General features: G+C 66.3%; 103 protein-coding genes and 2 tRNA genes. 54 read left to right on the top strand and 51 right to left on the bottom strand.

From position 1 onward, the window contains the following. Positions 1 to 137: 137 nt before the first annotated feature. Entirely contained in the window at positions 138 to 1,091 is a 954-nt protein-coding gene (locus tag JWQ90_RS27530) for an SPOR domain-containing protein (protein WP_299698290.1), read from the top strand. An 88-nt stretch (positions 1,092 to 1,179) separates the two neighbouring features. Here JWQ90_RS27530 and JWQ90_RS27525 read toward each other — a convergent pair whose 3' ends face one another. Next, on the bottom strand, positions 1,180 to 1,854 hold the full coding sequence (locus JWQ90_RS27525; RefSeq protein WP_299698289.1) for an HAD family phosphatase: 675 nt from the start codon (positions 1,852 to 1,854) through the stop codon (positions 1,180 to 1,182). 106 nt (positions 1,855 to 1,960) lie between these two features. Here JWQ90_RS27525 and JWQ90_RS27520 point away from each other — a divergent pair, with 106 nt between their 5' ends. From JWQ90_RS27520 to bfr, 3 genes are all read left to right on the top strand, one after another. Continuing rightward, on the top strand, positions 1,961 to 2,476 hold the full coding sequence (locus JWQ90_RS27520) for an RNA pyrophosphohydrolase (RefSeq protein ID WP_299698288.1): 516 nt from the start codon (positions 1,961 to 1,963) through the stop codon (positions 2,474 to 2,476). Between the two features lie 85 nt (positions 2,477 to 2,561). Then, positions 2,562 to 2,786 (top strand): (2Fe-2S)-binding protein, encoded by a 225-nt coding sequence (locus JWQ90_RS27515; protein ID WP_299698287.1) that lies wholly within the window; start codon positions 2,562 to 2,564, stop codon positions 2,784 to 2,786. Between the two features lie 117 nt (positions 2,787 to 2,903). Continuing rightward, a complete protein-coding gene (gene bfr / locus JWQ90_RS27510) occupies positions 2,904 to 3,386 on the top strand; it encodes a bacterioferritin (protein ID WP_299698286.1) in 483 nt (160 codons plus the stop codon). Between the two features lie 92 nt (positions 3,387 to 3,478). Here the strand turns inward: bfr and JWQ90_RS27505 are convergent, their stop codons facing one another. Next, positions 3,479 to 3,895: a CopD family protein gene (locus JWQ90_RS27505; protein WP_299698285.1), complete on the bottom strand. Its 417-nt coding sequence runs from the start codon at positions 3,893 to 3,895 to the stop codon at positions 3,479 to 3,481. A 99-nt stretch (positions 3,896 to 3,994) separates the two neighbouring features. Here JWQ90_RS27505 and argC point away from each other — a divergent pair, with 99 nt between their 5' ends. From argC to erpA, 4 genes are read left to right on the top strand one after another with little or no spacing between them, the layout of a single operon-like run. After that, the gene (gene argC, locus JWQ90_RS27500; protein WP_299698284.1) at positions 3,995 to 5,026 is read left to right on the top strand and encodes an N-acetyl-gamma-glutamyl-phosphate reductase; all 1,032 of its coding nucleotides are present in this window, start codon (positions 3,995 to 3,997) and stop codon (positions 5,024 to 5,026) included. Positions 5,027 to 5,036: 10 nt separating this feature from the next. Beyond that, on the top strand, positions 5,037 to 5,783 hold the full coding sequence (locus JWQ90_RS27495; RefSeq protein WP_299698283.1) for a DUF6776 family protein: 747 nt from the start codon (positions 5,037 to 5,039) through the stop codon (positions 5,781 to 5,783). A gap of 27 nt (positions 5,784 to 5,810) precedes the next feature. Beyond that, the gene (locus tag JWQ90_RS27490; protein ID WP_299698282.1) at positions 5,811 to 6,317 is read left to right on the top strand and encodes a polymer-forming cytoskeletal protein; all 507 of its coding nucleotides are present in this window, start codon (positions 5,811 to 5,813) and stop codon (positions 6,315 to 6,317) included. Between the two features lie 10 nt (positions 6,318 to 6,327). Continuing rightward, the gene (erpA, locus tag JWQ90_RS27485) at positions 6,328 to 6,711 is read left to right on the top strand and encodes an iron-sulfur cluster insertion protein ErpA (protein ID WP_299698281.1); all 384 of its coding nucleotides are present in this window, start codon (positions 6,328 to 6,330) and stop codon (positions 6,709 to 6,711) included. Positions 6,712 to 6,840: 129 nt separating this feature from the next. Here the strand turns inward: erpA and JWQ90_RS27480 are convergent, their stop codons facing one another. The 3 genes from JWQ90_RS27480 to JWQ90_RS27470 form a co-directional block, all read right to left on the bottom strand. Beyond that, positions 6,841 to 7,242, bottom strand: coding sequence for a CAP domain-containing protein (locus tag JWQ90_RS27480; RefSeq protein WP_299698280.1), 402 nt, complete (start codon positions 7,240 to 7,242; stop codon positions 6,841 to 6,843). 7 nt (positions 7,243 to 7,249) lie between these two features. Next, on the bottom strand, positions 7,250 to 9,397 hold the full coding sequence (locus tag JWQ90_RS27475; RefSeq protein ID WP_299698279.1) for a prolyl oligopeptidase family serine peptidase: 2,148 nt from the start codon (positions 9,395 to 9,397) through the stop codon (positions 7,250 to 7,252). 171 nt (positions 9,398 to 9,568) lie between these two features. Further along, entirely contained in the window at positions 9,569 to 11,359 is a 1,791-nt protein-coding gene (locus tag JWQ90_RS27470) for a patatin-like phospholipase family protein (RefSeq protein WP_299698278.1), read from the bottom strand. 51 nt (positions 11,360 to 11,410) lie between these two features. On the opposite strand from JWQ90_RS27470, the gene JWQ90_RS27465 reads away from it, so the two are divergent. Continuing rightward, positions 11,411 to 11,860, top strand: coding sequence for a YiiD C-terminal domain-containing protein (locus JWQ90_RS27465; RefSeq protein WP_299698277.1), 450 nt, complete (start codon positions 11,411 to 11,413; stop codon positions 11,858 to 11,860). A 13-nt stretch (positions 11,861 to 11,873) separates the two neighbouring features. Then, on the top strand, positions 11,874 to 12,392 hold the full coding sequence (locus JWQ90_RS27460) for an NUDIX domain-containing protein (RefSeq protein ID WP_299698276.1): 519 nt from the start codon (positions 11,874 to 11,876) through the stop codon (positions 12,390 to 12,392). A gap of 5 nt (positions 12,393 to 12,397) precedes the next feature. Here JWQ90_RS27460 and JWQ90_RS27455 read toward each other — a convergent pair whose 3' ends face one another. The 6 genes from JWQ90_RS27455 to JWQ90_RS27430 all read right to left on the bottom strand — a co-directional run bounded on the left by JWQ90_RS27455 (position 12,398) and on the right by JWQ90_RS27430 (position 21,380). After that, entirely contained in the window at positions 12,398 to 15,169 is a 2,772-nt protein-coding gene (locus JWQ90_RS27455) for an MMPL family transporter (RefSeq protein ID WP_299698275.1), read from the bottom strand. Between the two features lie 29 nt (positions 15,170 to 15,198). Continuing rightward, complete coding sequence (locus tag JWQ90_RS27450; RefSeq protein WP_299698274.1) at positions 15,199 to 16,053, bottom strand: outer membrane lipoprotein-sorting protein; 855 nt, start codon at positions 16,051 to 16,053, stop codon at positions 15,199 to 15,201. Between the two features lie 220 nt (positions 16,054 to 16,273). After that, complete coding sequence (locus tag JWQ90_RS27445; protein ID WP_299698273.1) at positions 16,274 to 18,073, bottom strand: DUF885 family protein; 1,800 nt, start codon at positions 18,071 to 18,073, stop codon at positions 16,274 to 16,276. Positions 18,074 to 18,107: 34 nt separating this feature from the next. After that, positions 18,108 to 19,511: a sigma-54 dependent transcriptional regulator gene (locus JWQ90_RS27440; RefSeq protein WP_299698272.1), complete on the bottom strand. Its 1,404-nt coding sequence runs from the start codon at positions 19,509 to 19,511 to the stop codon at positions 18,108 to 18,110. A gap of 10 nt (positions 19,512 to 19,521) precedes the next feature. Next, a complete protein-coding gene (locus JWQ90_RS27435; protein ID WP_299698271.1) occupies positions 19,522 to 21,162 on the bottom strand; it encodes a HAMP domain-containing sensor histidine kinase in 1,641 nt (546 codons plus the stop codon). After that, on the bottom strand, positions 21,150 to 21,380 hold the full coding sequence (locus JWQ90_RS27430) for a hypothetical protein (RefSeq protein WP_299698270.1): 231 nt from the start codon (positions 21,378 to 21,380) through the stop codon (positions 21,150 to 21,152). The genes JWQ90_RS27435 and JWQ90_RS27430 overlap by 13 nt, the downstream gene beginning before the upstream one ends. Positions 21,381 to 21,542: 162 nt before the next feature. Here JWQ90_RS27430 and sucC point away from each other — a divergent pair, with 162 nt between their 5' ends. Together sucC and sucD are read left to right on the top strand one after the other, a co-directional pair. Then, on the top strand, positions 21,543 to 22,709 hold the full coding sequence (sucC, locus tag JWQ90_RS27425) for an ADP-forming succinate--CoA ligase subunit beta (protein ID WP_299698269.1): 1,167 nt from the start codon (positions 21,543 to 21,545) through the stop codon (positions 22,707 to 22,709). A 4-nt stretch (positions 22,710 to 22,713) separates the two neighbouring features. Next, positions 22,714 to 23,589, top strand: coding sequence for a succinate--CoA ligase subunit alpha (gene sucD, locus JWQ90_RS27420; protein WP_299698268.1), 876 nt, complete (start codon positions 22,714 to 22,716; stop codon positions 23,587 to 23,589). A gap of 126 nt (positions 23,590 to 23,715) precedes the next feature. Here sucD and JWQ90_RS27415 read toward each other — a convergent pair whose 3' ends face one another. Beyond that, a complete protein-coding gene (locus tag JWQ90_RS27415) occupies positions 23,716 to 24,144 on the bottom strand; it encodes a TA system VapC family ribonuclease toxin (protein WP_299698267.1) in 429 nt (142 codons plus the stop codon). Between the two features lie 2 nt (positions 24,145 to 24,146). Continuing rightward, a complete protein-coding gene (locus JWQ90_RS27410) occupies positions 24,147 to 24,392 on the bottom strand; it encodes a hypothetical protein (RefSeq protein WP_299698266.1) in 246 nt (81 codons plus the stop codon). Positions 24,393 to 24,474: 82 nt separating this feature from the next. Between JWQ90_RS27410 and JWQ90_RS27405 the strand changes: the two genes are divergently transcribed. After that, positions 24,475 to 24,858: an ArsC/Spx/MgsR family protein gene (locus tag JWQ90_RS27405; RefSeq protein WP_299698265.1), complete on the top strand. Its 384-nt coding sequence runs from the start codon at positions 24,475 to 24,477 to the stop codon at positions 24,856 to 24,858. Here JWQ90_RS27405 and JWQ90_RS27400 read toward each other — a convergent pair. Further along, the gene (locus JWQ90_RS27400) at positions 24,833 to 25,645 is read right to left on the bottom strand and encodes an intradiol ring-cleavage dioxygenase (protein WP_299698264.1); all 813 of its coding nucleotides are present in this window, start codon (positions 25,643 to 25,645) and stop codon (positions 24,833 to 24,835) included. The two genes, JWQ90_RS27405 and JWQ90_RS27400, sit on opposite strands and share 26 nt — an antisense overlap. A 143-nt stretch (positions 25,646 to 25,788) precedes the next feature. Here JWQ90_RS27400 and JWQ90_RS27395 point away from each other — a divergent pair, with 143 nt between their 5' ends. Then, on the top strand, positions 25,789 to 27,414 hold the full coding sequence (locus tag JWQ90_RS27395) for an NAD+ synthase (protein WP_299698263.1): 1,626 nt from the start codon (positions 25,789 to 25,791) through the stop codon (positions 27,412 to 27,414). Between the two features lie 95 nt (positions 27,415 to 27,509). Here JWQ90_RS27395 and JWQ90_RS27390 read toward each other — a convergent pair whose 3' ends face one another. Continuing rightward, the gene (locus tag JWQ90_RS27390) at positions 27,510 to 28,451 is read right to left on the bottom strand and encodes an outer membrane protein assembly factor BamD (protein WP_299698262.1); all 942 of its coding nucleotides are present in this window, start codon (positions 28,449 to 28,451) and stop codon (positions 27,510 to 27,512) included. A gap of 180 nt (positions 28,452 to 28,631) precedes the next feature. Between JWQ90_RS27390 and rluD the strand changes: the two genes are divergently transcribed. Continuing rightward, complete coding sequence (gene rluD, locus JWQ90_RS27385) at positions 28,632 to 29,576, top strand: 23S rRNA pseudouridine(1911/1915/1917) synthase RluD (RefSeq protein WP_366919619.1); 945 nt, start codon at positions 28,632 to 28,634, stop codon at positions 29,574 to 29,576. 86 nt (positions 29,577 to 29,662) lie between these two features. Here the strand turns inward: rluD and yrfG are convergent, their stop codons facing one another. Then, positions 29,663 to 30,328 carry a GMP/IMP nucleotidase gene (gene yrfG, locus JWQ90_RS27380; RefSeq protein WP_299698260.1) on the bottom strand — a complete coding sequence of 222 codons (666 nt, stop codon included), beginning with the start codon at positions 30,326 to 30,328 and terminating at the stop codon, positions 29,663 to 29,665. 37 nt (positions 30,329 to 30,365) lie between these two features. Between yrfG and cysQ the strand changes: the two genes are divergently transcribed. Next, positions 30,366 to 31,172 carry a 3'(2'),5'-bisphosphate nucleotidase CysQ gene (gene cysQ / locus JWQ90_RS27375; protein WP_299698259.1) on the top strand — a complete coding sequence of 269 codons (807 nt, stop codon included), beginning with the start codon at positions 30,366 to 30,368 and terminating at the stop codon, positions 31,170 to 31,172. An 8-nt stretch (positions 31,173 to 31,180) separates the two neighbouring features. Continuing rightward, positions 31,181 to 31,693 carry a M15 family metallopeptidase gene (locus JWQ90_RS27370; RefSeq protein WP_299698258.1) on the top strand — a complete coding sequence of 171 codons (513 nt, stop codon included), beginning with the start codon at positions 31,181 to 31,183 and terminating at the stop codon, positions 31,691 to 31,693. Between the two features lie 85 nt (positions 31,694 to 31,778). Here JWQ90_RS27370 and mtnC read toward each other — a convergent pair whose 3' ends face one another. The 10 genes from mtnC to radC all read right to left on the bottom strand — a co-directional run bounded on the left by mtnC (position 31,779) and on the right by radC (position 38,332). After that, entirely contained in the window at positions 31,779 to 32,459 is a 681-nt protein-coding gene (gene mtnC / locus JWQ90_RS27365) for an acireductone synthase (protein WP_299698257.1), read from the bottom strand. A 1-nt stretch (position 32,460) separates the two neighbouring features. Continuing rightward, positions 32,461 to 33,024 carry a cupin gene (locus JWQ90_RS27360; protein WP_299698256.1) on the bottom strand — a complete coding sequence of 188 codons (564 nt, stop codon included), beginning with the start codon at positions 33,022 to 33,024 and terminating at the stop codon, positions 32,461 to 32,463. After that, positions 33,017 to 33,634: a methylthioribulose 1-phosphate dehydratase gene (locus JWQ90_RS27355; RefSeq protein WP_299698255.1), complete on the bottom strand. Its 618-nt coding sequence runs from the start codon at positions 33,632 to 33,634 to the stop codon at positions 33,017 to 33,019. The genes JWQ90_RS27360 and JWQ90_RS27355 overlap by 8 nt, the downstream gene beginning before the upstream one ends. A gap of 175 nt (positions 33,635 to 33,809) precedes the next feature. Then, a complete protein-coding gene (gene mgtE, locus JWQ90_RS27350) occupies positions 33,810 to 35,270 on the bottom strand; it encodes a magnesium transporter (protein WP_299698254.1) in 1,461 nt (486 codons plus the stop codon). Positions 35,271 to 35,434: 164 nt separating this feature from the next. Continuing rightward, a complete protein-coding gene (rpmG, locus tag JWQ90_RS27345) occupies positions 35,435 to 35,605 on the bottom strand; it encodes a 50S ribosomal protein L33 (protein ID WP_299698253.1) in 171 nt (56 codons plus the stop codon). A gap of 10 nt (positions 35,606 to 35,615) precedes the next feature. Then, the gene (rpmB, locus tag JWQ90_RS27340; protein ID WP_299698252.1) at positions 35,616 to 35,852 is read right to left on the bottom strand and encodes a 50S ribosomal protein L28; all 237 of its coding nucleotides are present in this window, start codon (positions 35,850 to 35,852) and stop codon (positions 35,616 to 35,618) included. Between the two features lie 113 nt (positions 35,853 to 35,965). Then, positions 35,966 to 36,652, bottom strand: coding sequence for a YafY family protein (locus JWQ90_RS27335; protein ID WP_299698251.1), 687 nt, complete (start codon positions 36,650 to 36,652; stop codon positions 35,966 to 35,968). Positions 36,653 to 36,690: 38 nt separating this feature from the next. Then, entirely contained in the window at positions 36,691 to 37,101 is a 411-nt protein-coding gene (locus tag JWQ90_RS27330; RefSeq protein ID WP_299698250.1) for an SRPBCC family protein, read from the bottom strand. Further along, entirely contained in the window at positions 37,101 to 37,466 is a 366-nt protein-coding gene (locus tag JWQ90_RS27325; protein WP_299698249.1) for a VOC family protein, read from the bottom strand. The genes JWQ90_RS27330 and JWQ90_RS27325 overlap by 1 nt, the downstream gene beginning before the upstream one ends. A 191-nt stretch (positions 37,467 to 37,657) precedes the next feature. Then, a complete protein-coding gene (radC, locus tag JWQ90_RS27320) occupies positions 37,658 to 38,332 on the bottom strand; it encodes a DNA repair protein RadC (protein ID WP_299698248.1) in 675 nt (224 codons plus the stop codon). 98 nt (positions 38,333 to 38,430) lie between these two features. Between radC and JWQ90_RS27315 the strand changes: the two genes are divergently transcribed. From JWQ90_RS27315 to argB, 4 genes are all read left to right on the top strand, one after another. Further along, positions 38,431 to 38,820, top strand: coding sequence for a VOC family protein (locus JWQ90_RS27315; protein ID WP_299698247.1), 390 nt, complete (start codon positions 38,431 to 38,433; stop codon positions 38,818 to 38,820). Between the two features lie 56 nt (positions 38,821 to 38,876). Next, complete coding sequence (gene coaBC, locus JWQ90_RS27310) at positions 38,877 to 40,094, top strand: bifunctional phosphopantothenoylcysteine decarboxylase/phosphopantothenate--cysteine ligase CoaBC (protein ID WP_299698246.1); 1,218 nt, start codon at positions 38,877 to 38,879, stop codon at positions 40,092 to 40,094. A gap of 24 nt (positions 40,095 to 40,118) precedes the next feature. Further along, complete coding sequence (gene dut / locus JWQ90_RS27305) at positions 40,119 to 40,577, top strand: dUTP diphosphatase (protein WP_299698245.1); 459 nt, start codon at positions 40,119 to 40,121, stop codon at positions 40,575 to 40,577. Positions 40,578 to 40,706: 129 nt separating this feature from the next. Then, a complete protein-coding gene (argB, locus tag JWQ90_RS27300) occupies positions 40,707 to 41,573 on the top strand; it encodes an acetylglutamate kinase (RefSeq protein ID WP_366919618.1) in 867 nt (288 codons plus the stop codon). An 89-nt stretch (positions 41,574 to 41,662) separates the two neighbouring features. Here argB and pyrE read toward each other — a convergent pair whose 3' ends face one another. Continuing rightward, positions 41,663 to 42,310: an orotate phosphoribosyltransferase gene (gene pyrE / locus JWQ90_RS27295; RefSeq protein ID WP_299698243.1), complete on the bottom strand. Its 648-nt coding sequence runs from the start codon at positions 42,308 to 42,310 to the stop codon at positions 41,663 to 41,665. A 160-nt stretch (positions 42,311 to 42,470) separates the two neighbouring features. Between pyrE and JWQ90_RS27290 the strand changes: the two genes are divergently transcribed. Genes JWQ90_RS27290 through JWQ90_RS27275 form a run of 4 tightly spaced genes read left to right on the top strand, consistent with a single transcriptional unit; the run spans position 42,471 to position 47,723 of the window. Next, complete coding sequence (locus JWQ90_RS27290; RefSeq protein ID WP_299698242.1) at positions 42,471 to 44,462, top strand: TonB-dependent receptor; 1,992 nt, start codon at positions 42,471 to 42,473, stop codon at positions 44,460 to 44,462. Positions 44,463 to 44,471: 9 nt separating this feature from the next. Beyond that, the gene (locus tag JWQ90_RS27285) at positions 44,472 to 45,020 is read left to right on the top strand and encodes a YfiR family protein (protein WP_299698241.1); all 549 of its coding nucleotides are present in this window, start codon (positions 44,472 to 44,474) and stop codon (positions 45,018 to 45,020) included. 2 nt (positions 45,021 to 45,022) lie between these two features. Beyond that, the gene (locus JWQ90_RS27280; protein WP_299698240.1) at positions 45,023 to 46,906 is read left to right on the top strand and encodes an EAL domain-containing protein; all 1,884 of its coding nucleotides are present in this window, start codon (positions 45,023 to 45,025) and stop codon (positions 46,904 to 46,906) included. Positions 46,907 to 46,943: 37 nt separating this feature from the next. Continuing rightward, the gene (locus JWQ90_RS27275; protein ID WP_299698239.1) at positions 46,944 to 47,723 is read left to right on the top strand and encodes an exodeoxyribonuclease III; all 780 of its coding nucleotides are present in this window, start codon (positions 46,944 to 46,946) and stop codon (positions 47,721 to 47,723) included. On the opposite strand, the gene JWQ90_RS27270 is transcribed toward JWQ90_RS27275, so the two are convergent. From JWQ90_RS27270 to JWQ90_RS27215, 12 genes are all read right to left on the bottom strand, one after another. Continuing rightward, positions 47,704 to 49,026: an MFS transporter gene (locus tag JWQ90_RS27270; protein ID WP_299698238.1), complete on the bottom strand. Its 1,323-nt coding sequence runs from the start codon at positions 49,024 to 49,026 to the stop codon at positions 47,704 to 47,706. The two genes, JWQ90_RS27275 and JWQ90_RS27270, sit on opposite strands and share 20 nt — an antisense overlap. 84 nt (positions 49,027 to 49,110) lie before the next feature. After that, positions 49,111 to 49,689, bottom strand: a complete 579-nt coding sequence (locus JWQ90_RS27265) for a peroxiredoxin (RefSeq protein ID WP_299698237.1) — start codon at positions 49,687 to 49,689, stop codon at positions 49,111 to 49,113. Positions 49,690 to 49,730: 41 nt separating this feature from the next. Next, a complete protein-coding gene (locus JWQ90_RS27260) occupies positions 49,731 to 50,378 on the bottom strand; it encodes a GNAT family N-acetyltransferase (protein ID WP_299698236.1) in 648 nt (215 codons plus the stop codon). Between the two features lie 50 nt (positions 50,379 to 50,428). Then, positions 50,429 to 50,722: a DUF6763 family protein gene (locus JWQ90_RS27255; RefSeq protein ID WP_299698235.1), complete on the bottom strand. Its 294-nt coding sequence runs from the start codon at positions 50,720 to 50,722 to the stop codon at positions 50,429 to 50,431. Between the two features lie 89 nt (positions 50,723 to 50,811). Continuing rightward, entirely contained in the window at positions 50,812 to 51,738 is a 927-nt protein-coding gene (locus JWQ90_RS27250; protein WP_299698234.1) for a phosphoribulokinase, read from the bottom strand. Positions 51,739 to 51,864: 126 nt separating this feature from the next. Then, a complete protein-coding gene (gene trmB, locus JWQ90_RS27245; RefSeq protein WP_299698233.1) occupies positions 51,865 to 52,587 on the bottom strand; it encodes a tRNA (guanosine(46)-N7)-methyltransferase TrmB in 723 nt (240 codons plus the stop codon). Next, entirely contained in the window at positions 52,580 to 53,188 is a 609-nt protein-coding gene (locus JWQ90_RS27240) for an FMN-binding negative transcriptional regulator (RefSeq protein ID WP_299698232.1), read from the bottom strand. The genes trmB and JWQ90_RS27240 overlap by 8 nt, the downstream gene beginning before the upstream one ends. A gap of 18 nt (positions 53,189 to 53,206) precedes the next feature. Beyond that, complete coding sequence (locus JWQ90_RS27235; protein WP_299698231.1) at positions 53,207 to 54,019, bottom strand: thiazole synthase; 813 nt, start codon at positions 54,017 to 54,019, stop codon at positions 53,207 to 53,209. 15 nt (positions 54,020 to 54,034) lie between these two features. Continuing rightward, a complete protein-coding gene (thiS, locus tag JWQ90_RS27230) occupies positions 54,035 to 54,238 on the bottom strand; it encodes a sulfur carrier protein ThiS (protein ID WP_299698230.1) in 204 nt (67 codons plus the stop codon). A 44-nt stretch (positions 54,239 to 54,282) separates the two neighbouring features. Then, positions 54,283 to 54,356, bottom strand: a tRNA-Gly gene (locus JWQ90_RS27225). Between the two features lie 291 nt (positions 54,357 to 54,647). Beyond that, entirely contained in the window at positions 54,648 to 54,872 is a 225-nt protein-coding gene (locus tag JWQ90_RS27220; RefSeq protein WP_299698229.1) for a hypothetical protein, read from the bottom strand. A 59-nt stretch (positions 54,873 to 54,931) separates the two neighbouring features. Next, positions 54,932 to 55,546, bottom strand: a complete 615-nt coding sequence (locus JWQ90_RS27215) for a glycine zipper 2TM domain-containing protein (RefSeq protein WP_299698228.1) — start codon at positions 55,544 to 55,546, stop codon at positions 54,932 to 54,934. Between the two features lie 371 nt (positions 55,547 to 55,917). Here JWQ90_RS27215 and JWQ90_RS27210 point away from each other — a divergent pair, with 371 nt between their 5' ends. The 4 genes from JWQ90_RS27210 to JWQ90_RS27195 all read left to right on the top strand — a co-directional run bounded on the left by JWQ90_RS27210 (position 55,918) and on the right by JWQ90_RS27195 (position 58,998). Then, entirely contained in the window at positions 55,918 to 56,478 is a 561-nt protein-coding gene (locus JWQ90_RS27210; protein WP_299698227.1) for a thioredoxin family protein, read from the top strand. Positions 56,479 to 56,642: 164 nt separating this feature from the next. Continuing rightward, positions 56,643 to 56,882: a FeoA domain-containing protein gene (locus tag JWQ90_RS27205; RefSeq protein WP_299698226.1), complete on the top strand. Its 240-nt coding sequence runs from the start codon at positions 56,643 to 56,645 to the stop codon at positions 56,880 to 56,882. Next, a complete protein-coding gene (locus JWQ90_RS27200) occupies positions 56,882 to 58,714 on the top strand; it encodes a ferrous iron transporter B (protein ID WP_299698225.1) in 1,833 nt (610 codons plus the stop codon). Before JWQ90_RS27205 ends, JWQ90_RS27200 begins: the two co-directional genes overlap by 1 nt. Beyond that, positions 58,711 to 58,998 (top strand): DUF6587 family protein, encoded by a 288-nt coding sequence (locus JWQ90_RS27195; RefSeq protein WP_299698224.1) that lies wholly within the window; start codon positions 58,711 to 58,713, stop codon positions 58,996 to 58,998. The genes JWQ90_RS27200 and JWQ90_RS27195 overlap by 4 nt, the downstream gene beginning before the upstream one ends. A gap of 134 nt (positions 58,999 to 59,132) precedes the next feature. Here JWQ90_RS27195 and JWQ90_RS27190 read toward each other — a convergent pair whose 3' ends face one another. Beyond that, on the bottom strand, positions 59,133 to 60,374 hold the full coding sequence (locus tag JWQ90_RS27190; RefSeq protein WP_299698223.1) for a cytochrome c peroxidase: 1,242 nt from the start codon (positions 60,372 to 60,374) through the stop codon (positions 59,133 to 59,135). Between the two features lie 182 nt (positions 60,375 to 60,556). On the opposite strand from JWQ90_RS27190, the gene acpA reads away from it, so the two are divergent. The 7 genes from acpA (at position 60,557) to JWQ90_RS27155 (ending at position 67,765) form a co-directional block, all read left to right on the top strand. Continuing rightward, a complete protein-coding gene (gene acpA, locus JWQ90_RS27185) occupies positions 60,557 to 62,227 on the top strand; it encodes an acid phosphatase (protein WP_299698222.1) in 1,671 nt (556 codons plus the stop codon). Between the two features lie 153 nt (positions 62,228 to 62,380). Continuing rightward, a complete protein-coding gene (locus JWQ90_RS27180) occupies positions 62,381 to 64,174 on the top strand; it encodes a PDZ domain-containing protein (protein ID WP_299698221.1) in 1,794 nt (597 codons plus the stop codon). Between the two features lie 95 nt (positions 64,175 to 64,269). After that, entirely contained in the window at positions 64,270 to 64,935 is a 666-nt protein-coding gene (plsY, locus tag JWQ90_RS27175) for a glycerol-3-phosphate 1-O-acyltransferase PlsY (protein ID WP_299698220.1), read from the top strand. After that, positions 64,932 to 65,879, top strand: coding sequence for a biotin--[acetyl-CoA-carboxylase] ligase (locus JWQ90_RS27170; RefSeq protein WP_299698219.1), 948 nt, complete (start codon positions 64,932 to 64,934; stop codon positions 65,877 to 65,879). Before plsY ends, JWQ90_RS27170 begins: the two co-directional genes overlap by 4 nt. Beyond that, positions 65,879 to 66,613, top strand: coding sequence for a type III pantothenate kinase (locus tag JWQ90_RS27165; RefSeq protein WP_299698218.1), 735 nt, complete (start codon positions 65,879 to 65,881; stop codon positions 66,611 to 66,613). The genes JWQ90_RS27170 and JWQ90_RS27165 overlap by 1 nt, the downstream gene beginning before the upstream one ends. Positions 66,614 to 66,765: 152 nt before the next feature. After that, positions 66,766 to 67,554 carry a hypothetical protein gene (locus JWQ90_RS27160; protein ID WP_299698217.1) on the top strand — a complete coding sequence of 263 codons (789 nt, stop codon included), beginning with the start codon at positions 66,766 to 66,768 and terminating at the stop codon, positions 67,552 to 67,554. Between the two features lie 136 nt (positions 67,555 to 67,690). Then, positions 67,691 to 67,765, top strand: a tRNA-Thr gene (locus JWQ90_RS27155). Between the two features lie 40 nt (positions 67,766 to 67,805). On the opposite strand, the gene JWQ90_RS27150 is transcribed toward JWQ90_RS27155, so the two are convergent. Continuing rightward, positions 67,806 to 68,057, bottom strand: coding sequence for a hypothetical protein (locus JWQ90_RS27150; protein WP_299698216.1), 252 nt, complete (start codon positions 68,055 to 68,057; stop codon positions 67,806 to 67,808). 116 nt (positions 68,058 to 68,173) lie between these two features. Here JWQ90_RS27150 and JWQ90_RS27145 point away from each other — a divergent pair, with 116 nt between their 5' ends. Continuing rightward, positions 68,174 to 68,842, top strand: a complete 669-nt coding sequence (locus JWQ90_RS27145; protein ID WP_299698215.1) for a hypothetical protein — start codon at positions 68,174 to 68,176, stop codon at positions 68,840 to 68,842. 97 nt (positions 68,843 to 68,939) lie between these two features. Here JWQ90_RS27145 and JWQ90_RS27140 read toward each other — a convergent pair whose 3' ends face one another. Then, positions 68,940 to 69,137 carry a hypothetical protein gene (locus JWQ90_RS27140; protein WP_299698214.1) on the bottom strand — a complete coding sequence of 66 codons (198 nt, stop codon included), beginning with the start codon at positions 69,135 to 69,137 and terminating at the stop codon, positions 68,940 to 68,942. Between the two features lie 86 nt (positions 69,138 to 69,223). Here JWQ90_RS27140 and JWQ90_RS27135 point away from each other — a divergent pair, with 86 nt between their 5' ends. Continuing rightward, the gene (locus JWQ90_RS27135; RefSeq protein WP_299698213.1) at positions 69,224 to 71,098 is read left to right on the top strand and encodes an ATP-binding cassette domain-containing protein; all 1,875 of its coding nucleotides are present in this window, start codon (positions 69,224 to 69,226) and stop codon (positions 71,096 to 71,098) included. Between the two features lie 77 nt (positions 71,099 to 71,175). Here the strand turns inward: JWQ90_RS27135 and zwf are convergent, their stop codons facing one another. The 5 genes from zwf to JWQ90_RS27110 form a co-directional block, all read right to left on the bottom strand. Then, on the bottom strand, positions 71,176 to 72,639 hold the full coding sequence (gene zwf, locus JWQ90_RS27130) for a glucose-6-phosphate dehydrogenase (protein WP_299698212.1): 1,464 nt from the start codon (positions 72,637 to 72,639) through the stop codon (positions 71,176 to 71,178). 181 nt (positions 72,640 to 72,820) lie between these two features. Next, positions 72,821 to 74,200, bottom strand: a complete 1,380-nt coding sequence (locus tag JWQ90_RS27125; RefSeq protein ID WP_299698211.1) for a GGDEF domain-containing protein — start codon at positions 74,198 to 74,200, stop codon at positions 72,821 to 72,823. A 164-nt stretch (positions 74,201 to 74,364) separates the two neighbouring features. After that, positions 74,365 to 74,853: a GAF domain-containing protein gene (locus JWQ90_RS27120; RefSeq protein WP_299698210.1), complete on the bottom strand. Its 489-nt coding sequence runs from the start codon at positions 74,851 to 74,853 to the stop codon at positions 74,365 to 74,367. A 43-nt stretch (positions 74,854 to 74,896) separates the two neighbouring features. Next, complete coding sequence (locus tag JWQ90_RS27115) at positions 74,897 to 75,922, bottom strand: phospholipase A (RefSeq protein ID WP_299698209.1); 1,026 nt, start codon at positions 75,920 to 75,922, stop codon at positions 74,897 to 74,899. Positions 75,923 to 75,932: 10 nt separating this feature from the next. After that, positions 75,933 to 76,556: a type IV toxin-antitoxin system AbiEi family antitoxin domain-containing protein gene (locus tag JWQ90_RS27110; RefSeq protein WP_299698208.1), complete on the bottom strand. Its 624-nt coding sequence runs from the start codon at positions 76,554 to 76,556 to the stop codon at positions 75,933 to 75,935. 203 nt (positions 76,557 to 76,759) lie between these two features. On the opposite strand from JWQ90_RS27110, the gene JWQ90_RS27105 reads away from it, so the two are divergent. The 3 genes from JWQ90_RS27105 (at position 76,760) to JWQ90_RS27095 (ending at position 82,283) form a co-directional block, all read left to right on the top strand. Beyond that, positions 76,760 to 78,556, top strand: coding sequence for a monovalent cation:proton antiporter-2 (CPA2) family protein (locus tag JWQ90_RS27105; RefSeq protein ID WP_299698207.1), 1,797 nt, complete (start codon positions 76,760 to 76,762; stop codon positions 78,554 to 78,556). A 121-nt stretch (positions 78,557 to 78,677) separates the two neighbouring features. After that, a complete protein-coding gene (locus JWQ90_RS27100) occupies positions 78,678 to 79,967 on the top strand; it encodes an adenylate/guanylate cyclase domain-containing protein (protein ID WP_299698206.1) in 1,290 nt (429 codons plus the stop codon). Between the two features lie 153 nt (positions 79,968 to 80,120). Then, positions 80,121 to 82,283 (top strand): bifunctional (p)ppGpp synthetase/guanosine-3',5'-bis(diphosphate) 3'-pyrophosphohydrolase, encoded by a 2,163-nt coding sequence (locus JWQ90_RS27095; protein WP_299698205.1) that lies wholly within the window; start codon positions 80,121 to 80,123, stop codon positions 82,281 to 82,283. Positions 82,284 to 82,392: 109 nt separating this feature from the next. Here the strand turns inward: JWQ90_RS27095 and JWQ90_RS27090 are convergent, their stop codons facing one another. Further along, entirely contained in the window at positions 82,393 to 83,943 is a 1,551-nt protein-coding gene (locus JWQ90_RS27090) for a S41 family peptidase (protein WP_299698204.1), read from the bottom strand. A gap of 129 nt (positions 83,944 to 84,072) precedes the next feature. Between JWQ90_RS27090 and JWQ90_RS27085 the strand changes: the two genes are divergently transcribed. From JWQ90_RS27085 to JWQ90_RS27060, 6 genes are all read left to right on the top strand, one after another. Further along, a complete protein-coding gene (locus tag JWQ90_RS27085) occupies positions 84,073 to 85,890 on the top strand; it encodes an ABC transporter ATP-binding protein/permease (protein WP_299698203.1) in 1,818 nt (605 codons plus the stop codon). Between the two features lie 159 nt (positions 85,891 to 86,049). After that, entirely contained in the window at positions 86,050 to 86,901 is an 852-nt protein-coding gene (locus tag JWQ90_RS27080; protein ID WP_299698202.1) for a lysophospholipid acyltransferase family protein, read from the top strand. A 15-nt stretch (positions 86,902 to 86,916) separates the two neighbouring features. Beyond that, positions 86,917 to 87,891 carry an SDR family oxidoreductase gene (locus JWQ90_RS27075; protein WP_299698201.1) on the top strand — a complete coding sequence of 325 codons (975 nt, stop codon included), beginning with the start codon at positions 86,917 to 86,919 and terminating at the stop codon, positions 87,889 to 87,891. A gap of 94 nt (positions 87,892 to 87,985) precedes the next feature. Next, positions 87,986 to 88,486, top strand: coding sequence for a Dps family protein (locus JWQ90_RS27070; protein ID WP_366919617.1), 501 nt, complete (start codon positions 87,986 to 87,988; stop codon positions 88,484 to 88,486). Positions 88,487 to 88,563: 77 nt separating this feature from the next. Further along, complete coding sequence (locus tag JWQ90_RS27065; RefSeq protein ID WP_299698199.1) at positions 88,564 to 88,869, top strand: hypothetical protein; 306 nt, start codon at positions 88,564 to 88,566, stop codon at positions 88,867 to 88,869. Positions 88,870 to 89,030: 161 nt separating this feature from the next. Continuing rightward, the gene (locus JWQ90_RS27060) at positions 89,031 to 90,038 is read left to right on the top strand and encodes an oligopeptide/dipeptide ABC transporter ATP-binding protein (RefSeq protein WP_299698198.1); all 1,008 of its coding nucleotides are present in this window, start codon (positions 89,031 to 89,033) and stop codon (positions 90,036 to 90,038) included. A 108-nt stretch (positions 90,039 to 90,146) separates the two neighbouring features. Here JWQ90_RS27060 and JWQ90_RS27055 read toward each other — a convergent pair whose 3' ends face one another. Both JWQ90_RS27055 and pdxH read right to left on the bottom strand, forming a co-directional pair. Then, the gene (locus tag JWQ90_RS27055) at positions 90,147 to 90,941 is read right to left on the bottom strand and encodes a M48 family metallopeptidase (RefSeq protein ID WP_299698197.1); all 795 of its coding nucleotides are present in this window, start codon (positions 90,939 to 90,941) and stop codon (positions 90,147 to 90,149) included. A 41-nt stretch (positions 90,942 to 90,982) separates the two neighbouring features. Next, positions 90,983 to 91,615 carry a pyridoxamine 5'-phosphate oxidase gene (gene pdxH / locus JWQ90_RS27050; RefSeq protein ID WP_299698196.1) on the bottom strand — a complete coding sequence of 211 codons (633 nt, stop codon included), beginning with the start codon at positions 91,613 to 91,615 and terminating at the stop codon, positions 90,983 to 90,985. A 139-nt stretch (positions 91,616 to 91,754) separates the two neighbouring features. On the opposite strand from pdxH, the gene JWQ90_RS27045 reads away from it, so the two are divergent. Continuing rightward, positions 91,755 to 92,768, top strand: a complete 1,014-nt coding sequence (locus JWQ90_RS27045; RefSeq protein WP_299698195.1) for a YhdH/YhfP family quinone oxidoreductase — start codon at positions 91,755 to 91,757, stop codon at positions 92,766 to 92,768. 175 nt (positions 92,769 to 92,943) lie between these two features. Here the strand turns inward: JWQ90_RS27045 and JWQ90_RS27040 are convergent, their stop codons facing one another. Further along, positions 92,944 to 94,914 carry an ATP-binding protein gene (locus JWQ90_RS27040; RefSeq protein ID WP_299698194.1) on the bottom strand — a complete coding sequence of 657 codons (1,971 nt, stop codon included), beginning with the start codon at positions 94,912 to 94,914 and terminating at the stop codon, positions 92,944 to 92,946. 170 nt (positions 94,915 to 95,084) lie between these two features. On the opposite strand from JWQ90_RS27040, the gene JWQ90_RS27035 reads away from it, so the two are divergent. From JWQ90_RS27035 to JWQ90_RS27010, 6 genes are all read left to right on the top strand, one after another. Then, complete coding sequence (locus tag JWQ90_RS27035) at positions 95,085 to 96,581, top strand: helicase HerA-like domain-containing protein (protein WP_299698193.1); 1,497 nt, start codon at positions 95,085 to 95,087, stop codon at positions 96,579 to 96,581. Positions 96,582 to 96,904: 323 nt separating this feature from the next. Next, positions 96,905 to 98,182 (top strand): efflux RND transporter periplasmic adaptor subunit, encoded by a 1,278-nt coding sequence (locus JWQ90_RS27030; RefSeq protein WP_299698192.1) that lies wholly within the window; start codon positions 96,905 to 96,907, stop codon positions 98,180 to 98,182. 127 nt (positions 98,183 to 98,309) lie between these two features. Continuing rightward, positions 98,310 to 99,044, top strand: coding sequence for an ABC transporter ATP-binding protein (locus tag JWQ90_RS27025; RefSeq protein WP_299698191.1), 735 nt, complete (start codon positions 98,310 to 98,312; stop codon positions 99,042 to 99,044). 9 nt (positions 99,045 to 99,053) lie between these two features. Then, a complete protein-coding gene (locus JWQ90_RS27020; RefSeq protein WP_299698190.1) occupies positions 99,054 to 100,376 on the top strand; it encodes an ABC transporter permease in 1,323 nt (440 codons plus the stop codon). Positions 100,377 to 100,388: 12 nt separating this feature from the next. Continuing rightward, a complete protein-coding gene (locus JWQ90_RS27015; RefSeq protein ID WP_299698189.1) occupies positions 100,389 to 101,618 on the top strand; it encodes an FtsX-like permease family protein in 1,230 nt (409 codons plus the stop codon). A gap of 209 nt (positions 101,619 to 101,827) precedes the next feature. Beyond that, the gene (locus tag JWQ90_RS27010; RefSeq protein ID WP_299698188.1) at positions 101,828 to 103,183 is read left to right on the top strand and encodes a sigma-54 dependent transcriptional regulator; all 1,356 of its coding nucleotides are present in this window, start codon (positions 101,828 to 101,830) and stop codon (positions 103,181 to 103,183) included. The last annotated feature ends 179 nt before the right edge of the window (positions 103,184 to 103,362 follow it).

The raw sequence follows: 103,362 nt of genomic DNA, 5'->3' as shown, positions 1-103,362 counted from the left end.
GAGCGGTCCTTGACCGCGATTGAGGCCCTCAGCCGCACAATCGCGGTCAAGGACCGCTCCTACAGTTCCAGAAATCGGCTGGTTTGTGTTTATATAACTGCTGGCATGTCTATAATCAATTTAATATCACGAACCCCATGATCACGATCAAAACTCGCCTGAGCTGGTTGCCGCTCGCCCTGATGACGCTCGTCGGTACCGCGTCCGCTGCAGCCGCCGGTGATCGCGTGATGAGCCTGGACGTGGTGCAGGCGGCGGCGCCGTTCTCTGTGATGCGTGGCAAGGATTCGGTGCCGCCCGCCCGTGTTGTGCCGCTGGCCAGTGGCGACCAGTTGCGGACCGGCATCAACGGGCGTGGTTCGCTGCGTTTCGGCGTCACGATGATGACGCTGGGGCCGGACGCCGCGCTGAAAGTCGGCAGCATCCAGCAGCCCGCAGGGGGGCTCAACGGGCGAGTCGATCTGGACCTCGGCGAGGGCGCGTTCCGGGTCGATGGGACCGAGGAGCACCGCCTGCCGCAGGACGTGCGGCTGACGATGCTCGATCTGCGGCTGCGCATTTTCGGCGCGGATGTCTGGGCTAGTGCCGGCGCGACGCGGCGCGAGGTCTGCCTGTTGTCCGGTGCGGTCGAGATCGTTGGCGTATCCGGCTCCGAGCGTCTCGACGTGCCCGGCGACTGCCTGAGTTCGGACGCGAGCGGCCTGCATCGGCAGAAAGCCGACGACGCCTCGATGAAGCAGCGGCTGGCGCTGACCGACTATGCGTCCCTGAAGGCGGCGGCCGCTGCGGCTGCGATTGCCGCGGCACCGCGCCAGGAGCCGGCCAAGATCGCGCCGGTCACAGCCGCCACCGCCAGCGGCTGGACTCTGGTGGCGGCTGCGCTGGCCGACAGCGAGTCGGCCGAGGCCGAGGCCCAGGGCATGGTCGAAATGGGCTTGCCCGGCGTCGTGCGCATCCACGATCTGCCCGACGGCCAGCGCGTCTACCGGGTGACGATCGGCAGCTTCGCGACCAAGGAGCAGGCCGTCCAGTTCGGCGCCGAGGTCAAGAAGCGCTTCGGCATGACCCAGATCTGGGCCGCACCGTACTGAGTCTGTAGGTTGGGGTGAGCGCAGCGAACCCCAACATTTCGTCCGCGCTGATGTTGGGGTTCGCTGCGCTCACCCCAACCTACGAGATCTACGAAATCCGCGGGACTTCGCCGCGCAGGCTGATCACGCTCCAGCCGCGGCGCTCGGCTTCGGCGCGCAGCACCTCGTCCGGGTCCACCGCGACCGCGGTGTCGGCGCGCTCCAGCAGCGGCAGGTCGTTGCGCGAGTCGCTGTAACAGGTCATGTGTTCGAACATCTGGGGCTGCGCCGCCAGCCAGCGTTCCAGTCGCAGCACTTTGCCGGCCTGGAAGTTCGGAAGACCGGCCAGCCTGCCGGTGTAGCGGCCATTGACGAATTCGGGATCGGTCGCGATCAGCGCATCGACGCCGAGCAGTTCGGCGATCGGCTCGGTGACGAAGCGGTTGGTCGCGGTGGTGATCAGCAGGGTGTCGCCCTGCAGGCGGTGACGCGCGATCAGCGCCGGAGCCAGCGGCGCAATCACCGGCTCGATCTTGTCGCGCACGAACTGCGCACGCCAGGCCAGCAGCGTCTCGAAGCTCTGCGCGGCCAGCGGCGCGAAACTGAAGTGGCAGAACGCCTCGATATCCAGCGTGCCGGCCTTGTATTCGTCGTAAAACCGCTGGTTTTCGCGCTCGTAGACCAGGCGGTCGACCTGGCCCTGTTCGATCAGGAACTGGCCCCAGAGGTAGTCGCTGTCGCCGGCGAGCAGGGTGTGATCGAGATCGAAAATCGCCAGGCGCATGAGGGATCGCAGGTTGGGGAGCAAGGAGAATAAGCACTCAGTTTGCCGCTGCTTGCCGGCATGTGGAAGAATCGATTCCGGCCACTTTCCCACGTGCTTGATCCAAGTGATTGATTCGGACGGATATCGTCCCAATGTCGGGATCATCCTGACGAATGCCGCCGGCCAGGTTCTGTGGGCCAGGCGGATCGGACAGGAGGCCTGGCAGTTCCCGCAGGGCGGGATCCAGCGCGGCGAAGCACCGCGCGACGCCCTGCTGCGCGAACTCCACGAGGAACTTGGCCTGCTCAGCGACGACGTCGAGATCGTCGCAGTGACCCAGGGCTGGCTGCGCTACAAGCTGCCGAAACGCTATGTGCGCCAGGGGCGCGGCCGCGTCTGCATCGGCCAGAAGCAGAAGTGGTTCCTGCTCAGGCTGATTGCACCGGAAGAACGCGTGCATTTCGATGCTTCGCCGACACCGGAATTCGACCGCTGGCGCTGGATCGACTGGTGGACCCCGGCCGACGAGGTAATCGAGTTCAAGCGCGAGGTCTATCGGCGTGCTCTGGAGGAGCTGGCCGCGGCAGCCGGAATCGCCGCTCGCCCGGCAATGCCAGCACCGATCGGTCCGCCCTCTTAGACGCGAACGATTACTATTTGATTCTGCTTGGCCGTTCGGGTAGCGTATCGCAATCGTTCTCATTCAGGCTGCCGCGTCCCAAGCCATGTACGTCTGTGTCTGCAAGGCTGTCTCCGACACCCGCATCAAGCGCCTGGTCAGCGAAGGTGCCTGCACGCTGCGTGACCTGTCGCGCGAAACCGCGCTCGGCACCTGCTGCGGCATCTGCGTGCCGGCCGCCCGCCAAGTACTGTCCGAGGCGTTGTCGGCGCAGCCGATCCGGCTCTCCGATCTGGGTGCGCGCGCGCCGATGACCGCCGCCGCCGCCTGAAGGGGTACTGCGAATCACACGCATAACCGCTTAAAAGTTCTTGCTGAACAGCTACTTACACTGGACTCAGGCTTGCCGACTGGCTACACTGGGTGCTGATTCCCAGGGAAGGCAGCCATGCGCGGCGATACCAAGGTTCTCGAGTACCTCAATCTCGCACTGAAGAACGAACTCACCGCGATCAACCAGTACTTCCTGCATTCGCGGATGCTCGGCAACTGGGGCCTCAAGAAACTCGAGAAGCTCGAGTACGAGGAATCGATCGACGAGATGAAGCATGCGGACAAGCTGATCAAGCGCATCCTGTTCCTCGACGGCCTGCCCAACCTGCAGGACCTGGGCAAGCTCTACATCGGCGAGAACGTCAAGGAAGTGCTGGAGTGCGACCTCAAACTCGAGTACGAGGCGCACCCGATGTACAAGGAGGCGATCGCCCACGCCGAAAGCGTGCGCGACTACGTCACGCGCGAGGTTCTGGTCAGCATCCAGGAGAGCGAGGAAGAGCACATCGACTTCCTCGAGGAGCAGCTCAAGCTGATCGAGCAGATGGGTCTGCAGAACTACCTGCAGACCGCGGCGGGCGAGCTCGAAGGCGCCTGAGCAGCCGTAGGTTGGGGTGAGCAAAGCGAACCCCAACGTCGGCGCGAACGACTGTTGGGGTTCGCTGCGCTCACCCCAACCTACGGTGTCCGCTAGAACGGCTTCACCACCACCAGAATCACGATCGCGATCAGAAACAGCGCCGGCACTTCGTTCATGAAGCGCCAGTAGCGCGCGCTCCTGGTGTTGGTCTTGTTGGCGAACTTGCGCAGGTTCATCTTCAGAAATCCCTGGTAGCCGGTCAGCAGGATCACCAGTGTCAGCTTGGCGTGCAGCCAGCCCAGGTGCAGATAGCCCGGCACCATCACGATCATCGCGATGCCGGCGACCCAGGTGCCGATCATCGCGATCGTCATGATCCCGTAGAGCTTGCGCTCCATCAGCACAAAGCGCTGATGGCCGGCGCCGTCCTTGGTATCGCTGTGGTAGACGAACAGCCGCGGCAGGTACAACAGGCCGGCGAACCAGGCGACGACAAACATGATGTGTACTGCTTTGACCCAAAGCATGCTGGCTCCAGTGGCTGGCGTGGCGCGCGCTTCAATGCGAAGCGGCAAAAGCCTATCATCCCGGTCCTTTTGCATCTTCGGTAGCTTCAAGAGAACGTCATGATCAAGGTCGGGATCGTCGGAGGCACGGGTTACACCGGGGCCGAACTGCTGCGGCTTTTTGCCGCCCATCCGCAGGTACGCGTCACCACGCTGACCTCGCGCAAGGAAGCCGGCCTGCGCGCCGACCAGCTGTTCCCGAGCCTGCGCGGCCATAGCGACGCGGTGTTCTCGGCACCGGACGAAGCCGCGCTCGCGGCCTGCGACGCGGTGTTCTTCGCCACCCCGCACGGCACCGCGATGCAGATGGCGCCAGCGCTGGTCGAGCAGGGCGTCAAGGTCATCGACCTGTCGGCCGACTTCCGGATCAAGGACGCCGCCGAGTTCAAGCGCTGGTACCAGCTCGACCACACCGCGCCGGCCCTGCTCAAAGAGGCGGTCTACGGCCTGCCGGAAGTGAATCGCCACGCGATCCGCAGCGCGCGCGTGATCGGCAACCCCGGCTGCTATCCGACCGCGGTGCAGCTCGGCTTTCTGCCGCTGCTGGAGGCCGGCGTGATCGACGCGACCAATCTGATCGCCGACTGCAAGTCCGGCGTCTCCGGCGCCGGCCGCGAAGCGCGCGTGACCTCGCTGTTTGGCGAAACCTCGGACAACTTTCGCGCGTATTCGGTGCCCGGCCACCGGCATCTGCCGGAGATCGAGCAGGGCCTGCGCCAGGCTTCGGAGACCCCGGTCTCGCTGACTTTCGTGCCGCACCTGACGCCGATGATCCGCGGCATCCACGCGACGCTGTACGCGCGGCTGACCCGGCCCGCCCTCGATCTGCAGGCGCTGTTCGAGTCGCGCTACCGCGGCGAGCCCTTCGTCGACGTGATGCCGGCCGGCGAGCACCCGGAGACGCGCAGCGTGCGCGGCGGCAACCAGTGCCGCATCGCCGTGCATCTGGCGCCGGACGGCAGGACCGTGGTCGTGCTGTCGGTGATCGACAACCTGGTCAAGGGCGCGGCCGGGCAGGCCGTGCAATGCTTCAACCTGATGTTCGATCAGCCGGAATCCACCGGCCTGGATGCGCCCGGCCTGACGCCGTAACGCGGCGCCCATGCAGCACCGCATCGTCGTCAAGCGCCACCGGCCCTGGTTCAGGGCCGGTTTGATCGCCGGTGCGGCGGCCGTGATCGCGATTGCCGGCTTCGGGCTTTACGCCTGGGTGCGCACGCACACGATCAGCGAATTCCGCCAGACCAGGACCGAGCTCGAACAGCTTCGCGACGAGCGCCGCGACCTGGCTCGCGAGCTGCGCACAGCGCGTAGCGAAAACACCGACCTGCGCCAGCAGATCGTCTACGCCCAGCGTTCCACCGAGATCGACGGCGCCGCCTGCACCGAGGTCAAGGCCTCGCTGTCCGACCTGCAGGCCGAGGCGGCCGACCTGCGCGAGCAGGTCGCGTTCTACCGCGGCATCGTGTCGCCGGACGAAACCCGCGCCGGTGTGCGCGTGCTGGATCTGAAAATGACCCAGCAGCCGGATCGCCAACACTGGCGCTACGACTTGGTGCTGATCCAGTCGGTACGCCACGACAAGCGCGTCGCCGGCAGCGCGCAGCTGCGGCTGATCGGCAGCCGTGACGGCGAGCAGGTCACCCAGGACCTGGCGCCGCTGCTCAGCGGCGACGCCAGGCTGCCGCAGTTCGCATTCAAGTATTTTCAGGAATTCACCGGCGAATTCCGCTTGCCGCCGAACTTCCGTCCGATCCGCGCGTCGGTCACGCTGGATATCGACGGTGAGCAGGCGGCGGTCGAGAACGAGTTCGACTGGAGTAAGATCAGGGTCGAGCTGCCTCCCTAGATGCGCAAGACCTGAGCTTTCCGGAACATGATGTTCAACAGCAAGAACACCAGCAGCAGCCCGCCGCCGCCGCGCAACACCGGCACCGTCGAAACCCTGGTCGGCCGTCAGACCGAGATCAAGGGCGACGTGTTTTTTACCGGGGGGCTGCATCTGGATGGCCGCATTCTGGGCAATGTCGCTTCAACCGCCGACAAGTCCGCCCATCTGTCGATCAGCGAGAACGGCGCCATTGAAGGCGAGATCCGCGTCCCCATGATCGTCTTGAACGGCGCCGTGGTCGGCGATGTCTACGCAAGCGAGAAGCTGACGCTGGGCGCCAAGGCTAGAGTCACCGGAAACGTGTTCTACAAGCTGATCGAGATGCAGCCGGGTGCGCAGGTCAACGGCCAACTCGTCCACGAATCGATGGCGGCGGCGCTCAAAGCTCGTCAGCCGGTAGCGGTACAGGACTACAGTAGTGATAGCCGGATCATCGACGTGCAGGATGCTGGAATCCAGCATCAGCAGCACGTCGATGCAATCCCGGATTGAGGAAGCAGACATGAGCACGACCGAACCCAGCGTTTATAAGCCGTCCGCGGCACCGCCGCCGCCGGCGACCGATGTGGTCTTCACCGAAGCCGCGGCGCGCAAGGTGCGCGAACTTCTGGACGAAGAGGAGAATCCCAGCCAGATGCTGCGCGTATTCGTCTCCGGCGGCGGCTGCTCGGGCTTCCAGTACGGTTTCAAGTTCGACGAGGCCGCCGAGGAAGACGACACCAGCGTCGAAACCCTGGGTGTCACCCTGGTCGTCGATCCGATGAGCCTGCAGTACCTGGTCGGAGCCGAGATCGACTACAAGGAAACCGTCGAAGGCGCGCAGTTCGTGATCCGCAACCCGAACGCGACGACGACCTGCGGCTGCGGGTCTTCGTTCTCGGTTTGATTCGCCAATAATTCCCTCCCCCGCGAGCGGGGGAGGGCTAGGGTGGGGGCGTTCGTCGCGGAGCAACTCTTTGCCGCACGCCCCCATCCCGACCTTCCCCCGCACGCGGGGGAAGGAGACCCGAACAAGCTAGCTCGGCGTCGCCAGCAGCATCGCGTAATACCAGCAGTCCACCTTCGGCGAGTAGTGCCGGCCCAGCCCGCAATCGGTGAAAGCCGCGGTCAGCAGATTGTCGCGGTGGCCCTGGCTGAGCCACCACTGTTCGTAGGCCAGTGCTGGCTCGGCCCGCGTTCGCGCCAGTATGTTTTCTCCGACTCGCTGCCACCGGTAGCCTGCCGCAGTCGCGCGATCGCCAGGCGTCGATTCGCCCGATCCGCCGTGCGACAGGAAGCCGCCCGCGGCCAGAAACTCGGCGTGCAGCTGAGCTGCGCGGCCCAGGCGCGAATCGTTGCGCAGCGGATTCATTCCGGCCGCCGCCCGCGAGGCATTGGTCAGCTGCAGGATCTCGATCAGCTGCGCGTCACCGTTCAAGATGCACTCAAGGCGAGGACGGCGATTCGGCCGCGCCGGCCGTGTAGTGCCACATGAACGCGAGCTTGTCGGATTCTTCCTCGATCACTTTCGACACCGGCTTGCCGCCGCCGTGGCCGGCGCGCGTGTCGATGCGGATCAGGACCGGCGCGACGCCGGCCTGCGCGGCCTGCAGCGTCGCCGCGTACTTGAACGAATGCGCCGGGTGCACGCGGTCGTCGTGGTCGCCGGTGGTGATCAGCGTCGGCGGATAGTGCGTGCCGGGCGTGACGGTATGCAGCGGCGAATACTTCGAAAGGTAGTCGAAGCCCTCGGCGTCGTCGGACGAACCGTAGTCGCCGACCCAGGCGTAGCCGACGGTGAATTTGTGGAAGCGCAGCATGTCCATCACGCCGACGGTGGCCACCGCCGCGCCCCACAGCTGCGGATGCTGATTGACGCTGGCGCCGATCAGCAGGCCGCCGTTGGAGCGGCCCCAGATCGCGATGCGCGGGTAGGCGGTGTAGTCGTGCTTCACCAGATACCCGGCGGCGGCGACGAAGTCGTCGAACACGTTCTGCTTGCGCTCGCGCGTGCCGGCCAGGTGCCAGTCTTCGCCGTACTCGCCGCCGCCGCGCAGGTTCGCCACCGCGTAGATGCCGCCGCGCTCCATCCAGGCGAGCGCGGAGACGTCGAAGGCCGGCGTCTTGGGGATATTGAACCCGCCATAACCATGCAGCCAGGCGCGCGCGCGTCCGTTGCGCTTCAGGCCTTTTTTGTAGCTGATGAACATCGGAATCCGGGTGCCGTCCCTGGACGGATAGAACACCTGCTCGGTGCGGTATTGCCGGGGATCGAAGGCGAGGCGCAGCCTGCGAAAGGCTTCGACGCGGTTGCTCTTCAGGTCCGCGCGATACGGCGTCTGCGGCTGATTGAAGCTGCTGTAGCCGAACAGCAGTTCGCTGTCGTCCGCGCTGGCCTGCAGTTTTTCCGGCACCGCGCCGAGGCCCGGCAGCTTCAGCTCGCCGGCGGGTTTGCCCTCGAGCGTATAGGTGCTCAGCCGGCTCGCGGCATCGTGCAGGCTGAGCACGACCAGCTTGCCGCCGGCGAGCTTCACCGCGGCGATGGTGTCGGCCGATTGTGCGATGACCGGCTTCCATTCCGGTGCCTGGGGCTTGGACAGATCGATCGAGACCACGCGCCGGCGCGGCGCTTCGCGGTCGGTCGTGAAGTAGGCGATGCTGCCCTTGCTGCCGATAAAGTCGTAGGCGTCGTCGAAGTTGTCGACCAGTTTGACGATGTCCGCGGGCTGCTGCTCGGAAGCCAGATCGCGCACATAAATACGGCTCTTGTCGCCCGAGCCTTCGCGCATCGTGATGATCAGATAGCGGCTGTCGTGGCTGACTTCGCCTTCGACGAACCACTTCGGATGAGCCGTTTCCTCGAACACCAGCCGGTCTTCGCTCTGCTGGGCGCCGACGCGGTGGTAGTACAGCTTCTGGTCGGCCAGGCCGTCGAACACCGCGCGATTGCTGGACTTGTCGCCGAGCGCCGCGGGCGGATCGGGATAGCGCGAGTAGTAGAAACCGGCACTGTCCGCGGTCCACGAGGCATCGGAGAACTTGATCCGCTGCAGGCTCTCGGGTGAATCCCTGCCGCTGGCGACGTCGCGCACGCGGAACTCGTTCCAGTCCGAGCCGGCGGCGGCGGTGGCGTACATCAGCCAGCGGCCGTCGGGCGAGGGCTCGAACTCAGCCAGCGCGATCGTGCCGTCCTTCGACAGGCGATTCGGATCGAGCAGTTCGCGCGGCGCGTCACTGCCTTTCTGTACATACAGCACCGCCTGGTTCTGCAGGCCGTCGTTGCGTGTGTAGAAATACTGGCCGCCGGCTTTGGCCGGCACGTCGAAGCGCTCGTAATTCCATAGCGACGTGAGCCGCTTCGACAGCGCTTCGCGCTCGGGCAGCGCGGCCAGGAACGGCAGGCTGAGCGCGTTCTGCGCCTGCACCCAGGCCGTGGTTTGCGCGGAGTCCAGATCTTCCAGCCAGCGGTAGGGGTCGGCGATCTTGGTGCCGTGGTACAGGTCGATGACGTCGCCTCGCGGCGTGGCCGGGTAGTCGAGAGCGGCGGCGGCCAGCGGCGCGGCCAGCGCAGCGGCGAGCAGAGCAAAACGCATGGAGGGTTCCTTGAGGACAGGTTGCTAGCTTGCCGGAAAACGGCCACGCGGGCGCCACACACGTAGGGCGGCAATCCTTTGCCGACGTGTACGCCCGATGCGCAGTCGGGATTTCACGTCGGCAAAGGATTGCCGCCCTACGGTTTGGTGCCGGGCACGATCGTGCCGGCCTCAGATCGGGCAGGCACGCAGCCTGGCCTCCAGCGCCGGCAGCTGCTGCATCGCGAACTCGTAGCCGCGCTGCGCGACCTCGTCGAGCTTCTTCCAGTCGAACAGCGCGACCCCCGAAACCGGCAGGCGCAGATAGGCATCGGCGCGCGCTGCGCGCGCCGCGACGCCGGATTCGCTGGTCAGCGTCGCGGTGCGGAACAGGATCGAGATCAGGCTCGGCCGGCGCCCCTCACCCGGCTGCAGCGGCGCCCAGCGCAGGATCGCATCGACGTCCGGGCCTTCGACGCCGGGCAGGGTCAGCGCGCCCTCGGTCGACACGTCGGAGGCGATGATCGGGCCGCGCTCGAGGCTCTGCATCACGTCGGTCGGCAGGCTGTTGACGACGCCGCCGTCGACCAGCAGATCGCCCTGCCAGACCACCGGCGGCGCGACGCCGGGGATCGCCATGCTGGTCGCGACCCACAGCGCCAGCGGGCCGCGGTCGTGGACCACCGGCTTGCCGCGCGTCAGATTGGTGCTGACGCAGAAATACGGCGTGCGCAGCTCCTCGATGCGCCGTTCGCCGAAGATCGTCTGCAGGCGGCGGTAGAACTTGCGGCCGCGGATCAGCGCGACTCTGGGCAGCAGGTAGTCATTCAGCAGATGCCGTTCGACGAAGGTTTCACGGGTGATTTGCAGCACCTGCTTCCAGTCGTAGCCGCAGGCCGCCAGCGCCGACACGAACGCGCCCATGCTGGTGCCGCCGAGCACGTCCAGCGGCAGTTTCAGCTCTTCGAGCGCGCGCAGCAGGCCGATATGCGCAAAGCCGCGCGCGCCGCCGCCGCCCAGCACCAGGCCGAGCGCACGGCCGCTGATGCTGCGCGCCAGCGCCTCGGAATCACGCGGATGCTCCGGCCGCAGCAGGTAATGGGTGCGCGCGCCGCTGAGTTCGCGCCAGGGCAGCACGCTGTCGGCGCTGCAATCGTCCGGGCATAGCAGGATCAGCTCGACCGGCACGCGCAGGCGCAGATCGCGCAGCTCCTCGAGCATCGGTGTCAGGGTCGGCGGCGTGCGCGCGTCGGCGACCACCATCACGCGGTCGCACTGGCGCAGGCAGCGGTCGGTCCAGCTGCTCGGCACCCGGTCGCAGAGGTAGATCAGATGCCGGTGCGCGCCCTCGGCCGCATGCAGATGCCGCACCAGGATGTCTTCGGCCGCCATGCCCGGCGTCATCTGCGAGATGCCCTTGCCGAGCGCCGCATCGACGCTGCGGCCGTCGACGATGCGCACTTCGCCGCATTCGGTGAGCGTGCCGTGCATGCGCTGGGCGATCGCGTTCAGATCGACGTGCGGCGAGGCCGGCACCAGCGCGATGCAGCGCGGCCGGCTGGACGCCGCGATGCTCGACGGCGTCGCTGCCATCTGCAGGCGCGCGATCACGACCCGGGTCAGGCGCAGCAGCACATCGGGATGGGCCTGCAGGAACTCCAGCAGATCGTCGCGGCCGATGCGCAGCAGATAGCTGTCGCGCACTGCGTAGACCTCGGCGCTGCGTGCATGGCCGGACAGAATCGCGACTTCGCCGACGCACTCGAGCAGGCCGACTTCGCCGCGCAGACTGCCGTCGGCATTCTCGACCCGCAGCCGGCCGGTGGCGACGATGTAGACGCAGTCCGCCGGCGCGCCGATCGCGAATACCGCCTGGCCGCTGCGGAAGTCGCAGACCGTGGTCCGCTCGGCGAGCTGGTCGAGCGCGACGGAGTCGATACCGGCAAACAGCCGGCTTTGGGCGAGCAGCGCGCGGTGGTCCATGGCGCGCGAGTTTAGCCCCAAGCACCGTCACCGGCGTTATGCTTTCGGCCGATGACCCCCGACGAATTGACTGCCTTCCTGCGTCACAGCATCCCGGTGCTGAACGCAATCGACATCCAGGTACGCGAATGCTCGCCGCAGCGCGTGGTGATCGCCGCGCCGCTGGCGGCCAACCACAACCACCACCAGACCGCGTTCGGCGGCAGCCTGGCGCTGATGAGCATCCTGTCCGGCTGGTCGCTGATGCACGTGGCCTTAAGCGCCGAACAGCTCGACGCGCGGCTGGTCGTGCAGCGCAGCGAATGCCAGTTCGACCGGCCGGTGAACGGCGATCTGGTGTCGGAGGCGCAGCGTCCCGACGCCGAAATCTGGAGTCGTTTCATCGACACGCTGCGCAGCCGCGGAAAGGCGCGCATCGACCTGCAGACGCGCGTGATCACGGCTGCCGGCGACGCGGTCCTGCACCGCGGTACATTCGCCGCGTCCCTGTCAAAAGCCTGAGCCTAGCCCGACCATGAGCTTCCGATTCTGCCCGCAGTGTGCCCGCCCGCTGATCGTCGCGCGCTTCGGCGACCGTGACCGCCTCGGCTGTGACGATCCGAGTTGTGGTTTCGTGCATTGGGACAATCCGGTGCCGGTGGTCGCCGCGATCGTCGAGCACGAAGGCAAGATCATCCTGGCCCGCAACGCCGCGTGGCCACCGCATTCCTACGCGCTGATCACCGGCTTCCTGGAGCGCAGCGAGACGCCGGAGATCGGCGTGCAGCGCGAAGTCGAAGAGGAGCTGGGGCTGGTGCCGCAGGGCGTCAACTTCGTCGGCCTCTACGAATTCCACCGCATGAACCAGCTGCTGATCGCCTACCACGTACCGGCCACCGGCACGGTCAGGCTCAACGAAGAGCTGGTCGACTGGAAGCACGTGCCGTTCGACCAGGCGCGCTACTGGCCCGCCGGCACCGGCTTCGCGCTGCGCGACTGGCTGCAGAATGTGCACGGCATCGAAGCGCAGCCGGCGGAGTGGGCGAAACCCTAGCCAGGCTATGTCGCCGGCATCGCCGTGCCGCGCGCGCGGCGCTCCGCCTGGATGCGGTTCATGTTGAGGAAGATGCGCGCGGCGAGTTTCGGGTAGCGCTTGCAGATGCGCTCCTGGTCGGCGTCGTCGAAGCGCAGCAGGCGCACCTTGCTCAGGGTTTCGACATTGGCCATGCGCCTTTGGCCGAAATAGCCGCCTTCGCCGACCACGCCGCCGCGCTTCAGCGAATTCAGCAGTACGCGTTCGCCGTTGACGTAGCTCCACACCGCGAGCTTGCCGTCGATGACGACGAAGACGTCGCCGCCCGGGTCGCCTTCGCGGATGATCAGCACGCCGGCCGGCACGATCTCGACGCGCGACATCAGCGCAAAAATGCGCGCCTGGCGCGTCGACAGGCCGGCGAACAGCGGAATCGTGCCCTGCACGTTCTGGCCCAGGTTCAGGCTCAGCGAATCCCACAAGGTCACCACGCGCACGCCGCTGATGAAGGCCGGTGTTACGAATACGTCGACCAGCCAGGCCGCGGCCAGCGTGAACGCGGCCAGCCAGCCGAACATCACCTGGTTCTGCAGCTCGCCGGTGACCAGCACCAGGAAGCCGGCGGCGAGGATCGCCTTGGTCAGCGTGATCGGCCGCAGCACCGCCTGCAGCGCGGATACCGCCGCGGTGGTCTCCGACGCGGTGCGCCGCGCGGCGACGTTGAAGCGCGCCAGGTAGTGGATGGTGTCGTCGACCGCCAGGCCCAGTACCAGGCATTCGACCAGGCTGGTGGTCGCGTTGAGCTTGACGCCGAACAGGCCCAGCGCGCCGAAGTACAGCGCGGTCTGCAGCAGCGTCGGCAGCGAGGCGAGCAGGCCGACCCATAGCGACGCGAACTGGATCGCCAGGCACAGGTAGATCACGCCCAGCGCCAGCGCAATGCTCTGCAGCTGGCCGGACGTCACCGCCTCGACCGACTGCGTCATCAGCACCGCCTGGCCGCTGGTCTGCGCGTGCATGCTCTTGGGCAGCTCCAGCAGCCGCGCGTCGACGCGCTTCAGCAGATCGGAGATGTCGGCGGTGTCGTCGACGGTCAGGCGCAGGTTGATCAGGGTCGACTGGCGTTCGCTGTCGACGAACTGCGACAGCGTGTCGGTATCGCCGAAGAACAGCAGCTGGCTGACCATCTCGCGCGAGTCCGGCAGATGCGCCTCGGCCGAGCCGGTGAGCACGCGGTTCAGCGAGCGCAGATGGTCGCTGATGCCGATCACCGAGCCGATCTCGGGCTGGTCGCGCAGCCATTGCTCGAGTTCGTCGAGCTGCTGCAGGCTGCTCGGCTCGAGGAAGAATTCCGGCACCGCGCCATCGACCAGGATCGACAGCGGCGTGACGCCGTCGAGCGCGGTGTTGACGCGCTCGTAGTCCTGGCGCACCGGCGAGTTTTTCGAGAACGCGCCGACGAAGCGATCGCCGACATCGACGCGCAGGCTCAGCAGGATCGCGCCGATGCCGACCGCGCTGGCGACCCACAGAATGCGCCGGCGCTGCACGATGTCGAAGCGCCCGATCATCGCGCTACCGTTCTTGAAGATGTGATCACCCGGCAACGGCCGCCTCGGCAGACGGCGCGTGGTGATGCCGAGGATCGCCGGCACGAAGCTCAGCACCAGCAGCACCGTGTAGACCACGCCCAGGCAGGCCAGCAGCGCGAATTCGCGGATCGCCGGCAGGTCGTTGGTGACCAGCGCCAGCAGGCCGACGCCGGTGGTGAAGCCGGTCAGCACAACCGGCCCGGCGATGTCGTGCAGCAGGTGTTCGATGCGCTTGATCCGATCACGGATGCGCGGCTCACGCAGCAGCGCTTCGAACTCGGTCAGCACATGTGCGCAGTAGGCCAGGCCCATCGTCGCCAGCAGCGGCGGCACCAGGCTGGTGATCAGATTGAGCGGCCGGCCGGTCGCGGACAAGGTCGCCATCGTCCACAGCAGCGACAGCGAGATCGTCAGCAGCGGCAGCCAGACGCCGCGCATCGAGCGGAACGCCAGCGCCAGCAGCACCGCCAGCAGCAGGATGATGGCCGGCACCGTCCACGCCATCTGCCTGAGCACGGTGCGGCTGGTCGCGTCGCGCACGATCGGCATGCCGGTGATCGAGATCTGGAAGCCGTTGCCGCTGGCCGCGTGCGCGGTTCGGGTGATCGCCTCGGCGACGCCGCTGTCCAGGGTTTCGCGATCCGAGGTCGTGGTCAGCGACACGCGGATCGCGGCGGAGTGGCCGTCCAGCGATACCAGCTGGCCGCGCAGCAGCGGGTCGGCGTCGATGCTGGCGTGCAGTTGGGCGATCAGCGCGGCGTTGCCGAACTCTTCGGGGCGCAGGTGGCGCAGGCTCAGCTGGCCTTCCGCGGTGCCGGCGCGCGGCAACGCGACGCTGGTCAGCGACTGCACCTCGGCCACATCCGGCGTCGCCGCCAGCGCCTGGGTCAGCGCATCCAGGCGGCGCAGCGATTCCGCGGAGTAGACGTCCGCGGTCTGCAGCAGCACCAGTACCGCGTCGTCGGGAGCGCCGAAGCGCGCGCGCACTGCGTCATCGACCGGCTGCGCCGGCAGATCGGGCGCGATCAGCGGGTCGAGCGAGGCATCGACGCTGAGCCGGATGCGGTGATTCTGGAAGTCGACGAGCTGCAGCAGCGCCGCGATCGAGATCGCGACGACGATCGCGACGATCAGGCCCGGGCGCTGCGCCAGCCATGCGGCCACGCTCACCCGGCGCACACCCTCGGCGGGGGCCGCCGTCGCCATTCGCGCAGGTCCCCCCCGAAACCGGTGTGCTACTCGTTCTTCAAGTAGAACGTGTCGGGCGCGAAGTTCTTCTCGGACATCTGCTCGAGCAGGTACACGTCGGACAGTTCGACCGCGGTCTGGCTGTTACGCACCAGGTCTTTCATCGTGTACGCGGTAACGAACCAGTACGGCTCGAGCTCGCTCAGGGTCGAGGCATCGGCCTCGAGCTGCTTGACGGTCTTGCCGGACTTGTCGAGGAAATCCGAGCGCAGCGGCACGCAGCTCTTCTGGTCGACGTAGGAGCGCATCTTCGAGTACTGCGGCGTGCCGTCGGCGAGCTGGGTTTCGAGCACGTAGCTCGGCAGGCCGGCAACGAGCTGGTCGGCGATGCGCGTGGTCGGGCCGGTCGCGGCCAGACCCTGCAGCTGCTTGAGGTCGGAGTAGGACAGATCGGTGCCCCACAGCGGGCGGTTCAGGTCTTCGCCGCTGACCTGCTGCACCTTGTTCGCGGCCGGCAGATAGAAATACAGCTGCTCGGCGCCTTCCTTCTGGATCAGCAGGTAGCTGGCGCCGGCCAGATCCTTGGGCTCGACCACGCGCACATTGAGACGGCCTTCGCCGGTGCCCTTGGCCGGTTTCCAGAACAGCTTCAGCTTCAGCGTGCGCTCCTTGCCGTCGCGACCCTTGGACATGAGCGTGACATCGCGCAGTGAGCCGCGGTCGGCCAGGTTGCCGCGGCTGCAGGTGTTGATTTCGTTGACCGTGGCGGTGGTCACGTTCAGCGCCGGAGGTGTCGCGGCGGTTTCCGGCTCCGGGGCAGCGGGCTTCTTGCCCGCGGCCCCGGCGGTGCCGGCGAGTAGCATGACGGCGAGACCGGAGGCGCAGGCGAAAGCGGACTTCATGTGCGGATTCCTGGCGCCAGTGCGCCATCGATGGTGGTTTCGGTCCCGAAGTCTAGCTCACCGGCGGCCGGGCGCCTGAGCGATTTCCCTGGAATGCTTTTCTCCTTCCCCCGCTTGCGGGGGAAGGCTGGGATGGGGGCGTAACGGTAAAGAGCAGCGCCGCGACTTCCGCCCCCACCCTGGCCCTCCCCCGCAGGCGGGGGAGGGAACGATCAGCTACTTACTTCGCGGCCTGCTCGTCGATCCAGGCATCCACGCGCTGCTCCAGGATCTGCAGCGGCACCGCGCCGCTGGCCAGCACCGTGTCGTGGAAGGCGCGGACGTCGAACTTGTCGCCGAGGCGGCTTTCTGCGCGCGCGCGCAGCTCCTTGATCTTCAGCTCGCCGATCTTGTACGCCAGCGCCTGGCCCGGCATCGCCATGTAGCGGTCGATCTCGTTGGCGATGTCGAGCGGAGTCTTGGCCGCGTTGTCGGCGAAATAGTCGATCGCCTGCTGGCGTGTCCAGCCCTTGGCATGGATGCCGGTGTCGACCACCAGGCGCACCGCGCGCCACATCTCGTAGGTCAGCTGACCGAACTTCGAATAGGGATCTTTGTACAGCCCGAGCTCGCCGCCGAGCGACTCCGAATACAGGCCCCAGCCCTCGACGTAGGCGGTGAAGCCCTCGCCGGATTTGCGGAACGCCGGCATCTCGCCGAGCTCCTGCTGCAGCGCCAGCTGCAGGTGATGGCCGGGCACGGACTCGTGCGCGCTCAGCGCCTCCATCTCCCATTTCGGCCGGGTTTCGGGTTTGTACAGGTTCACGTAGTAATAGCCGGCGCGGCTGCCGTCGGCGGCCGGCGGCTGGTAGTAGGCGGTGGTGGTATCCGGCGCGGAGATGTCCGGAATCGGCCGCACGCCATAGGGCGTGCGCGGTAGCTTGCCGAACAGCCGCACCAGTTCCGGGTCGATGCGCTTGACGATCAGCGTATAGCCGTCGAACAGCTGCTGCGGCGTCTTGTAGAAGAAGCGCGGATCGGTGCGCAGGAACGTGAAGAAGGCATGCAGGTCGCCCTTGAAACCGACTTCGGCTTTGATCTTCTCCATCCCGGCGCGGATGCGCGCGACTTCCTTCAGCCCGATGTCGTGGATCTGGTCCGGCGTGAGCGTGGTGGTGGTGTGATGGCGCGCCAGATAGGCGTAGTACTCGGCGCCGCGCGGCTGCGCCGACAGGCCTGGCGCCTCGGCGCAGGCCGGCAGATATTCCTGCTCGAAGAACGCCTGGAAGCGCCGGTATGCCGGCAACACCTGCTCGCGGATCGCGCTCTCGCCCACGCTGCGCAGCGCCTCGGCTCCGGCCATGTCGGCCGGGATTTTGCTGAAGGGTGCATAGAACGGACTGAGCTTCGGGTCCGCCACGATCTGCCGCGCGATCTGGCCGGTCACGCGCTGCATGATCACGCGCGGATAGGTGCGGCCCTGCGCCATGCCCAGGCGCATCAGCGCGATGGTCTGGTCGGTATAGGCGCCGAAGCTCTGCAGGCGCTTGATCCAGTTCTGATAGTCGGCCGGCTTGTCGAAGCGCAGCATCTCCAGCACTTCGCTGGCGGTCTGCAGGCCGCCGCGCTGGTTCACCGGCAGCAGCTGGCCACCGTAGGAATAGCTCTCCAGGCCGTCTTCGGTCTGCAGTTTGAACAGCTCGTAGTTCAGCTGCATGGCCGCCGGCAAGGCGGCCCGGTCGATGGTCTTCAGCCGATCCAGCAGCGCCTGCGCGGCCTGCTGACGGCGCGTGAACGCCTCGGGTGTCAGATCGTCCCAGCGGTCGTTGTAGCGCGGGTCGCCGAGATAGGTCGCGGTCAGCGGCGAATCCGCAAGCATCCGCTGCCATTCTTCGTCGAACAGTTTCTGCAGCGCTGCCGAGGGCTCGTCGGTTTTCGCCGCGACGGCGGCCCGGTCGGCCTGCGGTGCAGCAGCTGGTTTGCATCCGGCCAGCATCAGCAGCAGGGAGCCGGCCGCGAAGGCGAGGGCGAGCTTTTTCATGTCGGTCGTGCTGTCGGTCATGAGGGGGCGGGCGTCAGTCGATCTGGAATTTTTTCAGCTTGTAGCGCAGCTGGCGAAAGCTCATGCCGAGCAGCTCGGCCGCACGCGTCTTGTTGTAGCGCGATTTCTCCAGCGCCTCGCGGATCGCGCGTTTTTCGATCTCTTCGATGCGCGCGTCCAGCGGCGCAGCGGCATCGCCGGTATTCGCGAAGGCCGCAGCCGCAGTTGCTGGTGCGCCGGTTTCCCGCGCCGCCGCGCGCAGCTGCAGATCCGCAGCGCCGATGCGCAGGCCGTCGGACAAGGTGATCGCCCGCTCGAGCACGTTTTCGAGTTCGCGCACATTGCCGGGGAAATCGTAAGCCGCGAGCATCGACAGCGCGTCCGCGTCGAGTTGCGGACGCTGCCCGCTGTCGGCCGACAGGCGCTCGAGGATGCTGGCCGCCAGCAGCGGGATGTCGCCGCGCCGCTCGCGCAGCGGCGGCGTGCGCACGTCGATCACGTTGAGCCGGTAGTACAGATCCTGGCGGAACTGCCCGCTGGCAACCAGCGCCGCCAGATCACGATGCGTGGCCGAGATGATCCGCACATTGACCGGCATTTCACTCTCGCTGCCGACCTGCCGCACGCGCCGCTCCTGCAGCGCGCGCAGCAGCTTTACCTGCATGTGCAGCGGCAGATCGGCGACCTCGTCCAGGAACAGGGTGCCGCCTTCCGCGGCCTGGAACAGCCCCGACTTGTCGCGCAGCGCGCCGGTGAAGCTGCCTTTCAGATGGCCGAAGAACTCGCTCTCCATCAGCTCGCCGGGGATCGCGCCGCAGTTCACCGGCACGAAAGCCGCCGCGGCGCGCGGACCACGCTGATGGATCAGCCGCGCCACCAGCTCCTTGCCGGTGCCGGATTCGCCGCAGATATGCACCGGCGCCTGGCTGCGCGCGAGCCGCTCGATCAGGCCGCGCAGATGTTCGATCGAAGGATCGCGGCCGAGCAGACCGCCGGAGTCGTCCGCGGTGGTGGGCGCGCCGCCCAGGGCCGCGCTGGCGTCGCCGGCCTTGAGCCGCAGCCCGGCCTCGACCAGCTTGCGCAGGATCGCCAGGTCGACCGGCTTGGAGACGAAGTCGAAGGCGCCGGCTTTCAGGCTCTCGACCGCGGCCTGCGCGTTGCCGTGCGCGGTGATCACCGCGATCGGCATGCCCGGGCAGGTTTTCTGCACCTCGTGTACCAGCTCGATGCCGCTGCCGTCGGGCAGGCGCATGTCGGTGAAGCAGAAATCGAAGTGGTGCTCGGCGAGCAGCGCGCGCGCCTGCGCCAGGTCGGCGGCGGCCTCGGTCCTCACGCCCATGCGCAGCAGCGTGATCTCGATCAGCTCGCGGATGTCCGCTTCGTCGTCGACGATCAGCGCAGTGGAAATGGACGGCGGTTTGCCGGCGGCTCGGGTCATTCGGCTAGGGTCAGGCAGCAGGGGTATGGGCGAACGTCAGCCGGAAGCAGGCGCCGCGGCCGGGGCTCGGCCGGTAGGCGATGCGCGCCTGATTGTATTCACAAAGCTCGCGGGTCAAGAAAAGCCCGAGCCCGGTGCCTTGATGAGCGGTGGTGAAGAACGGCTCGAACATGTGCTCGCGCAGATCTTCGGCGATGCCGGGGCCGTTGTCGCTGACTTCCAGCCAGACGTGCTGCTGCTCATCGATGCCGGCGTCGAGCAGCACCAGCACCTCGCCGCCCCCGCCGTGCAGGAAGGCGTTGTCCCACAGGTTGAACAGGATCTGCTGCAGATGGTTCGGGTCGAAGCGTACGTGCAGGCCGGCCGGAATCTCCAGAATCTCGATCGGCCTCGGCCGAGCCGAAAATCCTTCCTGGTAAAGGCCGGCGGTCCGCACCAGCCAGTCTTTCAGCGCGATCGTGACCGGCTGCGGCGGCTCGCGCCGCGACATCGCCAGCACGTCCTGGACGATCTTGTCGATGCGCTGGCCGTGGCGCTGGATCATCGCCAGCAGCCGCCGGTTCTGTGCCTGGCCGGGGTCGGTGAACAAGTCGGCTTCGGCCAGCAGCTGGCTGGCCTGGTGGATCGCCGACAGCGGATTGCGGATCTCGTGGGCGATGTTGGCCGACAGCCGGCCCAGCGCGGCGAGCTTCATCTGCTGTGCCTGCTCGCGCAGCAGCGCCGCGTCCTCGAGCAGGACCAGGATCGGCGAGTACCTGTCGCTGCCGAGCCGCGAGAAGCGCGGTACCACTTCTGCGGCGCCGGGCCGCGATGCGATCGGTGCGCCCGATGCCAGGCCGTCGGTGCTCCATAGCCTCAGCCGCGCTGCCAGAGCCGGCGCTTCGGCCTCGACCAGCCGGTTGTCGGCATCGTCCGAGAGCTGCATCAGGCGCCGCGCTGCCGCGTTCATGCGGCGGATGCGCAGCTCGCTGTCGACGACCAGTACGCCGGTCTGCATGCCGGAGACGATGCTTTCGTTGAGTTCGGACAGATCGGCAAACTCGCTGCCGACCCATTCGGCCAGGGCCTCGCTGTTGCGGGCACGCTGCGCGACCGCATTGGCGGCGATGCTGGCGCCGAACAGCATCAGGCCGAGTACCCCCGCGGCGGTGAAATCACCGGCGTCGAAATGCTGGTCGTAGCGGCGCGCGATCTCGACGCCGAACATCGCGATCGTCGCCAGCGCGGCCTGCAGCATCGCCATGCGCGGCGACAGCACCAGGGCGCCGCCGACCACCGGCGTGATCACCAGCGCGCCCAGGCCGCTCGGTACGCCGCCGCAGGCATACAGCAGCAGGCTCAGGCTGATCAGGTCGCCGAGCAGATGCAGGTGGGCCTGGGTTTCGAGTACCGGACGGCGCCTTTGCACCAGCGCCATCAATAGCAGCGCGACCACGCCGTAGACCAGGCAGGCCAGGCGCAGGCGGTTATCGGCAACACTCTCGAAAATTTTTGGGGCGAAGCCGCTCTTGATCGCCGCGATCAGCAGCATCACCAGCATCAGCCGGTACAGCGACAGCAGGTGCAGCACCCGCCATTCTTCCGGCGCGGCGGCGTCGGGCAGGCTGGACCTGCCGTCGCCGCCCGGCCGGTCGCGCTTCAGTCCGAGCATCGGCCGCAGCGCCCGCTGCGTGACAGCGCGGTGCTCGGCAGGTAGGTGCCGCACTGGGCACAGCGCTGCATCAGCTCAAAGGGTTCGGCACCGGGTTTTTGCTGGGCCGAAGGCGGCGGCTGCGGCCCGCGCAGGTCGCCCCTGCGCTGCTGCCACTGTTGCCAGAACCGCCAGGCCACCCAGGCAAGCGCGACCAAAACCAGCAGACGGAGGTTCATCATCGAATCCAGGGTTAAAAGGGAGCAGTGCCGGCGGCCGCCGCGGCGTTAAGAATACGGCTTCCGCCTGGGGCGCGGCTGCCATTGACATCGCCAGCGCGGATGTTTTGCGAAGACTTACTATTTAGTGGAAAATCGCCGCGCTCACACTGCGAGAAATCAATGAATCTCCACGAATACCAGGCGAAGGCCCTCTTCGCCCGTTACGGCATTCCGGTTCCGGAAGGCCACCTGGCCGAAAGCCCGGAGGCTGCCCGTGCAGTCGCCAAGCAACTCGGCACCGAAAAAGTCGTCGTCAAGGCCCAGGTTCACGCCGGCGCGCGCGGCAAGGCCGGCGGCGTCAAGCTGGTCACCGGTCCGGATGCCGCCGAAGAGGCGGCCAAGGGCATGCTCGGCAAGCACCTGGTCACGATCCAGACCGATGCCAAGGGCCTGCCGGTGAACTCGGTCTACGTCGAGAAGCCCTCGAACATCGCCCGCGAGCTGTACCTGTCGGCGCTGATCGACCGCACCCAGGAAAAGATCGTGTTCATGGCCTCCGCCGACGGCGGCATGGACATCGAGGAAGTCGCACACAACACGCCGGAACGTATCAAGCACGTGTTCGTGTCGCCGGCCGCCGGCCTGCAGCCCTATCAGGCGCGCGAGCTGGCGTTCTTTATGGACCTGAACAAGGACCAGGCCGACCAGTTCACCAAGGTGCTGAACGGGCTGTACAAGATTTTCATGGAATGCGACTGCTCGCTGGTCGAAATCAATCCGCTGATCGTCACCAAGGAGGGCAACATCATGGCCCTCGACGGCAAGCTCAATTTCGACGACAACGCGCTGTTCCGGCAGAAAGAGATCGCCAGCCAGCGTGACCCGAGCCAGGAAGACGAAGTCGAGCGTGCCGCGGCCAAGTACGACCTCAACTACGTGACGCTGGAAGGCAACATCGGCTGCATGGTCAACGGCGCGGGCCTGGCGATGGCGACGATGGACATCGTCAAGCTGCACGGCGGCCAGCCCGCCAACTTCCTCGACGTCGGTGGCGGCACCACGGCCGAGAAGGTCACCGAGGCGTTCAAGCTGATCACCAGCAGCCCAACGGTGAAGGCGATCTTCATCAACATCTTCGGCGGCATCGTCCGCTGCGACCTGATCGCCGAAGGCATCATCGCCGCGGTCAAGCAGACCGGCCTGAAGATCCCGGTCGTCGCCCGTCTGCAGGGCACCAACATGGAGAAGGGCCAGGCCCTGCTGCGCGAATCCGGCCTGGCCGTAACGCCGGTCTCCGATCTCACCGAAGCGGCGCAGACGGTCGTTCGTCTGGCCCAGGGGAAGTAAGCGCATGTCCATCCTGATCGACAAGAACACCCGCGTTATCTGCCAGGGCTTCACCGGCAAGCAGGGTACTTTCCACTCCGAGCAAGCGATTGCCTACGGCACCAAGATGGTCGGTGGCGTATCGCCGGGCAAGGGCGGCGGTAGCCACCTGAGCCTGCCGGTGTTCAACACCGCGCATGACGCGGTGAAGCAGACCGGCGCCGAAGCGACGATGATCTACGTGCCGGCACCGGGCGCCGCCGACGCGATCCTCGAGGCCGCGGATGCCGGCATCAAGGTCATCATCTGCATCACCGAAGGCATCCCGGTGATCGACATGGTCAAGGTCAAGGCGGCGCTGCGTGCCAACTACCCAGGCAGCGTGCTGATCGGCCCGAACTGCCCCGGCGTGATCACGCCGGGCGAATGCAAGATCGGCATCATGCCGGGCCATATCCACAAGCCGGGCCGCATCGGCGTGGTCAGCCGCTCGGGCACGCTGACCTACGAAACCGTGCACCAGACCACGCAGAACGGCCTCGGCCAGAGCACCTGCGTCGGCATCGGCGGCGACCCGGTGCGCGGCCTCGGCTTCATCGACGTGATCTCGCTGTTCGAGAAGGACCCGGCGACCGAAGGCATCATCATGGTCGGCGAAATCGGCGGCTCCAGCGAAGAGGAAGCGGCCGAGTACATCAAGGCGCACGTCAAGAAGCCGGTGGTTGCGTATATCGCCGGCGTCACCGCCCCGGCAGGCAAGCGCATGGGCCACGCCGGCGCGATCATCGCGGGCGGCAAGGGCACCGCGGACGAGAAGTTCGCGGCGCTGGAAGCCGCGGGCGTCAAGACGGTGCGCTCTCCGGCCGATCTGGGCGCGGCGATGCTGTCGCTGCTGAAGTAAGCGTTCGTGTTGATGTGAGGAAGGCCCGCGAAAGCGGGCCTTCTGCTTTGTGTAGGTCGGCAATCCCTTGCCGACGTGAGGCAGCGATTGCGCATCGACGGTACACGTCGGCAAAGGATTGCCGACCTACAGCGACAGCAGATGCTCCGGCGTCGCGCCCGGGATCGCCGCCAGCGGCACGGCGCGATCGAATGTGACTAGCCGGCCGCCGCGGCGCACGGCCAGCGCGAGTAGATAGGCGTCGGTGAGCAAGTTGCCGCTCAGCAACCGGTCCCAGCGTGCCGTTCCGACATCCAGCAGGCTGATTTCGTCCGGCCAGAACTGGTGCGAAGCGTGCCGCGACGCTTCACCCAGCCGCGCTGCCGCTTCGGCCAGCGGCACGGCGTTGGGGTAACGCGGTTGCGACAGGATGCGCAGGCAGCCGTTCTGCGTCAGCGGGCACGAGGCCCAGCCGTGGGCGACATTGGCGGCCAGCCACTCGCCTGCAGCGCGATGATGCACATGCGCCGCGTCTAGCAGCGCAATCAGCACGTTGACGTCGAGCAGCGCGCGCACGTTCAGATGCCCTCGTCTTCGCGCAGCCGGTTGACGAGGTCGTTGGTCACCGGGGTGCCGCTGGCCGGCAGCGGCCTGAAACCGTAGACCGCGGCAGGCTCGGCGCTCGCCACCGGCTCGGCCGCGCGGCGTGTCAGCGCCGCCCGCGACAGACGGGAAATCACCGCGCCGGCCGTGCTCTGCTCGCGCCTTGCGATCTCTTTCGCGGCGCCGAGTACGTCGTCGTCGATATCCAGTGTCGTTCTCACGCTGCGCTCGCACTTGATGTAATTGCATCAGATGCTACGCTTCGCTCCGCGAGCGGGCAACCGGCGTACATCGGAGAATCGCGTGGTGATCGTTTATGGCATCAAGAATTGCGACACCGTACAGCGCGCGCTGAAGGCGCTGGACGCGGCCGGAATAGCGCACCGCTTTCAAGATTTCAAGACGGCGGGCCTGAGCGTCGTAACCGCTCAGGGCTGGATAGCCGCGCTCGGTGTGGACGTTGTAGTCAACCGCAAAGGCACGACCTGGCGCAGGCTCGACGAAACCACACGCGAAAGCCTGACCGCGAGCAACGCCGCGGCCTTGCTCGCGCGCGAACCCTCGCTGGTCAAACGGCCAGTGTTCGCTTATCCGGGCGGCCTGGCGGTGGGTTTCGCCAAGGCCGATGAGGCTGCCGTGCTCGGGCGCCTCGCTTCCTCAGTCAGGTCGCCGGCACGCCCATCGTGATGGTCGCGGTGTAGCCGCTGCTGGTATTGCCCGACAGCGTCAGCAGTTCGTCGTCGTAGCCGTCGCTGAACACGTTGTCGCTGGCGTTGCTGGTCTCGGTCGTCGCCTCGCTGTCCGAGTACTCGGTGGTCGCGTAAACGGTGTCGTTGACGGTTTCGTCGAATGCGAACTGGGACGTCTTGAGCAGGGTCGTCAACGAGCTGCTGCTGTAGACCTCGACGTGGATGTGCGTCGCACGGCCGGCGTAACGGCCCGGATAGATTGTCGTGAACGTGACCTGGCCGCTGCTGTCGCTGAGCTGCGCGCCGCGCAGGAAGGTCTGACCGCTATGGTTGCCGTTGCTGCCGCTCGAGTACACCGAGTATTCACCGTCGGCGTTGCAGTGCCAGATGTAGACCGCGGCGCCTTCGAGCGCCGCGCAGCTGTTGCCGACGTTGAGCACATTGATGGTCAGAGTCAGCGGAATGCCGGCCTGGGTGTCGGTGCCATCGAAATCGCTGACGATGTTGCTGCGGATCACCCGCGAGTCGGCCAGCACGTTGGTGACGCCCGACTGGCTGCCATCGGCCGGGAACGGGCCATTGGTCTCCTCGGGGATCTCGCTGCAGCTGGTACTGCCGCCGGTCGTGGTGCCGCTGTCCGTGGTGGTACCGCTGTCGGTGCTCGTGTCGCCGGTGCTGCCCCCGCCGCAGGCGGCCAGCACCAGTGCGCTGGCGGTGCCGCCGAGTACCCGCAAGGCATGGCGGCGGCTCAGCATGCTGAAATCGGGAATGGGCTGCTGGGGCATGGCGAAGGCTCTGCTTGATGAAGGTCCGGCGAGTCTAGGAACGCGCCCCGCAAGGCCTGCGCGTTTTTACAAAGCGCTGACAATTGGCCGGGCCAATCCTCGCGGCGCGAGGCCATGCGCCCGATTTCTGGAATAATTGACCGATGCCGCAGACACTCACCTTCGCGCTGGCGCAGCTCAATCTCTGGGTCGGTGATATCGACGGCAACGTCGACAAGATCATCCAGGCCGCGGTCCGCGCCCGTGACGACTTGAGCGCCGATCTGGTGGCCTGTCCCGAGTTGTCGCTGATCGGCTATCCACCCGACGACCTGCTGCTGCGCACGGCGCTGCCGGCGGCGATCGGCGCCGGCGTCGAGCGCCTGCTGCGCGAAGTCCGCGGCATCACGCTGATCGTCGGCCTGCCGGAATATGCCGACGGCCTGCTGTACAACGCGGCCTTCGTGATCCGCGACGGCGCGATCGTCGCGCGCTGCCGCAAGCAGCTGCTGCCGAACTACGGCGTGTTCGACGAGAAGCGCCATTTCACCGCGGGCCGCGAGACGCCGGTGTTCGAGCTCAAGGGCTACCGGATTGGCCTGTGTGTGTGCGAAGACGTCTGGGGGCCTGGCCCGGCCGCACAGGCGAAAGCCGCCGACGCCGACGTGCTGATCAACATCAATGCCTCGCCGTTCGAGCAGAACAAGGCGCGCGAGCGGCTCGAAGTCCTGCGTGCACGCACCGCGGAGACCGGCCTGCCGATCCTGTACGTGAACATGGTCGGCGGTCAGGACGACCTGGTTTTCGACGGCGGATCGATCGCCGTCAATGGCGACGGCAGCGTGGGCTTCAGCGCGCCGGATTTCGTTGAAGACCTGTATCCGGTCCGGTTTGAAAACGGCTTGCTGAAAGGCGAGTGCGCGCCGCCGGCGAGCGACGAGGCGCGCGTCTACGCGGCGTTGGTGCGGGCCACGCGCGACTACGTCGATCGCAACGGTTTCCCTGGTGCGCTGCTGGGGCTCTCGGGCGGCATCGATTCCGCGCTGGTTGCAGCCATCGCCGCCGACGCGCTCGGGCCGGAGCGGGTCTGGGCCGTGTCGATGCCCTCGCGCTACACCGCCGACATGTCCAATGACGATGCACGGATCGAGGCCGAGGCGCTGGGTATCCGCTATTCGACGATTGCGATCGAGGCCGCCTACGAGGCTTTTGAAGGCCTGCTGGCGCCCAGCTTCAAAGGCCGCAAGCCGGATCTGACCGAGGAGAATCTGCAGTCGCGCAGCCGCGGCATGCTGCTGATGGCGCTGTCGAACAAGTTCGGCAACGTGGTGCTGACCACTGGCAACAAGAGCGAAATGGCCGTGGGCTACGCGACGCTGTACGGCGATATGTGCGGCGGCTTCGCGCCGATCAAGGATGTCTACAAGACCCTGGTCTACCAGCTCGCGATCTACCGCAACAGCCTGGCGCCGCCGGACCGGCCGGTGATTCCGCATCGCGTGATCACGCGCGAGCCCTCGGCCGAGTTGCGGTACGAGCAGAAGGATTCGGATTCACTGCCACCCTACGAAGTGCTGGACCCGATTCTGCAGGCCTATGTCGAGGACAGCCGCTCGATTCCGGAGATCGTCGCGATGGGCTTCAATGAGGCCGCGGTACGCAAGGTCGCCGGTCTGGTCCGCCGCTCCGAATACAAGCGCCGCCAGGCGCCGCCGGGGCCCAAGGTCACGCATCGCGCGTTCGGCCGCGAGCGCCGTTACCCGCTGACCGCGCAGTACGGCGACCTGTAGCGGCTTACGCGTAGGTCGGCAATCCTTTGCCGACATGAGGCCGCGATTGCGCAACAGTCGATACAGGTCGGCAAGGGATTGCCGACCTGTGAGTGTCAGGGCGTCGGAGCCGGCGCGGGTTCGGCAGCAGCAGCCGGAGCGGCGGTGTCGCTTGCGGCCGGTGGCGGAGCGGGCGCATCGGCGGTGCCGGCGTCACGCTTCAGCAGGCGATCCATCCAGGACGGACCTGCCGGCGGCACCGATTCCCGCTCCAGCGCGGCCTCGCTCGGCTGCGCTGCGAGAATCCGCGCAGCGTCGTCGGCCTGCTGGGCCAGGCCGGCGCGGCGATAGCTCTTCTCCATCAGGTCCAGCGCGCGATAGCTCGCCGGTGCGCCCGGGTATTGCGCGACGATCTGCTCGGCGCGCTTGGCCGCGGCCAGGTAGGCGCCGCGGCTGCCGTAGTAGAACTCGACCACGCCCAGTTCGTGCTCGGCGATGAGGTTGCGCAGGTAGATCATGCGCTGGCGCGCGTCGCCGACATAGCGGCTGGTCGGGTACTTCTGGATCAGCAGCGCGAAGTCGTCGAAAGAGCGGCGGTAGTTGGTGATATCGCCCTTGGCGCCGCTGACGCCGAGCATGCTGCTGAACGAAGCTTCGCGATTGAAGTTGGTCAGACCCTTCAGGTACTGAACGTAGTCGATCGACGGGTTGCGCGGATGTTCGCGCATGAACTTGTCGGCTGCGGCGAGCGCCTTGTCGGCGTCATAGCCGCGATACAGCGCGTAGGTTTTCTCGATCTCGCCCTGGGTCGCGTAGTCGGTGAACGGGTAGCGCTTGGACAGCAGCTCGTAGCGTTCGGCGGCGTCCGAGAAATCGCTCTGGTCGAGGCTCTTGCGTGCCAGCCGGTACAATGCGGCCGCTTCGGCACGAAGCTCTCGCTCGCTTTTCTCGGGGCCGGTGAAGGCGTCGTCCTTTTTCTTTCCGTTGGAGCAGGCGGCGCCCGTGAGAACGAGCGCGGCGGCAAGTGCCGCGGCCAGAAGACGCTGGAAATTCATCATGCTCGGAAGGAAGAGGAAAATGCGAGAAAGGAAGCCGCCATGCGGTCGGAGCTATCGGAGCTATTTTGGGCAATCAAGCTTGCGGATCGCAGCGGTAGCGGAGTATAGCCGATGAACGCCGAAGCGCCGGACGAGTCAGAAGACCTCGAATCGGGCGGCACAGTTCCGTCCACCGTCGAGATGGTCGAGGTGGTGCCCGCCGAGCTGGCCGGCCAGCGCCTGGACGCGGTCGCGGCCAAGCTGTTCCCGGACCACTCGCGCTCGCGGCTCAAGACCTGGATCGACGAGGGCAGCCTGTGGGTCAACGGCGCGCCGGCCGTGCGCGGCCGCGACCCGGTCAAACAGGGCGACCGTCTGGACCTGCGCGCCGAGGTGCCCGAGGTCAACTACGACATCCTGCCGCAGAACCTGCCGCTGGAGGTGGTCTACGCCGACGAGTCCCTGGCGATCATCCGCAAGCCGGCCGGCCTGACCGTGCACCCGGGCGCCGGCCAGCGCGACAACACGCTGCAGAACGCGCTGCTGTACCACTTCCCGCAGACCGCCCTGGTGCCGCGCGCCGGCATCGTCCACCGGCTCGACAAGGACACCTCCGGCCTGCTCGTCGTGGCGCTGACCGTGACCGCGCATACCTATCTGGCCGACCTGATCGCCAGGCGCGACGTCAGCCGCGAGTACGACGCGCTGATCACCGGCACCATCGTCGCCGGCAGCACCATCGACCTGCCGATCGGCCGCCACCCGCGCGACCGTCTGCGCATGGCGGTCAGCACCGGCGGTCGCAAGGCGGTCACGCACTACCGCGTGCAGGAGCGCTTCAAGCACCACACGCTGCTGCGGGTGAAGCTGGAGACTGGCCGTACCCACCAGATCCGCGTACATCTGTCGCATCTGAAGTGGCCGATCGTCGGCGACCAGCTGTATGGCGGCCGCGTCGCCCGCGGTGTCGGCATGAGCCTGAAACTGCGCGAAGCGCTGCTGGCGTTCCCGCGCCAGGCACTGCATGCGCGTGCGCTGGAGCTGGAGCACCCGGTGACCGGCGAACTGCTGAGTTTTGCCAACGAGCCGCCGGAGGATTTCCAGGCGCTGCTGCAGCTGCTGCGGGACGAGCAGAAGGCGGGCTGATCCGCGGGTCGATGTTGGGGTTCGCTGCGCTCACCCCAACCTACGAGTGACTGGTAGGTTGGGGTGAGCGCAGCGAACCCCAACAGTCACAATGGCAGCAAGGAGCCCAGCCCATCCGCCGCATCGAACTCGCTAATGTCCCGCGCTGGCCGCGTCGAGTCCGGCCTGCGCATCGCGACGATGTGCCCGACGCCGTAGTCGCGTGCCGCGCGCAGCACCGGCAGGCTGTCGTCGGCAAACAGCGCGCGCTCGCGCGTAAACGGATGTTGCTGCTGCAACGCCTGCCAGAATCGCGGGTCTTCCTTGGGCGCGCCGTAGTCGTGCGAGGACACGATCGCGTCGAACATCGGCGCCAGGCCGAGCTGCTCGAGCTTCACTTCCCAGCTGTCGCGATGGGCGTTGGTGACCAGCCACAGCGGCCGGCCCGATGCTTTCACCGCCTGCAAAAACTCCAGGCTGCCGCCGATGAAGGCGACGCGTTCGCGGATCTCCTCCTTGAGCCGGCGCAGGTTCAGGCCGGTGATGCGGCTCCAGTGATCGGTGCAGTACCAGGGCAGCGTGTGTTCGATCGCGCGGAACTGCGGCGTCAGCTCCGCCAGGGCGTCTTCGATGCTCAGCCCGCGTGCCAGCGCATAGCGCTGTGGTACCAGCTCACCCCAGAAGAAATTATCGAATGCGAGATCGAGAACCGTGCCGTCCATGTCCAGTAGCACATGGTCGATCCGGTTCCAGTCGGGGCGGAAGTGGCTCATGCCCGTATGATAAAGCCAGCCAAACGCAAGGTCTGATATGAAGCCGGTCGATCTGTTGCAAGCGGTGCAGGGCATTGCCGAGGAAGCCGGCCGCCGGATCATGCAGGTGCGTGATTCCGCCGACTTCGGCATTACCGAAAAAGCCGATCGCTCGCCGCTGACGCGGGCCGACATGGCCGCGCACCGGCACATCGCCAAGGCCCTCAAGGCGCTGACGCCTTCGATCCCGCTGCTGTCGGAGGAGGATGCCGATATCGCGTTCGAAATCCGACGCAGCTGGTCACGATACTGGCTGGTCGACCCGCTCGACGGCACCAAGGAATTCATCGCGCGCAACGCCGATTTCACGGTGAACATCGCGCTGATCGAAGACGGCTACCCGGTGCTCGGCGTGGTCGTCGCGCCGGCGCTCGATGTCGGTTATTACGCGGCCCAGGGCGCCGGTGCTTTCCAGATCCAGCGCGGCCTGCACTCAGAGTTGCACACGCGCCGGGTGCCATCGACGCCGGTATTCGTCGTCAGCCGCTCGCACAAGAATCCCGAGCTTGAAGCTTTTCTGGCCGCGGCGCCCGAGCATGAGGCGCGCAGCCGCGGCTCCTCGCTGAAGTTCTGCCAGATCGCGGCCGGCGAAGCCGATCTGTACCCGCGCACCGGCCCGACATCGGAATGGGATACCGGAGCCGGCCAGTGTGTCGCCGAGCAGGCGGGCGCGCGCGTGCTGCGGCTGCCGGATCTGTCGCGGCTGCGCTACAACCAGAAAGACTCGCTGCTGAATCCGCTGTTCGCGGTGATCGGCGACAGCAGCTTCGACTGGAAACCGCTGCTGGCGACGATTCCGACCTGAGTCTGGCTGTGCGTCCCTCGGTCGATCAGCTGTTGCAGGAACTTGGCATCGAGCGCGCCGCGCTGCGTCGCCGCGGCCTGCACCGTTATCGCGAGGCGAGTCGGCTGGTGCCGGTCGGCCTCGGCACCGATGGCCGCGACAAGCTGCTGACGCCGCAGGCTGCGCAGGCCTGGCTGTCGATGCGCGATGCTGCGGCGCGCAGCGGCGTGAGCTTGCTGCTGGTCTCGGCATTTCGCAGCGCCGAGTACCAGGCCTCGCTGCTGCGCGCACGCCTCGCCAAGGGCGAGACCATCGAGGTGGCACTCACCATCAACGCGCCGCCCGGTTACAGCGAACATCACACCGGCCGAGCAATCGACATCGGAACGCCGGGTTGCGGCGGGCTTGATGAGGCTTTCGAGAACACCGCGGCCTATGCCTGGCTGGAGCGTGAAGCCAGCAGCTTTGGCTTCACGATGAGCTATCCGCGCGATAACCCGCAGGGCTACCGGTACGAACCCTGGCACTGGTGCCATTCGTAGGTCGGCAATCCCTTGCCGACGTGTACCGTCGATGCGCAATCGAGGCCTCACGTCGGCAAGGGATTGCCGACCTACGAATGGCTCATCAATCCGTCAGCCGGACTTCCGAAAAATCCCGCGCCTGCGGATGCGCCGGCGACGGCTTGGCGATGGCGTCGCGGATCAGCTGGCAGGTGTGCATGCCGGCGGCGCGCGCGGCGTCGAGTTCCTCGCCGATGTCCGACAGGAACAGCACCTCGCTGCCGGGCAGGCCGATGCGGTCCAGGATCGCGCGATACGAAGCCGCTTCGCGCTTGCCGCCGATCTGGGTGTCGAAATGACCCGAGAACAGCGGCGTCAGATCGCCGGCATCGGAGTGGCCGAAGATCAGCTTCTGCGCTTCCGTCGAGCCCGAGGAATACACGTACAGCTGCAGGCCCTGCTCATGCCAGCGGCGCAGATATTCCGGCGTATCGGCGTAGACATGGCCTTTGAGTTCGCCGGCCTGGTATCCGACTTTCCAGATCATGCCCTGCAGGGTTTTCAGCGGCGTCGCCTTGCGGTCTTCGGCCATCCACTGTTCGAGCACGCCGGCGGCCTCGTCGATCGACAGGTCCCAGCCGATGGCGGCTTCGACGTCGCCGATCAGGCCCTGCACCAGCGGGTCACCGGCGTGTTCGCGCAGGAAGCTGCGCAGATGCGCGCGTGCATACGGGAACAGGCTCTGGTGCACGAACTCGATCGAGGAGGTGGTGCCTTCGATGTCGGTGACGATCGCCTTGATCACTTCAGCCCGCCGTGTAGTGCGGCGCTTCCAGGCGCGGGAAGCGGTCGGCGATGTTGTCGCCGGTGAAGTTCGCGACCCAGCCTTCCGGCGTCGTGAACAGGCGTATCGCCTTCAGGTTCGGATTCGGGCCCATGTCGAACCAGTGCGTGGTGTTTGCCGGCACGCTGATCAGATCGCCTTGGGCGCAGCGCATCGCGTAGACGTGGCCGTCCTTGCGAATGTTGAACAGGCCTTCGCCTTCGACGAAAAAGCGCACTTCGAAATCGTCGTGCGTATGCTCGTGCAGGAACTTGTCGCGCATCGCCTCTTTCTGCGGATGGCTGGCGTACAGGCTGATCACGTCGACGCTCTTGAAGCCGTAGGCCTTCATCAGGCGATCGATCGCATCGCGATAGGCTTCGATCACTTCGTCCTGGCTGGCTTCGGTATCGAGCTGCTTGCTCGCCTCCCAGCGCTCGAAGCCGACGCCGATCTTGTCGAGCGCGCGGCGGATGTCCTCGTAACCGGTGTAGGCGGCCTCGGCCCGGGCCGCGGAAGCTTCCTGATAGATACGCAGTTCACTCATGACTTTCTCTCCAATTCCTGCTCCTCAACTCGCACTCGAACATGAACTCCAGGGCTTCCACCCGGTGGCGTGCCTGCGCCACCGAACTGCCCCAGGCGTAGAGACCGTGGCCTTTGATCAGGTACGCGGCCACGGCTTGCTTCTTCATATGGGCATCGATGGTGGATGCCAGCCTGGCGATGTCCTGATCGTTTTCGAAAACCGGGATTTCCACGAGCGCGTCGTGCGTGCTGATGCCCGGCAACAACTTCAGCAATTCGTAGCCGGCGAACCGCACGCTCTGCTGGTGCATCGACAGCAAGGTGTTCGATACCGAATGGGTGTGCAGCGCGGCGCCGATCCCGGCGTCCAGGTTGTACAGCTGGCAGTGCAGCAGGGTTTCGTACGAAGCCTTGCGGCTCGGGTCTTCCGGGCGGCCCTGCAGATCGGCGGCCAGGAAGGCATCCGGCGTCAGCTCGCCCTTGTGCCAGCCCGAGGCCGTGATCAACATGCGATCAGACGACAGCCGCGCCGAAAAGTTTCCGCCGGTGGCCGGCACCCAGCCGCGCTGATGGAACAGCGCGCCGGCCGCGATCATGTCGCGGGCTAAGCGATCGACGTCGGCATTCATGGCGAGTGGCTCTCCGCCTGGGGCTGGCAAGGGGGCGCGACTGTAAGGGATAGCTCGGGGCTGATCAATGTAGTGACGCGCGCTGTTCAAGCGGGTGATCTTGCGCGCCGCGGATGAAGTTGTCGCGTCAGCGTCAATACAGATTCAGTCCGGCCTTATGCCGGGCCGATCGCGCTCAGACCAGGAAGATCGAGGCCAGGCCCAGGAAGATGAAGAAGCCCATGCTGTCGGTAATCGCGGTCAGGATCACCGACGAGCCCATCACCGGGTCGCGGCCGAAGCGCTGCAGCAGCAGCGGGATGAAGACACCGGCTAGAGCCGCGACCACCAGTTCGAGCATCGTCGCGGCGGCGATCACCAGCGTCAGCGGCAGCCTCTGGTACAGCAGCAGCGTGAACAGGCCGAGCGCCGTTCCCCAGACTGCGCCATTGAGCGCGGCGATCGACAGCTCCTTGGTCAGCATCTTGCGCAGCTGCGCCGAGCCGAGCTGGCCCATCGCCAGGCCGCGGATCACCAGCGCCATGGTCTGGTTACCGGTGTTGCCGCCGATGCTGGCGACGATCGGCATCAGCACCGCCAATGCCACCAGCTGCGCGATCACCGCCTCGAACTCGCCGATCACGCGCGAGGCGACGAACGCGGTCAGTACGTTCAGGCCCAGCCAGGGCCAGCGGTTGCGCGCGCTCTGCGTGACCGGTGCGAACAGGTCTTCCTCTTCGGACAGGCCGACCTGGCGCAGGCTTTCGGTGCTGGCGCGCTGCTTGATCTCGTCGACGACTGCGTCGACGGTGATACGGCCGACCACCTGGTTGTGCAGGTTCACCACCGGTGCGGAAACCAGGTCGTATTTTTCGAACGCGGTGACCGCTTCGCGCATCAGATCGTCGGTGTAGAAATAGATCGTATCGCGGGTCATCTCGGCGGCGACTTCGGCCTCGGGATCACCCAGCAGCAAGCGCTGAAGCGACAGCAGGCCGCGCAGATGATTGCTGCGATCGACTACAAAAATCTGGTTGGTGTGCGGCGGCAGCAGCTTGCGCCGGCGCAGCAGGCGCAGCACCGCCTCCAGCGACGCGTCTTCGCGGGTCGATACGAAATCCAGGTCCATCAGCGAGCCGACCGAGCCCTCGGGGAAGGACAGCATCGAGCGGACTTCGGCTTGGTCGGCGTTGTCCAGGCGCTGCAGCACTTGCTGGCCGATGTCGTCGGGCAGGCTGCCGACCAGGTCGGCGATGTCCTCGGAGTCCAGCGGCGCGACCACGGCGGCGATGTCGTCCGGCGCCATGTGGGCGACCAGCATGCGGCGCACCGAATCCGAAGCCTCCAGCAGTACCGCGCCGCGCCGGCTCGGCTTGACCAGGGCCCAGGCCAGATCGCGTGCGTCCGGGTCCAGGCTTTCGAGCACGAACGCGATATCGGCCGGGTGAAAGCTGGCGAGACGGGTTTCGAGTGCGGCCTGATGCTGGCGCGCGACCAACTGCGCGACCACGTCCTGGCGACGATTCTCCGACGAGGACCGCTGCAGCAGTTCGCGCTCCACTGCCTGGCGCGACAGCAGCTCGATGACCTGCGAACGTGCCAGCTCGAGGTGCCGGTAATGCTGGCGCTGCGAGCTGGAGTCGTCGACGTCGTTCATCGCGCGATCTTACGCCGGGCAATGCTGCAGCAATAAAAAGAACCTACGCGGTTTATCCCTGGTTCAGCGCGCCGGAAACGACAGCGCCACCCCGGAGGGTGGCGCGATGCCGCTGCAGATATTCCGCACGCCGCAGCGTGCCGAAACTCTCGTTACTTGATTCGTTACTTGATCTTGGCTTCCTTGAACACGACGTGCTTGCGCACGATCGGGTCATACTTCTTGAACTCGAATTTGTCCGGGGTGTTCTTCTTGTTCTTCGTCGTCGTGTAGAAGAACCCGGTATCGGCGGTCGAGATCAGCTTGATCTTTTCGCGTTCTTTTTTCTTGGCCATGACTTGCTCCTTAGACCTTCACGCCATTCTTGCGAATGTCGGCGAGCACGACGTCGATGCCCTTCTTGTCGATGATGCGCAGGCCGTGATTCGACACGCGCAGCGAGATGAACTTCTTTTCCGCCTCGACCCAGAAACGATGGGTATGCAGGTTCGGTTCAAAACGGCGACGGCGGCGATTGTTCGCGTGGGAAACCGTATTGCCGACCAGCGGCTTCTTGCCGGTGACCTGACAGACTTTGGACATGACACAACCTCGAGGCGATTAGGGCACGAATCAGACCCCGGAAATGCGTGGGGCCCGAAAAGGGTCGCGAAAGATACCAGCGAAGTCCGGCAGCGGCAACTGTTTCGGCCGCCTCAGTCGGCCTGGCTGTGTATAAAACGGACAAAATCCTCGAGTCGCCGGCCGCTCTGGTCGGGATAGTGGCGCCCGGTGGCTTCCAGCGAGCCGATGCGGTCGATCCGGAACTGGCGAAAATTCTCGCGCAGCTCGCACCAGCCGGCCAGCGTCCAGGCTGCGCCCCAGAAGTACAGACCCAGCGGCCAGACCGCGCGCTCGCTGACTGCCTGTTGCTGGTCACGGTAGCCGCCGATCTGCATCACCTCACGCTGCGCGATCGCCTGATGCAGCCGGTCGAAGATACCGCCGGGTACCGAGGTGGCGAAAGGCGAGGCGTATAGGCGGGTGCGTTCGAGATCGATGCGCGCGTCCTCGGGCAGCACGGCGGCGATCTTGGCCATCGCCGAAGCGGCCGCGCGCGCGGTTTCTGGCCCGGACCAGGCCTCGACGATGCGTGCGCCGGCGGCCAGCGCCTGCAGTTCCGCGCGGTCGAACATCAGCGGCGGCAGGTCATAGCCGGCACCGAGCCGGTAGCCGATACCGGCCTCGCCCTCGATCGGCACGCCGGACAGGCTCAGGTCGCGCACATCGCGGTAGATCGTGCGCATCGACACCTCCAGCCAGCCTGACAGCTGCGCGGCTGTGGTCAGCCGGCGGCCTCGCAGGTACTGGACGATGCGGAACAGGCGGTCGGCGCGGCGCATGCCGATAGCTTAAATGGCTCGCCGGTGCGGCATCCGGTTCAGGCTTCGGCACGGCGTTTCAGCGCCGCCAGCACCTCGGCAAAATCCTCGGTGACGGCCTCGCCCAGATCCGCCGCGACCGGCCCGCTGACTTCAGTGCGGAACACGATGCGCGTGCTGCCGCCGTCCAGCGGTGCGATCAGGTGATGTACCAGTACCCGCGTGCCATGCAGGATGGTCTCGTCGGTGAAACCCTGGTTCTCGCGCACGTCGAGCAGGGTGCTCGCGAACGGGTCTTCGCCCGGCGGCTGCATCGTCAAGCGGGTGCCAGTCTCGAACGGCCCGTGCAGTTCGATGCGCTCGATGCCGGCGTTCCATTGCGGCCAGTCCGCGACGTTCGAGAACAGGCTCCAGATCTGCGCCGGCATCGCCTGCACCTCGATGCTGCGTTCGTCACTCCAGACCATCATCAGCGCAGGCTCGCGCGATCGAACAGCGGGTTCTGGATCAGGCTCAGCCGGTTGCCGAACGGGTCGAGCACCGAGCCGACGCGGACGCCGTCGCCAACCTCGCGGACCGGGTCGAGATCCTGGGCGCCGAGGCCGAGCAGGCGCGCGTATTCGGCGTCGGCGTCGTCGACGCCCCAGTACGCCTGAGTGCCGTCGGCGCCGGGTGTCGCGTCCGGGATCAGGCCGAGTTCGAAACCGCCGATCGCAAAACCGACGTAGTAGGGCTGGTCGTAATAGGGTTCGACGCCGAACACCCGCGCGTACCAGGCCTTGGCGGCGGCGAGGTCGGGAGCGGGGTAGATGGCGGTACGCAGGCCGAGGATCATGGGGTGTCGCTCCGTCGTGAGGTGCGCCGCAGTATCGGCCGGGGCTGCTGACAAGCTGCTGTCAGCAGGCTACGGAGGTCGGCGCGAATTTGCACCGCAATCGCGGACTTTGGTCCGCTCCTACAGTCGCGGATCGAGGGTACGCAAAGCTCCTGTAGGAGCGGACCATGTCCGCGATTCATGCTCGCCGATCAGATCCACCCGCGCTCCGCAAACGACACCGGCGACGCATCGCCGACCACGAAATGATCCAGCACGCGCACGTCGATCAGCCGCAGCGCCGCCTGCAGCCGCTCGGTCAGCAGCCGATCCGCGGCCGAGGGTTCCGCGACGCCGGACGGATGGTTATGCGCAAAAATCACCGCCGCCGCCGAACATTTCAGCGCCGCCTTGACCACCTCGCGCGGGTACACCGAGGCCCCGTCGAGTGTGCCGACCGACAGCTCCTCATAAGCCAGCAGCCGGTGCTGCGTATCGAGGAAAAGCGCCGCGAACACCTCGCGGTCGCGGTCCCGCAGCCGCGCCTGCAGGAAGCGCCGCACGGTCGCCGGGTCGTTCAGCGCCTCGCGCTGGCGGATTGCTTCGCCTAGGTGGCGCCGGCCCATCTCGAGCACCGCCTGCAGCTGTGCGAACTTGGCGTCGCCCAGGCCCTTGGCGGAGCAGAACGCCGTGCGATCCGCGCCGAGCAGGCCGCGCAGGCCGTCGAAGCGACTCAGCAGGTCGCGCGCCAGATCCACCGCGCTTTTGCCGGCCAGGCCGGTGCGCAGGAAGATCGCCAGCAGTTCGGCGTCGCTGAGCGCGCCCGCGCCGCGCTCCAGCAGTTTTTCACGCGGCCGTTCGCCGGCCGGCCAATCGCGAATGCTCATGTTGATCCCCGGTGATCGCCCTATGCTATTCAGACGCGCGGCCTGCGACTGAGACGCCGTTGGACAATTGCCGCGACCACCAACAAGGAACAGGCCTCATGCTCGACCATATCGGAATCAGCGTTTCGGACCTGGAGCGCAGCCGGCGCTTCTTCGAGGCCGCGCTGCACCCGCTCGAAATCGGCCTGGTGATGGAGGTGACGGCCGAGCAGACCGGCGCCGGTGGGCACGTCGGTTTCGGATCGCAGCAGCGGCCGTATTTCTGGATCGGCGACGGCGGGGCCGCGGCCGGCGCCGGTGTGCATGTCGCGTTCGCCGCCGCGTCCCGCGCGGTGGTCGATGCGTATTACGCCGCCGCGATCGGCGCGGGCGGGCGGGACAACGGCGCCCCCGGCCTGCGCCCGCATTACCACCCGAACTACTACGGCGCGTTCGTGCTCGACCCGGACGGCCACAACATCGAGGCGGTCTGCCATCGGCCAGAGTAGGCGCCGGGCCGGCGGACAAGCGAATCCGTGCGCCGCAAAACAGTAGAATCCGCGTCATGTCACAAAGCGCGCTCATTCCCTCGCTGCACGGCCGCCGCATCCTGCTCGGCGTGACCGGCGGCATCGCGGCCTACAAGGCGGCGGATCTGACGCGGCGGCTGATCGAAGCCGGCGCCGAGGTGCAGGTGGTGATGACCGACTCGGCGCTGCATTTTGTTGGCGACCCGACTTTCCAGGCGCTGTCCGGCAAGCCGGTGCGGCATTCGCTGTGGGACGAGGCGGCCGAGGCGGCGATGGGCCATATCGAGCTGGCGCGCTGGCCGGATCTGATCCTGGTGGCGCCGGCGACGGCCAATTTCATCGCCAAGCTTGCGCACGGCGCGGCCGACGATCTGCTGTCGACGCTGTGTCTGGCCACCGACAAGCCGATCGCCGTGGCGCCGGCGATGAACCGCCTGATGTGGGCCAACGCGGCAACCCAGTCCAATGTCGCGACGCTGACCGCGCGCAGCATTGCGGTGCTCGGCCCTGGCGCCGGCTACCAAGCCTGCGGCGAAATCGGCGAAGGCCGCATGCGCGAGCCGCTCGATCTTCGCGCCAATGTCGCCGAGCTGCTGTCGTCCGGCCCGCTGAAGGGCGTGCACGCGGTGGTCACCGCCGGGCCCACGCGTGAGCCGCTGGACCCGGTGCGGTTCCTGAGCAATCGCAGCTCCGGCAAACAGGGTTATGCGGTTGCGGCGGCGCTGCGCGACCAGGGTGCCAGCGTGACGCTGATTTCGGGGCCGACGAACTTGTCGACGCCGGCCGGCGTGACGCGCATCGACATCGAGTCCGCCGCCGACATGCTCAAGGCCGCGCTCGCCGCAAGCCGCGATGCTCAGATCTTCGTCGCTGCCGCCGCGGTCGCCGACTACCGCGCGGCCAGCATCGCCGGCCAGAAGATCAAGAAGAACGACGCTGAACTGACGCTGCCGCTGGCGCGCACCGACGACGTGCTGGCGACGGTTCGCAAGGCCTATCCGCAGCTGTTCGTGGTCGGCTTCGCCGCCGAGACCGAGAAGTTGGAAGAACACGCGCGCGGCAAGCTGCAGCGCAAGAACCTCGACATGATCGCCGCCAACTGGGTCGGCGCCGGCCGCGCCTTCGACCAGGACGACAACAGCCTGCAGGTGTTCTGGCCGGACGGCGGCGAAGCGCTGGCGCCGGCAACCAAGGCCGAAGTCGCGCGCGGCCTGGTGGCGCTGATCATCCGGCAGCGTGCCGCGAAAAAATAAACAATAACTTCAGAAAACAACAAAATGTCACAAAAGATCCAGCTCAAGATTCTCGATCCGCGCCTCGGCCGCGATTACCCGCTGCCGGGTTATGCCACCGACGGCGCGGCCGGGCTGGATCTGCGCGCGATGCTGGACCAGCCTCTGGAAATCGAGCCGGGCCAGACCACGCTGATCAAGACCGGCATGGCGATCTACGTCGCCGACCCGGGCCTGGCCGCGATCATCCTGCCGCGTTCGGGCCTGGGCCATAAGCACGGCATCGTGCTCGGCAACCTGGTGGGCCTGATCGATTCCGACTACCAGGGCGAGCTGATGGTCAGCTGCTGGAACCGCGGCAGCGCCCCCTTCAGCATGACGCCCGGCGAGCGCATCGCGCAGCTGGTGCTGGTGCCGGTGGTGCGCGCGGATTTCGAGCTGGTCAGCGAATTCCAGGCGAGCCAGCGCGGCGCCGGCGGTTTCGGCCATACCGGCCGTCACTGAAGCGCCATCGTTCCGTAATCAAGGGAGCATCGCCCTGTCACAGACTCGCTGCGTCAACTTGACCACGAGTCCGACATGGGCGCCCCCGAAATCCTCACTCCGCTTTATCCGCACAACGTCCGCATCCAGATGCCGATCGACCTGACCAACGCCCAGACCATCGCCCGCGTGCTGACCGAGGCGCTGCCGTATATCCGCCGCTTTTCCGGCAAGACGCTGGTGGTGAAATACGGCGGCAACGCGATGAAGGACGACAGCATGATCGCCTCGTTCGCACGCGACATCGTGCTGATGAAGCACGTCGGCATGCACCCGATCGTGGTCCATGGCGGCGGCCCGCAGATCGGCGCGCACCTGGAAAAGCTCGGCAAGACCTCGCGCTTCGTCGATGGCATGCGCGTCACCGACGACGAGACCATGGACGTGGTCGAGATGATGCTCGGCGGCCTGGTCAACAAGGCGATCGTCAGTGCGATCAATCAGCAGGGCGGGCAGGCGGTCGGTTTGTCCGGCAAGGACGGCGGCCTGATCCGCGCCCGCAAGCTGGTGGTCGCCGGTGGTGAGGATCTGGGCCAGGTCGGCGAAGTCGACGCGATCGATCCGCGTGTGGTCAAACACCTGGAAGCCGGCGGCTTCATCCCGGTAATCGCGCCGATCGGTGTCGGTGCCCAGGGCGAGGCGTTCAATATCAATGCCGACCTGGTGGCCGGCAAGCTGGCCTCGGTGCTGCAGGCCGAGAAGCTGATCCTGCTGACCAACATCCCCGGCGTGATGGACAAGGGCGGCAACGTGCTGACCGGCCTGACGGTGAGCCAGGTGCAGGGGCTGATTGCCGACGGCACGATTTACGGTGGCATGCTGCCGAAGATCCAGTGCGCACTCGATGCGGTCGCCAGCGGTGTCAGGAGTGCGGTGATCATGGACGGCCGCACTGATCACTCGGTGCTGCTGGAGCTGTTCACCAATGAAGGGATTGGCACGCTGATCCGGGGTTGATCGGCGGTGTTGGGGTTCGCTGCGCTCACCCCAACCTACGATGCGATGGGTAGGTTGGGGTGAGCGCAGCGAACCCCAACATTGTCACGTCAATCCTTGACCCCGTACTGCGCCTGATATGCGTTGATCGCATCGATCGTCGCCGCATCACCACCGCTCTGCGTCAGATGCGCCAGCAGATCGCGCACCGTCACCAGTGGCAGCACCGCAATGCCGGCCTCGCTCGCCAACTCCTGCACCGCCGAGCGGCCATTGGGCCCCACTTCCTGGCGATCCAGCGCGGTCATCGCCGCGACCGTGGTCGCGCCGGCGTCGCGCAGCAGCGCGTGCGACTGGCGCAGCGCAGTGCCGGCGGTCAGCACGTCGTCGACGATCACCACGCGCGCGCCCACAACCGGTGCGCCGACCAGTACGCCGCCTTCGCCGTGATCCTTGGCCTCCTTGCGGTTGTACGCGAACGGCAGATCGCGGCCGCGCTCGGCCAGTGCATAGGCGATCGCCGCGACCAGCGGAATGCCCTTGTAGGCCGGGCCGAACAGCAGGTCGAACTCGACGCCGGAGCCGAGCAGCGCATCGGCGTAGGCGCCGGCCAGCCGGCGCAAACCGGCACCACTGGCAATCTTGCCCAGATTGAAGAAATAGGGGCTGATACGGCCCGATTTCAGCGTGAACCGGCCGAACTTCAGCACCTCGTGTTCGAGCGCGAGTTCGAGGAAGGCGGTCTGGTGCGGTTTCATATTGTTTTTTCGCGTTGCGGGCTTCCATTGTCTCCCAGCGCGGCGGCCGCGGCCACGGTCAAGAACCCGCGGGCATTGCCGATACCGATGATGTGACTTGTCCATAGACCACCCGGTTTCATTTCCGGATAGTCGCCTGCTCCACCGTGAGGATTGAACCATGACCCGTACTGGTCGGCAGCGCTGGCCGCGGTTGACGGGCGTGGCTTGCCTGGCAGCGGTTGCGTGCCCGGTCTACGCCCAGGCCTTGCCGGCGTCTGCCGATCTGGCTCAGTTACCGATCGAGCAGCTGATGGATCTGGAAGTATCCAGTGCGTCGCGCTTCGAGCAGAAGATCAGCGAAGCGCCGTCCGCGGTCGCGGTGCTGACGGCAGGTGACTTCGAAGCCTTCGGCTGGCGCACGCTCGGCGAGGCGCTGGCCTCGCTGCCGGGCTTGTACGTGAACTACGACCGCAATTACGCCTATCTTGGCGCGCGCGGGTTCCAGCGACCCGGCGACTACGACAGCCGCTTCCTGCTGCTGATCGACGGCGTCCCGAGCAACGACGCGGTCTACGGACAAGCCGCGATCGGCACCGATTTTCCAATCGATGTCGAGATGATCCAGCGCATCGAATACGTGCCCGGGCCGGGCTCGGCGATCTATGGTTCCAACGCGTTCTTCGGCGTCGTCAACGTGATCACCAAACGCGCCGCCGAGGCGCCGGGGACGCAGCTCGGTGTCACCGGCGGCAGCTACGGTTATCGCGGCGGCCGCGCCAGCTATGGCTGGAGCGGCGGACAGCAGGCCGATCTGCTGCTGTCGGCAAGCCGCTTCGCAACCGACGGCCCCGACCTGTATTTCCCCGAGTTCGACACGCCCGAAACCCACAACGGCGCCGCCACCCATCTCGATGACGACCGCGCCACACGCCTGCTGGCCAAGGCGCGCTACGGTGAATTCGATCTGCAACTGGCCTGGGCCGATCGCGTCAAGGGTATCCCGACGGCGAGCTACGGGCAGAGCTTTGGCGTCGATGGCGAGCAGGCGCGGGACCAGCACAGCTGGGCGAGCCTGGTCCATCGCCACCGCTACAGCGACGATTTCGAGCTGGTGACACGCGGCTTTGTCAGCCAGTACCAATACGATGGCGTCTACGTCTACCTGCCGACGGTGAATTACGATGGCGCCGATGCCCGCTCGTACGGGTTCAGCGTCCAGGGCACGCTGCAGGCCTTCACCGATCACCATCTGGTAATCGGCAGCGATATGCGCTACGACGGGCATCGCGATCAACACAATTTTTCGGTGGACCCGGACCTGCAATATCTCGACGACCACCGCAGCGGTGGCACCTGGGGCCTGTATCTCGAGGACGAATATCGTTGGTCGTCGCAGCTGCTGTTCAACCTCGGTGCGCGGCTCGACCACGACTCGACCAGCGGCAGCAGGCTGAGCCCGCGCGCCGCGATCATCTATTCACCGGGGCCGCGAACCACGATCAAGGGGCTCTGCGGCAGCGCATATCGCTCACCCAACGCCTTCGAGCAGTTCTACACGGTAGCCGGCGACGGCGCGCAGGCCGGCAATCCGGATCTCGACTCCGAGCAGATCCGCACTGCCGAGCTGGTCCTACAGCAGAGCCTGCCGGACAACGCGATGCTGACCGCCTCGCTCTACACCTACCGCGTGCACGACCTGATTTCGCTGATGGAAGGCCAGGACGGCATGCCGACATACATCAACCAGGGCCGCGTCGAAACGCGCGGAGCGGAGCTGAGCTACACCCGGCGCTGGAGCGACACCGCGCAGCTGCGAGCGAGCTACAGCTGGCAGCTGGCCCAGGACCAGAGCAGCCACCAGCAGCTGGAAAACTCGCCGCGGCACCTGGCGCATCTGAACCTGTCGACCGGCATTGCCAATACCGGTGTGATCCTCGGCGCCGAACTCAGCGCCGTCGCAGCGCAGCGGGGTCAGCAAAGCGAGATCGGCGCGTATTGGCTGGGCAACCTGAGCCTGAGCCGCGCGCTCGGCCGCCGCCTGCAGGGCTCGATCACCGTCTACAACCTGTTCGACCGGGACTACGCGCAGCCTGCCGGCCCCGAACTGCTGCAGAGCGGCGTGGACCAGGACGGACGATCCGTGCTGGCGCGGCTGACGCTCGGATTCTGAGCGGCTCCCATGCGCCGAACGCTCGCTCCCCTTTGCAGGCCGATCTGCAGGCCTCTTTGGAGGCCGATCTGCAGGGCCCTGATCCGCTTCGGCCTGCTGCTGCCGATGCCGATCGGCGCACAGGAGCCGGTACCCGAAGCCGAGCTGAAGGCGGCCTTCATCTACAACTTCGCCCTGTTCACGCAATGGCCGCAGCCGGCCGCGGCTTCGGGGCTGAGCTTCTGCATCGCTGACAGCAGCGCGCTCAAGGCAGCGGTGCTGCGTCTGGCCGGCAAGCCGGTCAACGACGGCCTGGTCACGGTCAAAGTGATGGCCGCGGGCGATCCGGCGCCGGAGGACTGCGGCGTGTGGATCGTCGAGCCGGCGTCGCCGATGCCGCCGGTCGAGCGTCGCGGCACGCTGATGGTGTCCGACGGCGGATCGCTCGACGGCCATGTGATGATCGTGCTCGCCCTCGACCATTCGCACGTACGCTTCGACATCGACACCATCGCTGCACAAAGGGCCGGGCTCAAGTTCAGCTCCAAGCTGCTGCGCCTGGCGCGGGCCACGCAGTGACCATGGCTGCCGCCCCTGCGCTGCGGCAATCGGTGGCCGCATCCAACCTGCTCGCCGCGGCGGCCGCGCTGCTGTTCGCGAGTCTGGCGCTGATCGCCTATCAGTTCGTGTCGATGGAGCGCGGGCTACTGGAGTCGCTGCGAGTGCAGGCACAGATCATCGGGTCCAACACGCTCGCGGCGCTGCTGTTCAACGACGAGCGCGCCGGCAGCGAAACCCTGTCGGCGCTCGAGGCGGTGCCGACCATCGAAGCGGCCGCCGTGTTCACGGCGGATGGCCGCATGCTCGCGTCTTACACCCGCTCAGGACACCCGCCGCCGGCGGCTGCGTCGGTGGCGCTGCTGGAGCAGGGTCACCAGATCGCGATCGACGATGTGCTGGTGGCGCATCGGATCGTCTACCAGGACCGGACGGTCGGCATCGTCGTCATCGAAGCTGGCCTGAACTCGGTGTACTGGTCGCTGCTCGGCTACGCCGCGCTGATGTGCATGGTGGCGGCCGCGTCCCTGGGTCTGACGCTGCCCCTGGTCACGCGCATGCGCCATCGCGTGGAGGCGGCGGAGACCGATCTGTACCGGCTCGCGCATGTCGATCCGGTCACCGATCTGCCCAACCGCCACGCGTTCAACGACCACCTGCGCCGCGGCGTGGCCGACGGCGGCCAGCTGGCGCTGGCGCTGCTCGACCTCGACAATTTCAAGATCGTCAACGACACGCTGGGACATGCGCACGGCGATCTGCTGCTCAAGGCGATCGGGCAGAGGCTGCTGACGCTGGTGCGCAGCACCGACATCGTGTGCCGTCTGGGCGGTGACGAATTCACCTTGATCCTGCGTCCGCTGCAGACTCGGGCCCAGGCCCGTCTGCTCGCCGAAAAACTGCTGGCGCAGCTCGAACAGCCGCTGACCGTCGACGGCCGCGACTACCACGTCACCGCCAGCATCGGCCTCAGCTGCTCCCCGGCCGACGGCAGCGACGTCGATACGCTGATGCGCAACGCCGACACCGCGATGTATCACGCCAAGCATCTTGGCAAGAACGGCTGCGCGCTGTTCGAGCCCGAGATGAACCGCCGCGCGGCGCACCGGCTGGCGCTCGAGGCCGATCTGCATCGGGCGATCGACAACCACGACTTCCAGCTTCAGTACCAACCGCAGATCGGGCTGGCCGACGGCCGCATCGTCGGCATCGAGGCGCTGCTGCGCTGGCCGCACGCCACGCGCGGCATGGTGCCGCCCTACGATTTCGTACAGGGCGCGGAGGAATGCGGGCTGATCGTGCCGATCGGCCGCTGGGCGCTGCGCACCGCCTGCCAGCAGTCCGCCGACTGGGGCGCGGCGGGCCTGCACGTGCCGCCGCTGTCGGTCAACGTGTCGGTGCGCCAGCTGCGCGACCCGCACTTTTGCGACGACATCGATGCGGCCCTGAAGGATTCCGGGCTCGCCGCGCACAAGCTCGGGCTGGAGATCACCGAGAGCCTGCTGATGGATTCGGACGAGGCCAGCATCGGCCTGCTGAGCCGTCTGCGCGCCAAGGGCATCCGGCTGTCGATCGACGACTTCGGCACCGGGCACTCCTCGCTGTCGTATCTGCCGCGTCTGCCGGTGCATGCGATCAAGATCGACCGCAGTTTCATCGAGCGCATTCCGGGCGACGGCGCCAGCATTACCATCGCGATCCTGGCGATGGCCAAGAGCTTCGGGCTGTCGGTGGTGGCCGAGGGCGCCGAGCAGGAGGAGCAGGTGCAGTTCCTGCGCCAGCACGGCTGTACCTCGATCCAGGGCTGGTACTTTGCGCCGGCAATGACTGCCGACGAGCTGGCGCCGCTGCTGGCCCGCAACAGTGCGCCGTTCGAGCGCCCGCGGCTGCGCGCCATATCCGGCTGAACGCCACCGCTTGCCGATTTGCGGCAAACTTCCGTCAATGAAAAGAATCATCAGCCTCAACTGCAACGGCATCCGCTCCGCGGCCAACAAGGGCATGTTCGACTGGCTCGCCGGGCAAAAGGCCGACGTGCTCTGCCTGCAGGAGATCAAGGCGCAGCCGGCGGATCTGGAAGGCCTCGACACGTTTGCGCCCAAGGGCTGGCACGTGCATTTCAACAGCGCTTTGCGCAAGGGCTACAGCGGCACCGCGATCTATTCGCGCGCCAAGCCCAACGCGGTGCTGACGACGCTGGGCGCGACCGAGTTCGACGACGAGGGCCGCTATATCGAGGCGCGCTTCGGCGAGCTGTCGGTGGTGTCGCTGTACCTGCCGTCGGGCTCGGCCGGGCCGGAGCGGCAGGAGTCCAAGGACCGTTTCCTCAAATTCTTCGAGCCCAAGCTGCGCGAGATGATGGGCGAGGGCCGCCAGTACGTGCTGTGCGGCGACTGGAACATCGCGCATACGCAGAAAGACCTGAAGAACTGGCGCTCCAACCAGAAGAACTCCGGCTTCCTGCCGCACGAGCGCGCGTGGATGACGGACGTGTTCGAGAACATCGGCTGGGTCGACGCCTATCGCGCGCTGCATCCGGACGCCGAGGGCGAGGGCTACACCTGGTGGTCAAACCGTGGCAATGCGTTCGCCAACAACGTCGGTTGGCGCATCGACTACCAGCTGGCGACGCCGGACCTGCGCGACAAGCTCCGCGCCGCCCAGGTCCACACGAGCACGCGCTTCTCGGATCACGCGCCGCTGATCATGGACTTCGATCTGTAGCCTCGGAATCGTGCGACAGGCTTTCGTCGATCAGGCCGGTGCGGCTCATCCAGACGTAGAGCGCCAGGCCCGGCAGCGCGACCAGCGTCGTCAGCAGATAGAAGTTCACGTAGCCCATAGCCTCGATCAGCCGGCCCGCGGTGGTGCCGGTCAGAAACTTGCCGACGATCGACGCGGCCGCCGACAGCAGAGCGAATTGCGTCGCGGTGAACGACAGATTGCACAGCGCCGACAGGTAGGCAACGATCGTGACGCCGCCGATCCCGCTGGACACATTCTCGAAGCCGATCGTGAACGCGAGCAGGCTGCTGCTGTGCCCGATCGCTGCCAGCAATGCGAAAGACAGATTCGAGACCGCCATCAGAAACAGGCTGATCGTCACCGAGCGCTTCAGGCCAAGGCGCTCGTACAGGATGCCGCCGATGAAGATGCCGACCAGATAGGCGATGAAGCCGAAGCCGACGTCGTAGGTCGCGATCTCGTCGTTGGTGAAATGCAGATCGTCGAGCAGCAGGCGCACGGTCAGGTTGGCCAGCGTGTCACCGATCTTGTGCAGCAGCACGAAGGCCAGCACCAGGAACGCGCCGCGGCGCCGGAAGAATTCGCTCAAGGGCCCGACGACGGCGCCGACCGCCTGTTTGAAATTGCGCACCGGCGCGGGCTCGTGATGACGCGCGGGTTCGCCGAGCCACCAGCCGGTCAAGGCCGCGGGCAGCACGAACAGCGCGCACAGGCCGTAGGCGAGCCCCCAGCCGGCGCGGCTGGCGACGACCAGCGCGAGCGCCGCCGCGCAAACCGATCCGATGCGCCAGCCATATTGCGACATGCCGGAGCCGACGCCGAGTTGCCGCGGCTGCAGCGTTTCAATCCGATAGGCGTCGATGACGATGTCGAACGTCGCGCCGGCGAAGCCCAGCGCAATCGCGGCGAAAGCCACATTCATCAGGCCGGCTTTCGGGTCCAGCGAACCGAGCCAGATCACGCTGGCCGCGACCAGCAGCGACGACAGCCACAGCCAGGACACGCGCTGTCCGTAGCGGTTCAGTCCCGGCAGCCGCGCACGATCGACGATCGGTGCCCACAGGAACTTGAAGCTGTAGACCAGAAACGCCAGCGAAAACGCGGTCACGCTTTTCTTGCTGATGCCGTCCTGCGCCAGCCGCGTGGTCAGCGTCGCGCCGATCATCGCGTACGGAAAACCGGACGACATGCCGAGAAACAGCGCCGCCAGCGCTTCGCGTTCGAGATACGGCGCCAGCATTGCCCGCCATCCGGTCGCGGGCGCCATTTGGGAAGTCGTCATGGCCGCATGCTACCCGGCCGCAGCGGTTCACGGCAGCCCCGATTGAAACGGCGTGTCGGCAATCCCTTGCCGACGTACGACGGCTTATTTGGCTGCCGATAATTTCTGCACCGCCACCAATGCCTGCTCGACATTCGCCGCCGGCGCCATGCCGCCGACCACGCTCGCGATCCGGCCGTCGGGCTTGATGATGAAGGTGGTGCGCTCGGCGAAGCCGTGGCCGATTTCGGCGCCGCGCGAGTCCTTCTGCCCGAGCTTGCCGTCAGCGACGCTCAAGTCGAAGGACTTCGCGATCTTGCCGTCGGCATCCGATGCGACCGGGAACTTGCCGGCGCAGTACGCCGGATCGGCCGAGAAATCATTGAGCCTTTGAATGCTGTCGAGCGACACGCCGATGATCGTCGCGCCGGCGGCAGCGAACTTGTCGCTGTTGACCGCGAACGTATGCGCCTGGACGTTGCAGCCGCCGGTGAACGCCGACGGATAGAAGTACACGACCACCGGGCCCTTCTTCAGTGAATCCTTTAGCGAAAAATCGAAAGCCTTGCCGGCCAGCGAAGCCTGCGTCTTGAAATCGACCACGGCGTCGCCTTCCTTCAGGGCAGCGACGGCGGGCAGGGCGATCGCGTTTGACAGCAGAACGGCCAGCATCAAGCGTTTCATCGTGGAATTCCTGGGTTGATATGGTAGCGGTTCGTGGGTAATCAGGCCGCGGGAGGGCGGCCGAGCTTGAGCATGATTTCGGAAAACCGCCGGCCGATGCTGGTGGTATCCGGCACATCGCGAGCGCGATGATAGACCGGTAGCGACCAGCGCTCGATGTTCTCCGCGCGGCCTTCGAATGTACCGCCCAGCGCCTTGATCTGCCCGATGAAGCGCTGGTTGTCACGCAGCATGTCGTAATAGAAGCGGCGAATGCTGGCGCGATGCGCGGTCAGATGCAGGCAGGCGTGCAGCAGCATGCCGGCGCCGCGGCCCTGATATTCCTCGAGCACGGTGATCGCGACATCCGCCGATCGGCGATCACCATTGATGCGCTGGTAACGCGCCACGCCCACGCCAGGCTCCCTGGGCCGCTCGCGATTCATGCAGCCCCAGGCCGCGCGATCGATCGGGTCGAGGCGGGTGAATTCGGCGATCTGGTTGTCGGTGAGATCCTTGACGTCGGCGAGGAAGCGTCGGCGCCGTGCGAGCTGTGACATCTGCTCGAAACCGGCGCGTAGCCGCTGCGCATCTTCGGGCTGCAGCGGCCGCACCTGTACCGGTGTGCCGTCGTCCAGGCGGAACTTGAACTCTGGCCGCAGACGCGGCGTGCGGAAGGTTTCCAACCACCGCGACGGCCCAGGCATCATGGCTTCCTTTATCCGCGGCGGCGGAGTTTTTGGGGCGCTGTCGCGAATCGCTACCGCGAATCGATGTACAGCCGTTTGAAGGCGTCGTCGTCGCCGGCGGTGGCGATCCCGTCGATCACGCGATCTTCGGTATCCAGATCCAGCGCGCCGGAGTAGTCCTCGGGCGCGGCGCAAGGCACTGCCTCCAGTTCGATCCACGCGTCGAACTCGACTTCCTCGAGCGCGCCGTCGAAGTGCTGTACCAGCACGATCTCGCTGGCCACATCCACGCCCACGATTTCGAAAGTGTTGCCGGCCGACTCGTACCAGTCACCGGGGTTCATTTCCTGCAGCCATTGCGCCATCGCCGGTCTCCCGTGCAGCTCATGTTTTGCCTAAGGAGCCTCTGACGAAGTTCCGTGTGCCCTACTTCTACGCCGCTGCGGCGTATGCTTCAAGCCGGAGCGATGTCCGGCGGTAGCGGGTTCTGAGACGCCGCCGCGTCGATGGCCTGCGCGCGCCGCGCCAGCAGGCTTTGCAAGGCCGGCATCAGGATCGCCTCCATCGCGGTTTCGATCTGATCGCCCGGCACGACCAGGGTCTGGGCATTGGATCGGAATGCGCCCGGAATCTGGAATTCATAGCGATCCAGGTCGGCCGACAGCCGCGTGTGCTCGTTGAAATGGATCACGACCAGGCTCTCCTCGTTGCCCGGAATCTCGCGCACGACGAAGGGGTTGGAGGTATCCACCAGCGGCACGCGCTGAAAGTTCACGTCGGTGCGCGAGAACTGGGGTGCGATGTGATTCACGTAGTCCGGCATGCGCCGCAGGATCGTGCTGGTGATCTCCGAGGGCGTGCTGCCGCGTTCGTCGTTGTCGCGGCGGATTTTCTGGATCCATTCCAGGTTGACGATCGGTACCACGCCGACCAGCAGGTCCATATGCTCGGCGATATTCGCGTCTTCACCGACGTAGCCGCCGTGCAGGCCTTCGTAGAACAGCAGGTCGGTGTCCGGCGTGATCGGCATCCACGGCGTGAACGTGCCGACGCTCTGGCGCACCGCCTGGGCTTCGGCCTCGGTGTGCAGATAGCGCCGGCTGATGCCGGTGCCGCTGTGGCCGTATTCGCGCAGCAGCGTCTCGAGCCGCATCAGCAGGTTGCCGGCCGGGCCCAGCAGCGAGAAATGTTCGCCGCGAATGCGCGCCCGCGCGATCGCGCGGCGGTTGCCCTCGCGGTCGTAGGCGTGGAAGGCGTCGCCCTCGACGATCGCCGGCCGGATACCGAGCGTCGCGCACATCCGGTCGAAGGCCCGCACCGCGGTGCTGGTGCCGGCACCGCTGGACCCGGTGACGCCGATGATGGGATGCCTGGCTGTCATTCGACCTGAGATGAAAAATAAAACATGGCTTCGCAGTCGGCGCGAAAGTCACAGCTTCAGAGCGGCCTACGCGCTTTACATATCACGCCCGCCGGCGAGCGGTCGATGCGGTACGGAACCCGGCTTTTAGCGCCGGCGCAGCAACAGGTCGTAAACCTCGTGGCCGAGGCGCTCGCCGCGCGCCTCGAAGCGCGTTTTCGGCCGCGTTTCCGCGCGCGGCGCGTAGCCGCCGTTGGGTGCCAGGTTTTCCAGCTCCGGCACGCCGCGAACCACGTCGAGCATGTGCCGGGCATACGGCGCCCAGTCGGTCGCCATGCGCAGCAGGCCGCCGCCGGCGAGGGCGCGCGTGATCAGCGGCATGAAGTGCGGCTGCACCAGGCGGCGCTTGTTGTGGCGGCTCTTGTGCCAGGGATCGGGGAAATAGATCACCACCTCGGCCAGCGCGCCGGCGGGTATCCAGTCGCGCAGCACTTCGACGGCATCGAAGCTTGCGACGCGCAGATTGCTAAGGCCGAGTTTCGAGGCCTGCATCATCACGCGGCCGCAGCCGGGGCGATGCACTTCCACGCCGATGAAATCGTGCTGCGGCTCGGCCGCCGCGCGCGACAGCAGGTGGTCGCCATTGCCGAAGCCGATCTCGAAAACCCGCGGCGCCATCCGGCCGAAAATCGCGGCCAGATCCAGCGGCGCCTGTGGTACGTCGATGCCGTAACGCGGCCAAAGTTCGTCGAGTGCGCTGCGCTGGCCGTCGGTCATGCGGCCTTCGCGGCGCACGTAGGAGCGGATGCGGCGCGGCGGCGCGGCGGTGTCGCCGGTTTCAGATTCGGGTGGCCGCCGCGGCTCAGACATGAAGGTTCTTCTGCATCATCCATTGGGCGACGCCGGCGGCATCGCTGAGCGGGCCGGTCTGGGCGGCGAGCAGGCCACCGATGACGCTGCGCCTATCGTCCGCGGTCTTGTTCTGGCTCATCTTGAACTTGGCATCGCAGGCCGCGATCGGCATCCGGAACGCGACGATGCCGGGCAGCAGCCGATCGATCGTGATCTCGCTCGCGCGCCAGTCCGGATCGAAAGCCCGGGTCAGTTGCAGCAGGCTGTTCTTCGAATCCGCCTCGCCGAGCAGGGCCGGCCGGCCGCTGACGTGAACCGTGGCGTAGTTCCAGGTCGGAACGCTGTGCGCGGGTTCGGCGTACCAGCGCGGCGACACGTAGGCATGCGGGCCGTGAAACACCGCGATCGTCGATCCCCGGCCGAAACTCTGCCAGTGCGGATTCGCCCGGGCGAGATGGCCAATCAGCACATCGCCTTCGAGCAGCAGAGGCAGATGCGAAACCTGCGGCTCGGCGCCATCCACCGCGGTGATCAGCGTCGCGAACGGGTGCGCCGCGATCAGCGCAACCGCGGCCGCGCGATCCGCTTCCGCGAACGGCGCGGGCGCGTAGAGACTCATGCGCAGCTCATGCCCGCTTCACGCCTGCGACAGGCCATCGAGCGGCGACGAGGCCGATGCGTACCGGCGGCGCGGCATGCGGCCGGCCAGATACGCTTCGCGCCCGGCGACGATCCCGTGACGCATCGCGCTGGCCATCAGCACCGGGTTGCGCGCTTCGGCGATCGCGGTATTCATCAGCACGCCGTGGCAGCCCAGCTCCATCGCGATTGCCGCGTCGGATGCGGTGCCGACGCCGGCGTCGACGATGATCGGCACCTTGGCGTTCTCGACGATGCTGAGGATGTTGTAGCGGTTCTGGATGCCCAGTCCCGAGCCGATCGGCGCCGCCAGCGGCATCACTGCAACGCAGCCGATTTCTTCCAGGCGCTTGCAGATGATCGGATCGTCGCTGGTGTAGACCATCACGTCGAAGCCGTCGCGGACCAGGATCTTCGCCGCCTCGAGCGTCGCCGGCACGTCCGGGTACAAGGTCTTGGCGTCGCCGAGCACCTCGAGCTTGACCAGCTTGTGGCCATCGAGCAGCTCGCGTGCAAGGCGGCAGGTGCGCACCGCGTCGTCGGCGGTATAGCAGCCGGCGGTATTCGGCAGCAGCGTGTAGCGTGACGGCGAAATCACGTCGAGCAGGTTGGGTTCGTTCGGGTTCTGGCCACCAGATGTTTGAAAAAATGGCGTGCGCCGCACCGCGAGCGTGACGATCTGCGCACCGCTGGCCTCGATCGCCGCGCCGGTCTGCTGCATGTCCTGATATTTGCCGGTGCCGACCAGCAGCCGCGAGGAATACTGGCGGCCGGCGATGGTCAGCGCGTCGGGAATGATGGATGCGTTCATTGCGTGTGCGGCCGCTCAGCCGCCTCCGATGGCCTGCACGACTTCGACGTGATCGCCGGCATGCAGCAAGGCGCTCGCGAACTGTGAGCGCGGGACAATCTCGCCGTTGACTTCGACCGCGAGCCGCTTGCCGGCCAGGTGCAGCTGCTGCTCGATCAGCTGCAGCACGCTGCACCCGCCGGGCACTTCGCGAGGCTGGCCGTTGAGCTGGATGATCATGGTCGGAAAACGAAAAAGCGCGCTGGAAAGACACCGTGAGGCGTTGGAGCGGGTGACGGGAATCGAACCCGCGTAAGTAGCTTGGGAAGCTACGACTCTACCATTGAGCTACACCCGCATCGCGCCATTGTAGCGGGGGGCGGCCGGCTCGTTAAGTCTTGGGGGCACGCCAGAAAACGCACATGGAAAGCCCCGTGTTCCTTGCGGACCTGCCGACGGACCCTGAACCCCTGCGTAGGCTGGGATGGAGCGAAGCGCAATCCCAGCACGGCGGCCTGAATCCAGCGCTGGGTTTCCGCTGCGCTGCAACCCAGCCTACGGGTGGGTCGGGCTCTCGGTTCATGGAAAACGCACACGGCAAAAGGCCCGCGTGCTGCGGGCCTTTGCGTTCTGCCTCTGCTGCGGGCTTTCAGATCAATTCGCGGGCCCGGCGTGGGCCGACGCGGCGCTCGTCCGGGGTCGGCGGCCCCAGGTCCTCGCGGCGGCGATCCAGGCGTTCAAAGTCGCGTCGGTCCAGCCGGGAGAACTGGCGCTTGGGCCGCACCTCATTGCGTGCGATCAAGCCGTACAGGAAGGCGACGACGCAGAGTGCGCCGACCGCCATCGTTGCAACGTCGATCAACCAGTTCAGCATCGCCCTCTCCGTCTGTCACTCGCGCCGATCGGCTAGCGCGAGGCAGACCGACGACCGACTTACCGCAGCTGCAGGTTGTTACCGTCAACGCGAACCGCGGTGCCGACCTGGATGCCGGCCGCGCTGTCGACCTTCACCGTCTGATAGCTGCCATTGTCCATGCGCACACCGACTTCGTAATACGTCGTCGAACGAGCGCTTCTTTCCACCTGATGACCGGCGACACCGCCCAAAACCGCACCGCCGGCCGTGGCGACGTCCTTGCCTTTGCCGCCGCCGAACTGGTGGCCGATGACGCCGCCGAGTACCGCGCCGGCAACCGCGCCCAGACCCGTGCCTTCACCCTTGGCGCGGACCTCGTTGATCGAGGCCACCGTGCCGCAGTCGCTGCAGACCGCGACCGGCGGCGGCGCCGACTGCTGATCTTCGGCACGCTCCTGGCGCGCAGCGCGTTCGGCACGAGCCGCTCGCGCCTTGGCTGCATCGAGTTCGGCCTGCTTCTTGGTTGCCGCGTCCTGGGCCGCAGCCAGATCGGCCTGGGCCTTTTCGAGTTCCTGAGCTTGGGTAGCGGCCTGATCGGCCGCTTCTTGAGCTTCCTTGTCGGCCGGCGGGGCGCAGGCAGTCGTCAACAGGGTGAGAGCGGCCAGCGCGGCGCAGAGCGTTTTGTTGTTCATGGATGTCTCTTGGACGTGAAACAGGTGGGAAGGCTGAAGAACGGCCGGGTTTTGAACCCGTCCGTTTAACGTTGTGTAACAGCGCCTCTATCTTTACCGGGCAGGCTGAACGACGCCTGAGTATGACGTCGCAAAATGCTTGTTATCAATATTTAGTTATAGGTGAATTGTACTATATAAAATCACTACATCTGCCAGCGGCGCCGCAACGGCGAAGCCAGCGGCAGCCAGGCGCGCACCTTCGCCGGGCCGGCGCGCGCTGAACAGGGTCGCCACGCTTGATCCCCGCGGCAGCGCGGCGAGATCGGTGCTGGCAGCGTGTTCCGCGGATCGGTGACACTCGGCGGACGCCCACTACAACGGCAAACCCCATGCCTCGCGCCGAATCGACCTTCAGCCTGCCACGCGGGATTGCCGCGCCGGATTTCGTGCTGCCCGACACCGTCAGCGGCGCGTTGCTGGATCTGCACGTTTGGCGGGCCCAGCGCGTGACTGTGCTGATGTTCATCTGCAATCACTGCCCTTACGTGCTGCACATCCTCGAGGCATTGCTGCAGCGCGCCCGCGAATACCAGGCACGCGGCGTGGCGTTCGCCGCGATCAGCAGCAACGATGTCAGCCGCTATCCGCAGGATGCGCCGGACGCGATGCAGGCGCTCGCCGCGACGCGTGGCTTCGGCTTTCCGTATTTGTACGACGAGAGCCAGAGCGTGGCGCGCGCTTATCAGGCTGCCTGCACTCCGGATTTTTATGTGCTCGCCGCTGACGGCAGGCTGGCCTGGTCCGGCCGCTTCGACGAATCCACACCCGGCAACGGCAAGCCGGTTACCGGTGCCGACCTGGCCGCCGCGCTGGACACAGTGCTGGCCGGCCTCGAATGCGATCCGCAGGCCCGGCCGAGCATCGGCTGCAGCATCAAGTGGAAAGCCTGAGCGGCTCGTAGGTCGGCAATCCCTTGCCGACGCGGGTCTTCGATGCGCAATCGGGGCCTCATGTCGGCAAAGGCCTGCCGACCTGCGGGATCAATGCTCCATACCACCCGGTCACATCTGCTCTATAATGGGAATAATTCTCATTCTTTAAGAGCTCGCGCTCGATGCGCTTGTCCGAACTGTCCCGGGATGTGCCGGCCGTGATACTTGCAGTGGACGATGTTGCCCAGCCCGATCCGATCGCCGGCCGCCTGCGCGATCTGGGCTTCGTTGCGGGCGAGGCGGTGCGCGTGGTGGCCAACGGCCCGTTCGGTGGTGATCCGATGCTGATCCAGATCGGCTTCACCCAGTTCGCGCTGCGCCGTGCCGAGGCCGCGCGAGTCCAGGTCGAGCGCAGCGTCTGATGGACACACTGCGCATCGCACTGGTCGGCAACCCGAACTGCGGCAAGACCGCGCTGTTCAACCAGCTGACCGGCAGCCGCCAGAAAGTTGCGAACTACGCCGGCGTCACCGTCGAGCGCAAAGAGGGCCGCTATACCTCGGCTTCGGGCCGGCTGGTGCAGGTGCTGGATCTGCCGGGTGCCTACAGCCTGGCCGCGACCAGCCCGGACGAGGCGGTGACGCGCGATGTCTGCCTGGGCCGTTTTGCCGGCGAGCAGCGGCCGGACCTGCTGGTCTGCGTCGTCGACGCGACCAACCTGCGCCTGCACCTGCGTTTCGTGCTCGAGTTGCAGCAGCTCGGCCTGCCGATGGTGGTGAGCCTGAACATGGCCGATGCCGCCGCGCGCCGCGGTATCGTCATCGACCGCGAAAAGTTGCAGCAGATGCTAGGCGTGCCGATCGTCGAAACCGTCGCGGTGAAGCGCGGCGGCGCACACCGCCTGCTGGCCCAGCTCGACGCAGCGCTGCCGGCGCTGCCGGTGCCGAGCGTGCAGGGCACTGATGCTCACGCCAAGGTCGTGCGCCTGCTCGCCGCCTGCGTGACGATGCCGCGGCGCATCGCCGAGTTCGATGCCGCCGCCGATCGCGTGCTGCTGCACCCGGTGTTCGGCCTGGCGATTCTCAGCGTGCTGATGTTCCTGATGTTTCAGGCGGTGTTCTCCTGGGCTGCGCCGCTGATGGACGGCATCGGGGCGGTGATGTCGGCGCTCGGCGGCTGGGTCGGCGACGCCATGCCCGAGGGTCCGCTGCGCAGCCTGATCGTCGATGGTGTCATCGCCGGCGCCGGCGAGGTGCTGGTGTTCCTGCCGCAGATCCTGATCCTGTTCCTGTTCATCCTCGCGCTCGAGGAGTCCGGCTACCTGCCGCGCGCTGCCTTTCTGCTCGACCGCCTGATGGTCGGCGCCGGCCTGACCGGCCGCTCGTTCATCCCGCTGCTGTCGAGTTTTGCCTGCGCGATCCCCGGCATCATGGCCACGCGCAGCATCCAGGACCCGCGCGAGCGTCTGGCCACGATCATGGTCGCGCCGCTGATGACCTGCTCGGCACGCCTGCCGGTGTACGCGCTGCTGATCGGCGCCTTCATTCCGCGGCGCGACGTGTTCACGGTGTTCAATCTGCAGGGTCTGGTGATGTTTGGCCTGTACTTCCTTGGCATCGTCTCGGCCGCCGCCGTCGCCTACGTGATGAAGGCGTTCAAGCGCGATGTCGCCGAGCAATCACTGCTGATGGAGCTGCCCTCGTACCGGCTGCCGCACTTGCGCGATCTCGCGATCGGCCTGTGGGAGCGCGGCTCGATCTTCGTCAAGCGCGTCGGCACCATCATCCTGTCGCTGACCATCCTGCTGTGGTTCCTGTCGAGCTTCCCGGCGCCGCCGGCCGGGCATGTCGGCGATGCGATCGACTTCAGTTTCGCCGGCCGCATCGGCCATTGGCTGCAGTTCGTGTTCGCGCCGATCGGCTTCAACTGGCAGATCTGTGTCGCGCTGATTCCGGGGCTCGCCGCGCGCGAAGTCGCAGTCGCGTCCCTGGCCACGGTGTACGCGCTGTCGGCCACCGGCGACGCCGCCGGAGCCGCGCTGTCGCCGATCATCGCCGCGCAATGGTCGCTGCCGACCGCGCTGTCGCTGCTGGCCTGGTACGTGTACGCGCCGCAGTGCATGTCGACGCTGGCCGTGATCCGCCGCGAAACCAATTCCTGGAAGAGTGTCGGCATTGCCGCCGGCTATCTTTTCGGGCTTGCGTATCTGGCGTCGTTCATCACCTACCAGCTGGCGAGGGCGCTGGGCGCATGACGACTTCGGTGCTGCTGCAGAGCTTGATCGTCGGCGTCTGCGTCGTGGTCGCCGGGCTCTACATGCTCGGCCGGTATGCGCCGAAACTGGTGTCGGTGCCGCGCCAGTGGCTCGCGCGGCGGCTGGAACAGCGCGGCCATGCGCGCGTCGCGTCGCTGGTGCAGCCTTCGGCAACATCCGGCGGCGGCTGTCATGGCGGCGGCGACGACGCCTGCAGCAGCTGCGGCAGCTGCGCCACGACCGCGAGCAAGGAGCAGCCGCTGGTGTTTCATCGCCGGCGCTGATATCCCGCCGATGTAGGTCGGCAATCCCTTGCCGACGTGCAAAATCGATTTGAAATCGGGGGCACGCGTCGGCAAAGGATTGCCGACCTACATTTCGTATCGACGCTGCAGTCTTCGTTTCACATCGATACACATCAGGGCGCCTTGTAGCCATCGCTCAGCGTGCCGAGGAATGCGATCAGATCGTCGATCTCGGATTCGCTCAGCGCGGGCTTGCCGCCGGGTTTTCCGCCGAAGGGCGGGTCCATGTTGACGTTGCCGCGGTAGGCTTCGGGCAGATCGTCGAACTGGCTCGGCTTGCCGTCGCGGTCGCGCGGATAGAAGTGCTGCGGCTGCACGTCGCGCCTGGCGTAGAAATCCACGGCTTCGCGCAGCGTGGCGTAAGCGCCGTTGTGGAAGTAGGTTTTGCGCAGCGCGACGTTGCGCAGGCTCGGCGTGCGGAAGCGGCCGCAGTATTCGGCGCGATCCGCCAGATCCTTGCGCAGCGGCCCGCACAAGCCGAGATCGTGAAAGCCGGCATCGCCATTCGCCGGGATGCCGGCATTGCGCGGCACGCCGAGCGCGACATAGCCGAAGTCGGTGAACGTCGGAAGTGCGCCGCTACGAATGCGGTTCGGGTGGCAGCTCGCGCAGTTGCCCTTGTCTTGCGCCTCGAACAGCTTCAGCCCGCGCAGCTCCTGCGCGCTCAGTTCGACCTGATGCCGCAGAAAGCCGTCGTACTTGCTGTCGTAGGGATAAAAGTCCGCCGGGCTTTGCTGGAACACCTCCAGCGCCAGCAGCGCGGCACGCCAGGCGCGATCGCCGTCGTCGAAAACATCGTCGCCGAAGGTATCGCGGAACTGCGCGGCATACGGCGCCGCGCGCAGCTTGGCGACGACCGCCGCTGCGTCTGCGTTGGCCATCTCCTGCGCCGACAGCAGCGGCAGCATCGCCTGCTCGTGCGCCGAGTGCGCGCGGCCGTCCCAGGTGCGGCCGCCGGCCGCGCCCTGGTCCAGGCTGTCGTCGTCGTCTTCCTCGTAGTAGTGCTCGGTAAACGGTGGCACGCTTTGCAGATAACGCAACGACGGCGCCGCGCGAAAACCGGTCTGTAATTGATCGGCGCCGCCGAACCGGACCGGCTGCGAATCCGGCGGCCCGTAGGCCTGCGCCGGATCGTGGCAGCTGGCGCAGGCGAGCTTGCCCGAGGCGGACAGCGAGTCATCAAAAAACATCTCGCGGCCGAGTGCGGTCATCGCCGGAACTTCGGGCTTCTTCGAGAATTTCTGCGCATAGAAAGCCTGGTCGGTGGCGCTTGCCTTGGCTTGTTCTGCGACCGGTGGTTTGTCGGGAGTGCAGGCGGCCAGAACCAGCAGCGTGGCGATCACGTATCGTTTCATCAATGCATCCGTAGCAGGCCTTTATTACGCTGCCATGTCGACATCATTTAGACGAGGCACGGTCTGAAAAGGGCTTGAAACAAGCCGAAACATAGCCACGCAAAAATTACACGCAACCGTCATCAAGGGCGGAAAAAATGACGGACTGTCGCCACCGATCGCCACGCAGGGAAGCCCCCAACATGCAAAAGCTCTACCCCCGGATGCGCCAGCTGGCGCCGCTGGCCTTGTTCGTCGCTATCGGCGCGGCCACCACGATCGTTGCCTGCAACGGCAGCAACAACAACGACGGTGCGCCCGACGAGGCGGCGGTGACCAGCGCACTGCAGGCGCAGGTCAAGAACATCGTCGTCATCTACGCGGAGAACCGCAGCTTCGACAATCTCTACGGCACTTTCCCCGGTGCCAACGGCATCCCCGGCGTCAACAGTACCGCGACCGGCAGCTACGTGGTGCAGACCGATCGCGATGCCGCGTCGACGGTGCTGGCCAGCTTGCCGGCGGTGTGGGGCGGGCTGACCGCGGCGGGCCAGTATCCGGTGGTCACGCAGGCCGACACCACCAACAAGGTCAGCAACAAGCCGTTCATGATCGACCAGACGTATCCGGTCGACGAGTCGGTGGTCACGCGTGACCTGTACCACCGTTTTTACGAAAACCAGATGCAGATCGGCAGCACCGGCGCGCGCGACAACAGCAAGTTCGTCGCCTACGCCGACGCCGGTGGTCTGGTGATGGGCTACTACGACGGCAGCCGCATGTCGCTATGGAGCCTGGCCCAGGACTACGTGCTGGCCGACAACTTTTTCCAGGGTGCTTTCGGTGGCTCGTTCCTGAATCACCAGTATCTGATCTGCGCCTGCGCGCCGCAGTATCCGAACGCGGACACCGCGCCGGCCAAGCCGACGATCACCGTGCTCGACACCGACGCCAGCGGCGCCTATCTGCCGACGCTGACGATCAATGCGACGACCTCGCCCGCCTCGGCGCTCGACGGTCCGCCGACTTTCGTCACCAGCGGCAACATCGCGCCCAAGGATTACTTCGGCAGCGGTGACGGTTTCCGCGCGGTCAACACGATGCAGCCGCCGTATCAGCCGAGCAGCAACGCGCCGGCGAGCGACGACACCACCAAGCTCTATGCCGACACCAGCAAGCCGAACACGCTGCCGCCGCAGACCCAGACCAACATCGGCGATCTGCTGACGGCCAAGAGCGTGAGCTGGGCCTGGTACGCCGGGTCCTGGGATGCCACGCTGGCCACCGCGACCACCGACCGCGCCGCGATCAGCGCCAATCCGCCGAACTTCCAGTTCCATCACCAGCCGTTCAACTACTACGCCGAATTCGACCCGGCGACGCACGCGGCCGATCGCGACGCGCACCTGAAGGACTACAAGGATCTGGTCACCGATGCCGCCGCGGGCACGCTGCCCTCGGTCACGTTCTACAAGCCGCAGGGCAACCAGAACCAGCACCCCGGCTACGCCAACGTCGCCGACGGCGACGCGCATATCGCCGATCTGGTGCAACGCCTGCAGGCCAGCCCGCAATGGGCCAACATGGTGATCGTCATCACCTACGACGAGAACGGCGGCTTCTGGGATCACGTGCCGGTGCCCAAGGGCGATCTGCTCGGCCCAGGCACGCGCATCCCGGCGCTGATCATCTCGCCGCTGGCGAAGAAGGGCACGGTCGATCACACGCAGTACGACACCGCGTCGATCCTGCGCCTGATCACCCGCCGCTTCGCGCTCGACGCGCTGCCGGGCCTGGCCGCACGCGACGCCGCGCTGGTTGCCGGTGGCGGCAAGGCGATGGGTGATCTGACGCCGGCGCTGGATCTGAAGTAGTCCCTCTCCCGGCCCTTTGGGCCACCCTCTCCCCGGAGAGGGGACGACGAACGCTTTTGCTTTTCCCTCTCCTGGGAGAGGGTGTCGCGTGGCGACGGGAGAGGGTGTCGGGCGTAGAATCCAGGCTTCTTTTTCCGTTGTGGCTCAAACCCCTTGAACGCAGCCGTCCGCTTCACCGTGGTCCTCGCCGATCCGCGCGCACATCGTTTCGACATCCGCTGCCAGGTCGATGGCCTGCAAGGGCCCGCAACGTTCCGCTTGCCGGGCTGGATCCGCGGCAGCTATCTGGTCCGCGACTTCGCCAAACACATCCTCGATCTGCGCGCGACCCGCGGCGGCATCGTCCAGCGCATCGAGCGCATCGACAAGAACCGTTTCCGCATCGACGGTGCCGGCATCGTCGAGCTGCGCTACGGCGTCTATGCCTTCGACGAATCGGTGCGCAAGGCCTACCTCGACACGCGCCGCGGCTTCTTCAACGGAAGCTCCTTGTTCTACTGCGCCCAGGGCTGCGAGAAGTCGCGCTTCGAAGTCCGCATCGAGCGGCCGGCCGACGCGGTCTGCGCCGGCTGGAAGCTCGCTACCACGTTGACGGCCGAGGACGTGGATGCCGACGGTTACGGCCTGTATTCGGCGCCCGACTTTGAGACCCTGATCGACCACCCGGTCGAGATCGCGCCGTATCAGCGCTACGACTTCGATGTCGACGGCGTGCCGCATGCGCTGGTGCTGTCGGGCCGCGCCGAGCTCGATGCCGCGCGCGTGACCGCGGACCTTTTGAGGATCTGCCATGTCGAACGCGAGATGTTCGGCCAGCAGCCGGCGCGTGGGCCGGGCTTGGAGCAGTATTTGTTTTTGACCAATGTCGTGGCCGCCGGTTACGGCGGACTGGAGCATCGCAGCTGCACCGCGCTGATCTGCTCGCGCGGCGATTTTCCGCGCGCCGGCAAAGCGGAAATGAGCCGCGAATACCGCACGTTTCTGGGCCTGTGCTCGCACGAATACTTTCACCTGTGGAACGTCAAGCGCATCACCGCCGCGGCGTTCGCCGAATCCGATCTCGCGCGCGAGGCCTATACGCGCGATCTCTGGCACTACGAAGGCACCACTTCGTACTACGACGATCTGTTCCTGCTGCGCGCCGGCGTGATCGACGCGCCGACCTATCTGGATCTGCTGGCCGAGGCGGCGACGCGGCTGCAGCGCTCGCCGGCGAGGCTGGCGCACACGCTGGAAGACGCCAGCTTCGAAACCTGGATCAAGTACTACCAGCCCGACGAGAACTCGCTCAACGCCAGCACCAATTACTACGTCAAGGGCGCGCTGGTGTCGCTGTGCCTGGACCTGACGCTGCGCCTGAAATCCGCTGTGAATCTGGACGAGGTGATGCGCGCGCTCTGGGATCGCTACGGCAGCCGCGACATCGGCGTGCCCGAGCAGGGCCTGGCGACGCTCGCGCAGCAAGTCAGCGGCCTGGACTTGAGCGCGTTCTTCGAGATGGCGTTGCGCAGCACGGCCGAGCTGCCGCTGGCCGAGCTGCTCGCCGAATTCGGCGTCAGCGCGATGCTGCGCGCGTCGACTTCGGCGATCGACGAAGGCGGCCGCACCGCGAGCCGCAGCCAGGGCCTGTGGAGCGGCCTGCGGCTGCGTCCGGGCGAAGTGAGCGTCGCCGCGGTGCTGTCCGACAGCCCGGCGCTGCGTGCCGGTTTGTCGGCCGGTGACCAGCTGGTCGCGATCGACGGCCTGCGCGTAACTGCGCAGAACTGGACACGCCGGCTGGATGCCTGCGATGCCGGCCGCGAGGTCCGTGTCGACTATTTCCGCGGCGAGGAACTGCTGTCGACAACACTGGCGCCGCTCGCCGCACCGCTGGATACCTGGACGCTGACGCTGGAAGAAGTCGAAGGCGAGAAGCTGGAACGTCGCCGCCAATGGTTAGCCGTGTAGGTTGGGGTGAGCAAAGCGAACCCCAACATCGGCGCGGAACTCATGTTGGGGTTCGCTACGCTCACCCCAACCTACGTTGCGATCGTAATGCCCCGATGTTCGAAGCCCTGACCAAATTCCTGCTCGCCTACGCCATCGGCAACCTGATGGGCGGACAGATCGTCGGCTGGCTGCGCGGCGGCATCGACTTGCGCCGTCTCGGCAGCGGCAATGTCGGCGCGACCAATGCGCTGCGCACCCAGGGCGCCGGCTTCGCGCTGTCGGTGCTGCTGATCGACGTGCTCAAGGGTGTGATCGCCGCGCGCCTGGTGCCGATGATTCCATGGCCCTTGGGCGTGGGCGCCGGCCTGCCGCGCGAATGGCTGGGCTACCTCTGCGGCGTCGGCGTCGCGCTCGGCCACTGCTATCCGGTCACGCTGGGTTTTCGCGGCGGCAAGGGCGTGGCGACACTGGCCGGCGTATTCGGCGCGCTGATGATCGCGGCGCTGCCGTGGATGCTGCTGGTGTTCGCGCTCGTGGTGATGATCAGCGGCTACGTCAGCGCAGCGACCATCGGCGCCGCGATCACCGTGCTGTTCTATGCAATCGTGATCGATGCTCACCCGCTGCACACGGCGCCGGTGATCTTCACCATCGCGATGTCGCTGCTGGTGCTGTTCAAGCATCGTCAGAACATCCGCCGGTTGTGGTGCGGCGACGAGCATCGCTTCGAGAAGGCACGTGTGCTGGGCCGCCTGATCGACCGGCGCAGCGACTTATGAACGAAAGCCTGCTAGCCACGCTGGCCGACGGTGTCTGGCATAGCGGCGAGGCCTTGGCCGTGATCGCCGGCATCACTCGCGCCGGTTTGGCCAAGCGCGTCGACAAGCTGCGCGAGCTTGGCCTCGACGTCGAAGCGCGCCAGGGCCTGGGTTATCGCCTGGCGCAGCCGCTCGAGCGTCTCGACGCAGCCTCTCTGCAAGACGCCGCGCCATCCGGCTTGCGCGTCGCCGTGGTCGACAGCACCGACTCGACCAACCGCCAGCTGCTCGACGCGCCGGCCGCAGAAGACCCGCAGGCGCTGTTCGCCGAATACCAGACCGCCGGCCGCGGCCGCCGCGGCCGCGTCTGGCGCTCGCCTTATGGCGCCAACGTCTACCTGTCGCTGGCCTGGTCGTTCGCGGCCTGGCCGCCGCAGCTGACCGCGCTGCCGCTCAGCGTCGGCGTGGCCTGTGCGCGCGCGCTGCGCGACGCCGGCCTGGCGCGCGCGCAGATCAAATGGCCGAACGATCTGTGGGTCGACCGGCGCAAGCTAGGCGGCATCCTGATCGAGCATCGCGGCGAAGCCGGCGGCGCCTGCCGCGTCGTCGTCGGCATCGGCATCAATGTCGCGATGTCCGGCGCGCAGGCCGACGGCATCGACCAGGCCTGGATCAGCCTGGATGAGGCGCTAGCCGCCAAGGCCTCGCGCAACGCGCTCGCCGCCGCGCTGCTGCAGCGCCTGCACGCGGTGCTGAGCCGCTTCGAACACGAGGGCTTCGCGCCGTTCGCCGCCGAGTGGAATGCGCTGGATCTGACGCGCGATCAGCCGGTGCGGATCAGCGGCACCGCGCCGATCGACGGCATTGCCCGCGGTGTCGATGAGATCGGCGCGCTGATCATCGACGGCGCCGATGGCGAGCGCCGCGCCGTGCATTCCGGCGACGTCAGCCTGAGGCTGGCCTGATGTCCGGCCTGCTGCTGCTCGACATCGGCAACAGCCGCATCAAGGCCGCTGTGGCGAGCGACGATGGTGCGCTGCAAGTGCTGCCCGCGCTGGCCCATCAGGCCGATGCCGCTTCGGCGCTGGCCCGCATCGCCACCGATGCGCCGACCCAGCTGTGGATTTCGCAGGTGCTCGGCGCCGCCGCCGAAGCGTCGCTGATCGCCGCTGTGCAGGCGCGCTGGAATCGGGCGCCGCATTTTGCCCGCGCGACCAGCGAATTCGCCGGCCTGCGAAGTGGTTACGGCGAACCCGCGCGCCTCGGCGTCGATCGCTGGCTGGCGATGCTCGCTGCGCGCTCGGAGTCCTTGGGCGCAGTGTTGGTGGTCGATGCCGGCACCGCGCTGACTGCCGACCTGGTCGATGCCAGCGGCCAGCACCGTGGCGGCTTCATCGCCGGCGGCCTGCTGACCGCGCAGCGCGGCGTGCTGGGCGCCACCCGCTTTGCGACGCGCGACACCGGAGCCGGTTACGACGGCGGCCTGGGTCTCGACACCGAGGCCTGCGTACGCCAGGGCGCGATGCTCGGCTGCCTCGGCGCGATCGACCGCGCCGCCGATCTCGCCGAAGGCCTCAGCCGCCGCATGATCACCGGCGGCGACGCCGAGATATTGCTGCCGCATCTGAAGGGCGCCTGGCAGCACCGGCCTAATCTGGTGCTCGAGGGCCTGCTGATCATGGCCCGGCACACAGGCTGAAAGCGGCTGCGGATCGGAGCCGTTACGGGCTTTGCACGGAGCGATGTTTGCTTGGTTTTCCCGACCACGGATTGGGGGATCTCATGCGCTATCGGACGCTCGCAGTGTTTTTTTGCACGCTCGTCGCCTGCCTGCCATTGCCGCCGGCGGCAATGGCCGCGCCGCCCCCGAACGACACGATACAAAACGCCGCCGTCGTGCCCGCGGTGCCGTATTCGGCGGCGGTGAATCTGCCGGAGGCGACCACCAGCCCCAGTGATCCGGTCAACTGCATGGACGCGTCGCTGCAGAATTCGACGGTCTGGTATCGGTATACGCCCGATGCCGCCGGTTCGGTCGACGCGTCGATTGTTCCCGACGCCAGCCTGACGCCCTACATCGGCGTCTATACCGGGACGCCCGGTGCGCTGGAGCCGGTCAAATGCCAGGACTTCTATACCGAGCCCTACAACACCACGCGCTTCCCGGTATCGGCGGGCGTCGGCTACTACATCGAGGTCGGCTCGGTGTTTCAGCTGGCGCCCTATGAAACCGGAACCTTCCAGCTGGTCGCGTCGCCGCCGCCGATCGCGGGCTCGCTGACGGTCGCGCCACAGGCGACCACCTACAACCAGCTCAAGTTCGATCCAGAGGGTGGCTTCTTCGTCGTCCACCACGTCGTGATCAATCTGCAGCTCAGCTGTGCGGCACCGATCAGCTCGATCCAGATCAACGCGACGGTCAACCAGGACGATCGTTCAGTCAGCGGCAGCGGGTCCACGTCCTGCGCCAGCGGCAGCGCCGCGATGCAGCTCGATCTGGCGCCGGTCGGCCCCTACGGCGGCGACAGTTTCAACCCCGGCGCCGCCACGGCAAGCGTCACCGCCTACAACTTCGACCAGAACTACAGCCAGACCGTCACCGACGCGCCTATCGTGATTTCGATCAGGCGCAAGAGTTAACTTCCGGCCACAGCCCGCAATGCCCGGCGAACCGCACAACCGCGGACAATGAGAAACCGGGCGCCCACAGGCGGCTGGCAGCGACCCCGCACACCGTTTAGACTGCGCCCCGCTCGGGGCTCAGTCCGAGTAGGGCGCCGGGTTAGCACAGTGGTAGTGCAGCGGTTTTGTAAACCGAAGGTCGGGGGTTCAAATCCCTCACTCGGCACCATATCGATCGGAAATGGCTCTCCGATCGCCTGGCTGCTTGCTTATGCGTCCTTGACGCCGCTGACTTTCTTGGCCTGTCCCAGCAATTTCTGACAGCCCTTCTCGTCGCCCTTGTCGGCCTGTTCCACCGCCAGTGTGATCTGTTTCTGCGCCTGTTCCTTTTTCGCGGCGTTGGTCACGGCGGAAACCTGGGGTTCGATCTGCTTGACCTGGGTGACGCAGTCGGCCAGCGCCGGCTGGACGGTGGTGGCGAGCAGGGATGCCGCAACCAGCAACGGAAAGCGAATTTTCATGATGAAGCTCCTGTCTCAACGATGGCCCAGCCTGGGAGCACATCTTCCCTGCTTGTTTTTTAACCTACGCTGACCGAAGCGCTGGCCGCGCGATGCGCATTTCTGAGGGCTGGACAATGGATGGGCGAATTTCCAAGCGCATGGCGATGGCGGGCCTGGGTCTGCTGACGCTGCAGGCCTGCACCACGATCCAGGACGTCTCTGAATCCCGCGACGGCGAGCGCTATGCAGCCGGTACCAGCGCCAGCGCGCGCGTCGGCGAGGTGATGCTGGACCGCTACCGCTATTCCGCCGCGCCCACCGCCGCTCCGGTCACCACGATTCCGGCCGGCGACGGCCGCTTTGAAGTGCGCTCCGGCTATCGGCTGACTGCGCGCCGCATCGACGGCGAACTGGCGTACTGCACGGCTATCGACACCAACTTCGCCTGCTTCTACGACAACGACAACGACGGCAGCTTCGACCACGAGCTGGTCACCAACCTCGGCATCGCCAGCAGCAAGCGGCCGCTGTTTCCGGCCGTGGCCTATACCAAGGGCGAGGGCAGCCTCGCCAAGGGCTTCAAGTCCGAGCTGGTGTATCTGGGGCGCAGCGACGACGTGATCAACCTGCGTTACCTCGACTACACCGACGACCTGACACAGCCGAGCTACTCGCAGGAGCTGAAGTACACGCTCGACCCGAAGGCGCCCACCGAGATCAGCTTCCGCGATGCGCGGCTGAAGGTGCTGTCGGCGGATAACCTGGGCATCCGCTACGAGATCCAGAGCAACTTCAGCAACTGATAACGATCCCCGCGTAGGTCGGCAATCCTTTGCCGACGTGTGCTCTTCAATGCGTAATCAAGGCCTCACGTCGGCAAGGGATTGCCGACCTACGATGCTAGCGCTGATCCTTGTCGAACATCTTGCCGATCGCGGCCAGGAAGCTCGATCCCAGGAACACCACGCCGCAGGTCGCCAGGCTCTTCCACATGAATTCGTTGCTGTGGCTGAGCCAGATCATCGACAGCGCCAGGCCGATGGCGACGATCACGCAGATCAGGCAGATGCCGAAACAAACCTTGTTCAGAAAGCTCATTGCGAGTGCTTATAAGCAGGGGCTCGGGCGCAGTCTATAGGCTGACCGGCTAGACTGGCCGCCCTTTGCCGCCGTTGCCGTGCCTCATGTTGCTGACTCTGCGCGACGTTTCCCTGAATCTGGGCAGTACCGTTTTGCTGGATCACGCCGGTTTTTCGCTCGACAAGGGCGAGCGCGTGGCCATCATCGGCCGCAATGGCGCCGGCAAGTCCACGCTGATGAAAGTCATCGACGGCGAGGTCGCGATCGACAGCGGCGAAATCGTCCGCGCGCAGAGCCTGCGCATCGCGCGGCTGGTGCAGGAGGTGCCGGCCGGCACCGACGGCAAGGTGTACTCGGTGGTCGCGCAGGGCCTGGGCGTCGCCGGCGCGCTGATCACCCAGTATCACGAGCTGCTGGAGGCCGAGCGCTTTGATGAGCTTGGCGACGTGCAGTCGAAGATCGAAGCCGTTGACGGCTGGACCCTGGACCAGCGCGTGTCGGAGACCATCTCAAGGCTCGATCTGCCGGGCGAGGCGATCTTCTCCAGCCTGTCCGGCGGCCTCAAGCGCCGCGTGCTGCTCGGCCAGGCGCTGGTGCAGCAGCCCGACCTGCTGCTGCTGGACGAGCCGACCAACCATCTCGACGTCGAATCGATCGCCTGGCTGGAAGAATTCCTGGTCGGCTATCCGGGCGCGATTCTGTTCGTCACCCATGACCGCGCCTTTTTGCAGCGGCTGGCGACGCGCATCCTCGAACTCGACCGCGGCATGCTGACCAGCTGGCCCGGCGACTACGAAAACTATCTGCGCCGCAAGGAAGAACGCCTGCACGCCGAGAGCCAGGAGCGCGCGCTGTTCGACAAGCGCCTGGCGCAGGAAGAAGTGTGGATTCGCAAGGGAATCCAGGCGCGGCGGGTGCGCGACCAGGGCCGTGTCGAACGCTTGATGGAACTGCGCAGACAGTTCAGCGCGCGGCGCAATGCGCCCGGCCAGGCGAAGATGCTGATCCAGGAAGCCGACCGCAGCGGCAAGCTCGTCGCCGAGGCCGAAGACGTTGCGTATTCGTACGGCGAGCGGCCTATCGTGCGCGGCCTGACGACGACCATCATCCGCGGCGACAAGCTCGGCATCATCGGCCCCAACGGCGCCGGCAAGACCACGATGATCAACCTGCTGCTGGGGCGGCTGCAGCCGCAGAGCGGCCACATGAAGCACGGCGCCAACCTGCAGATCGCCTACTTCGACCAGCTGCGCGGCGGCCTCAACGAGAACGCCTCGGTGGTCGACAACCTCGGCGACGGCAAGGATTACGTCGAGATCGGCGGCGCGCGCAAGCATGTGATGGGCTATCTGCAGGACTTTCTGTTCACGCCCGACCGCGCGCGTTCGCCGGTGCGTGCGCTCAGCGGCGGCGAGCGCAACCGCCTGCTGCTGGCCAAACTGTTCGCAGTGCCGTCCAACCTGCTGGTGCTCGACGAGCCGACCAACGATCTCGACATGGAGACGCTGGAGCTGCTCGAAGAACTGCTGATGGACTACGAAGGCACCGTGCTGCTGGTGTCGCATGACCGCGCGTTTCTGGACAACGTGGTCACGCGCTGCCTGGTGTTCGAGGGCGGCGGCCGCGTCAACGAATACATCGGCGGTTACCAGGACTGGGTGCGGCAGCGGCCGGCGACGTTCGGGCGCGCGGCTTCATCCAGCAACAAGTCGGCGCCCACGGCCGCCGCGCCGGTCGTCGCCAAGCTGACGATTGCGCGCTCGCTGAACAACAAAGAGAAGCGCGAGCTGGACGAGCTGCCGCAGAAGCTGGAAAAACTCGAGGCCGAGCAGACCAAGCTGGCCGACGAGCTCAGCGCGCCGGGCTTCTACGAGCGGCCCAAGGATCAGGTGCTGAAAGTGCAGAAGCGGCTGGATGAGCTGGCGAAAACGCTGGCGGTGGCCTATGCGCGCTGGGAAGAGCTGGAAGCGCTGAGGTAAGCCGTAGGTTGGGGTGAGCGCAGCGAACCCCAACATTCGTCCGCGCCCCTGTTGGGGTTCGCTGCGCTCACCCCAACCTACTGCCCGGTCTTGTTGCTGTCCCGCCACGCGCGCTCGAACGGCAGCCGCCAGGCATGCGGCGCGATCAGCTGGTGGACCGCTTTCGGTCCCCAGGAACCCGGCTCGTAGAAGCGCACCGGCGGCGGTGATTCCAGCAGCGGCGCCGACACTTCCCACAGGCGCTCGATGCCGTCGGCGGTCGTGAACAGCGTGTGGTCGCCGCGCATCGCGTCGAGTATCAGGCGCTCGTAGGCCTCCAGCACGTCGCCGATCAGGCCGGTGTCGTGCATCGCGAACTGCAGGCTGAGCTTGTCCAGCCGCATGCCCGGGCCCGGGCGCTTGCCGTAGAACGACAGCGACATCTTCGATGCGTCCGCGAGGTCGAAGGTCAGGTGATCCGGCCCCTGTGCGCCGACGCCGGAGCCGCTGGGGAACATGCTCTTGGGCGGCTCGCGGAACGCAATCGAGATGATGCGCTGGCCTTCGGCGAGCTTCTTGCCGGTGCGCAGGTAGAACGGCACGCCGGCCCAGCGCCAGTTGTCGATCAGGCATTTCAGCGCGATGAAGGTTTCGGTGTCCGAGGTCGGGTCGACCCCTTCCTCGCTCCGATAGCCCGCGTACTGGCCGCGCACCACATGCGCCGGATCGATCGGCAGCATGCTGCGGAACACCTTGTTCTTCTCCTCGGAGATCGGCGCCGGCGCCAGCGCGGTCGGCGGCTCCATCGCCATGAACGCCAGGATCTGCATCAGGTGCGTGACCACCATGTCGCGGTAGGCGCCGGTCTGTTCGTAGAAACCCGAGCGTTTGCCCAGGCCCAGGGTTTCGGGCACGTCGATCTGCACGTGGTCGATGAAGTTGCGGTTCCAGATCGGCTCGAACAGGCCGTTGGCGAAGCGGAACGCGAGGATGTTCTGCGCCGGCTCCTTGCCCAGGAAATGATCGATGCGGAAGATTTGCTGCTCGTCGAAGACCTCGTGCAGCTTGGCGTTCAGGATCACCGCGCTGGCCAGGTCGGTGCCGAAGGGCTTTTCCATGATGATGCGCGAGCCCGCCACCAGCCCGGCTTCGCCGAGCATCCGTACCGCCGACAGCGCCGCACTGGGCGGCACGCTCATGTAGTGCAGCCGGCGGGTCTGGCCGCTGAAAGACTGCTCGGCTTTCTCCACCGCGGCCTTGAGCGCGTCGGCACCGGCGGAGATCGGCACGTAGTCCAGGCTGTCGGCGAAGGCATGCCAGTCGGCCGGCGTCAGCTTGCGCTTGGAAAACTCCTCCAGCGCCTTGCGGGCGATCTGGCGGAAGCCGTCGGCATCGATATCGTCCAGCGACAGGCCGATGATCCGGCAGCCCGGGATGAACCCGGCGCTGGCCAGGTGGAACAGGCCCGGCAACAGTTTTCGCCGCGACAGGTCGCCGGTGGCGCCGACCAGCACCACGATCTGCGGATGCTGCGGCCCCACTCCGGGAGGAATCTTGGCCATCGTTGTTGTCCTTTGTGTGAGTGAAGCGTTCCTCTTGGAAGCTCGCAGCAAAACGGACGCCAATTGCCGGGTTGAGTAGGTTGGGGTGAGTAGGTTGGGGTGAGCGCAGCGAACCCCAACATTTGTCCGCGCCGATGTTGGGGATCGCTGCGCTCACCCCAACCTACACACTACACACAGTTCAGGCCGCGATGCAGCAGCGGTTCCGGCCGCCGCGCTTGGCCTGATACAGCGCCTGGTCCGCGCGCTCGAACAGCGACTCCGGGGTGTCGTTCTCGCGGAATCCGGTGACGCCGCAGGATACCGTGATCGACACCGGCAGCTGGCGGAAATGAAAGCCGATCTTCTCGATGGTTTGCCGCAGCTTGTCGGTGACCGCCAGTGCCCGCGTCGGCGTCACGTCGTCCAGCAGCAGCACGAACTCCTCGCCGCCGTAGCGCGCCAGGAAATCGTGATCGCGCAGTCGATGCCCCAGCTGTTTCGCCAGCACCTGCAGCACCTTGTCGCCGGCGGTGTGGCCGTACTGATCGTTGATCAGTTTGAAATGGTCGACGTCGAAGGCGGCGATGCTGCGCGGCCGCTGGTCGCGCTTCCAGGCGGAGATCTCGGCGGCGATTCTTTCGTCGTAGGCGGCGCGGTTCGGAACGCCGGTCAGGCCGTCGTGGCTGGCCTTGCGTTCGAGCTTGCGCACCGAGTGGTTCAGCGTCTGCGTCTGGTTTTCCAAGTCCTCGATGCGCAGGCGCAGCGCCTCGGTGCGCTCGCGATGGGTCTGCACACGCGCGTCGTCGCGAGCCCGGTGGTCGCGCACGCGCTGGTCGATCGCGGTCAGCCGCCGGTACACCTGGGTCTGCAGGCTCACCAGATCGCTGGCGTCGCGGGTATGCGTGTACAGCGCCTCGGTTTCGGACAGCAGTTGCTGGCCAAAGGCCTGGCCGTCGGCCTGGGCGCTGGCGCGTTCCTCGGTTTCGCCGCGCAGATGGTCGGCGATGTCTTCCAGGCGCGCGTTGAGGGTTTGCAGCAGGCGGTCGGCATCGGCCTTGTCCCGGCGCAGCGATTGCGCCTGCGCGTCGGCCAGATCGGCGACCTGCACGGCGACGATCGCCAGCGTGTCGTGGCCGCTCAGCTCGGGCAGCTTGGCCAGCAGTTCGCGTGCGCGCGCTGCCGCTTCCGGCAGATCGCTGAGCCGGTCGAGCAGGCGTTGCAGGGTCTGGGTCAGGGCCAGCGGCGCGGAGTAGGGCTCGATGTTGGCCGGCTGCGCGGCGACGGGATGCGCGACCGCCGCGATCGGTGCCGCGGCAGACGGGCGCTGATCGAGCAACGTCACCGCCTGAGTCAGCTGGCTCAGCAGTGATTCCAGCGGCCCGCTCTCGGCCGGCCGCCGCAGCGTGCCGAGCAGCTGGGTCAGGGCATCATCGAGCGTCTCGTGCTGGCCGCGCGCGGCGATGCACAGCCGGCTGGCGATGCGCCGCAGCAACTCCTCGGTATCGCGCCATTGCCGTTCGCGCTTGTCGAGTTCCTCGACCGTCTCGCGGTATTGACGCTGCCAGCGGTCAGGCTCCATGAGGGCGCGATAGGGGGAGTAGGGGTAAGCCCTTATCGACCGGCGCCGCTGTTACTTGAGGGCCTCAATCGCGGACAAGGTCCGCTCCTACAGACGCGTCACCAAGGGTCCGCCGCATTCCTGTAGGAGCGGTCCTTGACCGCGATTGAGGCCCCGCCGCCGCCTCAAACGTCCGAAGCCGCGACCCAAAGCGCGGCCAGATGTTCCAGCCCGGCGCGATCATCCGCATCGAATCGCGCCCGCTTCGGGCTGTCCAGATCCAGCACGCCGATCAGCCGCTCGCCGGCCACCAGCGGCACCACGATCTCGCTGTTGGAGGCGGCATCGCAGGCGATGTGTCCCGGGAACTCGTGCACGTCTATCACCAGCTGCGTGCTGCGCGTCGCCGCGGCGGTACCGCAGACGCCGCGGCCGAGCGCGATGCGGATGCAGGCCGGCTTGCCCTGGAACGGGCCGAGCACCAGTTCACCATTCTTGTACAGATAGAAGCCGGCCCAGTTCAGCTCGGGCAGGCCGTGATAGATCAGCGCGGCGAGGTTGGCGGCGTTGGCGATCGCGTCGCGTTCGCCGGCGAACAGACCGCCGGCTTGAGCGATCAGGCTGGCGTAGCGCTCGGGCTTGGGCAGATCCGTGGTGTCTTCGATCTCGAACATGCGCTACAGCTTAAGGCCGAAGACGCAGAACTCAATCGGAGCACTATCGCGAGAACGCCACGCCGACGCCGATGCGCGTGATCGAGCGATCGTAATCGAGCAGGCTTTCGCCATAGCCCTGCCACAGATACACCTGGTAGAACACCGAGCCATCGCGCGACGGGATCGTGTAGTTCACGTTCAGCGCGCCGTGGCCGGTCTCGGGGTTCATCCTCACCATCGTGTGGATCACCTGGCGCTTGCCGATCTGCTGCTGGTAGTGGATCTCGCCGTAGCCGTAGTGATCCTCGATGTCGGGGTTGTCGTCGCCCTTGGGATCGTCCGGGGTCTTCTTCTTGTCCTCCGGTATCCGGTACCAGGCTTTCAGGTACCACAGCGACTTGCCCTCGGCGCGGAACGGCGCGATGTAGAGCCGGTTCCAGGAGCGCGAATCCGGCACGTCCTGGCCGTTGGATTCGTGCTCGGCACCGATGTCCGCGCCCCAGTAGTGCCACTTTTTCGGGTCGGGCGTCCAGCGGTAGAACAGCTCCGGGTTGTAGTCGGTTTCGCGGAACGGCCGCGAGCGGTCGGAATCGTAGACCTGCCAGAACGAGCGCTGGCTGTAGCCGAAGTAGAACGGTGTGCCGAACAGCTGCACCTTGGCGCTGATCGCGAAGATCACCTCGGTCTGCGCGCCGGTGTAGTCGGGGCTGTAGGTCGCCGGCAGGATGTACATCGGCTTGTGCGTCGACAGACCCTTGGACACCGACACGATCGAGTAGGCGTTGGGATCGTCGCCGCGCATGCGCGAGAACAGATCGCGCGATGTGTCGGCGGGCGCCGGAGTATCGGACGGCAGCGCCGCGGTTGCGGCGTCCTTGGCTTTCTCGCCCAGCGTCGGGCTGACCGCCTGCGGCTGCACTTCGGCGGCCGGCGGGTCGGCGACGAGCTGCGGCGGCTCCGGGCTCGCCGCTTGCGGATCCGGATCGGCTGCCGAAGCGGGCGCAGGTGTCGGCGCCTCGGCCGCCATCGCCGATGAAGCCGCGCAGAAGTTTGCCGCGCACAGCAGCAGCCAGACCCGGTATTTCATCTGCGTCCCTTCAAAAGTCGAAGCTGGGCGACGCGAGTGCATCCACGTAGGGCTTCATCACGCGTTCCACCCGGCACAGCTTGGCGTAGTGCCAGAGCTTTTCCATGTTGACTTTGTGCGCGGCGAAGCCGGCGCGCAGTGCGTCGACCGCAATATGCGGGCCGATCTTGTTGCGGAACTTGAACAGGTCGGCCAGCGTCTTTTCCAGGCAGTAGATGCTGACGACGACGCTTTCGATCTCGTGGTGCTCGACACCCTCGGTGAACGCGGGGCCGCCGAGGCGCGCCACCTTCACTTCCGGATAATCGAGCCGCGGCCGCGCCGCGCGCCGTTCGATCGCGATATAGACTTCGTCGGTGAGCGGTTCGGCGAGCCCGTGAAAGGCCAGCGCCGAGCGCAGGCAGATCACGCCGTTGGGGACCGCGCGGCCGGCGACGGCGAGCGCGAGATGCGGCGTGACCTGCTTGTCGGCGAGCACGTAGCTGCCGCGGCCCACCTTTTTGATCAAGCCCTTGTCGCAAACGCGACGCAGGTACTCGGCCTGGATGCCCTCGGCTGCTAAATCCTTCGGACGCAATACACCGAGCTTGCCCGCAAGCTCGACGATGCGATCGGATTTGCTCGGTTCATCCATCAGGCGGGCTAGCGTGTGCGCAAGCGTAAATAGTTTTTAAAATCTGTATATATTTGAGAACAAGTTTGAAAGTATTGCAAGAGATCGTTTCAAGCTATTAATTGTAAACAATATTGTGACAAAGTCTTGAGTGATTTCCGCCGAATGGCAGCAATCGCCAAGCAATCGCCTGGTCTGGGCGACCTAGGGAAAGGACGCTGCCGATGCTGCTGGATATCGCCTTGTTTCTCGCCGCCGCCGTGCTCTTCGTGCCGCTGTTCAAGCGGCTCGGCCTGGGCGCGGTGCTCGGTTATCTCGCCGCCGGCGTCTGCATCGGGCCCTGGGGCCTGGGCCTGATTTCGGATGTCGAATCGATCCTGCACTTCTCCGAATTCGGCGTGGTGCTGCTGCTGTTCATCATCGGCCTGGAATTGCAGCCGACCCGGTTGTGGCGTCTGCGCTCGGCGGTGTTCGGCAGCGGCGGACTGCAGGTGCTGCTGACGACGATCGCGCTCGCCGGCATCGCGCTCGCGGCCGGCCTGTCGCCGAGCACCGCGCTGATCGCCGGCTTCGGTCTGGCGATGTCGTCCACCGCCTTCGTGTTGCAGATGCTGGCCGAGCGCGGCGAACTCACCACGCGCCATGGCCGCGGCGCGTTCGCGATCCTGCTGTTTCAGGATCTATCGATCATCCCGTTCCTGGCGCTGGTGCCGGTGCTGGCGATCGGCGAGGGTGCGCATGCGGCGTCGGGCCAGTCGACCACGCTTAGCGTCGCGATGGCCGTCGCCGCGGTGGTGCTGACCGTGCTCGGTGGCCGCTATGCGCTGCGCCCGTTGCTGCGTGCGCTGGCCAAGATCCAGGTCGCGGAAATCTTCACCGCGGCGGCGCTGTTGGTGGTGATCGCCACGGCGCTGGCGATGGACGCGGTCGGGCTGTCGATGTCGCTCGGCGCCTTCCTCGCCGGCGTGCTGCTGGCCGATTCCGAATATCGCCACGAGCTGCAGGCCGACATCGAACCGTTCAAGGGCCTGCTGCTGGGCCTGTTCTTCATCGCGGTGGGCATGTCGGCCAATGTCGGCCTATTCGCCGAGCATCCGCTGCAGGTGCTGGCGGTGGTGGCCGGGCTGATCGTGGTCAAGGCCGCGGTGATCTTCGTCGTCGGCCGGCTGTTCGGCATGCCCGCTGATTCCTCGCGCTCACTGGCGCTGGCGCTGGCGCAGGGCGGCGAGTTCGCGTTCGTGCTGTTCGGCGTCGCGGTCGGCGCGGGCCTGCTCGACCCGGCGCTGCAGGATCTGCTGGTGCTGTCGGTGACGCTGTCGATGATGCTGGCGCCGCTCATCTATATGGTGCATGCGCGGATGCGGCCCGAGATTGCGCCGCCGCCGTTCGACGAGATCGACATCGAGGCGGCACCGGTGGTGATCGCCGGCTTCGGGCCTTTCGGCCAGATCGTCGGCCGTATCCTGCGCATGCGCCGCATCCGCTACTCGGTGCTCGACAAGAATGCCGACAACGTCGCGTTCCTGCGCCGTCTCGGCATCCCGGTTTTCTACAGCGACGCCTCGCGTTTCGAAGTGTTGCGCGCCGCGCACACCGGCGACGCCCGGCTGCTGGTGGTCGCGATCTCCGATCCGGCCGAATCCAGGCGCGTGGTGGAGACCGCGCGCCATCACTATCCGACGCTGACTATCATCGCCATCGCCCGCACCCGTCAGCACGCGCTGGATCTGCTCGACATGGGCGTCAAGAGCGTGGTCCGGCGCAGCTATTTCTCGTCGCTGGAGGCAACGCGCAAGGTGCTGCTGGCGCTGGGCGAAAGCGAGACCCTGGTCGAGCGCACGATCAGCACCTTCCGCCGCCACGACGAGAAAACCCTGCTGCGCCAGCTGGCCGGATCGCGCGACGAGCAGTCGCTGCTGCAGGCCGCGCGCGAGGCGAATCGCGAGCTCGAAGAGCTGTTCGATTCGGACGCCGAGGCCGCGCCGATGGTCGACGAGCTGGCGAAGAAGCGCGTGGCCTGAATCGCGCCGAATGTAGGTCGGCAGTCCCTTGCCGACATGCACCTTCAATGCGTAACCGGGGGGCTCACGTCGGCAAGGGATTGCCGACCTACGCTAGGCTGATGCCGCTAGGGGAGAACGCTTGGGCAACATCACGCCGCAGGTGCTGGTATCGCTGGTTGCGCTCGGCATGGCGCTGGCGTTCCTGTCGGCCGACCGCAAGAGCAGCACTTCGCGGGCGCTGGCCAGCGCGCTGGCCGCAACCGGCCTGGCGATCTTCCTGAACCAGGGCCTGATCCCGGATGCGCGGCATGCGCCGAGCTGGTCGGGCTGGCTGGCGCTGCCGGAATCGCTGGCGATCGTCATGATGCTCGAGTGGCTGCTGCGCGCGCGCCGCACGGTGCCGGTGCCGGCGGATTTCGACACGCGTTTCGGCGACCGCGTGCTGCGCTTCGGCCAGCTCAGCGGCGTGGCCTATTCGGTGTTCGCGTTGCTGTGGCCGCAGATTCGCCTCGACGACTTTCTGCGCTCGGCCGACGGCCGCGGCGCTTTCGGCCGCGCCGGATTCTGGCTGTTCGCGACGCCGGTGCTGCTCGCGGTTTTCGCCGGCATGACCTCGCTGGTGCTGCTGCTGAACCGGCGCCCGGATCGCAGCGAACGCCTGCGCCTGCTGGCCTTCGCCGGCTGCATCCCGTTCATGGTGTCGGGCTTCGTGCTGCCGCCGCAGCTGGCATCGGTCGCGATCGTGATCGGCGAGATGATCCTGCTGATCGGATCGGTGCACTACCACGTGATGCAGGGCCAGCGCGGCCTGTTCATGGCGCGCTTCCTGTCGCCGGAGGTGGCGCGACTGGTGTCCGAGCGCGGGCTGCGCCAGGCGATGCAGGACAGCCAGCTGACGATCACCGCAGTGGCCTGCGATCTGCGCGGTTTCTCGAGTTTTGCGCGCGCGGTGCCATCGCAACTGGTGATCCAGGTGCTGCGCGAGTATTACGACACGGCGGGCAAGGTCGTGGCTCAGTACGGCGGCACGATCAAGGACTACGCTGGCGACGGCATCCTGGTGCTGGTCGGCGCGCCGATCGCGCTGCCGGACCACGCCGGGCGCGCGATCGAGCTGTCGCTGCGGCTGCGCAGTGTCTGCCAGGAGCTGATCGAGCAGTGGAGCGAGCTCGGCCCGCGGCTCGGCATCGGTGTCGGTGTCGCCAGCGGCCCGGTCACGGTCGGCGTGATCGGCGGCATCGCTCGCCTGGAATACACCGCGGTCGGTTCGGCGGTGAACCTGGCCTGCCGGCTGTGCGAGCAGGCCCACGACGGCGAGATCCTGATCGACGACACGACGCAACTCGGCGCCGGCAGCCTCACGGCAAGCTCGCGCGAGCCGCTGATCCTGAAAGGCTTCGGCGAGCCGGTCGCGCATTTCAGTATCTGATCGACGCCGGCTGCCGGTGTAGCCGGTGTAGGTTGGGGTGAGCATCGCGAACCCCAACATTCGTTCCGCGCCGATGTTGGGGTTCGCGATGCTCACCCCAACCTACGATCCACGATCGAATGAGATTTTGAGCGCCGCTGTTATAGTCAGAACATGGATCTCCCGGTCATCAATCGTCTGAGCACGGCGCTGCACAAGCGCAGCGTGGTGCGCGAGTTCGGTATCGAGTCGCTGGTCAAGGTACTCGACGAGTACCTGCCGGAAGACCAGATCGCCGACGTGCGCCGCGCCTACGAGTTCGGCGCCAAGCATCACGCCGGGCAGAACCGCAGCTCCGGCGAGCCCTACATCTATCACCCGCTGGCGGTCGCGCGCATCCTCGCCGAAATGCGCATGGACGCGACCACGCTGATGGCCGCGATCCTGCACGACGTCATCGAGGACACCGAGGTCTCCAAGGACCGCGTCGCGATGGTGTTCGGCAAGGACGTCGCCGACCTGGTCGAGGGCGTCACCAAGATCGGCAAGGTCGAGGGCCTGTCGCGCGCCGAGCTGCAGGCCGAGAGCTTCCGCAAGCTGCTGCTGGCGATGACTCACGACCTGCGCGTGATCCTGGTCAAGCTCGCCGACCGCCTGCACAACATGCGCACGCTCGGCGCCACCGAGCCCGAGAAGCGCATCCGCGTCGCCAAGGAGACGCTGCAGATCTACGCGCCGATCGCGCAGCGCCTCGGCATCCACACGATCCGCACCCAGCTCGAGGATCTGGCGTTCGCCAACATGCATCCCGAGCGCCATCGCGTGCTCGAGCGCGCGATCGACGACCAGATCGGCGATTCCAAGAACCTGATCAAGGGCGTCGAGAGCAAGATCGCCAAGGCGCTGCGCGAAGAAGGCATCGGCGCGACCGTGGTCGGCCGCGAAAAGAACATTTACAGCATCTACCAGAAGATGCGGCGCAAGAAGATGCGCCTGCTGCAGGTGATGGATCTGCTGGGCTTCCGCATCATCGTCGCCAAGGTCGACGACTGCTATCGCGCGCTCGGCGTGGTGCATCACGTCTACAAGCCGGTGCCGGGCGGCTTCGACGACTACATCGCCAACTCCAAGGCCAACGGCTACCAGAGCCTGCACACCACCTGCATCGGGCCGGAAGGCCACAAGATCGAAGTCCAGATCCGCACGCGCGAGATGCACCACATCGCCGACTCCGGCATCGCCGCGCACTGGCAGTACAAGATGGGCAGCAAGGACGGCGTGTCGTCGGCGCCGCAGGTGCGCGCCAACGAATGGCTGCGCGGGCTGTTCGACGAACTGGGTACGGCTGGATCGCTGGAGTTCATCGAGGGCGTCAAGGTCGACCTGTTCCCGGACGAGGTCTACGTGTTCACGCCCAAGGGCCTGATCCGGCGCATGCCCAAGGGCGCGACCTCGGTGGACTTCGCCTACTCGGTGCACTCGGAGCTGGGTGATCGCTGTGTCGCTGCGCGCATCGACGGCAGCCTGGAGCCGCTGAATACGCCTTTGAGAAGTGGGCAAACCGTCGAGATCATCACCGCCCGGCATGCGCGGCCGAACGCGGCCTGGCTGAACTTCGTCAAGACCGCGAAAGCGCGCAGCCACATCCGCAACTTCCTGCGCAACCAGCGCGAGGACGAGGCGGTGCGCCTGGGCCGTCGCCTGATCGAGATCGCGATGCGCGATCTCGGCGTGCCGCTGGGCAAACTGCGCGAAGAAGCGGCCGAGCCGGTGCTGAAGGCCTACGGCCTGAAGGACATGGAGGAGTTGTACGCGGCCATCGGCACCGGCGAGCGCCTGGCGCCGCTGGTCGCGCGGCACTTCCTGCCGGACCAGAACTCGAGCAAATCGGATACCTCGACGGCCGCGCCGCTGGCGATCGAGGGCACCGAGGGCCTGGTCGTCGATTACGCGCGCTGCTGCCGGCCGATCCCGGGCGACGATATCCGCGGCAACGTCAGCGTCGGCCGCGGCATCGTCATCCACCGCATCGACTGCAAGCACGCCAAGGCCAGGCCGCAGGACTGGGTACCGCTGATCTGGGCCGACCAGGTGCTGGGCGACTACCTGTCCGAAATCCGCGTGCATGCGCTGAACCAGCGCGGCCTGCTGGCGCGGGTCACCGCCGAAATCACCAGCTCCGAATCCAGCATCGAGAACGTGCAGATGCCGGACCGCGCCGGCGGCGAGACCATCGAGATCCGCTTCATCATCACGGTGAAATCGCGGGTGCATCTGGCGCACGTGATGCGGCGTCTGCATCGGCTCGACGGCGTGGAGAAAGTCGTCCGCACGTAGGTCGGCAATCCCTTGCCGACGTGCTGAGTAGGTTGGGGTGAGCGCAGCGAACCCCAACATTCGTTCCGCGCCGATGTTGGGGTTCGCTGTGCTCACCCCAACCTACACGCTACTTCGGACGCCCCAGAATCCGGTTCTCGCGCAGCGGGCTGCGCAGCAGCTTCATCGGCTCGCGCGCCGCGTGCGTTTCGTCGAACGACGCGGCCCGGCTCGCCGTCACTGCACAGCTGCCGTTACTGCGATAACTCAGCGCCGTCGCCAGCAGCGCCTCGTTCGGATCGCCGAGCGCATGGCCCAAATCGTCGTCCACAGCGCAGTTCGGAGCGAAACCGTCGGCGTAGTCGCCGAAGCCCAGGGCATTGACGCCGGCGAACTCGATCGCGAAGTACGACAGCCCGCAGTTGTCAGTCGGGAAAAAACCATACGGCTTGCCGCAGGTGGTGTCGCCGATCAGCACCACATCGACATTGACGCCGCGCAGGCCGTTGATCACCGCCTCGCTCGCCGAACACGTGCCTGGTCCTGCCAGCACGAACAGCCGCTGCAGGCTCAGGCTCGGCAGGCTGCTGCCGCTGCTGACCGACGGGTCGAAGCCAACTGCGGCGGCATGAAAGGGCGTGGCGATGCCGTCGACCTGCGCCAATGGGTTTTTGTCGTTGAAGCTGAGCTTCTCGAAGACCTTGCCGCTGGTGCGCGCGCTGCCCGCGATCATGTAGCCCAGCTCACTGGCGATGTCGAGGTAGCCGCCGCCGTTGTAGCGCATGTCGAGCACCAGGTCGCTTATGCCTGCGTTGCCCAAAGCGGTGACGGCATTGATCAGCATGCCCTCAGCGGTGGCGATGTGGTCGTTGAACAGCATGTAGCCGACGCGGCCGCTGGGGGTGTCCAAGGTATGTACGTTCTGCACCGGCGTCGAGGTTACTTGCTGCGCGGTCAGGGTGACGTTGCGGTTGCTGCTGGCGCCGTAGTCGTGCAGCGTGAAGCTGTGCTGCTCGCCCTCAGCGCTGGGATACAGGCCGGCGTTGAGCGTGTAGTCGCCGGTGCTGCTGTCGTAGTCGAGCACCACGTCGCCGCCGTCGACTGCCAGAATTTCGGCGCCGCGGCCGATGCTCGCGGCCGTGGCCGGCGTGTTCGGATCGGAGTAGGCAATAACGGCCTTGCCCGGTGACTCGACGTAGAGCAGACCGATCTGCATGCCGTAGCCCACGGTGATGCCGCCCTGCGACAATGCGTCCCACTGGTCGGTCGGGTAGGTGAAGCTGAACTGGTCCTTGGACTTGCCGGAGGTCGTTGTTTGCCGTGTCTTCAAGGCCTGGAAGTAGCTATCGAGCGCATACATCACGCTGCCCTGGTAGTTAGCGGTGGTATAGGGCGCCGCGTTCACGTTCGGAATCTCGCGATACCAGAGATAGATATCGCCCATGAAGGCTTTCACCCAGCTCTTCTCGTTGTCGATGTTGCCCTGGCGATCGGGGTAGGGCTGGTTGCCGTTGTAGGGATCGTTGCCGCTGCGCGGTGCCGCACAGATCGCGGCCTTGCTATTGGCGCTGGCGGTGCGCTGCACGAAGGGATCATCGCTGCCGCTGTCGTCGCCTCCACCACCGCCGCCGCAGCCGAGCAACAGGCCGGTCAAGGTCAGGCTTGCCAGAGCGGTCAGCATCGATGAGCGGTGTGGTCCAGGCACGGCGGCGTCCCTTTGGATCTGCGATGGCTAGAGTCTAGCCGCCTGCCGCTGCGGCGATCTGGGCAAAAACCCCTGCTGGCGGCGGCTTCTCTACAATGGGCCTCCATGCCGCGCCCCAACCGCTTGCCGCCCGCCGAACCCGCAGCCGACGCCAGAGCCGAGGCGCCCGACTGGCGCATGCTGCCGGCGCTGCTGCCGCACCTGCGGGATTTCCCGGGCCGCATCGCGCTGGCGATGTCCTGCCTGGTGATCGCCAAGCTGTCCGGCGTGGCCTTGCCGCTGGTGCTCAAGCACATGGTCGACAGCCTCGACACGCGCCATCACGCGATCGCCCTCGTGCCCTTGTCCTTGCTGCTCGCCTACGGCGCGCTGCGCTTCGTCAATGTGCTGATGGGCGAGCTGCGCGACGTGGTGTTCGGCCGCGTCGCCGAGCGCGCGGTGCGCCGCGGCGCGCTGCAGGTGTTCCGCCACCTGCATGGCCTGGATCTGGACTTTCACCTGGGCCGCCGCACCGGCGGGCTGTCGCGTGATATCGAGCGCGGCGTCGCCGGCATCAGCTTCCTGCTGCGCTTCATGCTGTTCAACATCCTGCCGACGATCTTCGAGCTGGTGCTGGTCGCCGGCATCCTGCTGTGGGCGTATGGCCCTGTGTTCGCGATCATCACCGCGGTGTCGGTGACGGTGTATATCGCGTTCTCGGTGGTCGTCACCGAGTGGCGCACGCGCTTCATCCGCATCGCCAACCAGCTCGATTCGCGTGCCAACACGCGCGCGGTGGATTCGCTGCTGAACTACGAGACCGTCAAATACTTCGGCAACGAGAAGCACGAGGCCGATGAATACGACCGCTTCCTGGCCGAATGGGAAACCGCGCAGCAGCAGAACCGCCTGTCGCTGGGCCTGCTCAACGTCGGCCAGTCGCTGATCGTCGCCGGCAGCCTGAGCCTGATGATGGTGCTGGCGGCGCAGCGCGTCGCGGCCGGCGGCATGAGCCTGGGCGACTTCGTCGCGATCAACGCCTACGTCATTCAATTGTTCATTCCGCTGAACTTCCTCGGTTTCGTCTACCGCGAAATCCGCCGCGCGCTGACCGACATGAACCGCATGTTCGCGCTGCTGGACGTGACGCCGAAAGTGCAGGACGCCGCCGATGCCAAGGCGCTGGTGGTCGGCTCGCCGAGCCTGCGCTTCGAGGATGTGCGCTTCGGCTACAACGCCGATCGCACGATTCTGAAAGGCGTCAGTTTCGATATCCCGGCCGGCAAGACCGTTGCCGTGGTCGGCGCCAGCGGTGCCGGCAAGAGCACGCTGGCGCGGCTGCTGTTCCGTTTCTACGATCCGGACGGCGGCCGCATCAGCATCGACGGCCACGACCTGCGCGAATTCAGCCAGGCCAGCCTGCGCGCCGCGATCGCGGTGGTGCCGCAGGACACGGTGCTGTTCAACGACAGCCTGTTCTACAACCTGCAGTACGGCCGCCCCGGCGCGAGCCGTGAAGACGTCGAGCAGGCAGTGCGGTTGGCGCATCTGGAACGCTTCATCGCCCAGCTGCCGCAGGGCTACGACACGCCGGTCGGCGAGCGCGGCCTGAAGCTGTCCGGCGGCGAGAAGCAGCGCGTCGCGATTGCGCGCGCACTGCTGAAAAACCCGGCGATCCTGATCTTCGACGAAGCGACCTCGTCGCTGGACTCGATATCCGAGCGCGCGATCATCACTGCGATCGAAGAAGTCGCCGCACGCCGCACGACCCTGGTGATTGCGCATCGCCTGTCGACGATCGTGCACGCCGACCAGATCGTCGTGCTCGACCAGGGCCGCGTGATCGAGCAGGGCCGCCACGACCAGCTGCTGGCCGCCGGCGGCGCTTACGCCGGCCTCTGGCGCATGCAGCAGCGCGAAAGGGTTCCGGCGGAAGCCGCGTAGGTCGGCAATCCCTTGCCGACGTGAGGCCGCGATTGCGCTTCGGGCGTACCCGTCGGCAAGGGATTGCCGACCTACGTTTGTAGTCCGTTTACGACTTCCCGCAGCCGGCAATATGACTTAAGTTCGGCAGGCGTCGGAGGAGACGCAAAAAAGCCGACCATGAATCTGCGCGAATCGCTGAAGTCGCTGTCACCCGACGCCCTCAAAGAAGCCCTGATGAGCCGGGTGGTCACGCCCGAAATCGATGCCTGGATGGCGCGCATGCCCAAGCCGGTCGGCAGCTTCGGCTACGACCCCTGGGGTTACAACGAGAGCCAGGCCAAGGTCGGGCTCGGCCTCGCCAAGCTGCTTTACGATCATTACTTCCGTGTCACCTCCACCGGCCTGGAACATGTTCCCGCCACGGGGCGCGTGCTGCTGGTCGCCAACCATTCCGGCCAGCTGCCGATGGACGGCATGATGATCTCGGTGGCGGTGGCGACCAACGACAACGGGCCGCGCGTGCCGCGCTCGATGATCGAACGGTTTTTCCCGACCGTGCCCTGGCTCGGCAACATCTTCAGCGCCTGGGGCTCGGTGATCGGCGATCCGCTGAACGCGACCAAGATGCTCGAGGCCGAGGAACTGCTGGTCGTGTTCCCGGAGGGCGTGCGCGGCTCCGGCAAGCCGTATGCAAAACGCTACGAGCTGCAGCGTTTCGGCCACGGCTTCATGCACATGGCGGTTACCCAGAACGTGCCGATTATCCCGATCGGCGTGGTCGGTTGCGAAGAGACGATGCCCTCACTGCTGAACTTCTGGCCGCTGGCGAAGCTGCTCGGCATCCCGTATTTCCCGGTCGGGCCGCTGCTGCCGCTGCCGGCGCGGGTGTTTCTGAACTTCGGCGAGCCCATGCACTTCGGCGGCTGCGTGACCCGCGAAGACGAGGTGCAGAAGCGGGTCGACCAGGTGAAGGACGCGATCCGCGGTCTGATCGATGTCGGCCTGAAGCAACGCACCAAGATCTTTTAAGGAATATCCGGACCGATGGCCGCCCGCAAAAAACCCGCCGCGACTGCGAAGACCGTGCTGGTCACTGGCGCAGCGGGCTCGCTGGCCAAGCGCGTGATCGCCCGGCTGTATCCGCAATACAACGTGATCGCGGTCGACTTCCGTCACAAGGTCGACATCGATGGCGGCATCCCCACGTACAAGGTCGAGATTCACAAACGCGATTTCGAGGACGTGTTCCGCAACCACAAGGTCGATGCGATCATCCATATCGGCCGGATCTTCGCGCACGAGTCCGATCGGCACCGGCGCTACAACTCCAACGTGCTGGGCATGAGAAAGCTGCTGGAACTGGCCAAGCGCTACGGCGTCGGCCAGGTGATCGTGTATTCGACTTTCCTGGTTTACGGCGCGTCGGCCTACAACCCGGCGCTGCTGGACGAAGACCAGCCGCTGAAAGCCGCCGAAGTCACCCAGGAGCTGGTCGATTCGGTGGAGCTGGAATCACTCGCCAACATCTATCTGTGGAAGCACCCGGAGCTCAACATCACGATCCTGCGCCCGTGCTCGGTGCTCGGCCCGGGCGTGCGCAATACGATGTCGATCCTGCTGGCGCGCAGCGTCGCGCCGGTGCTGATCGGCTTCTCGCCGATGATGCAGTTTGTGCACGTCGACGATATGGCCGACGCGATCAAGCTCGCGTTCGAGCAGAACCGCCCCGGCATCTACAACGTCGCGCCGGAAGACTGGATCGCCTACCAGGACGCAGTCGCGCAATGCGGCTGCAAGCGGCTGCCGATTCCGTCGGTGCCGCCGGCGGTGCCCAGGCTGATCAGCAATGTTCTGAACTGGAATGCATTCTTCCCGGGCTACATGATCGATTTCTTCAAGTATCCGGTGGTCATCGACGGCCGGCTGTTCCGCGAGACTTTCGGCTGGCAGCCGCGCCGCAAGCTGAACGATATCTTCAGCTACTACCGCCGGCAGAAGCTGCCCGCCGGCGGCGCCTGATAGCGACAGCCAATCAAGCGCTTGTAAAAGTTTCACTTCGTAAATCGCCAACCCTTGCGTAAGCTGGCGCATGAACAAAACCAAGGAGATCGAGATGAGCAAGAAGGACCGCGCCCCGTCCAAGGCACCCAAGGTCGACATCGGTATTCCCAAGGACAATCGCCAGGCGATCGCCGAAGGTCTGTCGCGTCTGCTGGCCGACGAATACACGCTCTATCTGAAGACCCATAACTATCACTGGAACGTCACCGGCCCGATGTTCAACACGCTGCACCTGATGTTCGAGGGCCAGTACACCGAGGCCTCGCTGGCAGTGGATCTGGTGGCCGAACGCATCCGCGCGCTGGGCTTCAACGCACCGGGCTCGTACAGCGAATACGCCGAACTGGCGGCAGTGAAAGAAGACCGCACGCATCCGGAGGCGATGACGATGGTGCGCAACCTGGTCGCCGATCACGAGACCGTGACGCGTACCGCGCGCAGCCTGTTCCCGGCTGCCGAAGAAGTCAGCGATGAACCCACTGCCGACCTGCTGACGCAGCGCATGCAGTTGCACGAGAAGACCGCGTGGATGTTGCGCAGCCTGCTCGAATAGGCCGTGAGCAGCGGCGCGGCACTTCTCGGGGTTTTGCGCGGTCCTATCAGGGTTGCTGCAACCAGCAGGTGAACATCATGAATAGCCATCGAATCTCCGCAGCTGCCGTACTGCTATACCTGATCAGCTTTGGGGCGCCGGCGGCGCAGCCCGCCGCCACTGCCGGTAGCTCCGCCGACATCTCGGCGCAAAGCCCGTCGCCGAGCCAGTCCGATGGCGAGAAGCCGCGGCCGTGCATGCAGACCGGATCGCGGCTGCCGACCAAGGGCCATTGTGTGAATGCGGCCGGCCAGGTGGTCACCCGCGAGGAACTGGACGCGAGCGGTGCGATGACGGTTGGCGACGCTTTGCGCCGGACGGTGCCGTCCGCAACCATCCGCTAAAGCGCGTAGGTTGGGGTGAGCGCAGCGAACCCCAACGGGTGTCCGCGCCGATGTTGGGGTTCGCTGCGCTCACCCCAACCTACGCAGCTGAACGCGGATTCATCGAGTTTTTGAGGTAGCGACCGCCAGCGCCGCGGCGCCGCTGGCCTTAAAATGGCGGCGTGAACGATAGTCCTCCGCTGCTCGCCGTCCGCCGGCTCAAAATCCATTACCCGTTGCGGAGCCGGCTGCCGTGGCGGCGTGGCGGCGTGGCACGCGCGGTCGACGGGGTCGATTTCAACCTGTATCCCGGCGAGACCCTCGGCATCGTCGGTGAGTCGGGCAGCGGTAAGTCGAGCATCGCGCGGGCGCTGGTCGGGCTGCAGCCGGTGACCTCGGGTGCGATCGAATACACCGCTGCCGACGGCCGCACCGTCGACCTGGCGCGGCTCGACAAAAAGGCCTGGCGGCCGCTGCGCCGCGATATCCAGCTGGTATTTCAGGACCCGCAATCGAGCCTGAATCCGCGCCACCGCATCGGCCGGATCATCGAGGAGCCGCTGAAGACGCTGTTCCCGGATCTGACCCGGACCGAGCGCACCGCGCGCATGCTGGCGATGCTCGAGAAAGTCGGCCTGGGTACCGAACATGCGGAGCGTTTTCCGCACGAGCTGTCCGGCGGCCAGTGCCAGCGTGTCGGCATCGCGCGGGCGCTGATCGTGCAGCCGCGCGTGCTGATCTGCGACGAGCCGGTGTCGGCGCTCGACGTATCGGTGCAGGCGCAGATCATCAACCTGCTGGCCGAGCTGCAGGCCGAATACGGCCTGGCGATGATCTTCATCGCGCATGATCTGGCGGTGGTGCGCCACCTGTCGCAGCGCGTGCTGGTGATGTACTTCGGCCGGATCATGGAGCAGGCGCAGCGCGACGCGCTGTTCCAGCAGGCGGTGCATCCGTATACGCGCGCGCTGCTGGCGGCGATGCCGCCGGACGAGCTGACGATGCCGCAGCACGAATATGCACGGCCGGCGCTGCAGGGCGAGGTGCCCAATCCGCTGAGCCCGCCGCCGGGCTGCGTGTTCGCCACGCGCTGCCCGATGGCCGACCAGAGCTGCAACCGCGCGATGCCGAGCTTGCGCCGCGTCGCGCACGGCGGCTATGCCGCCTGCCATTTCGTCGGTACACCGTAGGTCGGCAATCCCTTGCCGACATGTGCACGCGGTGCGAAACCGACGATTCGCAACCGGGGCCTCACGTCGGCAAGGGATTGCCGACCTACGGCAAGCGCGGTGCTGGTCTTACCGGCTGCAGCTGGGCCGCATACCGCTAGCCCGGGCCTGCTGATACAGCACCTGGTCCTGCGGCAGGCGCGCGCTCAGGTCGTGGATGCGGGTCGAGTTCGACGGATGCGTCGACAGCATCTGCGGCTGCGCCTGGCCGTTGCTGGCCGCGGCCATGTTCTTCCACAGTGCGATGGACTGGCTGGGATCGAAGCCGGCCTTGGACATCAGGTCCATGCCGAGCAGGTCGGCCTCGCTCTCGTGGGCGCGCGAGTAGGGCAGCAGGAACAGGGTCTTGGTCGCGACGCTGAGCGTGCTGGCGTCGATGCCGGTAAAGGCCGAGGCGACCACGGTGCCGACCTCGCCGACCGCGTCCGAAGACACGCGCTCGGCCGAATGGCCGGCGAGCACATGCGACACTTCGTGGCCGATCACCGCCGCGAGCTGATCCTGCGTGGTCGCCACGCCCAGCAGGCCGGTATAGACGCCGATCTTGCCGCCCGGCAACGCAAACGCATTGACGTCCTTGCTCTCGAAAGTCACCACTTCCCAGCTTGCCGGGATCGTCACGTCCCACTGCATCTGCGGAATCACGCGCGTGATCGCGCCGGCCACGCACTGCACGTAGGCCGCTTCCCGGCTGTCCTTGGTCGCCGGTGTTTTCTGCTTCAGCTCGGTAAACGAGTTGATGCCCATCTGGCTGACTTCGGAATCCGACACCAGTTTGAGCTGTCTGCGGCCCAGCGGCGAGGTTGCGCAGGCGACCACAAGCACGACGCTCAGCAATGAAAAGACGATGCGCGGCATCGACATGGTTGAGACTCCCAGCGATTGAGTGTTGATGCGCGACGACGCTAAGGTTCGAGGCGCTCGATACGCCAGCCGGCGGCGTCGCGCAGGTACAGCAGGCGATCGTGCATGCGGCCGCGGCGGCCCTGCCAGAACTCCACGGCCTGCGGCCTCAGCACGTAGCCGCCCCAGGAATCGGGCAACGGAATCTCGCTGCCGGCGAAGGCCTGCTCGTTGGCCTCCATGCGCGCGTCCAGCTCTTCGCGCGTGGCGACCACCGCGGACTGGCGCGAGCTGTAGGCACCGAGCTGGGATTCGCGCGGGCGCTTGCGGAAATACTCCAGCGACTGCTCGCGGCTGACGCGCTCGACCGGGCCTTCGAGCCGGACCTGACGCTCGAGCTTGTCCCACCAGAACACCAGCGAGGCCTGCGGACGCGCGGCCAGTTCGCGTCCCTTGCGGCTCTCGTAGTTGGTGAAGAAGCAGACACCGCCATCATGGAAGCCCTTGCACAGCACGATGCGCGCGGAGGGCCGGCCGTCGTCGCCGACCGTGGCCAGCGTCATTGCCCCGGGCTCGGTCATGCCGGCTTCGCTGGCGGCTGCGATCCAGTTCTGCAGCTGGTCGACCGGCTCGGGCAGCAGCTCGGATTCGTCGAGCGGTGGGTTCAGGGTGTATTGCCTGGCGAGTGTGGACATGGGCGGCAGATCGCGAAGACGCGGGTCGGCGGTGGGCAGGCAGTGTACTGAACTGATCCCGTTCCGTGGCCGGTGCCAGTGGCTGCCTGTGGCAGAATTTCCGCGGGCATGCGATTACAGATAAAGACCAGGAGATGAAATGAGCAGCAGTCCGAGCCGTTTCAAGGCGTTGCGGGTACACGCCGTGGACAAGCGCACCGAAGCGCGCTTCGACAGCTTGAGCATCGACGATCTGACGCCGGGCGAGGTGGTGATCCGCGTCGCCTACTCCTGTCTGAATTACAAGGACGCGCTGGCGGTGACCGGCACGAGCCGGATCATGCGCGCGCTGCCGCGTGTCGCCGGCATCGACTGTTCCGGCATCGTCGAGTCCAGTGTCGATGCGGCGTTCAAGCCCGGCGACAAGGTGCTGGTGACGGGCTGCAACATGGGCGAACTGCTCGATGGCGGACTCGCCGAGTACGTGCGCATGCCGGCCTCGGCGGTGGTGCCGCTGCCGGACGGGCTGAGCCTGTTCGAGGCGATGGCGCTGGGCACGGCCGGCTTCACCGCCGCCATCGCGCTGCGCCGGATGCTCGAGAACCATCAGCGTCCGGAGAACGGCACGATCGCGATCACCGGGCCCACCGGCGGCGTCGGTGCGGTCGCGATCACGCTGTTCAAGCGCGCCGGCTTCACGGTCGCCGCGATCACCGGCAAGAAGGCCGGCGCCGAGGACTATCTGAAGCAGCTCGGCGCCGACGAGGTGATCAGCCGCCAGGAACTCAAGCTCGGCAGCAGACCGCTGGAGTCGGTGCTCTGGGGCGGGGCGGTCGACAACCTCGGCGGCGAGATGCTGTCCTGGCTGATCCGCAGCACCCGGCCCTGGGGCAATGTCGGCAGCGTTGGCCTGGCGGCGAGCGCGGACCTGCAGGCGACGGTGATGCCCTTCATTCTGCGCGGCGTGTCGCTGCTCGGCATCCACTCGGTGGAGATGCCGCGACAATGGCGGCTGGACCTGTGGAGCAAGCTGGCCGGCGACTGGAAGCCGGCGCAGCTCGACGGCCTGATCGCGACCCGAACCGTCGAGCTGGAAGACGTACCCGAGGTGTGCGCGACGATGATCGCGGCCCAGACCCGCGGCCGCACCGTGGTCAAGCTCGCCGGCGGCTGATTTCCCCTCTCCAAAGGAGAGGGAAGTTAGGCCGCTTCCGCCAGTTGAGTAGGTTGGGGTGAGCATAGCGAACCCCAACATCGGCGCGGACACACGTTGGGGTTCGCTACGCTCACCCCAACCTACACGCGAGCGGGATGATGTGTAGATACCCATACTCCAAAGGAGAGGGAAGTCAGGCCGCGTCCTCCGCCAGCACCGGCAGCGTGAACCACAGCGTCGCGCCGACACCATCCTCGTTGGGCTGCGCCCAGATGCCGCCGCGATGGCGCTCGATGATGCGCTTGCATACCGACAGGCCGATGCCGCTGCCCGGATAACGATCCGCCGCGTGCAGGCGTTTGAAGACCTCGAAGATGCGTTCGCTGTCTTCCACGCGCAGGCCAATGCCGTTGTCGCGCACGCTGATCAGCCATTCCTTGTCGACGAGTTTGCACTCCACGTGCACATGTGGCGGTGCGTCCGCATGGAACTTGATCGCATTGCTGATCAGGTTCTGCAGCAGCTGCAGCAGCTGCGAAGGATCGCCCATGACGCTGGGCAGGCGCTCGCATTCGATACGCGCTTCGAGTTCGTCGATCGAGGCATGCAGGTTGGCCAGTGCGAGGTTCAGCACCTCGTTCATGTCGCAGACCTCGAAAGGCCGCGGGCTGGCGTCGATGCGCGAGTAGTCGAGCAGGTTGTTGATCATGCCGCGCATGCGGCCGGCGGCGTCGCGAACGAAGTCCAGATACTCGTCGGCGGTCGCGTCGAGCCGGCCCTTGTAGCGCCGTACCAGCAGGTCGGAGAAGCCGGAGATCGCGCGCAGCGGCTCCTGCAGATCATGCGAAGCCGCATAGGCGAAGCGTTGCAACTCGGAGTTGCTGCGGGTCAGCTCACTGATGCTCCGCTCCAGCGCCTCGTGCTGGCGCGCCAATTCGCGCTCCACCACCTGCCGCGCCAGCAGGTTGCTGATCATCTCGCCGAACACCGTCAGCAGGAACACCAGCTCGGGTGGCCACACGCGCTCGTTGTGGATCCACTCGAAGCCGACCAGCCCGGGCACGCTGGGCCGCGGCCGCAGCGGCACCATCACCACCGAGCGCACCGCGGACAGCGTCCAGGCGGCGCGCTCCTTGGCCGCTTCCGGCGGCAGGTCGGTGGTGCGCGCGACATTGACGATCTCGCCGCGCTGCAAAAACGACTGCGACCACGGGAAATCGGCCGGCGCCGCCGCGCTGCCGTGTTCGCGCAGCGACAGCACGCCGGGCACGCTCCACTCATGGGAGCAGGCCAGCAGCCGGTCGCTGTCGTCGTAGGTGAACACGTAGCAGCGATCGGCCTGCATCAGCCGGCCGATTTCGGCCAGGGCGCGGTTGATGCCCTCGTCGATCTGCAGCGAGTTGTAGGTGATCATCTCGGTCGACAGCTTCGAGATCAGGGCTTCGAACGCGAGGCGATCGGCGAGCGCACGCTCCGACTTCAGGCGCTCGCTGATGCCGATCAGGGTGCCGCCGATCAAGGTTCGGCCGGGCAGCGAGGGCAGCTTGGCGGCGCGCACTTCGCAGGGCAGCCGCTCGCCGCTGCTGGTCAGCAGCGTGCAGCCGGCGACCACGCGCTCGCCGGCCAGCGCGTGCTCGATCAGCCATTGCAGAAAATCGGTCGATGGCGTGCCGTCGGCCTGCGGCCGCAGGCCGAACATGCGCGGCGTGACGCCGATGATCTGCTCGCGCGGAAGCCCGCACAGATCGACGAAGCTCTGGTTGACGTCGGACAGGCAAGCGGATTCCACGTGCAGCACCCACATCGCGTCGGGTGCGTGCTCGGCGATCGCGCGCTGCTGTTCGAAGCGCGTCTGCAGCTCGCTCATGCGCCGCTGCACACCGTCGAGCGAGCGCGCGATCACCGTGACCGTGTCGTCGGTGCGTGCCAGGCCCACGGCTTGAGCGCTGGACGGCGCGGCGAGCGCATGCGCGGTCTGCGACAGATCCGAAAGGCGCCGGTCCAGCGCATCCAGGAACCAGGCTGCCGAGACGCCGATCAGGAACAGCGGGATCGACACCGTCGCCAGAGTCGAGGCGTTGCCCTCGACCCAGCCGAGTATCACCGCCGCCACCAGGGCGCTGGTCGCGATCACCGCGGCGGCGAAGTAGTACTTGAGCTTCACGGGAGCATCACCAGGGGTTTTGTCGGCGCGGCGCGAGTGACCGGAGTGGTTCCTCCGGCCAGCCGCTGCTCAAGCGGTGGCCAATCTTAGCCGGGGCGCGCTTGTACCGAAGCCTTTGCAGGCACCACCATGCGCGACCTTTTCGCGAACGGCTGGATCCGAGAGTTTCCATGGACATTCCCTTGCACATTGGACGTGGTGCCACCCTGCAAGCGCTGGACCCGCGCTACGCCAATCGCCACGGCCTCATCGCCGGGGCGACCGGCACCGGAAAAACCCTGAGCTTACAAGTGCTTGCCGAAGGCTTCTCGGCGCTCGGCGTGCCTGTGCTGGCGGTCGACATCAAGGGCGACCTGTCGGGAATCGCGCGCGCGGGTATCGCCAGCGACAAAATTCAGGCGCGAGCGGCCCGCGCCGGCATGGAGTCCTGGACGCCGCTGGCCTGCCCGGCCGTGTTCTGGGACGTGTTCGGCCGCCGCGGCCATCCGTTGCGCGCGACGGTGTCCGATCTCGGGCCCCTGCTGCTGGCGCGGCTGCTGGAGCTGTCCGAGGTGCAGGCCTCGGTGCTGACGCTGGCGTTCCGCTATGCCGACGATCAGGGGTTGCTGCTGCTCGATCTGAAGGACCTGCGTGCGCTGCTGACCGAGGTTGCGGCCAAGGCCAAAACCCAATCCCAATCCCTGGGCGCCGACTACGGCCTGGTCAGCGCCGCCTCGGTCGCCGCGATCCAGCGCTCGCTGCTGAGCCTGGACAGCGACAAGGCCGAGCACTTTTTCGGCGAGCCGGCGCTGGACCTGCACGATCTGCTGCGCGTCGACGCCCAGGGCCGCGGACTGGTGCATCTGCTCGCCGCGGACCAACTGTTTCTGCAGCCGCGGCTGTATGCCGCGGTGATGCTGTGGCTGCTCAGCGAGTTGTACGAGCATCTGCCGGAAGCCGGCGACGCGCCGCAACCCAAGCTGGCCGTGTTCATCGACGAGGCGCATCTGCTGTTCAAGGACTCGAGCCCGGCGCTGGTCGACAAGGTCGAGCAGGTGATCCGGCTGATCCGCTCCAAGGGCGTCGGCATCTACTTCGTCACGCAGAACCCGCTGGATCTGCCGGACAGCGTGCTCGGGCAGTTGGGCAACCGGGTGCAGCACGCGTTGCGGGCGTTCACGCCGCGCGATCAGAAAGCGGTGCGTGCGGCGGCCGAAACCTTTCGCGCCAACCCGGCCTTCGATGTCGCCGAGGCGATCACGCAACTCGGTGTCGGCGAGGCGCTGGTGTCGACGCTGGGCGAGGGCGGCGTGCCGGGCATGGTCGACCGCACGATGATCCGCCCGCCGCGTTCCGGCATCGGCGCGCTCGACGATGCGGCGCGTGCCGCGCTGATCGCGGCGAGCCCGCTGCGTGGACGCTACGAGCAGGCGGTGGATCGCGAGTCGGCTTATGAGCGGCTGAGCCAGCGCGCCGAGGCGTCGAAGCCGGAAACCGGCTCGGACTGGAAGCGCGACGTCGAGGATGCCTGGGGCAAATCGGCGCCGAAACCACGCACCAGCACACGCCGTGGCGACAGCGTCGCTGACGCCGCAATCAAGAGCGCCGTGCGGGGCTTGTCCGGCACGCTGGGTCGCGAGATCGGCCGCACGCTGCTGCGCGGCCTGCTGGGCTCGCTGAAGCGCTAGCGGTGTAGGTTGGGGTGAGCGCAGCGAACCCCAACGTGTGCACGTGCCGATGTTGGGGTTCGCTGCGCACACCCCAACCTACGCGGAACTGTAGGAGCGGTCCTTGACCGCGATTGCGGCCATCAACAGCACATTCGCGGTCAAGGACCGCTCCTACAGTTCCGCGGAGCGGACGCGGTGCGGGTGTCCGGCCGGTGTCCGGCGATCGTGATCGGACAGTTCGATCGAAACCTTTGCGGCCGTGTGCGCAAGCAGATTCCGAGCAGCGCCAAGCACTTGCCATCGCCGCTCCGGATTTGCACGCGCCTTGCCACATAAGCGGCATGAACGCTCCGCTCTCCGGCATCATCCGCGACACTTCCGGCCAGGACACCGCGGTCGAAAAGCAGCGCCGGCGCTGGCTGCCGATCGCCGGCGGCGTGCTGGTGGCGCTCGTCGCCGTGGTCTGGGCCTGGAATTTTTTCTTCAGTGGCGCGCATCGCTCGATCGCTGGTGATCGCCTGCGCATCGCCAAGGTCGCGCTGGCGCCGTTCGTGTCCGATCTGTCCGCGCAGGGCCGCGTCGTTGCCGCGGTCAGCCCGACGCTGTACGCGCCGGCGCTCGGCACCGTCACGCTGAAAGTCGCGGCCGGCCAGAGCGTCAATCAGGGCCAGCTGCTGGCGACGCTGGATAGCCCCGAAGTCACCAACGAATACGCGCGCGAGGATTCCAATCTGCAGGGCTTGCGGGCGACGCTGGCGCAGGAGGGCATCGACGTCGAGACCTCGCGTCTGCAGAACCGGCAGACCGTCGAGCTGGCCAAGGTCGGCGTCGAAGGCGCCGAGCGCGAACTCAAGCGCGCGCAGGACGCGCATCAGCTCGGCGTACTGCCGGTGATGGAGGTCGACCGTCGCGCCGACGAGTTGCGTGTGGCGCAGGTCAAGTACGCGCACTCCGTCGAGGAGAACAAGCTGAAGAACCAGAGCCTGGATTTTCAGCTGCAGTCGCGCCGGCTCGAAGTCGAGCGGCAGAAACTCAATGTCGACAATCTGCATCGCCGCGTCGACGAGCTCAACGTGATCGCGCCGGTCAGCGGTGTGATCGGCACGCTCAACATCGCGCAGCGCGCCGCGGTCGCCGCCAATGCGCCGCTGATGACGGTGGTCGATCTGTCGCGGCTGGAAGTCGACATCCAGGTGCCGGAAACCTATGCCGACAGCCTCGGCATCGGCATGCCGGCCGAAGTGCTTGTCGGCTCCAAACTCGTACGCGGTCACCTGACCGCGATCTCGCCCGAGGTCAACAACAACATCGTCACCGGCCGCGTCGCCTTCGACGACACGGCACCGCCGGAGCTGCGCCAGAACCAGCGCATCTCGGTGCGCATCGTGCTCGACCAGCGCGACGCCGTGCTGCAACTGCCGCGCGGCTCGTTCATCGACGCCGGCGGCGGACGCTACGCCTACGTGGTGCGCGACGGCCTGGCGACGCGCACCGCGATCACCGTGGGTGCGGTCGCAATCGACCGCGTCGAAATCACCGCGGGCCTGCAAGCCGGCGATGAAGTCGTGGTGTCCGGCGACGATGCTTTTGAAAGTGCCCCCAGTGTATTGATCCGGTGATGAATCGCGGAACTGTAGGAGCGGCTCTTAGCCGCGATTGCGTCCGTGATTGCCAATCGCGGCTAAGAGCCGCTCCTACAGCTGCAGCGATCAGCAGCAATCAATTGACGATTTCAGGAGCAACACCATGCTGAAGATGGAAGGCGTGCAGAAGATCTACCGGACCGACCTGGTGCAGACGCACGCGCTGCGCTCCCTGAGCCTGGAAGTCGAAGAGGGCGAATTCGTCGCAGTGACCGGCCCCAGCGGCTCCGGCAAGACCACGTTCCTGAACATCGCCGGCCTGCTCGAGACTTTCGACGGCGGCCGCTACACGCTCGACGGCAAGGACGTGTCCGGCCTGTCGGATCGCGAGCGCTCCAAGATCCGTAACGTCAAGATCGGCTTCATCTTCCAGTCGTTCAACCTGATCCCCGATCTGAACGTCTACGACAACGTCGATGTTCCGCTGCGCTATCGCGGCCTCGGCGGCGGCGACCGCGACAAGCGCATCAAGGACGCGCTGGAGCGCGTCGGCCTGGCCTCGCGTCTGAAGCATCTGCCCTCGCAGCTGTCCGGCGGCCAGCAGCAGCGCGTCGCGATTGCCCGCGCACTCGCTGGCTCGCCGCGCATCCTGTTCGCGGACGAACCCACCGGCAACCTCGACTCGCTGATGGCGCGCGAAGTGATGAACATGCTGGAGGAAATCAACGTGCAGGGCACGACCATCGTTATGGTCACGCACGATCCGGAACTCGCGCGCCGCATGCATCGCAACATCCACATCATGGACGGCCAGGCCAGCGACTTCGATCATGGTTCGGATTCGCGCTCCGACGCTCCAGTCGATCGCATCGCGCCGCGCATTGTGGCGTCGGTCTGAGGCCGCGCCATGTTCGGCTACTACCTTCGTCTGGGCCTGCGCCAGCTGCGGCGTTCGCCAGTGCTGACCTCGCTAGTGATCCTGACGCTCGCGGTCGGCGTCGCCGCGAGCATGTCGACGCTGACCGTGCTGTACATGATGTCGGCCGACCCGATCCCGCAGAAGAGCGATCGGCTGCTGACGGTGACGCTAGACAATGCGCCGGCGGACTCAGACAGCAAGCCGGAGGATATTCCGCGCGGTTTGTCCTGGCTCGACGTGAAAGCCCTGCGTGAAGGCGGCAAGGGCCTGCGCCGCAGCGGCATGTACGGCACCGGCGGCATCGTCGAACCGCAGAAGTCCGGCGTGAAGAACTTTGTCGCGCAGGGCATCGCGGTCGATCGCGACTTCTTCGCGATGATGGATGTTGACTTCAAGTTCGGCAGCGCCTGGCGCAAAGAGGACGATCGCGACGAAGCGCGCGTGGTCGTTATCAGCCGCGCGATGTCGCAAAAACTCTACGGCGACGAATCGCCGCTCGGCCGCACGATCAAGTTCAATAACGGTGAGTTCCGCATCGTCGGCGTGCTCGGCCAGTGGCACATGCTGCCGCGCTTCTACCTGATGGAGAACGGTCGTCGCAGCGGCGGTTCGACGATGTCGGACGAAGAGGAAATCTTTCTGCCGCTGTCCACCGCGATCGCGACCGAGCAGGACATCAATGGCAATGTCAATTGCCAGAGCGATGCGGCGCCCGGTTACAAAGGCCTGGTCGTGTCCGAGTGTACCTTTATGCATTACTGGGTCGAGCTCGCGTCGGCCTCGGATCGCTCGGATTATCGCGAGTATCTGCATGCCTACGTCGGCCAGCAGAAAGCGCGCGGCCGGCTGCCGCGCCCGGATCAGACCGGGCTATACAACGTCCGCGATTGGTTGTCGTTCATCGGCGTGGTCGACGACGATACGCGGCTGCAGACCTGGCTCGCGTTCGGTTTCCTGAGCGTTTGCCTGGTCAATACGATCGGCCTGCTGCTGGCCAAATTCACCTCGCGCTCCGGTGAGATCGGCGTGCGCCGCGCACTCGGCGCCAGCCGTGCTCAAATCTTCGCGCAGTATCTGCTGGAGGCGGCCGTGCTCGGTCTCGTCGGCAGCGTGCTCGGTGTGGTGCTCGCTTACGGAATGCTGCACATCATGGCGACGCAGTCGCCCGATCTCGCGGCGCTGGCGAAGATGGATAGTTTGATGTTGCTGACGACGGTGCTGCTTTCGGTCGCCGCCGCTGTGCTGGCCGGCCTGTTGCCGACCTGGCGCGCGACGCAGGTCGTGCCCGCGCTGCAGCTAAAGTCGCAATAAGGGGAACAGAATATGGAAATCCGTCCCATCCTCTCGGCGCTGTCGCGCAACAAGACCGGCGCGTTTCTGATCGCCGCGCAGATCGCGCTGACCTTTGCGATCACGATCAATGCGGCTTATGTGATCCGCGACCGCCTGGCGACCGCGGCGCGTCCATCCGGCGTCGACGACGAGGATCGCGTCGTTGCGGTGCGCTTCGCGATGACGTCCTCGCAGAACATCGACGCGCTGCAGCAGCGCGATGTGGCAACGCTGCGTGGCGTGCCCGGTGTCGAATCGGTGGCCATCACCAATCAGATTCCTTTCGGCGGCGGCGGCTGGAGCGGCGGCTTCGCGGTTGGCAACACGCGCGAGTCGCCCAACGTCAACGCCGGCATGGTGTTCGACAACGGCGATGTACTGAAGACGCTCGGCGTCAAAGTCATAGAGGGCCGCTACTTCACGCCCGACGAAATCATGGTGATCGATCCCGACACTTCGCGTGACACGCCGCCGGTGGTTCTGGTGACCCGCGAGCTGGCGAAGGCCATGTTCCCAAGCGGCGAGTCGGTGCTCGGCAAGACGATCTATCTCGGCAATACGCCCGATGCTCCGGCCGTGCGCATCATCGGCGTGATCGGCCTGATGGAAACGCCGTGGGCCAGCGTCAGCGCCAAGCATCTGTACAGTGTGGTGTTCCCGCAGCGACTGCTGCAGACGGAAAATCAGTACCTGCTGCGGCTGAAGCCTGGCGCGCTCGAACAGACCAAGCAGGCCGTGCTCGCCGCGTTGGCCAAGAACGATCCGGATCGCGTCGCCGGTCGTGATGGCCTGGCTTCCATAGCGAAGATGCGCGCCAAGCGCTATCGCGGCGAGCACGCGGTCGCCGGCCTGCTGATCGCGGTGACGGTGTTCCTGCTGATCGTCACCGCCAGCGGCATCGTCGGCATGGCCAGCCTGTGGGTGAACCTGCGCCGCAAGCAGATCGGCGTGCGCCGCGCGCTCGGCGCGACGCGCGGCGACATCGTGCGTTACTTCGTCACCGAGAACCTGCTGATCACCGGCACCGGCGTGGTCGCCGGTGTGATCGCCGCGCAGTTGCTGAACGCGGCCCTGGTGCGGCAAATGACGCTGCCGCAGCTGCCCTGGCCGGGCCTGGCGTTCGGCGTGGTCGCGCTGATCGTGCTCGGCGTCGGCTCGGTGCTGGGGCCGGCGGTGCGGGCCTCGAGGCTGTCGCCGGCGCTGGCGACGCGCAGCGTCTGAGCTAGTAGCGTGGTTGGGGGTAGGTTGGGGTGAGCGCAGCGAACCCCAACGATCACCGCCGGATCAGGGTCTGCGCCGCGATGATGTTGGGGTTCGCTACGCTCACCCCAACCTACTCAACTGAGACATTTCCCGGGTCGCGCCGGCCGCGCGTGATCCCGTAATGTCGTCATGAGCTTGCACTCCCCAAGTGGAAAACCGCTGACCCCATGGCCACGATCCTGATCGTCGACGACAACCGCGCCGTCTGCACCGCGCTGGAAGTGCTGTTCGCGCTGCATGGCCTGAAGACCCGCGCCTGCGAATCGCCGGCCGCGGCGCTGCAGCTGCTGGAGACCGAGGACATCGACCTGGTGATCCAGGACATGAACTTCCGTTCCGACACCACTTCGGGCGAGGACGGCATCAAGCTGTTCCGCAGCATCCGCGAGGTCGAGCCGGAAATGCCGGTGATCCTGCTGACCGGCTGGACCCACCTGGAACACGCGGTCGACCTGATGCGCGCCGGTGCCGCCGACTATCTGGGCAAGCCCTGGGACGACGCCAAGCTGATCACCACGGTGCACAACCTGCTGAAGCTGCGCCAGGCGACGCGCGAGAATCACCGGCTGCGCTCGGCGCGGTGCGCGGTGCGCACGCGCGTCGCCGGAGCCTTCGATCTCTGCGGCCTGGTCTACGAGAGCGATGCGATGCACGAGACCGTGACGCTGGCGACGCGCGTCGCCCACGCCGACGTGCCGGTGCTGATCACCGGCCCGAACGGCGCCGGCAAGGAGAAGATCGCCGAGATCGTGCAGGCCAACAGTTCGGTGTCGGACGGCCCGTTCATCCGGGTGAATGTCGGCGCGCTGCCGGCCGAGCTGATGAGTGCGGAACTGTTCGGTGCCGAAGCCGGCGCCTTCACCGGCGCGCAGAAATCGCGCGCCGGCCGCTTCGAGGCGGCCGACGGCGGCACGCTGTTCTTAGATGAGATCGGCACGCTGTCGCTGGAGGGCCAGGTCAAGCTGCTGCGCGTGCTGCAGACCGGGCAGTTCGAGCGGCTCGGCAGCACGCAGACGCGCAGCGCCCGCGTGCGCGTGATCAGTGCGACCAATACCGATGTGCGCGCCGGCATTTCGGCCGGCACGTTCCGCGAAGATCTCTATTACCGGCTCAACGTGATCGAGCTGCGCGTGCCGGCGCTGCGCGATCGCGCCGACGACATCCTGGTCACCGCCCAGGCCTTTCTCGACAACGCGCATCGCTTCAGCCTCGAGGCCGAGCGCGCGCTGCTCGCCTATCCCTGGCCGGGCAATGTGCGCGAACTGCAGAACTGCGTGAAGCGCGCCTGCCTGCTGGCCGCCGGCGAAATCATCCAGCCGCGTGAGCTGGGCCTGCCCGCGGTCAGCGAGCGCATGGCCGAGAGCGCGCCCAGCTTCGTGCTGCCAGAACCGGACCGCGAAACCGTGCAGGCGGTGCTGTCGCGCAGCGGCGGCGTGATCGCCAGCGCGGCGCGCGAGCTGGGCCTGTCGCGCCAGGCGCTGTACCGGCGCATGGAGAAGTTCGGGCTGCACAAGCTGGAGTGACGCGCCGATGATGTTGGGGTTCGCTGCGCTCACCCCAACCTACACATGCTCCGTAGATTAACGTGAAAGAGACCTGATTTAGGGCGCAGAGGTCCCTGGCCTTTTGAGGCCATGGGAAGCGGGGTGGAGATCAGGGTGCTGCGGGGATCAGGCCGTACTGAGTGAGGGCCTTGATCCAG

This window comes from Hydrocarboniphaga sp. (assembly GCF_028291725.1).
Taxonomy (GTDB): domain Bacteria; phylum Pseudomonadota; class Gammaproteobacteria; order Nevskiales; family Nevskiaceae; genus Hydrocarboniphaga.
This window is presented reverse-complemented; position numbering and strand designations above follow the sequence as displayed.

Bases quoted from the DNA above. Each gene is read 5' to 3' on its own strand.
- JWQ90_RS27255 (WP_299698235.1), bottom strand. From the start codon at position 50,722: ATGGCGCAATGGCTGCAGGAAATGAACCCCGGTGACTGGTACGAGTCG.
- JWQ90_RS27010 (WP_299698188.1), top strand. From the start codon at position 101,828: ATGGCCACGATCCTGATCGTCGACGACAACCGCGCCGTCTGCACCGCG.
- JWQ90_RS27160 (WP_299698217.1), top strand. From the start codon at position 66,766: ATGGCCGCGCCGCCCCCGAACGACACGATACAAAACGCCGCCGTCGTG.
- JWQ90_RS27020 (WP_299698190.1), top strand. From the start codon at position 99,054: ATGTTCGGCTACTACCTTCGTCTGGGCCTGCGCCAGCTGCGGCGTTCG.
- JWQ90_RS27070 (WP_366919617.1), top strand. From the start codon at position 87,986: ATGAGCAAGAAGGACCGCGCCCCGTCCAAGGCACCCAAGGTCGACATC.
- JWQ90_RS27195 (WP_299698224.1), top strand. From the start codon at position 58,711: ATGACGACTTCGGTGCTGCTGCAGAGCTTGATCGTCGGCGTCTGCGTC.
- JWQ90_RS27395 (WP_299698263.1), top strand. From the start codon at position 25,789: ATGCCGCAGACACTCACCTTCGCGCTGGCGCAGCTCAATCTCTGGGTC.
- JWQ90_RS27120 (WP_299698210.1), bottom strand. From the start codon at position 74,853: ATGTTCGAGATCGAAGACACCACGGATCTGCCCAAGCCCGAGCGCTAC.
- JWQ90_RS27440 (WP_299698272.1), bottom strand. From the start codon at position 19,511: ATGACCCGAGCCGCCGGCAAACCGCCGTCCATTTCCACTGCGCTGATC.
- JWQ90_RS27145 (WP_299698215.1), top strand. From the start codon at position 68,174: ATGGATGGGCGAATTTCCAAGCGCATGGCGATGGCGGGCCTGGGTCTG.
- JWQ90_RS27475 (WP_299698279.1), bottom strand. From the start codon at position 9,397: ATGCGTTTTGCTCTGCTCGCCGCTGCGCTGGCCGCGCCGCTGGCCGCC.
- JWQ90_RS27205 (WP_299698226.1), top strand. From the start codon at position 56,643: ATGCGCTTGTCCGAACTGTCCCGGGATGTGCCGGCCGTGATACTTGCA.
- JWQ90_RS27210 (WP_299698227.1), top strand. From the start codon at position 55,918: ATGCCTCGCGCCGAATCGACCTTCAGCCTGCCACGCGGGATTGCCGCG.
- yrfG (WP_299698260.1), bottom strand. From the start codon at position 30,328: ATGAGCCACTTCCGCCCCGACTGGAACCGGATCGACCATGTGCTACTG.
- acpA (WP_299698222.1), top strand. From the start codon at position 60,557: ATGCAAAAGCTCTACCCCCGGATGCGCCAGCTGGCGCCGCTGGCCTTG.
- rpmB (WP_299698252.1), bottom strand. From the start codon at position 35,852: ATGTCCAAAGTCTGTCAGGTCACCGGCAAGAAGCCGCTGGTCGGCAAT.
- JWQ90_RS27065 (WP_299698199.1), top strand. From the start codon at position 88,564: ATGAATAGCCATCGAATCTCCGCAGCTGCCGTACTGCTATACCTGATC.
- JWQ90_RS27080 (WP_299698202.1), top strand. From the start codon at position 86,050: ATGAATCTGCGCGAATCGCTGAAGTCGCTGTCACCCGACGCCCTCAAA.
- JWQ90_RS27200 (WP_299698225.1), top strand. From the start codon at position 56,882: ATGGACACACTGCGCATCGCACTGGTCGGCAACCCGAACTGCGGCAAG.
- mgtE (WP_299698254.1), bottom strand. From the start codon at position 35,270: ATGAACGACGTCGACGACTCCAGCTCGCAGCGCCAGCATTACCGGCAC.
- JWQ90_RS27035 (WP_299698193.1), top strand. From the start codon at position 95,085: ATGGACATTCCCTTGCACATTGGACGTGGTGCCACCCTGCAAGCGCTG.
- JWQ90_RS27360 (WP_299698256.1), bottom strand. From the start codon at position 33,024: ATGAGTGAACTGCGTATCTATCAGGAAGCTTCCGCGGCCCGGGCCGAG.
- JWQ90_RS27450 (WP_299698274.1), bottom strand. From the start codon at position 16,053: ATGAAGTCCGCTTTCGCCTGCGCCTCCGGTCTCGCCGTCATGCTACTC.
- zwf (WP_299698212.1), bottom strand. From the start codon at position 72,639: ATGGCCAAGATTCCTCCCGGAGTGGGGCCGCAGCATCCGCAGATCGTG.
- JWQ90_RS27530 (WP_299698290.1), top strand. From the start codon at position 138: ATGATCACGATCAAAACTCGCCTGAGCTGGTTGCCGCTCGCCCTGATG.
- JWQ90_RS27270 (WP_299698238.1), bottom strand. From the start codon at position 49,026: ATGACGACTTCCCAAATGGCGCCCGCGACCGGATGGCGGGCAATGCTG.
- rpmG (WP_299698253.1), bottom strand. From the start codon at position 35,605: ATGGCCAAGAAAAAAGAACGCGAAAAGATCAAGCTGATCTCGACCGCC.
- sucD (WP_299698268.1), top strand. From the start codon at position 22,714: ATGTCCATCCTGATCGACAAGAACACCCGCGTTATCTGCCAGGGCTTC.
- rluD (WP_366919619.1), top strand. From the start codon at position 28,632: ATGGTCGAGGTGGTGCCCGCCGAGCTGGCCGGCCAGCGCCTGGACGCG.
- JWQ90_RS27515 (WP_299698287.1), top strand. From the start codon at position 2,562: ATGTACGTCTGTGTCTGCAAGGCTGTCTCCGACACCCGCATCAAGCGC.
- JWQ90_RS27135 (WP_299698213.1), top strand. From the start codon at position 69,224: ATGTTGCTGACTCTGCGCGACGTTTCCCTGAATCTGGGCAGTACCGTT.
- JWQ90_RS27470 (WP_299698278.1), bottom strand. From the start codon at position 11,359: ATGGACCACCGCGCGCTGCTCGCCCAAAGCCGGCTGTTTGCCGGTATC.
- JWQ90_RS27025 (WP_299698191.1), top strand. From the start codon at position 98,310: ATGCTGAAGATGGAAGGCGTGCAGAAGATCTACCGGACCGACCTGGTG.
- JWQ90_RS27390 (WP_299698262.1), bottom strand. From the start codon at position 28,451: ATGATGAATTTCCAGCGTCTTCTGGCCGCGGCACTTGCCGCCGCGCTC.
- JWQ90_RS27260 (WP_299698236.1), bottom strand. From the start codon at position 50,378: ATGATGCCTGGGCCGTCGCGGTGGTTGGAAACCTTCCGCACGCCGCGT.
- JWQ90_RS27075 (WP_299698201.1), top strand. From the start codon at position 86,917: ATGGCCGCCCGCAAAAAACCCGCCGCGACTGCGAAGACCGTGCTGGTC.
- JWQ90_RS27055 (WP_299698197.1), bottom strand. From the start codon at position 90,941: ATGTCGATGCCGCGCATCGTCTTTTCATTGCTGAGCGTCGTGCTTGTG.
- JWQ90_RS27400 (WP_299698264.1), bottom strand. From the start codon at position 25,645: ATGCCCCAGCAGCCCATTCCCGATTTCAGCATGCTGAGCCGCCGCCAT.
- JWQ90_RS27505 (WP_299698285.1), bottom strand. From the start codon at position 3,895: ATGCTTTGGGTCAAAGCAGTACACATCATGTTTGTCGTCGCCTGGTTC.
- JWQ90_RS27330 (WP_299698250.1), bottom strand. From the start codon at position 37,101: ATGATGGTCTGGAGTGACGAACGCAGCATCGAGGTGCAGGCGATGCCG.
- pyrE (WP_299698243.1), bottom strand. From the start codon at position 42,310: ATGAAACCGCACCAGACCGCCTTCCTCGAACTCGCGCTCGAACACGAG.
- JWQ90_RS27115 (WP_299698209.1), bottom strand. From the start codon at position 75,922: ATGAAATACCGGGTCTGGCTGCTGCTGTGCGCGGCAAACTTCTGCGCG.
- JWQ90_RS27045 (WP_299698195.1), top strand. From the start codon at position 91,755: ATGAGCAGCAGTCCGAGCCGTTTCAAGGCGTTGCGGGTACACGCCGTG.
- JWQ90_RS27290 (WP_299698242.1), top strand. From the start codon at position 42,471: ATGACCCGTACTGGTCGGCAGCGCTGGCCGCGGTTGACGGGCGTGGCT.
- JWQ90_RS27315 (WP_299698247.1), top strand. From the start codon at position 38,431: ATGCTCGACCATATCGGAATCAGCGTTTCGGACCTGGAGCGCAGCCGG.
- JWQ90_RS27140 (WP_299698214.1), bottom strand. From the start codon at position 69,137: ATGAGCTTTCTGAACAAGGTTTGTTTCGGCATCTGCCTGATCTGCGTG.
- sucC (WP_299698269.1), top strand. From the start codon at position 21,543: ATGAATCTCCACGAATACCAGGCGAAGGCCCTCTTCGCCCGTTACGGC.
- JWQ90_RS27355 (WP_299698255.1), bottom strand. From the start codon at position 33,634: ATGAATGCCGACGTCGATCGCTTAGCCCGCGACATGATCGCGGCCGGC.
- thiS (WP_299698230.1), bottom strand. From the start codon at position 54,238: ATGATCATCCAGCTCAACGGCCAGCCTCGCGAAGTGCCCGGCGGGTGC.
- argC (WP_299698284.1), top strand. From the start codon at position 3,995: ATGATCAAGGTCGGGATCGTCGGAGGCACGGGTTACACCGGGGCCGAA.
- JWQ90_RS27490 (WP_299698282.1), top strand. From the start codon at position 5,811: ATGATGTTCAACAGCAAGAACACCAGCAGCAGCCCGCCGCCGCCGCGC.
- JWQ90_RS27435 (WP_299698271.1), bottom strand. From the start codon at position 21,162: ATGCTCGGACTGAAGCGCGACCGGCCGGGCGGCGACGGCAGGTCCAGC.
- JWQ90_RS27240 (WP_299698232.1), bottom strand. From the start codon at position 53,188: ATGAGTCTCTACGCGCCCGCGCCGTTCGCGGAAGCGGATCGCGCGGCC.
- JWQ90_RS27495 (WP_299698283.1), top strand. From the start codon at position 5,037: ATGCAGCACCGCATCGTCGTCAAGCGCCACCGGCCCTGGTTCAGGGCC.
- trmB (WP_299698233.1), bottom strand. From the start codon at position 52,587: ATGTCTGAGCCGCGGCGGCCACCCGAATCTGAAACCGGCGACACCGCC.
- JWQ90_RS27215 (WP_299698228.1), bottom strand. From the start codon at position 55,546: ATGAACAACAAAACGCTCTGCGCCGCGCTGGCCGCTCTCACCCTGTTG.
- plsY (WP_299698220.1), top strand. From the start codon at position 64,270: ATGTTCGAAGCCCTGACCAAATTCCTGCTCGCCTACGCCATCGGCAAC.
- pdxH (WP_299698196.1), bottom strand. From the start codon at position 91,615: ATGTCCACACTCGCCAGGCAATACACCCTGAACCCACCGCTCGACGAA.
- JWQ90_RS27430 (WP_299698270.1), bottom strand. From the start codon at position 21,380: ATGAACCTCCGTCTGCTGGTTTTGGTCGCGCTTGCCTGGGTGGCCTGG.
- JWQ90_RS27265 (WP_299698237.1), bottom strand. From the start codon at position 49,689: ATGAAACGCTTGATGCTGGCCGTTCTGCTGTCAAACGCGATCGCCCTG.
- JWQ90_RS27170 (WP_299698219.1), top strand. From the start codon at position 64,932: ATGAACGAAAGCCTGCTAGCCACGCTGGCCGACGGTGTCTGGCATAGC.
- JWQ90_RS27105 (WP_299698207.1), top strand. From the start codon at position 76,760: ATGCTGCTGGATATCGCCTTGTTTCTCGCCGCCGCCGTGCTCTTCGTG.
- JWQ90_RS27150 (WP_299698216.1), bottom strand. From the start codon at position 68,057: ATGAAAATTCGCTTTCCGTTGCTGGTTGCGGCATCCCTGCTCGCCACC.
- JWQ90_RS27085 (WP_299698203.1), top strand. From the start codon at position 84,073: ATGCCGCGCCCCAACCGCTTGCCGCCCGCCGAACCCGCAGCCGACGCC.
- JWQ90_RS27465 (WP_299698277.1), top strand. From the start codon at position 11,411: ATGACCCCCGACGAATTGACTGCCTTCCTGCGTCACAGCATCCCGGTG.
- JWQ90_RS27280 (WP_299698240.1), top strand. From the start codon at position 45,023: ATGGCTGCCGCCCCTGCGCTGCGGCAATCGGTGGCCGCATCCAACCTG.
- JWQ90_RS27285 (WP_299698241.1), top strand. From the start codon at position 44,472: ATGCGCCGAACGCTCGCTCCCCTTTGCAGGCCGATCTGCAGGCCTCTT.
- JWQ90_RS27525 (WP_299698289.1), bottom strand. From the start codon at position 1,854: ATGCGCCTGGCGATTTTCGATCTCGATCACACCCTGCTCGCCGGCGAC.
- JWQ90_RS27015 (WP_299698189.1), top strand. From the start codon at position 100,389: ATGGAAATCCGTCCCATCCTCTCGGCGCTGTCGCGCAACAAGACCGGC.
- JWQ90_RS27275 (WP_299698239.1), top strand. From the start codon at position 46,944: ATGAAAAGAATCATCAGCCTCAACTGCAACGGCATCCGCTCCGCGGCC.
- cysQ (WP_299698259.1), top strand. From the start codon at position 30,366: ATGAAGCCGGTCGATCTGTTGCAAGCGGTGCAGGGCATTGCCGAGGAA.
- JWQ90_RS27125 (WP_299698211.1), bottom strand. From the start codon at position 74,200: ATGGAGCCTGACCGCTGGCAGCGTCAATACCGCGAGACGGTCGAGGAA.
- dut (WP_299698245.1), top strand. From the start codon at position 40,119: ATGTCACAAAAGATCCAGCTCAAGATTCTCGATCCGCGCCTCGGCCGC.
- bfr (WP_299698286.1), top strand. From the start codon at position 2,904: ATGCGCGGCGATACCAAGGTTCTCGAGTACCTCAATCTCGCACTGAAG.
- JWQ90_RS27165 (WP_299698218.1), top strand. From the start codon at position 65,879: ATGTCCGGCCTGCTGCTGCTCGACATCGGCAACAGCCGCATCAAGGCC.
- JWQ90_RS27445 (WP_299698273.1), bottom strand. From the start codon at position 18,073: ATGAAAAAGCTCGCCCTCGCCTTCGCGGCCGGCTCCCTGCTGCTGATG.
- JWQ90_RS27110 (WP_299698208.1), bottom strand. From the start codon at position 76,556: ATGGATGAACCGAGCAAATCCGATCGCATCGTCGAGCTTGCGGGCAAG.
- JWQ90_RS27030 (WP_299698192.1), top strand. From the start codon at position 96,905: ATGAACGCTCCGCTCTCCGGCATCATCCGCGACACTTCCGGCCAGGAC.
- JWQ90_RS27095 (WP_299698205.1), top strand. From the start codon at position 80,121: ATGGATCTCCCGGTCATCAATCGTCTGAGCACGGCGCTGCACAAGCGC.
- JWQ90_RS27335 (WP_299698251.1), bottom strand. From the start codon at position 36,652: ATGCGCCGCGCCGACCGCCTGTTCCGCATCGTCCAGTACCTGCGAGGC.
- JWQ90_RS27220 (WP_299698229.1), bottom strand. From the start codon at position 54,872: ATGCTGAACTGGTTGATCGACGTTGCAACGATGGCGGTCGGCGCACTC.
- JWQ90_RS27090 (WP_299698204.1), bottom strand. From the start codon at position 83,943: ATGCTGACCGCTCTGGCAAGCCTGACCTTGACCGGCCTGTTGCTCGGC.
- JWQ90_RS27190 (WP_299698223.1), bottom strand. From the start codon at position 60,374: ATGAAACGATACGTGATCGCCACGCTGCTGGTTCTGGCCGCCTGCACT.
- radC (WP_299698248.1), bottom strand. From the start codon at position 38,332: ATGAGCATTCGCGATTGGCCGGCCGGCGAACGGCCGCGTGAAAAACTG.
- argB (WP_366919618.1), top strand. From the start codon at position 40,707: ATGCCGATCGACCTGACCAACGCCCAGACCATCGCCCGCGTGCTGACC.
- JWQ90_RS27235 (WP_299698231.1), bottom strand. From the start codon at position 54,019: ATGAACGCATCCATCATTCCCGACGCGCTGACCATCGCCGGCCGCCAG.
- JWQ90_RS27460 (WP_299698276.1), top strand. From the start codon at position 11,874: ATGAGCTTCCGATTCTGCCCGCAGTGTGCCCGCCCGCTGATCGTCGCG.
- erpA (WP_299698281.1), top strand. From the start codon at position 6,328: ATGAGCACGACCGAACCCAGCGTTTATAAGCCGTCCGCGGCACCGCCG.
- coaBC (WP_299698246.1), top strand. From the start codon at position 38,877: ATGTCACAAAGCGCGCTCATTCCCTCGCTGCACGGCCGCCGCATCCTG.
- JWQ90_RS27250 (WP_299698234.1), bottom strand. From the start codon at position 51,738: ATGACAGCCAGGCATCCCATCATCGGCGTCACCGGGTCCAGCGGTGCC.
- JWQ90_RS27455 (WP_299698275.1), bottom strand. From the start codon at position 15,169: ATGGCGACGGCGGCCCCCGCCGAGGGTGTGCGCCGGGTGAGCGTGGCC.
- JWQ90_RS27325 (WP_299698249.1), bottom strand. From the start codon at position 37,466: ATGATCCTCGGCCTGCGTACCGCCATCTACCCCGCTCCCGACCTCGCC.